The sequence below is a fragment of the Roseateles sp. GW821-FHT09G09 genome (genome assembly GCF_059415965.1).
Map to the genome: position 1 here is coordinate 1 of NZ_JBWKOG010000012.1, position 111,891 is coordinate 111,891.

101 protein-coding genes (1 of these 101 only partly in view) are annotated in these 111,891 nt (G+C 68.7%); 55 read left to right on the forward strand and 46 right to left on the reverse strand.

Going from position 1 to position 111,891, the window contains the following annotated elements:
- The 8 genes from AC07O8_RS24885 to AC07O8_RS24920 form a co-directional block, all read left to right on the forward strand.
- On the forward strand, positions 1 to 1,764 hold a 1,764-nt coding region (locus tag AC07O8_RS24885), incomplete at its 5' end, for an RHS repeat-associated core domain-containing protein (protein ID WP_495050610.1).
- A gap of 18 nt (positions 1,765 to 1,782) precedes the next feature.
- Positions 1,783 to 2,142 carry a hypothetical protein gene (locus tag AC07O8_RS24890; protein ID WP_495050611.1) on the forward strand — a complete coding sequence of 120 codons (360 nt, stop codon included), beginning with the start codon at positions 1,783 to 1,785 and terminating at the stop codon, positions 2,140 to 2,142.
- Between the two features lie 821 nt (positions 2,143 to 2,963).
- Positions 2,964 to 3,290: a pentapeptide repeat-containing protein gene (locus AC07O8_RS24895; RefSeq protein ID WP_495050612.1), complete on the forward strand. Its 327-nt coding sequence runs from the start codon at positions 2,964 to 2,966 to the stop codon at positions 3,288 to 3,290.
- Positions 3,291 to 3,473 carry a pentapeptide repeat-containing protein gene (locus AC07O8_RS24900; protein WP_495050613.1) on the forward strand — a complete coding sequence of 61 codons (183 nt, stop codon included), beginning with the start codon at positions 3,291 to 3,293 and terminating at the stop codon, positions 3,471 to 3,473.
- A 213-nt stretch (positions 3,474 to 3,686) separates the two neighbouring features.
- Positions 3,687 to 4,559, forward strand: coding sequence for an RHS repeat-associated core domain-containing protein (locus AC07O8_RS24905; RefSeq protein ID WP_495050614.1), 873 nt, complete (start codon positions 3,687 to 3,689; stop codon positions 4,557 to 4,559).
- Positions 4,560 to 4,811: 252 nt separating this feature from the next.
- Positions 4,812 to 5,312, forward strand: a complete 501-nt coding sequence (locus AC07O8_RS24910) for a pentapeptide repeat-containing protein (protein ID WP_495050615.1) — start codon at positions 4,812 to 4,814, stop codon at positions 5,310 to 5,312.
- A complete protein-coding gene (locus tag AC07O8_RS24915; RefSeq protein ID WP_495050616.1) occupies positions 5,309 to 5,635 on the forward strand; it encodes a hypothetical protein in 327 nt (108 codons plus the stop codon). Before AC07O8_RS24910 ends, AC07O8_RS24915 begins: the two co-directional genes overlap by 4 nt.
- A gap of 130 nt (positions 5,636 to 5,765) precedes the next feature.
- Positions 5,766 to 6,068 (forward strand): hypothetical protein, encoded by a 303-nt coding sequence (locus tag AC07O8_RS24920; protein WP_495050617.1) that lies wholly within the window; start codon positions 5,766 to 5,768, stop codon positions 6,066 to 6,068.
- 162 nt (positions 6,069 to 6,230) lie between these two features.
- Here AC07O8_RS24920 and AC07O8_RS24925 read toward each other — a convergent pair whose 3' ends face one another.
- Both AC07O8_RS24925 and yqhD read right to left on the reverse strand, forming a co-directional pair.
- Complete coding sequence (locus AC07O8_RS24925) at positions 6,231 to 7,148, reverse strand: AraC family transcriptional regulator (RefSeq protein WP_495050618.1); 918 nt, start codon at positions 7,146 to 7,148, stop codon at positions 6,231 to 6,233.
- Between the two features lie 86 nt (positions 7,149 to 7,234).
- The gene (yqhD, locus tag AC07O8_RS24930) at positions 7,235 to 8,398 is read right to left on the reverse strand and encodes an alcohol dehydrogenase (protein WP_495050619.1); all 1,164 of its coding nucleotides are present in this window, start codon (positions 8,396 to 8,398) and stop codon (positions 7,235 to 7,237) included.
- Positions 8,399 to 8,725: 327 nt separating this feature from the next.
- On the opposite strand from yqhD, the gene AC07O8_RS24935 reads away from it, so the two are divergent.
- Positions 8,726 to 9,661, forward strand: a complete 936-nt coding sequence (locus tag AC07O8_RS24935) for a YihY/virulence factor BrkB family protein (RefSeq protein ID WP_495050748.1) — start codon at positions 8,726 to 8,728, stop codon at positions 9,659 to 9,661.
- Here AC07O8_RS24935 and AC07O8_RS24940 read toward each other — a convergent pair.
- A complete protein-coding gene (locus AC07O8_RS24940) occupies positions 9,552 to 12,548 on the reverse strand; it encodes a hybrid sensor histidine kinase/response regulator (RefSeq protein ID WP_495050620.1) in 2,997 nt (998 codons plus the stop codon). The two genes, AC07O8_RS24935 and AC07O8_RS24940, sit on opposite strands and share 110 nt — an antisense overlap.
- Positions 12,549 to 12,604: 56 nt before the next feature.
- Between AC07O8_RS24940 and AC07O8_RS24945 the strand changes: the two genes are divergently transcribed.
- The 3 genes from AC07O8_RS24945 (at position 12,605) to AC07O8_RS24955 (ending at position 15,095) form a co-directional block, all read left to right on the forward strand.
- The gene (locus AC07O8_RS24945) at positions 12,605 to 12,991 is read left to right on the forward strand and encodes a response regulator (protein ID WP_495050621.1); all 387 of its coding nucleotides are present in this window, start codon (positions 12,605 to 12,607) and stop codon (positions 12,989 to 12,991) included.
- A 102-nt stretch (positions 12,992 to 13,093) separates the two neighbouring features.
- Positions 13,094 to 14,272 carry a zinc-dependent alcohol dehydrogenase gene (locus AC07O8_RS24950; protein WP_495050622.1) on the forward strand — a complete coding sequence of 393 codons (1,179 nt, stop codon included), beginning with the start codon at positions 13,094 to 13,096 and terminating at the stop codon, positions 14,270 to 14,272.
- Between the two features lie 25 nt (positions 14,273 to 14,297).
- Positions 14,298 to 15,095: an SDR family NAD(P)-dependent oxidoreductase gene (locus AC07O8_RS24955; RefSeq protein ID WP_495050623.1), complete on the forward strand. Its 798-nt coding sequence runs from the start codon at positions 14,298 to 14,300 to the stop codon at positions 15,093 to 15,095.
- Positions 15,096 to 15,147: 52 nt separating this feature from the next.
- Here AC07O8_RS24955 and AC07O8_RS24960 read toward each other — a convergent pair whose 3' ends face one another.
- Entirely contained in the window at positions 15,148 to 17,055 is a 1,908-nt protein-coding gene (locus tag AC07O8_RS24960; protein WP_495050624.1) for a hybrid sensor histidine kinase/response regulator, read from the reverse strand.
- A 175-nt stretch (positions 17,056 to 17,230) separates the two neighbouring features.
- Here AC07O8_RS24960 and AC07O8_RS24965 point away from each other — a divergent pair, with 175 nt between their 5' ends.
- Positions 17,231 to 17,746, forward strand: a complete 516-nt coding sequence (locus AC07O8_RS24965) for a hemerythrin domain-containing protein (protein ID WP_495050625.1) — start codon at positions 17,231 to 17,233, stop codon at positions 17,744 to 17,746.
- Positions 17,747 to 17,795: 49 nt separating this feature from the next.
- Positions 17,796 to 18,389, forward strand: coding sequence for a cysteine hydrolase family protein (locus AC07O8_RS24970; protein ID WP_495050626.1), 594 nt, complete (start codon positions 17,796 to 17,798; stop codon positions 18,387 to 18,389).
- A 2-nt stretch (positions 18,390 to 18,391) separates the two neighbouring features.
- Here the strand turns inward: AC07O8_RS24970 and AC07O8_RS24975 are convergent, their stop codons facing one another.
- Positions 18,392 to 18,853 (reverse strand): DUF421 domain-containing protein, encoded by a 462-nt coding sequence (locus AC07O8_RS24975; protein WP_495050627.1) that lies wholly within the window; start codon positions 18,851 to 18,853, stop codon positions 18,392 to 18,394.
- Positions 18,854 to 18,887: 34 nt separating this feature from the next.
- Positions 18,888 to 20,657: a YbhB/YbcL family Raf kinase inhibitor-like protein gene (locus AC07O8_RS24980; RefSeq protein WP_495050628.1), complete on the reverse strand. Its 1,770-nt coding sequence runs from the start codon at positions 20,655 to 20,657 to the stop codon at positions 18,888 to 18,890.
- A gap of 251 nt (positions 20,658 to 20,908) precedes the next feature.
- Between AC07O8_RS24980 and AC07O8_RS24985 the strand changes: the two genes are divergently transcribed.
- Complete coding sequence (locus AC07O8_RS24985; RefSeq protein ID WP_495050629.1) at positions 20,909 to 21,166, forward strand: hypothetical protein; 258 nt, start codon at positions 20,909 to 20,911, stop codon at positions 21,164 to 21,166.
- A gap of 30 nt (positions 21,167 to 21,196) precedes the next feature.
- Here the strand turns inward: AC07O8_RS24985 and AC07O8_RS24990 are convergent, their stop codons facing one another.
- The 6 genes from AC07O8_RS24990 to AC07O8_RS25015 all read right to left on the reverse strand — a co-directional run bounded on the left by AC07O8_RS24990 (position 21,197) and on the right by AC07O8_RS25015 (position 26,988).
- Positions 21,197 to 21,772, reverse strand: coding sequence for a DNA-3-methyladenine glycosylase (locus tag AC07O8_RS24990; protein ID WP_495050630.1), 576 nt, complete (start codon positions 21,770 to 21,772; stop codon positions 21,197 to 21,199).
- A 3-nt stretch (positions 21,773 to 21,775) separates the two neighbouring features.
- The gene (locus tag AC07O8_RS24995; RefSeq protein ID WP_495050631.1) at positions 21,776 to 22,006 is read right to left on the reverse strand and encodes a DUF2789 domain-containing protein; all 231 of its coding nucleotides are present in this window, start codon (positions 22,004 to 22,006) and stop codon (positions 21,776 to 21,778) included.
- 109 nt (positions 22,007 to 22,115) lie between these two features.
- Entirely contained in the window at positions 22,116 to 23,009 is an 894-nt protein-coding gene (locus AC07O8_RS25000; protein WP_495050632.1) for a transglutaminase-like domain-containing protein, read from the reverse strand.
- Complete coding sequence (locus AC07O8_RS25005) at positions 23,006 to 24,088, reverse strand: zinc-binding metallopeptidase family protein (protein WP_495050633.1); 1,083 nt, start codon at positions 24,086 to 24,088, stop codon at positions 23,006 to 23,008. The genes AC07O8_RS25000 and AC07O8_RS25005 overlap by 4 nt, the downstream gene beginning before the upstream one ends.
- Before the next feature lie 177 nt (positions 24,089 to 24,265).
- Positions 24,266 to 26,593, reverse strand: coding sequence for an ATP-dependent DNA helicase (locus AC07O8_RS25010; protein WP_495050634.1), 2,328 nt, complete (start codon positions 26,591 to 26,593; stop codon positions 24,266 to 24,268).
- A 98-nt stretch (positions 26,594 to 26,691) separates the two neighbouring features.
- On the reverse strand, positions 26,692 to 26,988 hold the full coding sequence (locus AC07O8_RS25015; RefSeq protein WP_495050635.1) for a cell envelope biogenesis protein TolA: 297 nt from the start codon (positions 26,986 to 26,988) through the stop codon (positions 26,692 to 26,694).
- A 212-nt stretch (positions 26,989 to 27,200) separates the two neighbouring features.
- On the opposite strand from AC07O8_RS25015, the gene AC07O8_RS25020 reads away from it, so the two are divergent.
- On the forward strand, positions 27,201 to 29,981 hold the full coding sequence (locus tag AC07O8_RS25020) for a hypothetical protein (protein WP_495050636.1): 2,781 nt from the start codon (positions 27,201 to 27,203) through the stop codon (positions 29,979 to 29,981).
- 96 nt (positions 29,982 to 30,077) lie between these two features.
- Here AC07O8_RS25020 and AC07O8_RS25025 read toward each other — a convergent pair whose 3' ends face one another.
- The 3 genes from AC07O8_RS25025 to AC07O8_RS25035 form a co-directional block, all read right to left on the reverse strand.
- Complete coding sequence (locus AC07O8_RS25025; protein WP_495050637.1) at positions 30,078 to 31,475, reverse strand: hypothetical protein; 1,398 nt, start codon at positions 31,473 to 31,475, stop codon at positions 30,078 to 30,080.
- 64 nt (positions 31,476 to 31,539) lie between these two features.
- Positions 31,540 to 32,745, reverse strand: coding sequence for an NHL repeat-containing protein (locus tag AC07O8_RS25030; protein ID WP_495050638.1), 1,206 nt, complete (start codon positions 32,743 to 32,745; stop codon positions 31,540 to 31,542).
- Between the two features lie 146 nt (positions 32,746 to 32,891).
- The gene (locus AC07O8_RS25035; RefSeq protein ID WP_495050639.1) at positions 32,892 to 33,197 is read right to left on the reverse strand and encodes an NIPSNAP family protein; all 306 of its coding nucleotides are present in this window, start codon (positions 33,195 to 33,197) and stop codon (positions 32,892 to 32,894) included.
- Positions 33,198 to 33,287: 90 nt separating this feature from the next.
- On the opposite strand from AC07O8_RS25035, the gene AC07O8_RS25040 reads away from it, so the two are divergent.
- Both AC07O8_RS25040 and AC07O8_RS25045 read left to right on the forward strand, forming a co-directional pair.
- Positions 33,288 to 33,653, forward strand: coding sequence for a hypothetical protein (locus AC07O8_RS25040; RefSeq protein ID WP_495050640.1), 366 nt, complete (start codon positions 33,288 to 33,290; stop codon positions 33,651 to 33,653).
- A gap of 28 nt (positions 33,654 to 33,681) precedes the next feature.
- A complete protein-coding gene (locus tag AC07O8_RS25045; protein ID WP_495050641.1) occupies positions 33,682 to 34,779 on the forward strand; it encodes an OmpA family protein in 1,098 nt (365 codons plus the stop codon).
- 47 nt (positions 34,780 to 34,826) lie between these two features.
- Here AC07O8_RS25045 and AC07O8_RS25050 read toward each other — a convergent pair whose 3' ends face one another.
- Positions 34,827 to 35,195, reverse strand: a complete 369-nt coding sequence (locus tag AC07O8_RS25050) for a glyoxalase superfamily protein (RefSeq protein ID WP_297524061.1) — start codon at positions 35,193 to 35,195, stop codon at positions 34,827 to 34,829.
- A gap of 68 nt (positions 35,196 to 35,263) precedes the next feature.
- Between AC07O8_RS25050 and AC07O8_RS25055 the strand changes: the two genes are divergently transcribed.
- Complete coding sequence (locus AC07O8_RS25055; RefSeq protein ID WP_495050642.1) at positions 35,264 to 35,881, forward strand: mechanosensitive ion channel domain-containing protein; 618 nt, start codon at positions 35,264 to 35,266, stop codon at positions 35,879 to 35,881.
- On the opposite strand, the gene AC07O8_RS25060 is transcribed toward AC07O8_RS25055, so the two are convergent.
- Positions 35,847 to 36,851, reverse strand: coding sequence for an alpha/beta hydrolase (locus AC07O8_RS25060; protein ID WP_495050643.1), 1,005 nt, complete (start codon positions 36,849 to 36,851; stop codon positions 35,847 to 35,849). The two genes, AC07O8_RS25055 and AC07O8_RS25060, sit on opposite strands and share 35 nt — an antisense overlap.
- A gap of 157 nt (positions 36,852 to 37,008) precedes the next feature.
- On the opposite strand from AC07O8_RS25060, the gene AC07O8_RS25065 reads away from it, so the two are divergent.
- The 5 genes from AC07O8_RS25065 (at position 37,009) to AC07O8_RS25085 (ending at position 41,314) form a co-directional block, all read left to right on the forward strand.
- The gene (locus AC07O8_RS25065; protein ID WP_495050644.1) at positions 37,009 to 37,464 is read left to right on the forward strand and encodes a universal stress protein; all 456 of its coding nucleotides are present in this window, start codon (positions 37,009 to 37,011) and stop codon (positions 37,462 to 37,464) included.
- Positions 37,465 to 37,775: 311 nt separating this feature from the next.
- Positions 37,776 to 38,387, forward strand: coding sequence for a DnaJ C-terminal domain-containing protein (locus tag AC07O8_RS25070; RefSeq protein WP_495050645.1), 612 nt, complete (start codon positions 37,776 to 37,778; stop codon positions 38,385 to 38,387).
- A complete protein-coding gene (locus tag AC07O8_RS25075; protein WP_495050646.1) occupies positions 38,380 to 38,679 on the forward strand; it encodes a chaperone modulator CbpM in 300 nt (99 codons plus the stop codon). Before AC07O8_RS25070 ends, AC07O8_RS25075 begins: the two co-directional genes overlap by 8 nt.
- 147 nt (positions 38,680 to 38,826) lie before the next feature.
- Complete coding sequence (gene pgm / locus AC07O8_RS25080; RefSeq protein ID WP_495050647.1) at positions 38,827 to 40,479, forward strand: phosphoglucomutase (alpha-D-glucose-1,6-bisphosphate-dependent); 1,653 nt, start codon at positions 38,827 to 38,829, stop codon at positions 40,477 to 40,479.
- A 10-nt stretch (positions 40,480 to 40,489) separates the two neighbouring features.
- Positions 40,490 to 41,314, forward strand: a complete 825-nt coding sequence (locus tag AC07O8_RS25085) for a universal stress protein (protein ID WP_495050648.1) — start codon at positions 40,490 to 40,492, stop codon at positions 41,312 to 41,314.
- 314 nt (positions 41,315 to 41,628) lie between these two features.
- On the opposite strand, the gene AC07O8_RS25090 is transcribed toward AC07O8_RS25085, so the two are convergent.
- Positions 41,629 to 41,988 (reverse strand): hypothetical protein, encoded by a 360-nt coding sequence (locus AC07O8_RS25090; protein WP_495050649.1) that lies wholly within the window; start codon positions 41,986 to 41,988, stop codon positions 41,629 to 41,631.
- A gap of 219 nt (positions 41,989 to 42,207) precedes the next feature.
- Here AC07O8_RS25090 and AC07O8_RS25095 point away from each other — a divergent pair, with 219 nt between their 5' ends.
- From AC07O8_RS25095 to AC07O8_RS25125, 7 genes are all read left to right on the forward strand, one after another.
- Complete coding sequence (locus AC07O8_RS25095; RefSeq protein ID WP_495050650.1) at positions 42,208 to 42,516, forward strand: hypothetical protein; 309 nt, start codon at positions 42,208 to 42,210, stop codon at positions 42,514 to 42,516.
- A gap of 445 nt (positions 42,517 to 42,961) precedes the next feature.
- Positions 42,962 to 43,156, forward strand: a complete 195-nt coding sequence (locus AC07O8_RS25100) for a hypothetical protein (RefSeq protein ID WP_495050651.1) — start codon at positions 42,962 to 42,964, stop codon at positions 43,154 to 43,156.
- 1,034 nt (positions 43,157 to 44,190) lie between these two features.
- A complete protein-coding gene (locus AC07O8_RS25105) occupies positions 44,191 to 44,691 on the forward strand; it encodes a virulence factor TspB C-terminal domain-related protein (RefSeq protein WP_495050652.1) in 501 nt (166 codons plus the stop codon).
- Positions 44,692 to 44,694: 3 nt separating this feature from the next.
- A complete protein-coding gene (locus AC07O8_RS25110; protein WP_495050653.1) occupies positions 44,695 to 44,994 on the forward strand; it encodes a DUF2523 domain-containing protein in 300 nt (99 codons plus the stop codon).
- A 95-nt stretch (positions 44,995 to 45,089) separates the two neighbouring features.
- Positions 45,090 to 46,130 (forward strand): zonular occludens toxin domain-containing protein, encoded by a 1,041-nt coding sequence (locus tag AC07O8_RS25115; RefSeq protein ID WP_495050654.1) that lies wholly within the window; start codon positions 45,090 to 45,092, stop codon positions 46,128 to 46,130.
- 612 nt (positions 46,131 to 46,742) lie between these two features.
- Positions 46,743 to 47,525, forward strand: a complete 783-nt coding sequence (locus AC07O8_RS25120; protein WP_495050655.1) for a rolling circle replication-associated protein — start codon at positions 46,743 to 46,745, stop codon at positions 47,523 to 47,525.
- 615 nt (positions 47,526 to 48,140) lie between these two features.
- Positions 48,141 to 49,055, forward strand: a complete 915-nt coding sequence (locus tag AC07O8_RS25125; protein WP_495050656.1) for an alpha/beta fold hydrolase — start codon at positions 48,141 to 48,143, stop codon at positions 49,053 to 49,055.
- A gap of 30 nt (positions 49,056 to 49,085) precedes the next feature.
- Here the strand turns inward: AC07O8_RS25125 and AC07O8_RS25130 are convergent, their stop codons facing one another.
- Positions 49,086 to 50,015 carry a LysR family transcriptional regulator gene (locus tag AC07O8_RS25130; protein WP_495050657.1) on the reverse strand — a complete coding sequence of 310 codons (930 nt, stop codon included), beginning with the start codon at positions 50,013 to 50,015 and terminating at the stop codon, positions 49,086 to 49,088.
- Positions 50,016 to 50,129: 114 nt separating this feature from the next.
- On the opposite strand from AC07O8_RS25130, the gene AC07O8_RS25135 reads away from it, so the two are divergent.
- On the forward strand, positions 50,130 to 50,909 hold the full coding sequence (locus AC07O8_RS25135) for an SDR family oxidoreductase (protein ID WP_495050658.1): 780 nt from the start codon (positions 50,130 to 50,132) through the stop codon (positions 50,907 to 50,909).
- Positions 50,910 to 51,003: 94 nt separating this feature from the next.
- Entirely contained in the window at positions 51,004 to 52,530 is a 1,527-nt protein-coding gene (locus AC07O8_RS25140; RefSeq protein WP_495050659.1) for a hypothetical protein, read from the forward strand.
- 31 nt (positions 52,531 to 52,561) lie between these two features.
- On the opposite strand, the gene AC07O8_RS25145 is transcribed toward AC07O8_RS25140, so the two are convergent.
- On the reverse strand, positions 52,562 to 53,953 hold the full coding sequence (locus tag AC07O8_RS25145; protein ID WP_495050660.1) for a sigma-54-dependent transcriptional regulator: 1,392 nt from the start codon (positions 53,951 to 53,953) through the stop codon (positions 52,562 to 52,564).
- Positions 53,950 to 55,776, reverse strand: a complete 1,827-nt coding sequence (locus AC07O8_RS25150) for a two-component system sensor histidine kinase NtrB (protein ID WP_495050661.1) — start codon at positions 55,774 to 55,776, stop codon at positions 53,950 to 53,952. The genes AC07O8_RS25145 and AC07O8_RS25150 overlap by 4 nt, the downstream gene beginning before the upstream one ends.
- Before the next feature lie 130 nt (positions 55,777 to 55,906).
- Here AC07O8_RS25150 and AC07O8_RS25155 point away from each other — a divergent pair, with 130 nt between their 5' ends.
- From AC07O8_RS25155 to AC07O8_RS25165, 3 genes are read left to right on the forward strand one after another with little or no spacing between them, the layout of a single operon-like run.
- The gene (locus tag AC07O8_RS25155) at positions 55,907 to 56,575 is read left to right on the forward strand and encodes a DUF4166 domain-containing protein (protein WP_495050662.1); all 669 of its coding nucleotides are present in this window, start codon (positions 55,907 to 55,909) and stop codon (positions 56,573 to 56,575) included.
- Between the two features lies 1 nt (position 56,576).
- A complete protein-coding gene (locus tag AC07O8_RS25160; RefSeq protein WP_495050663.1) occupies positions 56,577 to 58,094 on the forward strand; it encodes a TIGR01777 family oxidoreductase in 1,518 nt (505 codons plus the stop codon).
- A 16-nt stretch (positions 58,095 to 58,110) separates the two neighbouring features.
- Positions 58,111 to 59,958 (forward strand): hypothetical protein, encoded by a 1,848-nt coding sequence (locus AC07O8_RS25165; RefSeq protein ID WP_495050664.1) that lies wholly within the window; start codon positions 58,111 to 58,113, stop codon positions 59,956 to 59,958.
- Positions 59,959 to 59,963: 5 nt separating this feature from the next.
- On the opposite strand, the gene AC07O8_RS25170 is transcribed toward AC07O8_RS25165, so the two are convergent.
- Positions 59,964 to 60,623, reverse strand: a complete 660-nt coding sequence (locus AC07O8_RS25170; RefSeq protein WP_495050665.1) for a TetR/AcrR family transcriptional regulator — start codon at positions 60,621 to 60,623, stop codon at positions 59,964 to 59,966.
- A gap of 189 nt (positions 60,624 to 60,812) precedes the next feature.
- Here AC07O8_RS25170 and AC07O8_RS25175 point away from each other — a divergent pair, with 189 nt between their 5' ends.
- On the forward strand, positions 60,813 to 63,146 hold the full coding sequence (locus tag AC07O8_RS25175; protein WP_495050666.1) for a di-heme oxidoreductase family protein: 2,334 nt from the start codon (positions 60,813 to 60,815) through the stop codon (positions 63,144 to 63,146).
- Between the two features lie 360 nt (positions 63,147 to 63,506).
- On the opposite strand, the gene norR is transcribed toward AC07O8_RS25175, so the two are convergent.
- On the reverse strand, positions 63,507 to 65,288 hold the full coding sequence (norR, locus tag AC07O8_RS25180; RefSeq protein WP_495050667.1) for a nitric oxide reductase transcriptional regulator NorR: 1,782 nt from the start codon (positions 65,286 to 65,288) through the stop codon (positions 63,507 to 63,509).
- Between the two features lie 183 nt (positions 65,289 to 65,471).
- Between norR and hmpA the strand changes: the two genes are divergently transcribed.
- Entirely contained in the window at positions 65,472 to 66,659 is a 1,188-nt protein-coding gene (hmpA, locus tag AC07O8_RS25185) for an NO-inducible flavohemoprotein (protein WP_495050668.1), read from the forward strand.
- A gap of 141 nt (positions 66,660 to 66,800) precedes the next feature.
- Positions 66,801 to 67,634, forward strand: a complete 834-nt coding sequence (locus AC07O8_RS25190; RefSeq protein ID WP_495050669.1) for an enoyl-CoA hydratase-related protein — start codon at positions 66,801 to 66,803, stop codon at positions 67,632 to 67,634.
- A 79-nt stretch (positions 67,635 to 67,713) separates the two neighbouring features.
- On the opposite strand, the gene AC07O8_RS25195 is transcribed toward AC07O8_RS25190, so the two are convergent.
- The 4 genes from AC07O8_RS25195 to AC07O8_RS25210 form a co-directional block, all read right to left on the reverse strand.
- Entirely contained in the window at positions 67,714 to 67,989 is a 276-nt protein-coding gene (locus tag AC07O8_RS25195; protein WP_297524037.1) for an HU family DNA-binding protein, read from the reverse strand.
- A 339-nt stretch (positions 67,990 to 68,328) separates the two neighbouring features.
- Positions 68,329 to 69,828 (reverse strand): PA domain-containing protein, encoded by a 1,500-nt coding sequence (locus AC07O8_RS25200; protein WP_495050670.1) that lies wholly within the window; start codon positions 69,826 to 69,828, stop codon positions 68,329 to 68,331.
- Between the two features lie 3 nt (positions 69,829 to 69,831).
- On the reverse strand, positions 69,832 to 70,314 hold the full coding sequence (locus tag AC07O8_RS25205) for a post-PEP-CTERM-1 domain-containing protein (protein WP_495050671.1): 483 nt from the start codon (positions 70,312 to 70,314) through the stop codon (positions 69,832 to 69,834).
- A gap of 83 nt (positions 70,315 to 70,397) precedes the next feature.
- Complete coding sequence (locus AC07O8_RS25210; RefSeq protein WP_495050672.1) at positions 70,398 to 71,033, reverse strand: choice-of-anchor J domain-containing protein; 636 nt, start codon at positions 71,031 to 71,033, stop codon at positions 70,398 to 70,400.
- A gap of 626 nt (positions 71,034 to 71,659) precedes the next feature.
- Here AC07O8_RS25210 and AC07O8_RS25215 point away from each other — a divergent pair.
- Positions 71,660 to 72,448: an alpha/beta fold hydrolase gene (locus tag AC07O8_RS25215; protein WP_495050673.1), complete on the forward strand. Its 789-nt coding sequence runs from the start codon at positions 71,660 to 71,662 to the stop codon at positions 72,446 to 72,448.
- Between the two features lie 204 nt (positions 72,449 to 72,652).
- Entirely contained in the window at positions 72,653 to 74,173 is a 1,521-nt protein-coding gene (locus AC07O8_RS25220; protein ID WP_495050674.1) for an HD domain-containing phosphohydrolase, read from the forward strand.
- Positions 74,174 to 74,179: 6 nt separating this feature from the next.
- Here AC07O8_RS25220 and AC07O8_RS25225 read toward each other — a convergent pair whose 3' ends face one another.
- From AC07O8_RS25225 to AC07O8_RS25240, 4 genes are all read right to left on the reverse strand, one after another.
- Positions 74,180 to 75,064 carry an alpha/beta fold hydrolase gene (locus AC07O8_RS25225; protein WP_495050749.1) on the reverse strand — a complete coding sequence of 295 codons (885 nt, stop codon included), beginning with the start codon at positions 75,062 to 75,064 and terminating at the stop codon, positions 74,180 to 74,182.
- Between the two features lie 312 nt (positions 75,065 to 75,376).
- Positions 75,377 to 76,567, reverse strand: coding sequence for an MFS transporter (locus tag AC07O8_RS25230; protein WP_495050675.1), 1,191 nt, complete (start codon positions 76,565 to 76,567; stop codon positions 75,377 to 75,379).
- A gap of 69 nt (positions 76,568 to 76,636) precedes the next feature.
- Positions 76,637 to 78,409 carry an ATP-binding response regulator gene (locus AC07O8_RS25235; RefSeq protein WP_495050676.1) on the reverse strand — a complete coding sequence of 591 codons (1,773 nt, stop codon included), beginning with the start codon at positions 78,407 to 78,409 and terminating at the stop codon, positions 76,637 to 76,639.
- Between the two features lie 397 nt (positions 78,410 to 78,806).
- Positions 78,807 to 79,496, reverse strand: coding sequence for a response regulator (locus AC07O8_RS25240; RefSeq protein WP_495050677.1), 690 nt, complete (start codon positions 79,494 to 79,496; stop codon positions 78,807 to 78,809).
- A 352-nt stretch (positions 79,497 to 79,848) separates the two neighbouring features.
- Between AC07O8_RS25240 and AC07O8_RS25245 the strand changes: the two genes are divergently transcribed.
- Positions 79,849 to 80,715, forward strand: a complete 867-nt coding sequence (locus AC07O8_RS25245; protein ID WP_495050678.1) for a MipA/OmpV family protein — start codon at positions 79,849 to 79,851, stop codon at positions 80,713 to 80,715.
- 100 nt (positions 80,716 to 80,815) lie between these two features.
- Entirely contained in the window at positions 80,816 to 81,976 is a 1,161-nt protein-coding gene (locus AC07O8_RS25250; RefSeq protein WP_495050679.1) for a sterol desaturase family protein, read from the forward strand.
- 84 nt (positions 81,977 to 82,060) lie between these two features.
- Here the strand turns inward: AC07O8_RS25250 and AC07O8_RS25255 are convergent, their stop codons facing one another.
- Both AC07O8_RS25255 and AC07O8_RS25260 read right to left on the reverse strand, forming a co-directional pair.
- The gene (locus AC07O8_RS25255) at positions 82,061 to 83,185 is read right to left on the reverse strand and encodes a DUF4126 family protein (RefSeq protein WP_495050680.1); all 1,125 of its coding nucleotides are present in this window, start codon (positions 83,183 to 83,185) and stop codon (positions 82,061 to 82,063) included.
- Between the two features lie 101 nt (positions 83,186 to 83,286).
- Positions 83,287 to 84,696 carry an aminotransferase-like domain-containing protein gene (locus AC07O8_RS25260; protein ID WP_495050681.1) on the reverse strand — a complete coding sequence of 470 codons (1,410 nt, stop codon included), beginning with the start codon at positions 84,694 to 84,696 and terminating at the stop codon, positions 83,287 to 83,289.
- Between the two features lie 163 nt (positions 84,697 to 84,859).
- Here AC07O8_RS25260 and AC07O8_RS25265 point away from each other — a divergent pair, with 163 nt between their 5' ends.
- Positions 84,860 to 85,321: a carboxymuconolactone decarboxylase family protein gene (locus tag AC07O8_RS25265; protein WP_495050682.1), complete on the forward strand. Its 462-nt coding sequence runs from the start codon at positions 84,860 to 84,862 to the stop codon at positions 85,319 to 85,321.
- On the opposite strand, the gene AC07O8_RS25270 is transcribed toward AC07O8_RS25265, so the two are convergent.
- Complete coding sequence (locus AC07O8_RS25270) at positions 85,322 to 85,972, reverse strand: HD domain-containing protein (protein WP_495050683.1); 651 nt, start codon at positions 85,970 to 85,972, stop codon at positions 85,322 to 85,324.
- Between the two features lie 48 nt (positions 85,973 to 86,020).
- Between AC07O8_RS25270 and AC07O8_RS25275 the strand changes: the two genes are divergently transcribed.
- Positions 86,021 to 86,938, forward strand: a complete 918-nt coding sequence (locus tag AC07O8_RS25275) for a pyridoxal-phosphate dependent enzyme (RefSeq protein WP_495050684.1) — start codon at positions 86,021 to 86,023, stop codon at positions 86,936 to 86,938.
- On the opposite strand, the gene AC07O8_RS25280 is transcribed toward AC07O8_RS25275, so the two are convergent.
- The 8 genes from AC07O8_RS25280 to AC07O8_RS25315 all read right to left on the reverse strand — a co-directional run bounded on the left by AC07O8_RS25280 (position 86,939) and on the right by AC07O8_RS25315 (position 95,513).
- The gene (locus tag AC07O8_RS25280) at positions 86,939 to 87,151 is read right to left on the reverse strand and encodes a hypothetical protein (RefSeq protein WP_495050685.1); all 213 of its coding nucleotides are present in this window, start codon (positions 87,149 to 87,151) and stop codon (positions 86,939 to 86,941) included. It lies immediately after the preceding gene.
- A 36-nt stretch (positions 87,152 to 87,187) separates the two neighbouring features.
- Positions 87,188 to 87,409: an AbrB/MazE/SpoVT family DNA-binding domain-containing protein gene (locus AC07O8_RS25285; protein ID WP_495050686.1), complete on the reverse strand. Its 222-nt coding sequence runs from the start codon at positions 87,407 to 87,409 to the stop codon at positions 87,188 to 87,190.
- Complete coding sequence (locus AC07O8_RS25290) at positions 87,402 to 87,605, reverse strand: AbrB/MazE/SpoVT family DNA-binding domain-containing protein (protein ID WP_495050687.1); 204 nt, start codon at positions 87,603 to 87,605, stop codon at positions 87,402 to 87,404. Before AC07O8_RS25290 ends, AC07O8_RS25285 begins: the two co-directional genes overlap by 8 nt.
- Positions 87,606 to 87,720: 115 nt before the next feature.
- The gene (locus tag AC07O8_RS25295) at positions 87,721 to 90,858 is read right to left on the reverse strand and encodes an efflux RND transporter permease subunit (RefSeq protein WP_495050688.1); all 3,138 of its coding nucleotides are present in this window, start codon (positions 90,856 to 90,858) and stop codon (positions 87,721 to 87,723) included.
- A gap of 10 nt (positions 90,859 to 90,868) precedes the next feature.
- Complete coding sequence (locus AC07O8_RS25300; RefSeq protein WP_495050689.1) at positions 90,869 to 92,308, reverse strand: efflux RND transporter periplasmic adaptor subunit; 1,440 nt, start codon at positions 92,306 to 92,308, stop codon at positions 90,869 to 90,871.
- Between the two features lie 8 nt (positions 92,309 to 92,316).
- On the reverse strand, positions 92,317 to 93,474 hold the full coding sequence (locus AC07O8_RS25305; RefSeq protein ID WP_495050690.1) for a TolC family protein: 1,158 nt from the start codon (positions 93,472 to 93,474) through the stop codon (positions 92,317 to 92,319).
- Between the two features lie 452 nt (positions 93,475 to 93,926).
- Positions 93,927 to 94,337: a hypothetical protein gene (locus AC07O8_RS25310; RefSeq protein ID WP_495050691.1), complete on the reverse strand. Its 411-nt coding sequence runs from the start codon at positions 94,335 to 94,337 to the stop codon at positions 93,927 to 93,929.
- A 78-nt stretch (positions 94,338 to 94,415) separates the two neighbouring features.
- Positions 94,416 to 95,513, reverse strand: coding sequence for a beta family protein (locus AC07O8_RS25315; RefSeq protein ID WP_495050692.1), 1,098 nt, complete (start codon positions 95,511 to 95,513; stop codon positions 94,416 to 94,418).
- Positions 95,514 to 95,795: 282 nt separating this feature from the next.
- Between AC07O8_RS25315 and AC07O8_RS25320 the strand changes: the two genes are divergently transcribed.
- Positions 95,796 to 96,959: an alpha/beta fold hydrolase gene (locus AC07O8_RS25320; RefSeq protein WP_495050693.1), complete on the forward strand. Its 1,164-nt coding sequence runs from the start codon at positions 95,796 to 95,798 to the stop codon at positions 96,957 to 96,959.
- Between the two features lie 164 nt (positions 96,960 to 97,123).
- Here the strand turns inward: AC07O8_RS25320 and AC07O8_RS25325 are convergent, their stop codons facing one another.
- Positions 97,124 to 97,570: a DUF4148 domain-containing protein gene (locus AC07O8_RS25325; RefSeq protein ID WP_495050694.1), complete on the reverse strand. Its 447-nt coding sequence runs from the start codon at positions 97,568 to 97,570 to the stop codon at positions 97,124 to 97,126.
- A gap of 152 nt (positions 97,571 to 97,722) precedes the next feature.
- On the opposite strand from AC07O8_RS25325, the gene AC07O8_RS25330 reads away from it, so the two are divergent.
- Both AC07O8_RS25330 and AC07O8_RS25335 read left to right on the forward strand, forming a co-directional pair.
- Positions 97,723 to 98,652: an ATP-binding protein gene (locus tag AC07O8_RS25330; protein ID WP_495050695.1), complete on the forward strand. Its 930-nt coding sequence runs from the start codon at positions 97,723 to 97,725 to the stop codon at positions 98,650 to 98,652.
- On the forward strand, positions 98,649 to 99,974 hold the full coding sequence (locus AC07O8_RS25335; RefSeq protein WP_495050696.1) for a 3-oxoacyl-ACP reductase: 1,326 nt from the start codon (positions 98,649 to 98,651) through the stop codon (positions 99,972 to 99,974). Before AC07O8_RS25330 ends, AC07O8_RS25335 begins: the two co-directional genes overlap by 4 nt.
- Before the next feature lie 67 nt (positions 99,975 to 100,041).
- On the opposite strand, the gene AC07O8_RS25340 is transcribed toward AC07O8_RS25335, so the two are convergent.
- Both AC07O8_RS25340 and AC07O8_RS25345 read right to left on the reverse strand, forming a co-directional pair.
- Positions 100,042 to 103,788, reverse strand: a complete 3,747-nt coding sequence (locus AC07O8_RS25340) for a hypothetical protein (protein WP_495050697.1) — start codon at positions 103,786 to 103,788, stop codon at positions 100,042 to 100,044.
- A 79-nt stretch (positions 103,789 to 103,867) separates the two neighbouring features.
- On the reverse strand, positions 103,868 to 104,023 hold the full coding sequence (locus AC07O8_RS25345) for a DUF3309 family protein (RefSeq protein WP_495050698.1): 156 nt from the start codon (positions 104,021 to 104,023) through the stop codon (positions 103,868 to 103,870).
- 186 nt (positions 104,024 to 104,209) lie between these two features.
- On the opposite strand from AC07O8_RS25345, the gene AC07O8_RS25350 reads away from it, so the two are divergent.
- On the forward strand, positions 104,210 to 105,922 hold the full coding sequence (locus AC07O8_RS25350) for a RecQ family ATP-dependent DNA helicase (protein ID WP_495050699.1): 1,713 nt from the start codon (positions 104,210 to 104,212) through the stop codon (positions 105,920 to 105,922).
- 79 nt (positions 105,923 to 106,001) lie between these two features.
- Here the strand turns inward: AC07O8_RS25350 and AC07O8_RS25355 are convergent, their stop codons facing one another.
- Positions 106,002 to 106,889, reverse strand: coding sequence for a LysR family transcriptional regulator (locus AC07O8_RS25355; RefSeq protein WP_495050700.1), 888 nt, complete (start codon positions 106,887 to 106,889; stop codon positions 106,002 to 106,004).
- Between the two features lie 141 nt (positions 106,890 to 107,030).
- Here AC07O8_RS25355 and AC07O8_RS25360 point away from each other — a divergent pair, with 141 nt between their 5' ends.
- The 6 genes from AC07O8_RS25360 to ligA all read left to right on the forward strand — a co-directional run.
- Positions 107,031 to 107,726, forward strand: a complete 696-nt coding sequence (locus AC07O8_RS25360) for a substrate-binding domain-containing protein (RefSeq protein ID WP_495050701.1) — start codon at positions 107,031 to 107,033, stop codon at positions 107,724 to 107,726.
- Positions 107,727 to 107,812: 86 nt separating this feature from the next.
- Positions 107,813 to 108,496, forward strand: a complete 684-nt coding sequence (gene ligK / locus AC07O8_RS25365) for a 4-carboxy-4-hydroxy-2-oxoadipate aldolase/oxaloacetate decarboxylase (RefSeq protein ID WP_495050702.1) — start codon at positions 107,813 to 107,815, stop codon at positions 108,494 to 108,496.
- Between the two features lie 108 nt (positions 108,497 to 108,604).
- Positions 108,605 to 109,744 carry a Bug family tripartite tricarboxylate transporter substrate binding protein gene (locus AC07O8_RS25370; RefSeq protein WP_495050703.1) on the forward strand — a complete coding sequence of 380 codons (1,140 nt, stop codon included), beginning with the start codon at positions 108,605 to 108,607 and terminating at the stop codon, positions 109,742 to 109,744.
- Position 109,745: 1 nt separating this feature from the next.
- Positions 109,746 to 110,744, forward strand: coding sequence for an NAD(P)-dependent oxidoreductase (locus AC07O8_RS25375; protein WP_495050704.1), 999 nt, complete (start codon positions 109,746 to 109,748; stop codon positions 110,742 to 110,744).
- A 19-nt stretch (positions 110,745 to 110,763) separates the two neighbouring features.
- Complete coding sequence (locus AC07O8_RS25380) at positions 110,764 to 111,699, forward strand: amidohydrolase family protein (protein WP_495050705.1); 936 nt, start codon at positions 110,764 to 110,766, stop codon at positions 111,697 to 111,699.
- Positions 111,700 to 111,710: 11 nt separating this feature from the next.
- On the forward strand, positions 111,711 to 111,891 hold the start of the coding sequence (ligA, locus tag AC07O8_RS25385; RefSeq protein WP_495050706.1) for a protocatechuate 4,5-dioxygenase subunit alpha. Its footprint extends 293 nt past the window's final position; only the first 181 of its 474 coding nucleotides appear in the window; the start codon lies at positions 111,711 to 111,713; the stop codon falls past the right edge of the window.

Genomic DNA, 111,891 nt, shown 5'->3' on the forward strand with positions numbered 1-111,891 from the left:
AGCCTGAGCGGCAGCACCTGCTCGCACACCTACGTGGCCAACACCTATGGCGCCTCGCCGGTGTACGCGTGCAACGCCGGCGACAGCCTGAGCGGGTCCACCTGCACGCACGTCGCCAGCGTGGCGGCCACGCCGGTGTACGCCTGCCCCGGCGGTTATTCGCTCAGCGGCACGACGTGCTCCAGGACCACGACGGCGGCTGCGACGATCAGTTCGTACACCTGCAACGGCCTGGGCTCGCCGAACGCGAGCCAGCAGTGCATCGGCTCGGCGATCGTCAGCGCCGACGAGAGCGACCAGGACCGTTGCCTGGCGGCGAATCCCTACTCGCTGGTGTTCGCGAGCTCAAGCCGCTCGGGGCGCAACATCACCTGCCGGTTCAGCGCGCAGCCTGTGTACAGCTGCCCGGGCGGCGGCTCGCTCAGCGGCAACCAGTGCACGAGCACTGTCACGCAAGCGGCGACGGTGAACAGCTACAGCTGCTCCAGCGGCACGGTGTCGGGCAGTAGCTGCCTGATCCCGTCGAACTACGGCGCATCCATCGCGAGCTGGGCGTGCAACGGCGGCGACTCGCTGAACGGGACGACGTGCTCGCAGTACGCCACGAGCACCTATGGCGCGACGCCGAGTTATGCCTGCAACGCGGGCGACAGCCTGAGCGGCAGCACCTGCACGCACACGGCGTCCAGCACCTACGGCGCGTCGGTGAGCGCGTGGGCGTGCAACGCGGGAGACTCGCTGAGCGGCAGCACTTGCACGAAGACCACGGCCAGCAACGCGACGCCGAACTACAGCTGCGCCAGCGGCACACTCTCGGGAAGTACCTGTCTCGGTGGCCGAAAGCAGTCGGAGACGATGTATGTCTATCTGGCGGGCAAGCAGATCGCGGAGGTGACAGCTGGGATCACGCAGTACCCGCACACCGACGCGCTGGGCAGTCCGGTGGCGCATTCGAGCGCGGCCGGGGCGGTGCTCAACCGGACGAGGTTCGAGCCCTACGGCTTCCCGGCTGCGGGCACCAAGCCGAGCAAGGCCACCAGCGTCATCGGCTTCACCGGGCATGTGCAGGATTCGGAGACGGATCTCGTGTACATGCAGCAGCGGTATTACGATCCGATTGCGGGAAGGTTTCTGAGTGTCGATCCCCTCATAACGGATGCCAATACAGGAAAGGGTTTCGGGGTCTACACGTACGTCGATAACAACCCTTATGCCAAGGTAGACCCGGACGGGCGCGATCCCGAGGAACGACCTGCCCCAAGGTCCGGAATTCCTCCTCCGGCCGACATGAAAATATTGGGTCAGGCAATCTATAACGTTCTGGATACCTTGTCGCAGCCGTTGCAAACGGGATTGAATGCGGCTGTATCGGCGGTAAGCGGCTCAGGTGACTCAAAGAGCACAAGTCAGTCAGGAGCGGCTGCCTCAGAAAAAGCGGTTGAGCGGAAGGATGCGTTTGTAGTTCGCGTGCAAGCGCAGGGAACATCCCTCAAGAACGAAACTTCTGTACCACTTGTTGGACCAGCTCCGATTCAGGTAGCAAGCGTGCAGACTGCGCTCACTGCTACAGCAGCTGGATTGACCCGAAAAGAACAGACTCGTATGGCGCCGGCTTTCGCGGCTGCAAGCGCGTGGGCTGATAAGGTCGCTGCAGGCGGCGGAATTGGACCAATTGGCAGCACCACATTCAACGTGCCAGGCTCCAAAGGAAGCGAGGCACGCGTAGATATTGAAATCCTTAAGGGACACAATATCGTTCCATAGACTATACGGAGCTACAGAATGATCGACGAAAAAAAGCTTGCGGAACTTGAAAATGCGCTTACTACAAAAGTGCGTAATCAGAGTCCGGATGCATCCCTCTATTTGCAAAGTTTGGCGCAAAAAGACGCTTACTTTGCAAGTCGGGTCCTTACCGCCGCTCGTAATGAAAGAATATTTCAAGTCTCCGTTGGTAACGACCTTTCGACTGTCGATGCGTTCTTCAAAACAACCGGTTGGGAAGAGAAGAGTCGACTTCTGCAGATAACCTATCCAGTGAAGTTGGTTAACCACGGCGAGGTTGCCGCATTGTTCGATTATTGGGTTATCAAACTAAAATCGGAAGAGTGGCTAATCAATCATTACAAAGCTCTATTCTAGGTGCCGTGCTGGGCTACGCCTACCAAGCCCAATTTCAGATCAGGCCTCGAATGAGATGCCATGCATCTCTGAATTCAATCAGAAGAATTTTCGCGTATTAGTAGTTGAGACGCAATGACTAGACTCCCACGGCAGGCACCATTTCACGCGGGAAACAAACACAATAACGAGTGACTCTTTGACAACCTTTTAGTGAATTCCTTTGCTTCGCTCCTAAGACACCCGATGGGGCGAACTTTGTCTGGGACATGCTAATAGTCGTTCCGCAGGTCATAAATCCCGGGGCAACATATCATTATCTGGATATAACGATAGAGGCCTCACCCCAACAATTGGGGCTGCACAAGGAAGTTGTTCGGATGGTAGGCCGACGCGGAAATGGGAAGAGTGATCAATGGTTTTCACTTATCTTGACTCGTCAACGCCTTGTTTTCCTGAGTTCAAGTTCGCGCTCGAAAATGAGACAAATGCGCAGTGAAGCAATCGGCGCCCGCAGCTCCAAGAACTTTTGGCGCACGCCGATGAAGCATGGTTTTGATATGACAAATTGCTATGTGGACTAGGCTGCAGCGCAGGCAGAGCGGCGCACTGAAAGGAGTTTCAATCGCTTTAGGCGCAATGCTAGTTATCTTGCCAATTGCTAGATCAGAATCTGACGCGTTGTTCTTTTCGAGCCTTCTTGCTTCGCTTCTTCTTTTGTTCGTCTTCTCCTGGCTCGTATTTTCGATCCGCTGCCCCTCCTGCAGATTGAGATTGGTCCCGTTGGCGATGTCCAGGCAGACCTTTGGGCAATGGTTCAATTGGCTTGATGAACAAGAACGATGTCCAAGGTGTGGGTGCAGCGCCGACGATCATTAACAGCCACAATCAATTTAAAAGATCAAGAACTTCAGGTGAATGTGCAAGGATTTACCGGCGCAAGGTTCGATGGCATGAACCTTCACCGCGCAGTGCTTGAGGGTAAGGACTTGTCCCAGGCAAGTTTTGTCGAAGCAGACTTGCGTGGGGCTCTGTTTACTCACGCAACTCTCAAAAGCGCCAACTTTGAGCGCGCAAAAATGATGAACGCCGCGCTGGACCATGCAGATTTGGAACGTGCGATCTTGACGCAAGCAAAGCTCATTGGTGCCAACCTTGCAGTGGCTTGATTGCGAAACGCCGACTTGTCTGGCGCGGACGTTGCATTTGCAGATTTCCGCGGGGCAGACATTCGCGGCGCAAACATGGCGTGTCTACGTCTCGCTGATGCCAACTTGGCGGATGCGTTGATCGATGACGCGACCGTGTTTCCTGAAGGGTTTGCCCTACCGGCCGATCTCAGGAGAGTCTGACAGCGGGAATTGAAGCCTCCTCGAAATCTTGATCCAGCCGGAAGTAGAGAATCCAACGCCATGGAGCCTCTACATGAAGAAATCCAGATTCACTGACAGCCAGATCTACGAATGCAAACGATCGCTTCCGGCCGGCCAAAAGCGCTTACCCGTGGGAGTTCCTGACGTCGATACGCACGCGGCAAGAACCTGTCGTGCTACTTCGCCGCCAACGTGACGAGCTACGCCTGCCCGAGCGGCGGCTCGCTCAGCGGCAACCAGTGCGTCACCACCAGCACGCAAGCCGCCTCGATCTCGAGCTACAGCTGCTCAAGCGGCACGGTGTCGGGCAGCAGCTGCCTGATCTCCTCGAACTACGGCGCATCCATCGCGAGCTGGGCGTGCAACGGCAGGGACTCGCTGAGCGGGACGACGTGCTCGCAGTACGCCACGAGCACCTACGGTGCGACGCCGACTTATGCCTGCAATGCGGGCGACAGCCTGAGCTGCAGCACCTGCACGCACGTGGCGTCCAGCACCTACAGCGCGTCGGTGAGCGCGTGGGCGTGCAACGCGGGAGACTCGCTGAGCGGCAGCACTTGCACGAAGACGACCGCAAGCAATGCGACGCCGAACTACAGTTGCGCCAGCGGCACGCTATCGGGCAGCACCTGCATCGGCGGGCGCAAGCAGTCGGAGACGATGTATGTCTACTTGGCAGGCAAGCAGATTGCGAAGGTGATAGGCAGGGTGACGCATTACCCGCACACCGACGCGCTGGGCAGTGCGGTGGCGCATTCGAGCAAGGCGGGTGCGCTGCTCAACAAGACGAGTTTCGAGCCTTACGGCTTTCCGGCCGCGGGCACCAAGCCAAGCAAAGCCACCAGCGTTATCGGATTCACCGGGCATGTGCAGGATTCGGAGACGGATCTCGAGTACATGCAGCAGAAGTACTACGATTCGATCCCGGGCAGGTTTCTGAGCGTGGATCCGATCGTTACCGATGCCAATACTGTGTACCCGAATTTCAGCCCTATGGATTATCTGAAAAATCTTGTTGTTGAATCAGCAAAGTTCATCGGCATAAGATGCGTTGCAATGCTCTGACCTTCATACAACGCAAAATGCGATATAGAAACCAGTCGTCGAGAGCTATGTTGGGCGTCTTCAAGCAGGAGAAGCCGCTACCGCAATCAAAGTTGATGGCAAGGTGATCGTCGATGGCAATCATCGTTACGTGGCTGGCAGGCTTGTAAGCCAAGAGCCAGCGCAGACCGCCGGAACTCTTTCCCCTTCGCAAGCTAGTAAGGTGCAGCCTGTGCAGAATATCAAGATTGATCCTTCCGACTGGGGCAATAGATGATCTCCATTGTTTGTCAGACAGGCGAGATAGTTCAGGTGAATGTGCAAGGATTCACCGGCGCAAGGTTCGATGACATGAACCTTCACCGCGCAATGCTTGAGGGTAAGGACTTGTGTCAGGCAAGTTTTGTCGAAGCAGACTTGCGTAGGGCTCTCTTTACTCACGCAACTCTCAAAAGCGCCAACTTTGAGCGCGCAAAATTGATGAACGCCGCGTTGGACCATGCAGATTTGGAACGTGCGATCTTGACGCAAGCCAAGCTCATTGGTGCCAACCTTGCAGTGGCTTGCTTGCGAGACGCCGACCTGTCTGGCGCGTCGTTTCCATCACAACTGATCTTGGCTTCCAGGTATCCGGTCCACTTTGTTGAAAAGCTGTCCGACGACGCAAACTTCGGCGGCAATGTGATCTACCGTGGAGACAATGGATCGATGGCTATCAGCTTTTTCGCGCCGACACAGCGGGAGCCAAGCAGTTCATCGGAGGGTCACGCGTGAATCCTCTGATGATTGCTCTTGTTGCCGGAGCGCCTGCCTTGTGCTATGCAATGTGGGCAGTATTGATTTTCAAGTCCGTCGGACGAGATATTGCAATTGCACAGAAGCGGACAGGTGAGCTGGGACAACCTGAGGGCGAGGGATTTAACGACTACGAGATGGATCTCTATCAACAATTGAAGCGAGGAGGGCATCCATCGGACATTTCTCCTGACCTCGCCGTCAGAGCACGTCGCGTAGGCCAACACTTGAAATGGAGTCAGCGGATTGCTGCGAGTTGGGTGGCAGCACTCACCCTCACATACTGGGTGATGGGAGGATGAATATTGCGCCTTCATTGATGGCGCGAGATGCTTCAATCATGCCCGCGCTAGCACCAATCTGGCGTTCAGCGGAGGCGTTTCCGGCGGCATTCCGGGTCAGGCGGCAAAAATGCGGAGCACAGGAGTGGGCATGCGAGTGACCAAGAGTCCAGTTTGTCCGCATTGCGGCGCGACGCCGGTAGCGGCGTTCTTTAAACCTCGCTTCAACTGTCTAGTCTGTAGAGCGCCGCTGGCGAGCAATCTACTCGCGGTAAGTTTGGTCGAATGGCTTATCGGCATGGGGCCAACTCTGTTGCTGGCTGCGGGACTTCAGCGGATCAGCATTCTTGGCGGGTGGTCTTTTGCGCAAGTGTTGCTTTTTCTGTTCGTCCCGGCATGCGGCGTTCATTGGCTTGTGTTGCGTCGTTTTTTGCGAATCTTCAACAGCCAGTGAAAGATGCACATCGACCGCAACGCGGCGAGGCAATTAGACGAAGAGTTGCCCGGTCATGGCGCGTCTTGTGATGCACGCAACTCGCTAGATGACACCCTAGCATCTGGTTCTTGTTAAGAATGATCTGGCCGCATGTCACGCAGCGCTTTGATCACCCCGCGATCAGCTCACTGACGGACTGAACGCCCTCAACCTCGCCACCTCATCCACGGGCGTGGCGCCGAAGTAGCGCTTGAACTCCCGGCTGAACTGCGACGGACTCTCGTACCCGACGCGCGTCGCCGCGACGCCGGCCTTCACGCCTTCGTTGAGCATGATCAAGCGCGCCTTGTGCAGCTTGTAGCTCTTCACGTACTGCAGCGGCGAAGTGTTGGTCACCGCCTTGAAGTTGTGATGGAAGGCGGAAACGCTCATGTTCACCAGCCCGGCCAGCTGCTCGACGCTGAGCGGCTTGGCGAAGTTGGATTCAATGTGCTGCAGCGCCTTCGTCACCTGCGCGAAGTGCGTGTGCCGGTTGGCAAGCGCCTGCAGCGCCGCGCCGCTGTCGCCGCACAGCACGTGATAGATGATCTCCTTGAGGATGAGCTTGCCCAGCACCTTCGCGTCGCGCGGGCGATGCATCGCGTCGAACAGCCGCTCGATCGCGCAGAGCACATCCTCGGTGAACGCCGCGCTGTTGACGCCCGCGGCGTCCAGGCTCGCGGGGCGGTCGAGGTTCTCGTCCTCCAGCTCGATCAGCAGCTCCTGGAGCACCGCCGTGTCGATGTCGATCGACACGCCGACGAAAGGCTCCTGCTTGCTCGCGATCGTCTGGCATTCGAAGGGCAGGGGCACCGTCAGCAGCAGGTAGTTCTCCGCGTCGTAGCGGAAGGTCTTCTCGCCGACATGCCCCACCTTCGCGCCCTGCGCCACGATGACGATCGACGGCTCGTACAGCACCGGCGTGCGCGGGTGCGGCGTCTCGGAATAGAGGATGCGCACGCCCGCCACCGGCGACGGCGTCGAGAAGGCGCCGGACTTGTAGCGGGTCGCGGTGTCGATGATCCGCCGCCGGATGCTGTCGTTGAGGGTAGTCGCCATGGGTGCTTCAAATGACTTCGGGCGCACGCGGTCTGCAGGCCGCGTGCGCCACGAAAGCGGGTGATCAGCGAGGAATCAGCGCCAGCTCAGCAAGCGGCTTCGAGGATGCGGCGGCTGTCGTCGAGCCGGACGTCCTGGTGCTCGCCCAGCGCCTTGCCGCCGTGCTCTTCCAGCTTGGCGATCATCGCCGGGATGGTGCTGCCGTCCAGGCCGTAGGCCGACAGGCGCGTGCCCACGCCCAGTTGCTCGAAGAAGGCGCGCGTCGCCGCGATCGCGCCGTCGATGCGTTGTTCCTCGCTGCCGTCGCGCAGGCCCCAGACCCGGTCCGCGTACTGCAGCAGCTTCGCGCGCTTCTGCTCCTTCTTGTACGCGAGCACCGACGGCAGCACGACCGCCAGCGTCTGCGCGTGGTCCAGGCCGTGCATCGCCGTCAGCTCGTGGCCGATCATGTGCGTTGCCCAATCCTGCGGAACGCCGGCGCCGATCAGGCCGTTCAGCGCTTGCGTCGCGCTCCACATGACGTTGGCGCGGACGTCGTAGTTCTCCGGCTCGGCCAGCGCGCGCGGACCTTCCTCGATCAGCGTCAGCAGGATGCCTTCGGCGAAGCGGTCCTGGATGCGGCCTTCGGCCGGGTAGGTCAGGTACTGCTCGACCGTGTGGACGAAGGCGTCCACGACGCCGTTGGCCACCTGGCGCGCGGGCAGGCTGTAGGTGGTCACCGGGTCGAGCACCGCGAACACCGGGTAGGTGTGGGCCGAGAAGAACGGCAGCTTGTCGCCCGTCGCCTTGCGGCTGACGACGGCGCCGTTGTTGGACTCGGAGCCGGTGGCGGGCAGCGTCAGCACGACGCCCATCTTCACGGCGTCGGCGACCTTGGCGCCGCGCGTCAGCAGGATCTCCCACGGATCGCGAGCGGCGTCGTACCGAGCCGCGGCGGCGATGAACTTGGTGCCGTCCGCGACGGAGCCGCCACCGACGGCCAGCAGGAAGTCGACCTGCTCGGCCTGGACGACCTCGACGGCCTTCATCAGCGTCTCGAAGGTCGGGTTCGGCTCGATGCCGCCGAACTCGAACACCGTGCGCCCGGTCAGCGCCGCGCGGACCTGGTCGAGCACGCCGTTCTTCTTGATGCTGCCGCCGCCGTAGGTGATCAGGATGCGCGCGTCCGCGGGGATCTCCCGTCCGAGTTCGGCGATCTGGCCCTTGCCGAAGAGGATCTTGGTGGGGGTGTTGAGGGTGAAGTTGTTCATGGCTGTCGGCTCCAGAAGGGGGTGAACGAGGATGCGTGTCGATGGAGCGGATTGTTCGCCGCGGACCGGATCCAGGCAACGCACGAAGCTGCCGGAGTGTTGCCCAATCCTGTTCCGGAGGCGATGAATGGGCAAACGGTCGTCGGTCCCCCCGGCGGGGACGGCCCCCTCTCCTGGGCGCGTCCGTTGCCCAGGGGAGGCATGAGCCCTTCATCCCCGGACACGACGCGCCTCGCCGAGCAGGCCGCAGACACCGCGACAACCACGGGAGCCGTGACCCCGGCGAACCCGGCGGCCCCGGCCACCCCGGCGGCCTCCGCCGCCTCGATGCCTTCCTGGTCGGGCCGGTCGCCCAGGACCTGGTGGTCGCTGCTGAAAGACTCGCTGTCGGCCTGGATCGACGACTACGCGCCCAGCATGGGGGCGGCGCTGTCCTACTACACCGTGTTCTCGCTGGGACCGCTGCTGGTGATCGTCATCTCGATCGCCGGACTGGTCTTCGGCGAGGACGCCGTGCGCGGCGAGCTCTTCGGCCAGATCGACGGCGTCATGGGGCCGGAGGCCGCCAAGGGCATCCAGGAGGTGCTGAGCAACGTCAGCAAGCCCAGCACCGGCATCGTGGGCACGGTGCTCGGCGTGGCCGTGCTGCTGATCGGCGCCACCACCGTCTTCGGCGAACTGCAGGACGCGCTCGACCGCATCTGGCGGGCGCCGGTGCGCGCCCGGACCAGCGGCCTCTGGGCGCTGGTGCGCGCGCGCCTGCTCAGCTTCGGGATGATCGTCGGGGTGGCCTTCCTGCTGCTCGTCTCGCTGGTGACCGGCGCCGTGGTCGCGGCGCTCGGCAAGTGGTGGGGCGGCTGGTTCGGCGGCTGGGAATGGTTGCTGCAAAGCCTCAATGCCGCCGTCGGATTCGCCATGACCATGGCGGTCTTCGCGCTGATCTACAAGGTCCTGCCCCGCGTGAAGGTGGCCTGGTCGGACGTCTGGGTCGGGGCTGCGGTCACGGCCACGCTGTTCACCATCGGGCGCATCCTGATCAGCCTGTACATCGGCAAGACCGGCGTGGCGAGCGGCTTCGGCGCGGCCGGCTCGGTGGCCGTGGTGTTCGTCTGGGTCTACTACTCGGCCCAGGTGTTCCTGGTCGGCGCCGAGTTCACGTGGCTCTATGCCCAGCGTCTGGGCTCGCGACGAGGGGGGCCGGCGGGCCATCGGACGGCGCCGGGCCGATCGACGCCATCAGCGCCTGGATCGCCTCCGCGCTGACCGGCTTCACGAGGTGGCCGTCGAAGCCGGCCTCGCGCGACTGGCGCCGGTCCTTCTCCTGCCCCCAGCCGGTGAGCGCCACCACCACCATGTTGCGACCCCACGGCGTGGCCTTGATCCTGGCGCAGGCCTCGAAGCCGTCCAGTCCCGGCATCCCCAGATCGAGCAGCACGAGCTCCGGCTGGAAGCGCTCGGCCTGCGCCACGGCGTCAAGCCCGTCCCGGGCGATGCGCGGGCTGGACCCCATCAGTTCGAAAAGCAACGCCAGGCTGTCGGCGGCATCGACGTTGTCATCGGCGATCAGCACGCGACGCCCGGCGAAGGTGTCCGGTCCGGCCGGGCCGGCCTCGACGTCCACGGGCCGCTCGGCATCGGCCGCCGCCGGCAGCCGCACGATGAATTCGCTGCCGTGCCCCGGACCGTCGCTGCGCGCCTCGATGCTGCCGTCGTGCAGCGCGACCAGGCCCTTGGCCAGCGACAGCCCGATGCCCAGCCCGCTGCGCTCGCGCTCGATCGAGCGGTCCACCTGGACGAACATCTCGAAGATCCGCGACAGCATGTCGGGCGGGATGCCTTCGCCATCGTCGCGGACCGTGACGACGACCTCGGCGCCTTGCCGCTCGGTCGTGATCTGGAGGTGTCCGCCGGGCGGAGTGAACTTCGCCGCGTTGGTCAGCAGGTTGGAGAACACCTGCGCGAGCCGGGTCGCGTCCGCCTCGACGAAGACGGGCCGGCCCGGCGCGGTCACGCTCAGCGTGTGTCCGGGCTGGTCGATCGCCGGCTGGCTGGTCTCCACGGCCGCCTGGATCACCTCGGCCAGCGGCAGGCGCGATCGGGTCATGCGGATCTTGCCGCTGGAGATCCGCGTGACATCCAGCAGGTCGTCGATGAGGCGCACCATCTGCACCAACTGGCGATCCATCATGCCCTGCACCCGCTGAAGGGCGGGCTCGTCCCGCGGCGCCAGCCGCCGGAACACCTCCAGCCCGTTCTTCAGCGGCGCCAGCGGATTGCGCAGTTCGTGCGCGAGGATGCCGAGGAATTCGTCCTTGCGCTGGTCGTTCTCGCGCAACTGCTCCGCCTGACTGCGCAGCATCTCCTCCATCGCCTTGATCTCGGTGATGTCCCGCGTGGTGCCGGCGACGGCGGTCACCTCGCCGTCCGGGCCGAGCACAGGCACGAAGATGTAGTCGTAGATGCGCCGGCCGAAGGCGCCGGCGAAGGGCACCTCGCCGCGCACCGGCTGGCCGGTGGCGACGACGCGATCGATCTCCTCGTCATGCATCGCGGCATGCCAGGGCTCGTAGCCCAGCTCCAGGCAGTTCCTGCCCACGGCCTCGTGCCAGGTCTTGCTCCACATCCGCAGCAGCACCTCGTTGGCATAGACGAAGCGGTGGGAGAGGTCGAACACATAGGCCAGGTCCGGCGTGTTGGCCAGGATGGCCTCGTACAGGCGCCGCTGGCCTTCCGCCTGCTGCAGCGCGGCCGCGAGGGCGACCTCGGCGCGCCGCTGCGCGGTGACGTCGAAGCCCTCGCAGAACACGCCGGTGACGCGGCCGTCTTCGTCGCGGATCGGCTCGTAGATGAAATCCAGCAGCCGCTCCTCTTCCTCGCGGTCGGGGGCGTAGCGGTAGCGCACCGGGGCGGACGAGGCGACGTAGCGCTGGCCGGTCCGGTACACCGCGTCGAGCTGCTCGAAATAGCCCTGTCCGGCGATGTCCGGGAAGGCCTCGCGCGCGGGCTTGCCCAGCCATGCCGCGCTGTTGAACAGGCGCAGATGGGCCCGGTTGACGAACTCGAACACATGGTCCGGGCCCTTCAGGATGCACACGAAACTGGGGGCCTGCTCGAAGATCCGGCGCAGCTCCTGTTCCGCGTGCACGCGCGCCCGCTCCCGCGCCAGCGCGTCGACGTCGGAGAGGGACCGCGCGATCTGCCGGGCGATCAGCGCCATGAACTCCCGGTAGTCGCCGTCCAGCGGGCGCTGCGGATTGAGCGCGGCGACGAGGGTGCCGAGCCGCTCGGCCCGGCCCTCGATCTGGATCGGCACGGCGATCACGCCGGGGATCGCACCAGGAATGGCGCCGGGCACTGAGCCGGGTACTGAGCCGGGCACCGAGCCGGTGATCGCGGCCTGGTCGCTGGCGAGGTCGGCTCCGAGCGCCGCGGGCCAGTCGACCCGTTGTCCCACCGGGGATGCCGTCTGCGCGACCCGGGTTTCGCCATGGCCGGATTGCCGCAGGTAGAGCGCGGCGTGCGGCACATCCTGCGTGCCCGTGCCCAGGACCGTCATCGCCCGCGCGCACACGTCGCGGGCATCGGCGGCGTCGGCGGTGGCCTCGGCCAGCGCCCTGAGGAAGGCGAGCCGCCGTTCGCCGACGACGCGCTGCGTCGTCTCCATCGTGACGGCAAGGATGCCGCCGACGCTGCCGTCCTCCACGCGAACCGGTCCGAACGAATACGAGAAATAGGTTTCCTCGGCGGCGCCGTGCCGCTCCAGCGCGAGGTAACCGTCGGGGATCCAGGTCGCCTCGCCGGTGGTCATCACGCCGGCCATCAGCGGTGCGATGACGTCGGCGATCTCGGTCCAGACCTCATGGATGCTGCGACCCAGCGCACCGGGATGCTTGTCGCCGAGCAGCGGCGCATAGGCGTCGTTGTAGAGCATGACCAGCCCCGGCCCCCAGAGCACCGCCATCGGGAAGCGGGAGCCCAGGCAGATGCTGACGGCGGAGCGCAGGCTCTGCGGCCACGTCTGCAGCGGGCCCAGCGGATGGTCGCGCCAGTCGAGGGTGCGCATGCGCGCGCCCATGTCGCCGCCGCCGTCGAGCCACCGCAGGCTGTCCGCGGCCGTGGACGGGGGAGGCGACGCTTGAATCAGGCTCATGGGGCGGGATGCTACTTGAGCAACGCGGCTCGGCGCGCGCCTTGCCCTGTCCAGGCATGGAGCACAAGCATTCGAGCGGTCCTTGCCGCATCCTGGTCGTCGATGACAACGTGGATGCCGCGGACACCCTCGTCGCGCTGCTGGACGCCTATGGCTTCTGCGCCTGCGCGGTCTACAACGGCGCCGAGGCCGTCCTTCTCGCGGAACTGCTGCGACCGAGCCTGGTCCTGCTGGACATCGACATGCCCGGCATGGACGGCTACGAGACGGCGGCGTGCATCCGGGGCACCGAGGACCATGTGCCCGCCAAGCTGGTCGCGTTGACCGCCCGGACCCAGCAGCGCGACCGCGTGCTCGTCGCGAGCGCCGGTTTCGATCTCCACGTCTGCAAGCCCATCGGCTGCGAGCAGCTGTGCGCGCTGGCGGAAGCGGCTTATCGGTGAACGGGCGGCGCCCGCCGATGCGCGGGCGCGACGGCGTACTGACGTGCGGGCGCCCGGCTTGCCTGATGAGCACGGCTCACCCTCTCCCAATGAAAGACTGCCATGCGTGCTCTCACCTACCACGGCGCACATGACGTGCGCGTCGAGAACGTTCCCGATCCCGTGCTCGCGGCGGAGGACGACATCCTCCTGCGCGTCACGGCCACGGCCATCTGCGGATCGGACCTGCACATCTTCCGGGGCAAGATCCCGGACATGAAGTCGGGCGACATCCTCGGCCACGAATTCATGGGCATCGTCGAGGAGGTGGGCCGAGGCGTCGTCAACGTCAAGCGCGGCGACCGCGTCGTGGTGCCGTTCACCATCTCCTGCGGCGACTGCTTCTTCTGCGGACGCCAGCTCTTCGCCGCCTGCGAGACGACCAACACCGGGCGCGGCGCGATCCTGAACAAGAAGGACCTGCGGCCCGGCGCCGGGCTGTTCGGCTACAGCCATCTCTACGGCGGCTACGCCGGCGGTCAGGCCGAGTACGTGCGCGTGCCCAAGGCGAATGTCGGTCCGCTGGTGATCCCCGACACGCGGCTCGGCGACGAGCAGGTCCTCTTCCTCTCGGACATCCTGCCGACGGGCTACCAGGCGGCGCTCAACGCGCAGGTGGCCCCGGGCTCCAGCGTGGCCATCTTCGGCGCGGGCCCGGTCGGCATGATGGCCGCGGCCAGCGCGCGGCTGCTCGGCGCGGAGCGCATCTTCATGGTCGATCATCATCCCTATCGCCTGGCCTTCGCGAAGGAGACGTACGGCGTGCTGCCGATCGACTTCGATCAGGTCGACGATCCGGCGCAGCTCATCATCGAGCAGACCGACCACCGCGGCGTGGACGCGTCGATCGACGCCGTGGGTTTCGAGGCCAAGGGCAGCACGGTGGAGACGGTGCTGGCCACGCTCAAGCTCGAGGGGTCCAGCGGGACGGCGCTGCGCTGGGCGATCGCCGCGACCCGCCGCGGCGGGATCGTCAGCGTGCCCGGCGTGTACGCGGGCTTCATCCACGGCTTCCTCTTCGGCGACGCCTTCGAGAAGGGACTGTCCTTCGCGAGCGGTCAGACGCACGCGCAGCGACACATGCCCGGCTTGCTCCGTCACATCGAGAGCGGCGAGCTCAAGCCGGAGCTGATCATCAGCCATCGCCTGCCGCTGGAAGATGCGGCGCGCGGCTACGAGCTCTTCAACAAGAAGGAAGAGGACTGCCGCAAGGTGGTGCTGATGCCGGCCGGCGGCGCCTGAGCCCCGCCTGTTCCAAGGAGCCCCCATGAACATCAACGACATCTCGGGACGGCCGCTGGCCGTGGTCACCGGCGCGTCGAGCGGCATCGGTCGGGCGCTGGCGCTCGAGTGCGCGCGCCATGGCTACGATCTGGTCATCGCCGCGGACCGCCCGCTGGACGACACCGCCGCGGCCTGCCGCGCGGAAGGCGTCACCGTGCAGACCGTCGACGCCGACCTCGCCACCGCGTCGGGTGTCGATGCGGTCCACGCGGTGCTGGGCGGCCGCCCGGTGGCCGCGCTGCTGGCCAATGCGGGCCACGGCCTGGGTCATGCGTTCCTGGACCAGGATTTCCTGGCGGTGCGCCATGTCATCGACACCAACATCACCGGCACGCTGGACCTCATCCAGCGCATCGGCCGGGCCATGCGGGAGCGCGATGCCGGGAAGATCCTGATCACGGGCTCGATCGCCGGCCTCATGCCGGGGAGCTTCCAGGCCGTCTACAACGGGACGAAGGCGTTCATCGACTCCTTCGCCTACGCGCTGGGCAACGAGCTGAAGGACACGAAGGTCACCGTCACCGTCCTGATGCCGGGACCGACGGACACCGAGTTCTTCCGGCGCGCGGAGCTGACCGACACCCAGGTCGGCAGCGGCAGCAAGCAGCCGCCGGAAGCAGTCGCCAAGACCGGCTTCGACGCGATGGAAGAGGGGGAGCGTTCGGTCGTGGCCGGTTGGAAGAACAAGGTCCAGGCGCTGCTCGCCAACGTGACGCCGGCCGAACTGCTGGCCGAGCAGCATCGGAAGATGGCCGAGCCCGGCGGCGCCGAGCGGACGTAGCGCCACGCCGCCATGCCGCCACGCCGCCACGCCGGGGCGGCCGGCCGGCCGCTCAATGCAGCGCGCGCAGCTTCTTGATGACGTCGTTGAGGCGGTAGGGCTTGGACAGGAAGGGGAAGCCTCCGAGCCGCCCTTGCGCCGGCCCGTCGCGGAGATCGCCGGCGAAACCCGAGGTGAGGATGACGCGCAGGCCGGGGCGTGCCGCCACCGCCTTCTCGGCGAGCTCCACGCCGCCCATGCCGGGCATGACCACGTCGCTGAACAGCAGGTTCACCGCGGGCGTGTCCCGCAGCACCTGGAGCGCCCGCTCGCCGGAGTTCGCCGACAACACCGCGAAGCCCAGCGTCCGGAACAGCTCGCCGGTCATGTCGAGCACCTCGGACTGATCGTCCACGACCAGCACGGTCTCGACCTCCGGATCGGCCAGCAGCGGCGTGCCGTCTTCGACGGCGGGAAAGTAGAGCGTGATCGTCGTGCCGATCGACGGCTGCGACTGGATGTCCAGGTCGCCGCCCGATTGCTGCACCATGCCGTAGACCTGACTGAGTCCGAGCCCCGTTCCCTTGCCGGCGGGCTTGGTCGTGAAGAAGGGATCGACGGCATTCGCCAGCGTCTGCGCCGACATGCCGTGGCCGGAGTCCGCCACGGCGATGGCGACGTATCTCCCCGCCTTGAGCGACTTGACCTGCTGGTCCGCCAGGTCCTCGACGCGGCTCGACACGACGATGCGCCCGCCCGCGGGCGTGGCGTCGAACGCGTTGACGACGAGGTTGAGCAGGGCGGCCTCCACCTGCGTGACGTCCACCAGGGCGGGCGGCACGGCCGGCGCCAGGGAGAACTCCAGCGAGACATCGCCCGGCCCGGCCCGCCGCAGCACGGACTCGAACGCCGACACGACCCGATTGAGGTCGCGCTTGGCGCGCTCCAGCGGTTGTTGCCGCGCGAACGCGAGCAGTTGCCGGACCAGCTTCACGCCGCGGTCGAGCGCCTGCTCTATGGTGTCGATCAATCGCACCTCCGGGCCGAGATCCACCTTGCGGCGCAGGATCGCCAGGCCGTTGACGACGACGCCCAGCAGATTGTTGAAGTCGTGCGCGACGCCGCCGGTCACCTTGCCGAGGGCGTCCATCTTCTGGGCCTGATACAGCGCGTCCTTGGCGCGCGCGAGCTCTTCCTGCGCGGTCACGCGCTCGGTGATGTCCCGCGTGATCTTGGCGAACCCGAGCAGTCGACCGTCGTCGTCGCGGATGGCGTCGATGACCACGTGCGCCATGAAGCGGCTGCCGTCCTTGCGGACCCGCACGCCCTCGGCTTCGAAGCGGCCGGCCTTCGCGGCGGCTTCGAGCGCGGCGGCGGGCTTGCCCGCCGACCGGTCCTCGTCGGAGTAGAAGCGCGAGAAGTGGCTGCCAACGGCCTCCGCTTCGTCGTAACCCTTGATGCGACGGGCGCCGGCGTTCCAGTTGGTGACGACACCGTCCGGCGACAGCATGTAGATGGCGTAGTCGGTGACGCCCTGCACGAGCAGCCGGAAGCGCTGCTCGCTCTCGCGCAGCTGCTGCTCGGCGGCCCGGCGCTCGGTCACGTCGCGCGTGATCTTGGCGAAGCCGACGAGTTCCCGGTGCTCGTTGCGGATCGGATCGATGACCACCGTCGCCCAGAAGCGCGTGCCGTCCTTGCGCACGCGCCAGCCCTCGGCCTCGAACTTCCCCGTGGTCTCCGCGAGCCGCAGTGCCCGCTCGGGCAGTCCGGTGGCCTGGTCCTCGTCCGTGTAGAAGCGCGAGAAGTGCTGACCGATGATCTCCGACGCGGTGTAGCCCTTGAAGCGCTCCGCCCCCGCGTTCCAACTGCTCACGCGCCCCTGCGGCGTGAGCATGTAGATGGCGTAGTCCGTGATGGAGGAAACGAACATCCCGAGACGCTCGGGGCTGTCGGCCATCCCGTGCGAGGGAGAGGAACTCATCGGGAATCCTGACGCTGAATGCTTGCGCCGATTATGGCGCCGCAAGTCGCGTTCGGGCGCGGGCAGGTCGGGCTCGCCCTTTGCCAGTTTGTGCTGGTGGCGGATCGCCCGGGCCTGGCCCGGGCCCTCCGCGACCTCCGTCTTGAATCCTTTCCAGCCATCGCCAGGAGCCGACATGCCCTCTACCACCACTGCCCGTACCCCTGCCGTCCGGAAATCCGCCGCCAAGGCATCGCCGCGCACGCCCGACGCCGTGTCCTTGCTGCGGGCCGACCACAAGAAGGTCAGCGAGCTGTTCGACCAGTTCGAGAAGTCCCGCTCCACTGCCAAGAAGCGGCAGCTCGTGGCGCAGATCTGCCAGGAGCTGACCGTCCACGCCCAGGTCGAGGAAGAGATCTTCTACCCCGAGGTCCAGGCCGCGCTGCGCGACAAGGAACTCGTGCCCGAGGCCAGGGTCGAGCACCAGAGCGTCAAGGACCTGATCGCGGCCGTGGAAGGGGTCGAGCCCTACGGCGAGGACTACGACGCCAAGGTCAAGGTCATGAGCGAGTGGGTCAAGCACCACGTCAAGGAGGAGCAGAACGAGATGTTCCCCAAGGCGAAGAAGTCCCGGCTGGACCTGGTCGAGCTTGGACAGCGCCTGCAGAGCCGCAAGGACGAGCTGCTGGCGCAGTACCCCACCGCGCACTGAGGGAGGCGCCGGCCGTGCCGGCCGGTCCGCCCCGTGAGGACAGCGATCGATGGCCGCTTCGGCACACCGTGAGATCGACCAGCAGGTCGCCAGCGGAACGGGCATGCCCCGTTCGCGCAAGGTGCTCCTGCTGGTCGACTTCATCAATCCGCTCGCCTTCGACGGCGCGCAGGACATCGCCGAGGCCGCCGTGGAAGCGGCGAGGGCCACCGCGCGTCTGAAGAAGCAGTTCCATCACGACGGCGCCTGCGTCATCTACGTCAACGACAACTTCGGCCAATGGCGGTCGGACGTGCGCACGCTGCTTCAGGAGTGCAGGCGCATCGGCGGTGCCGCGGCTCAACTCGCCCGGCTGCTCGCCCCGTCCAAGGTCGACCTGATGATCCTGAAGCCGCGCCACTCCGGCTTCTATGCCACGCCACTGGACCTGCTCCTCGAGCAGCTCGGGACCAAGGACCTCGTCATCACGGGCCTGGCCACCGACTACTGCGTCAAGTGCACCGCGATGGATGCCTACGTGCGCGGTTTCAGGGTCGCCGTGCCCAGCGACTGCACCGCTGCGGAATCGCCGGAGCGCAAGGGCGACGCGCTCGCCTGGATGAAGGACGTGCTGAAGGCGAGGGTGACCCCGTCGCGACCGTGAGACTACTTGCGCTTGAGGATGCTGATGCTCCCATCGCTTTCGAGCACGCCCATCTGAAGGTCTTCCAGCTTGCAGTCGACCTCGCGCAACGCCTTCTCGACGTCCGCGATGCCGAGGCGATGCCGGCGCAGCTCCCGCGCGAACCATTGGCCGTCGCGGCCGATGATCACGGGTGAACCCTCGAGCAGCGCCTCCAGGCGCTGGCTCCGTGATCCCAGGAAGCCGATCACTGCATTCATGACGATCAACGCGGCGGCCAGGATCCATGCGCCGGCGACCGAGTCCTCCCCGCCGCTCAGGCCGTTGCTGACGGCCTCGCTGAGCAGCATCACGACCAGGAGGTCGAAGGGCGTGAACTGGCCGACCGTGCGTTTTCCCGAGAGTCTCACCATGGCGAACAGGGCGAGGTAGATCAGCGCGGCGCGCGCCAGCAGCTCCCACCAGGGGACATGCAGGTCGAACATGATTCAAGGCTCCTTTGCGCTTGGGGTCGTGAGGTCATTTGGGCGGCTTCACCTCCTGCCGGTAGGTCCCGACGAGCGCCCCCTTGCCGACGATGTGCCCCTGGGCGGCGGCCAGCACGGCGTCACGGTCCGCGCCCAGCGGCAGCTGCAGCAGGGTGTCCAGCGCGAAGACCTGGAAGTGGTAGCGGTGCGGCGGATCGCCGACCGGCGGCCGCGGGCCGTAGTACCCGATGGAACCGCGGCTGGTCGCGCCCTGCATCAGGCCCGCGGGCTGGGTGAGGCGCTCCTGTTCCTGCAGCCCCTCGGGCAGGGCGGTCACATCGCCGGGAATGTTCCAGGCGACCCAGTGGACGAAGGGGGTGATCGGCTTGGCGTCGGGATCCTCGACCAGCAGCACGTAGCTCTTCGCGCCCGGGACGGCCTGCCAGCGCAAGGCCGGCGAGACACCGTCCGCGTATTCGCTGTGCCGGGGAGGAATCGCCGCGTCGGGCGCGAAGGCGGTGGACGTCAACGTCATGGACGCCGCACTGCCGGCAGCGGTCTCCGGCCTATCCTTCGCGAGCGGCACGCCGACGCCGCGCTGCGCCTGGCGCTTCATCTCGTCCGCCGGCGTCTGCATCGCTGCCGCGGGCGCGGCTTTCCCTTCATACGACACGCGGTAGATGACGCCGTTGGCATCGTCCGCCATCAGCAGCGCGCCGTCCTTGGCCCAGGCGAGGCCGACCGGCCGCGCGATGTGCGTGCGACCGCGGTCGGTGAGGAAACCGGTGACGAAAGGCTCGATGCGCTGCGGCTTGCCGTCGGCGAAGCGGATGCGGACGATCTCATAGCCCGACGCCTCCTTGCGATTCCACGAACCGCGCATCGTCACGAAGGCGTCGCCGGCGTATTCGGCGGGGAAGCGACCGCCGCCCTTGGCGAAGACCAGCTGCATCGGCGCCGCGTGGGCCTTGTAGCCCAGCGTCATCGGCACGCTGTCGGCCTTCCATTGCGCCTTGGTGACCTCGCCCGGCGGCGTGCTCTGTGGATTGATGCCGCCGTCGCCCCAGACGTGCGGCCAGCCGTAGCGCTTGCCCTGCTCGATCCTGTTGAGCTCCTCGGGCTGCACCTCGTCGCCGAGGAAATCGATGCCGTGGTCCATGCCCCACAGCTCGCCGGTGGCGGGATGCCAGTCCAGGCCGATCGTGTTGCGCAGGCCGCTGGCGACGATCACGCGGCTCTTGCCGTCCGGCGACGCCCGCAGGATCGTCGCGTTCTCGGGGTTGCTCTCGTTGCAGGCGTTGCAGGTCGAGCCTGCAGTGATGTAGAGCATGCCGTCGGGTCCGAAGGCGATCGTCCGGTTCGGATGCTGGCCCGCATCGGGCAGATCGCCGACGATGAGCGTGAGCTCGCCGACACGGCCGTCGGCCTGCAGCGGTGCCACGAAGATCTCCTTGACCGTCGCGACGTACAGTTTGCCGTCGTGGATGGCCAGGCCGTGGGTACCGGCCCGGTCCAGCACCTTCACCGGCGGGCCGTCGGCCACGCCGTCGCCGTCGCGGTCCTCCAGCAGCACGACGTCCCCGGTGTCGCGCCGGCTGACGTAGACGCGTCCGTCGGGTGCGACGGCGATGATCCGGGCGTTCTTGAGGTCCTTGGCGAAGACCGAGACCTTGAAGCCGGCAGGCGCCTTGAGCGCCTTCACGCGGGCATCGGTGGCGGCCACCTTGTCAGGCTTGAAGACGTGGGTGCGGATGGGCACGTCGGTGCCGTCGCCTTGCTGGGCGCTGGCGCCCAGCGACAGGGAGATGCCGACAAACAGCATGGATATCCGGAAACGCGGCGGCATGGGAATCCTAGGAGTGGATGCCTGACAGATGGCAGACGACGCTCCTGCGAAGCGCCGTGCGACCGCGGAAAAGGCGATGACATCGCTGCGGGCGCCGCTGGCGATGTCGGCGAGACGCATCGCTTCCACGCGGAACTCCTTCGGTCCTACACCGCGTCGGAGGTTTCTCCGGTCCCGCTGCGATCCCGCAAAACGTACCGTCGGGTCTCTGCATCCAGGAGAACGTCATGCCCGCAGCCACCGCCCCGTTCTCGATGAGCCAGGCCGGCGACATCACCGGCCTGCCGAAGGACTACATCAAGGCCTTGATCTCCGACGACCTGCTCACGCCCAGTCGGGACATGCGCTTCACGTTCCAGGACCTCGTGCTGCTCCACGCCGCGCGGAGACTGCTCGCTTCGGGCGTGCCTTCCTACAAGGTGATGGCCGCACTGGCGCATGTGCGTCAGAGCCTCGCGCCGATCGATCGGCAGAAGTTGAATTGAAGCGGCGCCAGGGAGCCCCCTGGCGCCGCTTCAGAGCTTCCTGCTGAGGAAAGGCGATCGAGCCAGCGCGAAGCGCCACGGCAGATGCTGCGCCTTTGAAATGCCGACGCGCACCCCGCAGGCGACGTCGGCATCACCCGTCGGGGGAACGAGCGCGAACGGCGGCTCGTCGATCTGGAGGCGATCGTGCGCACCGGTGATGCCCAAGGCTTCGGTCAATTTTCCGGGGCCGGAACACAGCTGGCGCGGATCGTCGAGGCGTCGTCTCTGTCGCATGAGATCGAGCCCGTGTGTCGGTTCCAAGGCTCGGATGAGTACGGCCGCGCCGTGACCCGACTCGCGGCAGACGATGTTGAAGCACCAGTGCAGACCATAGGATCGGTAGACGTAGGTGGAACCCGGTGGTCCGAACATCGCGCCGTTCCGGGTCGTCCGCCCGCGGAAGGCGTGGGAGGCCTCGTCATCGACGTCGTAGGCCTCCGTCTCGACAATGCGTCCACCGACGCCGTCGACCAGCAGGCGCCAACCGATCAGGGCGCGGGCCAGTGCAACCGGCGGCGCAGCGACATCGAGCGCGGCGGACGCCGCACCCGCCGACTTCCGCATGAATCAGTGGAGAGCGACGTTCAACTGATCGACGACCTCCGCCCAGTCCGCGTCCTGCAGCAGCAGTTCCTTCAGCAAGCGCGACTGCTGTTCGGTCCAGAACGGGGCCTCGGTGATCTTCACGTCGCCCGGCAGCGGACGGTGCACGGAGATGAACTCGCGGATCTCCGCCTCGGAGGAGGGCAGGCCGAGTTGATCGAACAACTCGTGGAACTGGTGGTTGGGCGATTCCATGGGGTCTCTTTCAAGAGGGTGTCGCCCCTGAGGTTAACGTCAGCCGAATCGGGGTGGTGTAGGACAGACTTCCATTCAGGACGTTGAGCAGATCGTCGAGCCCAGACGCTCAGGCCGCGATCGGCGCGAGGTGGCAACCCGCCGAATCGCCGTCGGTGGACAGCGCGTGGCCCACCTCGACGGGCAGCTGCAGCCCGGGGCCGTCGCACGCCGTCGCCCGCACCAGCGGCGCGAACGGCGTCTGGATCTGGCCGAACATCGTGGCGAACGGCACGTCCGCCGCGTCGCGTCCGGTGCCGATGCGCACGAAGCCCATCGGGATGCCGGTGCCCGAGGCGTCGAAGGTGTACCAGCGCCTGCCGAGGTAGACCTCGACATAGGCGTGGAAGTCCGGCGCCTTGGTCGGATCGGCGCCGTAGTCCGTGCCGGTCACATAGCGCGCCGGCATCGAGAGCGCCCGGCAGAGCGCGATCATCACGTGCGCCTGGTCGCGGCAGACGCCGACGCGATCCGTCAGGGTGTCGAGCGCGGTGGTCTGCGTGGTCGATCCGAAGGGGGAATACGCGATGTGCCGCTGCACCCACGTCGCGATCGCGGCGGCGCGCGCATGCCCCGGCGGCACATGACCGAACTCGGCCTCGGCCCACGAGGTGAGCCGATCGGATTCGCAATAGCGGCTGGGCGCCAGGTAGGTCAGGAACTCGACGGGCAACTCGTCGATCGGGCATTCCTCGATGAAGGCCGGATCGGCGATGCCGTGCTCGATCGAGACGCTGGCGGTGTAGGTCAGGTGGAAGGCGCCCTGCGGCGCGCGCAGCCGCAGCAGCCGGTTGCGCGTGCTGGCGATCGTTTCCGAGCGCCACGGCACGTCGGGCGTCAACACGACGCGCTCCTGCAGCACCCGCTGCGCCGCCGTGTGGGCCGGCTGGATGTTGAACACGAAGTCGCCGTGCGGCGAATTGATCTGGTAGTCCAGTTCGAAGTGGAGATCGAGGCGAATCATGGGGTCCTGCCGTTCTCGACGACGCAATGGATGAAGTGCAGCTTCGGGACCACCCGGCGCTGCAGCACGAAGGGATAGAAATCGGGCTGGCCCATCGCGCGGGACATTTCGTTCATCACGCTGGTGATGGCGAGCCAGTCGCGCAGCAGGTGCAGGAAGTCGGGGCCGGTGGCGTGGCCGGCCGACCAGAGGTCGCCGGGGCCGTAGGGCAGGGGGCGCGCGTCGTCGACGGTGCTCAGCAGCTTGAAGCTGCCGGCGGTGTCGACGGTGTCGCGCAAGTGCAGGTAGTGCGCCCAGGTCTCGGCCCAATCCTCCCACGGATGCGCGCTGGCGTACGAGGTGATGAAGCGTTGCGACCAGTCCGGCGGCGGGCCGGTCTGGTGATGGCGTCGAAGCGCGCCGGCGTAGTCGAGGCGTTCGTCGCCGAACAGCGCGCGGAAGGGCTCGTGCCAGGCCGTGCCGGCGACCAGCCGGTCCCAGTAGTAATGACCGATCTCGTGACGGAAGTGCCCGAGCAGCGTCCGGTAGGACTCGCCCATGCGCTGGCGGGCGGCCTCGCGCTTGGCATCGTCGGCTTCCTCGATGTTGATGGTGATGACGCCCCAGGCGTGCCCGGTCATCACGCGCGGCTGTCCCGGGAGCGTGCGCAGGAAGTCGAAGGCGAGCCCGCGCGGGCCGGCCTCGGACTTCGGCGCGACCGGCAGGTTCAACCCGAGCAGTTGCGAGACGAGACGCCGCTTGGCGCGCTCCAGGCGGCCCCAGAGTTCAGCGTTGATGGGATCCGATAGGTCGGGAATCATGCGGTTGAGCGCGCAGGCGACGCAGAGCTGTCCCTGACGTCGGTCATCGAGCGGCATCAGCCAGTTGCAGCCGGCGGCGGTGTGGAAGTTGGCGCAGCGGATGAAGAGCCCGTCCACGCCGTCGATGCGCCAGGTCGCGGTGGCCGGGCCGGGCAGCAACGCGTGCAGCGTCAGGTCGTCCGGCAGGAAGCCGAGCGGCGCCGCACAGGCCAGGCAGGCGCTGTTGCGGAAGTAGAGGCGGTGGCCGCAGGTGCAGCGATAGACGCGGGTGGAGCTCATGGTCAAGGCTCCCTTGGCAAGCATGGGGCCTGACTGCGGTGCGCCGCTGGCCCTCACCCCAGCCCTCGCCCGCAAGCGGGAGCGGGAGCAGGAAGGGTGTCGGTGTGGCTCCCTCTCCCGCTTGCGGGAGAGAGGGTGGGGGTGAGGGCCAGCGGCGGTGGCAGTGCTGACGCCTTCTTACTGGCGGGCGCGAAGCCCCTGATCCCACCACGCCGGCAGCAGCCGCTGCACCTCCGCACGCGCGAACCGGTCATCGATCAGGTGGACCACGCCGCGGTCCTCGGTCGTGCGGATCACGCGGCCCGCCGCTTGCACGACTTTCTGCAAACCCGGGTACAGGTAGGTGTAGTCGTAGCCGGCGCCGAACAGCTTTTCCATGCGCGCCCGGATCTGCTCGTTGACGGCATTGACCTGCGGCAGTCCCAGCGTCGACAGGAAGGCGCCGATCAGCCGCCGTCCCGGCAGGTCCACGCCTTCCGCGAACGCGCCGCCCAGCACCGCGAAACCGACGCCACGGCCGTCTTCGGTGAACCGGTCGAGGAACTGGCGCTGCTCGCCCTCGCTCATGCGGCGCGACTGGCGCCATTGCGGCACGTCGGGGTGGCGTTCGGCGAGTAGCCCGGCCACCTGCTCCAGATAGTCGTAGCTGCTGAGGAAGGCCAGGTAGTTCCCCGGCGCGCGGCCATACTGCGCGGCGATCAGGTCGGCGATCGGCTGCAGCGACGCGCGCCGGTGCTGGTAGCGCGTCGAGATGTGGGCTGCGACATGCACCTGCAGCTGGCTGGCGTCGAAGGGCGAGGGCACTTCGATGTTCGCGTGGTTCTCGGGCAGTCCCAGCAGGTCGGCGTGAAAGGCCTGGGGCTGCAGCGTCGCGGAGAACAGCGTGCTCGTGTGTGCGGCCGCGAGCCGCGGCCGCAGGAAGGTCGCGGGGACGATGTTGCGGATGCAGATGACGGACGTGCCGGGCTTGACGCTGAAGCCGTCAGGCTTCTGCACGTCCACCAGCGAATGCGGGCCGAAGGACTCCACCGCGCGCGCCAGGTGCATCGCCTCGAAATGGAAGTCGAGCAGCGCGCGGTCGGTGTCGTCCGGCTGGGCGCCGAGGTGTTCGGCGAGGTGTTCAGCGATCACGCCGATGCCGTGCTGGAGCGCGCTCAGCAGCGACTCGGGGAAGGCCTCGTACGCCGCATAGGGCTCGGCCTGCGCCTTGTCGATGGCCCGCCAGCTCCGGTGCACCTTGTCCAAGGCCTTGCGGACCAGCGGCGAGGCCGACGCGCCCGCCGATCGCCGTGCCTGGAAGAGCCGCTCCGGCGACAGCGTCGCGCTGAACATCTTGCGGCCGCGTTCGACGAGGTTGTGCGCCTCGTCGACGAGCAGCCCGATGCGCCATTGGTTGACCTGCGTCAGCCCGTGGAGCAGGGCGCCATGGTCGAAGTAGTAGTTGTAGTCGCCGACCACGACGTCCGCCCAGCGGGCCAGTTCCTGGCTGAGATAATACGGGCAGACCTCGTGGGCCAGCGCGGCCTCGCGCACGGCCTCACGGGTCAACGCGACGCCGGCGGCACTGCGCGCACGCGTGTCCAGGTCTTGCCCGATGCGCAGCGCCGTCGACCTGGCGGCGGGCAGCCGGTCGTAGAAGCCCTTGGCCAGCGGACAGGACTCGCCGTTGCAGGCCTTGTCCGGATGCTCGCAGGCCTTGTCGCGTGCGACGAGCTCCAGCACGCGCAGCGGCACGGCGGGCGCGAGCCGCTCCACCGCATCCAGCGCGGTCTGCCGCCCCGAAGTCTTCGCCGCCAGGAAGAACAGCTTGTCCAGGCGCTGTCCGGGCGCGGCCTTCAGCAACGGGAAGAGGGTGCCCATCGTCTTGCCGATGCCGGTCGGCGCCTGCGCGAGCAGGCAGCGGCCGGTGGCGGCGGCACGGTAGACCGCCTCGGCAAGCGGCCGTTGCCCGCCTCGGAAGTCTCCGAACGGGAAGCGCAGCGCCAGGAGCGCCGCGTCGCGGCGCTCGCGGTGATCGAGCTCGAGGACCGCCAAGGCCAGGAAGCGCTCGCACAGGGATTCGAAGTGCGCCCGCAGTTCCGCGGCCGAGCAACGCTCGGTCAGCAGCGTCTCTTCCTGGCTGCCGAGGTCCAGATAGACCAGCGCGACCTCGATGTCGGTCAGGCCCTCTGCCTGGCACTGCAGCCACGCGTAGACCTTGGCCTGGGCCCAGTGAAGCCGTCGATGCGTGGGCCTCTGGCGATCGAGGCTGCCGCGGAAGGTCTTGATCTCCTCGAGGCGTCGACGCTCCGGATCGAAACCGTCGGCGCGGCCTCGCACATGGAGGTCCTTGAAGTCGCCGCTGAGCGTCAGTTCCCGTCGATAGGCCGGCCCCCGGCGCTCGTACACCAGCGCATGGCCGGCGATGCCTTCCTGGGCCGTCGGCGCCGGGGTGAAGCGCAGATCCAGATCGCCTTGCTTGGCGGTGAACTCGCAGAGCTCGCGGACGGCGACGGTGTAAAGCACGAACGGGGTCAGGCTTGAGAACTGATGTTATATACAGTATCTCAAACTTCTGACCCCGTGGGGGCGCGGCGTCTCGACGCCGCAGCTGGCGCCTCGGATTACTTCATGGCCTTCTTGTCCGCCTCAGCCTTTTCCTTCATGGCCTTGGCATCCGCCTCGGCCTTTTCGTGGGTCGCCTTGGCGTCCTTTTCGCACTGCTTTTCGGCATCGCCCTTCATGGCGTTGCAAGCCTTCTTGGCCGCCTTGTAATCGGCATCGGCCTGCTTCTTCAGCGCCTTGGCCTGATCGACGGAGCCGGACGTCGGGCTGGAGGCGGCTTGCGCCATGGCGGGACCGGCGGCGATGCCCAGGGACAGAACGGTGGCGGTTGCGGCGATGAGCAGGGAACGCTTCATGAGGATCTCCTTGTCGTTGAAACAATGATGACCGGCGGGATCGCCGGTGTGCGAGCGACTGGTACTGGCAAGAAGCGATCCCTCCCCCGGCAAGCTCTCGGATTTTGTGGGGCGCGATCTCGGCATCCCGCCGATGGACGGCGCGCACGGGCGCTTCGACAGTGACGGCCAGGGCGCGAATCCGCAGCGCTCGCCACCCGTCGACTGCCGCCATGCCGCATCAGGACCGCATTGCCCGCCCAGCCGCGATGCCGGCGACGGAGCCGCGCGCGAAGGTGGTCGGGCCCGCGCAAGGCCAGACATCGCCGGGCGTCGCGACCGCGGCCTCCCTGATCGACGGCAGTCCCTACATCGCCGCCCAGCGCCAGCGCATCGATGCGGTCTTCGGCCCGGCGGCGAAGCCGGCGGTGGCACAGCGCCGGCTGGCCGTCCGCCTGCCCGACGGCAAGGTCCGCACGGAGCAGGAGGACATCGCGTTCTCCGCGCCGGACCTGCACGACGCCATCCTGGCGCACGAGCCATCATTGCTGCCGCTCGAGTGCAAGGATCCCCGCGCGGGACAGACCGTCGCGGAACTGCGCCGCGCGGAGGCGGTGCTCGCCCACCTCAAGCGCTATTCGAAGCTGGAAGCCTTGTTGGCGCGCATGCGGCGCAGCGACGTGGACCACGGCACCATCGACCTGCGCGATCCGCAACACCTGGCCCTTTTCTACTTCCAGGCACGGCGGGAACTGATCCTCGACGGCACCATCGTTGTCGATGGCGCCGAGGGCGTCGAGATCGTCCGCGAGCTCAAGGAGGGCAAGGCAGCGGATGAGGCGCAGGGCGCGGCGGATCGCCAGGCCATGAGCGGAAAGGCCGGGCTGCCGCCGGGCGACAACAGCTTTCCGGTGGCCATCCTCGGTGCGGGGGCGAGCGTCGCCTACTACCTGACCACCGCGGGCCGCTCGCTGGATCCGGCGTCGACCGTCATCATCGGCGAGACCCAGCCCTGGGCCGGCGAGCGCGGCAGCGAAGGCGTCGTCAACCACCCGCTCCACATGATCGCGCCCGACGGGTACCAGGGGCGTGGCCTGCTCGATGCCGAGGGCGGCCTCGCTCCCAGGCGCACGCTGTCCGAGCGCATCGCCGAAGTGATCAGGCGCTGGCCCAACATCCATACGCGCAAGATCCTGAAGGTGGAGCGCCACGGTTCAGGCGAGTACTTCACCATCACCACGGCGGACGGCCCGACCTTCCACGCGCGCAAGGTGATCGCCGGACTGGGCATCGGCAAGCACAAGGAGCCCGACCAGGTGAGCTGGGCCGGCGACGGCCGCGAGCACCGGGACAACAAGACCGGGCGCGGCGCCGCGGTGCCCCGGATGATCGACATGGACCGTTTCCAGCGCGCCATGGTCGACGGCGAGCTGACGCCGGGCAGCATCCGCTCGATCGCCGTCGTCGGGCCGAACGCCGCCATCGACGTCATGTCCACCGTGCTGCGCCGCTACCCGGACCTCATGGTCAATCCGATCTACTGGATCACCGGCACCGAGCCCGGCGGCGGCGGCCGCGATCCGTCGACGAAGCGCCCCGCTTTCCTCAAGGGCACCGACAACGAATACGTCGAAGGCCGCTACGACGAGGTCATGAAGAACCGGCCGTCCTCGCCGGGCAAGCGGATCGTCAAGGAGGGCGTCATCACCGTCGTCGGCCACGACTACCTGGCGGCGCGCGTGGGCGCGGGCGGCGTGGCCCTGGACGTCGGCGCGCGCGGCGGGAACGGCGTCCCGCAGACGCTCGTGGAGACGCTGCAGGCGGATCTGGTCGTGTACGGCATGGGGCCGGATGTGAACGCCGTGTCGCAGGTGTTCGGGATCTCGGAGCGCAACTTGGCCAGCGAGATGGAGCCCGTCTACGACAAGGGGCTGCATTTCAACCAGGACGCCGGCATCGAGTCACCGGAGGACCTGTTCCGCTACCTGATCGAACTGCGGCCGGCCAGCAGCCATGTGGCGACCCGCAAGATCGCACGCGAAGTCTTCAAGCTGCTGGCGGATACCACAGCCGTCCGGCCCGCGAAGGAGAAGCTGGAGACCGGCGGTCGACCGCCGGTGGTCGGCGTGCGCCTCAAGCCGCATGCGACCGGCAAGGCCTCGCTCGAGGTCATCGGCGGCACGGCCTACCGGTTCGCCTTCGCCGGGAGGATGCCGTACAGGTATGTGTCGAGCGCGCTCGAGGACGTCCACGCGAAGGCGCTGCGCCAGGCGATGGCGGACCGCGACCGGATCGACGGCGCGCGGGCCTTGCACAGGCGTCTGGACGGCTACGTCGACTGCCTGCAGAAGTACCTCGAGATCGCCATCCCGCTCGCGAAGCGCCTGGAAGCATCCACCGACGTCGAGGCGGCGAAGCGGGACGCGTACTGGCGCGGGACCACCGCCGACTGGCTCCGGTTGACGTCCGACTGGCTGCCGCTGGTGGCGCGCAAGGTCGTGGACGGCGACGAGCGGAAGATCCTGGGTCGCATGCGCGGCACCTGTGCCAGCCTGCAGGTCCTGCAACGGCAACTGGAGGCGCTGTACGACGACGCGACCACCGACAAGTACGCCTCGCTCGCGTCGTCCCACATGGGGGCCGTGTCCAGCAGCCTGCCGAAGAACGTGGTGCTGGGCGATCAGTTGACCGCGGCGCGCAGCTCGGTGGAGGCGCTGCAGTCGCACATGCCGCCCAAGGTCGTCGAGGGCGTCAACCTGGTGACCAGCGACCACACCACGATCGCCGCCTACCTCGCGGCCGCTCACGGCGACCTGCCGCCCCAGGTGGCGGACCTGCTCACGTCGCGCGTGGTGATCGACCGCCGCCATGCCGCATTGGATCGCGCGCCGCTGCCCCGGCCGGAGCTCGAAGGCAACCGCTACAGCGACTTCCACCTCCAGCAGCAATCGACCTTCCAGTCGAGCTGGATGCGCCTGTTCGAGCAGGTCAACGCGCTGTTCAAGAGCGACTGAAAGAGCGACTGAACCGGCTCGAAGCCGGCTCGTCAGGCAGTGCGCCTTGCCTGGGCAGGCCGCCGGAGCAGCCTGCCCAGGCGGCCCAGCCTCCCTTCAGGGCAGGCGACGCCGCAGGCCGATGTTGCGCGTCTGCACGCCGCAGACCGACGGGATGTCGAAGTTGCCCGGGTTGATCGGCTGCGTGAACTCCTCGTAGAAGTAGTAGTCCGCCAGCGCCAGGCTGGTGCCAAGGTTCACGCCGGACTGCGACTGCATGAAGGTGACCGGGCGGCTCTGCGTGCCGCTGGCGTTCTGCGGCGCGTACCAGGTCCAGAGGTAGGTGGCCTCGGGATAGTTGGGCGGCGCCGGCGGGAACAGCACCGAGCAGACGGTCACCGTCGTGCCGGGCGCGATCACCGGGTTGCCGGAGATCGTCGCCTGGATCGTGCCCTCGACGCCGGGGGTGGAGATCCAGTCCGGCGGTTCCTGCGGGAAGGGGAACTGGCTGCCGCCCTGGCAGGTGGACGGCGCGTTCCCGTAGGCGGTGATCAGGAAGCCGGTCGCGCTCTGGGGCGGCGGCGTGGTGCCCGACGGCGCCGGTCCGGTCAGCAGCGCGGTCTGCGACACGGTGCCATCGGGGTCGTCCGGGTTATAGGTGAACAGCATCAGCGTGTCCTGCGCGCGATCGCTGTAGACGCGGTAGTCGGCGTCATCCTTCCACGCATACAGCACGCGCGTCGGCAGCGGGTCGAACTGGCCGTTGACCGGCGTCATGAAGGCCGTCATGCCGAAGTTGGTGTTCCAGCGGAACAGCGCATAGCCGTTCGGATTGCCGACCGCGAAACCCGGGATGGACGCGGCCGCGAAAATGGTCGGCCGGGTCGGGGCCGCGGCGGCGCTGTCGTAGGACTGGAAGCTCGGGAAATACGTGAAAGACCACATCTGGAAGAACCCCAGCTGGGTCGGATCGCCCATCGTGGGCGAGGGCGGACCGTTGCCGAACATCATGCGCACGGGCGCGCTCGTGGACGAGTCGAACCACATCCACGTCGCCGCGGGCGGCGACTGGGGGAGGGGCACCGGGACCTTCCACCAGTCCACGGACTGGTCGCTCATCCAGTTGAGCGGGGCCGAGCCGGCGCAGGCGGCATGGGGGGCCTGCGCGCCGTACCAGTCCGTCGGCAGCGACCATCCGAGGTCCACCGGGGACCAGGTCTGGCCGCCGTCGGTGGACAAGGCCGTCGCGTCCTGGGTGATGACGTACCACCACTGGCCGTAGGCGGTGCCGCTGACCTGCGCGGACAGGTAGCTGCCGGGCACGCACAGGATGTCGGCGGTGCAGAGCTGGAAGAAGGGGTTGTCCGGCTGCGGATCGCTGGACAGCGGCGGACTGAACGGATGCAGCAGCACCGTCGCGCTCCAGGCCGCGGACATGGCTGGCGGCGGCCCGTCCACCGGCTGGAAGGCCGGATAGGCCGAGGGCGGCACGGGATCGATCGTCGATGGGGTCATGGGAACCTCCGGTGAAGGAACGGGCGAGGGGGCTGCTGCTGCTGCTGTTGCGGCAGCAGCGACTTCAGGGGCGGGGCCGGCCCGAGGGCCAGGTGGCCGTCCATTTCGCGGGCGGCACGCCGGTGCCCAGCACGGCGAGGTAGACGTCCCAGGTGACCGGGTCGACGGCCATCGCGTGCAGCAGCGTGGTCGACGAGGACGCGGGCAGGGGAACGTCGAAGCGCGTGAAGGGTCTGAGGCCGGACAGACCGGTCAGGTCGACCAGACCGGAAGCGGCCGAAGCAGCGGCGGCGGCGGGCAACGCCGCGGGAGCCGTGGCTGCGCAGTCCATGGGCACGGCGAACAGCGAGACGTTCCCCACACCGCCTCCCGCGCTCGGACTGGCGCCGATGAAGAGCACCTGACGCGCGGGCGAGTCCAGCCTCGGCCCGAAGGCCAGGGCGTAGACGCCGAGTGCTCCGAATCCATCGAGGCTGCCGACCGGTCGTCCCGTCGCGTCGATGACCTGCACGCGATGATTGAGCGCATCCGCGACCCAGAGCCGATCGCAGCGGTCGACCACCGCGGCATGAGGAAGGTTGAACTCCCCGGGTCCGCTGCCGGACCGATCGCCGGGAGCGCTCCAATGGGCCAGCACGCGGCCTGCGGCATCGAGGCGGAGCACGCGGTTGTTGAGCCCGCCGACGTCGCCGTCGGTGACCAGCAACTGGCCCACGGCATTCCAGGCCACGTCGGTGACCTTGTCGAACTGCACCGGATCGAGGCCCGTGCCCTGGGAGTTCTGGCCGCAGGTGCCGAGGGTCGCGACGAGTCGGCCCTCCGGCGTGAAGCGCTTGAGGCAGTGCCCGAACGCGGGCCCGGCGGGCTGAAGCGGCGCAATGTCGGTGATCCAGACCTGGGTCGAGCCGTCCGGGGCCGCATGGATAGCCAGCGAATGCGGATCGCCGAGCGTGCCCGTGGCCGGCCAGGTCGACACAAGGCGGCCATCCGGCGCCCACACGCTGACGACCGGATCGGCGCGCTGCAGCACATGCAGGAAGCCGGTGCGCGGATCGCGCTCGACCCAGCTGACCGTGTCGAAGCGCACCCCCGACGGCTGCGGGAATCCGGGTTCGGCGACATAGACCGGCATGGGCGTCGCGCTGCTTTCCGCAAGGGATCTGGGCGCTGGCGCGGGCGAGACCGCGCAGCCGGAAAGGGCGATGGCCACGAGGAAGGCGGCGGCCACGCAGGACCGGCTCGCGGCGGTTCGACGGGGAATGATCTTCATGGCGGCGTCCTTCCTGGTCGGATCGACGCCGGCATGGTGCGCGGAGCGCGCGGGTGCGGCCATCAGCAGAATGCTGATCTTTGTGGGACCGGCGACGCGCGGACCGGAGGGCGCGAGCCGGGCCCCCAGCGGGGGCCGCTGTCAGCTCACTCGAACACCGGCCGGAAGAACGTGCGCTCGTAGCTCAGGATGCAGCGCGTGTCCTCGGCGTAGCGGAAGGCGGCCTGGCATTCCGGGTCGGCGAGGGACTGCGTCCGATAGGTCTCGTAGGCGGCGAGCGACGGGAAGGAGAAGGACGCGAGCGCGATGTTGTTCGCGCCCTCCGAGGGCAGCAGATAGCCGTGGTGCACGCCGCCGAACTTGCGCACGAGCGGGATCCAGACCTTGGCGTAATGCTCGAACTCCTGGAGCTTGTAGGGGTCGAGGACGTAGCGGAGGTGGCAGGTGATCATGGGGGGTCAGCGAGGAGTAATGACGGATGGAGGGCGATCATGCCTGCAAGTCGACGGGCGGGTTCCTCATCCCGGATCGCGCTGCCCTCGATGCTCCGATCGCCTCTTGATCTGACCGAACTGGCGCTGCCAGGCCGGCTCGTGCACGTGGCGCGACTCGATCTTGCCGACGCGGCCCTCAAGGAAGCCTGGGGGAAATCCATCCGGAGGACCGCGCCGGTCGTCCGACACGCCGCGCTGTGGGGCGACCTGATCACGCGTTCTCCAAAGGCCATGGCCGATCATTTGAAGCAGCAGGCCCAGCGACGGATCGTTCCCGATGCGCGAACCTTGAACGTGCTGCTGCTTCGGCGGGACCTGGCGAATCCCATCGACCTGACCGATGTCGCGAGCAAGGGCGCCGAGATCGATTCGGACTTTCAGACGGTGCAGATCTATTACGTCCCTGGCACCTGATCGACGCAACCTCGCGGACCGAGTCAACATGAGCGACAACGCAGATCCCTACGCGACACCGCGCGCCAATCTGCGCGAGAACGTCAAGACCATGTCGACCATCCTCGCCGGGACGGCGGGGGCGGTCATTGCCGGCTCTCCGTTCTCCGGGATCGGGGCACTGGATCCGGCGACGTTCCGCTTCGCGCTTGCCATTGCCGGGCTGTTGACGGTGGCCGTCTGCCTGTTTCTCGGCTGGAAGGAGCTCACCTTCATGCTGAGGCCGGATCTTCTCGATCCGATCATCCTGCGAGATTCGTACACGGACGAAGCAATCAGGAAGCTCGGCCTCCCTTCTGCGGAAACGGACGAGCTGATCGAGGTGAAGGCCGAGTTCAATCGCTCCCGTGGCGCGCTGCTGCCTGAGAACATCAATTCCTATGAGGCATTCGAGAGCTATCTCGACGGCCAGTGGGTGAAGTTGACCGCGGCAGAAAAGGACGTCGCTCAGAAGACGCTCGATGCCGCTGTCCTTGAATCGCTCCGCAAGCGCTTCGATCAATACGAGCGCAACCTGCAAGACATCGGCTTCTGGGCGACAGTCACCCGGCTGCGAAAGCGGGTGGAGCGAGGGCTCAAGAAAGTTCAGATCCTGGGGGTGGTCAGTCTTCTTGCGCTCCTTGTGTTTGCCTGGGCGGCCAACCCGCCGAAGAAGGACGATGCGTCACTGAAACCGACGGTGATCCAGGCGTTCGTGTCCTGCGCGTCTTGCCCGGCGGGCCAGCCGCCCGTGCAGACCGCCAGAAGGGTGACGTTTCCCAATAATTCCCATGAACTCGATCCCGCGGCATATGCCGTCCTGAACGAAGTGGCGGCAGTCCTTCGGCAGCAGCCTGGCATGGGCGTTCTGCTGCTCGCTCACACGGACATGGTGGCGGGCGACAAGCTCAATCGTGCGCTCGCCGCCAGGCGCGCGGACGCGGTGCGCCGTGCCCTGCAGGCGCAGGGCGGGATCGCAGCGAATCGGATCTTCGCGTCGGAGCTTCCCAAGGCCGCGCTTCCGACCATCACCGGGCCGGAGATCGCGAACGCCGACAACCGGAGCGTGGAGCTGCATGTCGTTCCGCTGCTTCTGCCATCGCGTTGATCGGACCCGCGCCACGGCTTACCGACAAGCGCGGACAAGACCGGCGTCTACGTGCTCACCGCGTTGGTGAATGTCAGCCGATTGCCGAAGGGATCCGTCACCGACACGTCCCTGGAGCCCCACGGCGTGTCCTCCAGTCCGGGCCGCGCATAGCCGTATTGCCGGCCGATCAGTTCCGCGTGGAAGCCTTCGATGTCGTCCGTCCGGATGCGCATCGCCGCGCCGGGGCACGCGTCGCCATGGTGCTCCGTGAGGTGGAGCACGCAGCCGTCCCGCGAGACCTGCAGGTACAGCGGCAGCCCAGGTTCGAAGCGGTGCGTCCAGTCGACCTGGAAGCCCAGGAACTGCACGTAGAACTCGAGGGCCTTGGCTTCGTCGAAGATGCGCAGGATGGGCGTGGTCTGAGCGAATTTCATGCGCGCGATGTTCGTCGAGCGCGCGTGCGCTGCCAAGTGGCTCACGTCGGCGTGTAATCTGCGGCGCCATGAACAAGCTCTACCAATCCCTGCACGACCGTCTTCCGCTGTGGCTGGCCGAATGGCTGGACATCTTCGTCCCGCTGATCGAGGTGGCGGTCATCGGCCTTGGCGCGTGGCTGCTGATGCGCGTGGCGCGGCTCATCTCCCGCCGGCTCACCACCCGCTACGGGTTCCCCGTGAAAGTCGCGTCGCTGTTCCTGCGCAGCATCGGCGTGCTGGTCTACGGTGGCGCCGTGCTGTGGTCGCTGGAACGCCTGGGCGTGTCGGGATCGGTGCTGTGGACCGCGTTCACCGGCTTCGCGGCGGTCGGCGCGGTCGCGTTCTTCGCGGCCTGGAGCGTGCTGTCCAACCTGTTCTGCACGCTGCTGATCTACATCACGCATGCATTCCGGATCGGGGACGTCGTCGAGCTGCTGGAGGCGGGCGACCGGCCCGGCGTGAAGGGCCGGGTGGTCGACATCAACCTCGTCTACACCACGCTGCTGGAGAGCGGCGACGCCCAGAACGGCACGATGCTGCAGCTGCCGAACAGCCTGTTCTTCCAGCGGGCGCTGAGGCGCTGGAATGGCACGTCGGCGGAAGTCGCCCTCATGAAAGTGCCTTCGCCAGAATCGGCAGGCTGATGTCCATCCGGTAGTCGACGGCCGTGTGGTTGTCGTCGAACTCTTCATAGACGTGGTTCACGCCCATCGCGTCCAGCCGCTTGTGCATGCGGCGGGCGCCATAGACCAGGTTGTACTGGTCGATGTCTCCGCAGTCGATGTAGAGCGCCTTGAGCGCGCTCAGGCCGCGGCCATGCGATTCGACCAGCGTCAGCGGGTCCCAGGCCAGCCAGTGGTCCCAGCGGTCCGGGATCAACTCGCAGGTGTCGGCAGTCACCGGCAGCCGGACGCCGTAGGGCGCCGAGGGATCGGGGTCGAAGCTCGCGGCCTGGGCGAACATCATCAGGATGTGGACGTCGCTGTCCTTGGGCTTCTTCGCGGCCCAGAAGGCGTCCACCCATCGGCCGATGTCCGGCTCCTTGGCCAGCGCGCGCAGCACCGGGACGAACTCGTGGCGATAGAGCAGTTCGAAGCCCATGTCGCCGGAATGCACGGCCGCCGCGGCCCAGAAGTCCGGATGCAGCAGGGCATGGACCATGGCGCCGTATCCGCCGCTGGACTTGCCGAACAGGCCGCGCCGACCGCTGCCGCCGCAGTGGAAACGCGACTCGACGAAGCTCACCACCTCGTCGCGGAGGAAATCGTCCCAGCGGCCCATGGCGACCGAGTTGACGTACTGGTTGCCGCCCAGCCGGGTGAAGCAGTCCGGGAAGGCGACGACCACCGGCGGCATCTCGCCGGCGGCGATCAGCCGGTCCAGGCGCTCGGGCACGTTCTCGCCGAAGTTCTTCCAGTTCGTGTGCACCGGGCCGCCGGCGGTGAAGCCCACGATGTCCACGAGCAGAGGCAGGCCGCGGCCGTCATGGCCGTGCGGGATGTAGACGTCGACGAGGCGTCGGGTGGGGGCGCCGACCAGGTTGCCGGCGAGCACCTCGCTGTCGAGGGTCAGGCGATGGACGGTGCCGGCGGGGGTGTCGGGATGTCGGTGCATGGGGCTCCAATGCTGGCGGTGTTCCGCGGTGTTCGGAACTCGGCAGATTCAACTTCTCGGTGCGCTGCCGTACCGAATTGATTCGAGGGTTGGCGCAGGCTAGCGCAAAGGCTGGCAGTGGCCCATTGCCAGATCCCCTACACAAAGGCGCTCAACCATGTACGCAGCCATTTTGGTTCCCTTGGATGGCAGCCGGACCGCACTGCGCGGATTGCGCGAGGCGATGGTCGTCGCACAGGCGATGGGCTCGCGGATCACGCTGCTGCACGTGCTCGACACCTACCCGAACTTCGGCGCCCACCGCCCCGACGGACGAGCGAGTCATGAGCTCGAGTCCAGGAGAGCGTCCGCGCGCGACATGCTCGCCACGGCCGCCATGGAACTTCAGGATCGAGGCTTGGCGGTGACCATGCGCATCCGGGAGTCCTTCGATGAACATGCGGCCAGCGGGATCATCCGGGATGCCAACGAGCACCGCGTCGACCTGATCGCGATGGGCACGCATGGACGCCGCGGCATCACCAAGCTCGTCCTCGGCAGCGATGCTGCCCTGGTCCTTCGAGACAGCCCCGTCCCCGTCCTGCTTGTCGGACCGCCTCCAGGAGACGCATGACCGGCGAGGGGGACGTCACCGCACCGTTCCCGATGCCTCTTGTGCCTACGCTGGGGTCCTCGATGCGGCCGATCGCTCCAAAGACCGGCTGCCCCTGTCACTGACTGGACGGATGCACGCCGATGCGCCAGGCACTCACCCTGGCATTCACCCAGGGCTTCTGGTGCGCAGCCCCAAGCTGCCCTTCGTCCAGAGTCGCGCCGCGACGCCGCTGATGGCTCGGCTACGGCCCGCTGGTCACGGACTTCAGCGACTTCTTCGAATCCTTGTTCGGCAGAAGCGGGCACCGGGGCTTCGACGGCGCCGACGGCATGTCGCGTGGCGCTGCCGCGCGTGGACCGGTGCAGGGCCGCGACCACCACGCCAAGGTGGCCATCGGGCTGCAGGACGCCTACCGCGGCGCGCAGCGCATGATCTCGCTGCGGATGCCGGTGGTCGACGCCACGGGGCGGACCGTGATGCAGGCGCGGCAGCTGGAAGTCAGCATGCCGAAGGGCGTCCGCGACGGCCAGCATCTGCGGCTGGCGGGTCAGGGCGCCGCCGGCCACGCCGGCGCACCGAACGGCGACCTGTACCTGGAGATCCAGATCCTGCCTCACCCGCTGTTCCGGCTGGATGGGGGTGACCTGTATTTCGATCTCCCGGTCGCGCCCTGGGAGGCCGCGCTGGGTGCGACGGTCACGGCACCGACGCCCGACGGCAGCGTGCAGCTGAGCGTTCCGCCCGGCTCCTTGCAGGGGCGCAAGCTGCGGCTGAAGGGCAAGGGACTGCCAGGCAAGGTGCCGGGCGACCTCTACGCGGTGCTCACCATCGCGCTGCCCCCGTCGGTCTCCGACGCCGACAAGGAGGCCTACAAAGCATTCGCGCTCAGATTCGCCGCCTATCAGCCGCGCGCCGCCATGGAGGCTCTGAACCATGACTGACCCGCACATCATCACGACGGCGACGGTCGTTGTTGAAGAGCAGGTGTCGTTCACGCTGGTCTCGCTGTGCCGTGCGAGTGGCGCCGACGCCGGACAAGTCCACGCACTGGTGGACGAAGGCCTGTTATTGCCGCAAGGGCAGGGACCGGAAGCGTGGCAGTTTGGCGGGGACGCCTTGCCGCGGACACGACGCGCGCTGCGGCTGGCGGGGGACTTCGAGCTGAGCCTGTCCGGCGTGGCCCTGGTGCTGGATCTGCTCGCCGAGATCGATCGCCTGCGGGCCGGGGGGTGACGTCCATGATGGCGACCCCATGGCGCAAGACGCCGTGGCGGCACGGGCACGCATGACCGAGGCCATGTCGTGCGTCAGCGAACAGACGACCAGGCGCGCATGCGGGCACAGTCGCAGCGGATCACCTCCACGGAAAACGCGCGCGTCATGTCCAGTCAAATCAACGCCCGCGCCGGCCAGGCGGCATCTGCGTCGGACCTCATCGATGTGGCCCGGCTCGTCGCGGCCTACCACGCCGACCGGCCCGACCCGTCGGTCCCCGGGCAGCGGGTCGCCTTCGGCACCTCGGGCCACCGCGGCTCGGCCTTCGACGGCTCGTTCAACGAGTGGCATGTCTGGGCCATCACTCAGGCGATCTGCGATCAGCGGCAACGCCTGGGCATCAGCGGCCCGTTGTTCCTCGGCGTGGACACCCACGCGCTGTCGGCGCCGGCCTGCGCCAGTGCGCTGGAAGTCCTGGCGGCCAACGAGGTCGACGTGATGCTGGCGCCGGACGGGGAATTCACGCCGACCCCGGCGATCTCGCACGCCATCGTCAACCACAACCGTTCAGGGGGCAGGGGACGCGCCGACGGCATCGTGATGACGCCGTCCCACAATCCGCCGCGGGAAGGGGGCTACAAGTACAACCCACCGCATGGCGGACCGGCCGGCGACGAGGTCACGAGCGCCATTCAGAAGGCCGCCAACGCCTACCTCGAATCGAGTCTGCAGGGCGTTCGTCGCATGACGCTGGCGCAGGCGCTGAGCGCGCCGACGACGCATCGCCACGACTATCGAAGCCACTACGTGGCCGAACTCGATCAGGTGATCGATCTGGCGGCGATTCGAGCCGCCGGGCTGCGCATCGGCGTCGATCCGATGGGGGGCGCCGGCGTTCACTACTGGGCGGCCATCGCCGATCACTGGCGGATCGATCTGGACGTGCTCAACGAGTCCGTCGATCCCACCTTCCGTTTCATGACGCTGGATTGGGACGGGCAGATTCGCATGGATCCGTCGTCGGCCTACGCGATGGCGCGATGGGCGGCGCTGAAGGACGACTATGACGTCGCCTTCGCCTGCGACACCGACCACGACCGGCACGGCATCGTCACGCCGACCCACGGCTTGCTGCCGCCCAACCACTACCTGTGCGTGGCCATCGACTACCTGTTCCGCCAGCGGTCGTCGTGGGGGCCGCAAGCCGCCATCGGCAAGACGGTCGTCAGCACGGCCCTGATCGACCGGGTCGCCGCCCGCCTGAATCGCCGCGTGATCGAGGTGCCCGTGGGCTTCAAATGGTTCGCGACCGGATTGCTGGACGGCAGCCTGGGCTTCGCGGGCGAGGAGAGCGCGGGCGCGAGCTTCGTCCGCCGTGACGGCTCGGCGTGGACGACGGACAAGGACGGCATCACGGCCGCGCTGCTGTCGGCGGAGATCACGGCCACGACGGGCAAAGATCCTGGGGTGCTGTACGCCGAGCTGGCCGCCCAGTTGGGCGACCCCGCGGCGCGCCTGACGGCCGCCGCCGCGACGCCGGCGCAGAAACGCCGCCTGGCTGCGTTGACACCGCAACACATCACGTCCACCGAATTGGCCGGGGAGCGGATCGACGCGGTCCTCACCCAGGCCCCAGGCAACGGCGCTGCCATCGGCGGCATCAAGGTCCAAGCGGCCGGGGGCTGGTTTGCGGCGCGGCCGTCGGGCACGGAAGCGCTCTACAAGATCTACGCGGAGAGCTTCCGAAGCCCGGCGCATCTGCAGTCGATCGTGCAGGAAGCCCAGGCCATGGTGGACGTCGCGATCGGTCCGAACTGAGGAGTCCCCAATGCCTTCGCTCAAGTCCATCTTGCTTCATCTCGACGGCGCATCGCGCTGCGTGGATCGCATCCAGGTCGCGGCGATGTTGGCCGAGACCTTCGAGGCGGATGTCAGCGGCGTGTACGCCGTGACCCCGTCGATCTTCCGTTATCCCATAGCCCTGGAGGGCGGGGCGATGGTGGCCGGCGACCTGGCGGACCTGGACGACCAGAGTCGCAGCGAGGCCCATGCCGTGTTCAAGGCGGCAAGCGCCGGCCATCGGCGGCTGTCATGGGGTGGGGACATGTCCGGCGATGCGCTGGGCAGCTTCACCCGTCGCGCCTTGTATTGCGACCTGATGGTGCTGGGACAGCGGGATCCCTCCGATCCGGCATCGTCCGACACGCCGCCGGAGTTCCTCGCCGATCTCCTGGCCCAGAGCGGCAAGCCAGCCCTCGTGATTCCGCGCGCGGGCGCCATCCGGCCGATTGGACAGACGGTGCTGATCGCGTGGAAGGCGACGCGCGAAGCGGCGCATGCCGTGGCCGCGGCGCTTCCGTTGCTCGCACGTGCCGGCCAGGTTCATGCGGTGTGCGCTTCCGAATCGGCGGCGAGCGAGCTGCGAGCCCTTTGCCATCACCTGGAGATGCACGGCATCAAGCTCGCCTGCCACCCATTGGGCGAGATCGACGGCAATGCCGGTGAGCAACTGCTGTCGTTTGCCGACGAGCTCGGCGCAGACCTGCTCGTGATGGGCTGTTACGGGCACAGCCGTGCCCGCGAATGGGTGCTGGGCGGCGTCTCGCGCACGGTGCTTCAGTCGATGACCTTGCCGGTGCTGATGACGCATTGACCGCCTGCCGGACTCTCGCTCGTCTCGGCAACGGCGCCGTCAAGGCGAGTGCGCGTGTGACGCGCGTGTGATGCACCTCAGACCTGTGGTGGGGCGAGCGACTGCGCCTACGGTCGATGCGGCATCTATGGCGCCCGTGATGGCGCTCATCGAGAAGGCGGCGACGCTTCTCCCGCGCGGTCTCTCGGGGCGCCACGTGGGCGGTGGGCCGGCGCGATCGCAGGAGAGTGTTGACGCGAAATGGTCCATTGAAGGGGCGCTTCTTGCCGGACAGCATGAAGCTCACAAGGCTTGAGTGATCGGTTTATGGACAGTCACATAATGCACATTGTCAGACTTGCGCATTGGTCAGCCAGGGCCACCATCGCGAAACAGACGGCGCTGACGGAAGTAAGCGTGATCGCCGCTCCGCCATGAACTGCGTTTCCCAACGCACTCAGAAGGCGCTCTCCCAGAGGTGTGTTGGCGTGTTTTTCCAGTAGTGCGTCGTGGATGACCTGGTCGACGTCGATGCCCGCCAAGCTCGCCATGAGGGCCCGGTATTCGATGCCGCAACTCGCCTGTCCATGGCGCCAATTGCTGACCTTCGTGCGCGCCACTCCTAGCGCGTTTGCCAACTTGTAGTCGCTTCCTGCCACGGTCGATGCTCGGTCGATCAGTTCGGTCAATTGCATTAGTAACCTCCAGCGTTTACGATGCTCTCACGTATCCCGTAGCGGTTACGTGCTCTCTAGAGGGAATCATACGTCGAGCGATCGGCGAGGCCCCGGGGGCGGATCAGGGAGGTCCGGATTGACGCGGCGCCTTGGCTATGCCGGGGTCAGGTCTTGCGTACCCCTTGATCACTTCATCCACATGCCCGGCTTGCGAGCCTGGGCGCACTCGGAGTGACCATGCAAAGCATCATCCAGATCCTCAAGCTCAACGAGCCGAAGACCGGCATCAGCCAGAAGACCCAGAAGGCCTACGACATGCAGGACGCTGAGTGCCTGCTGCTCAACGACGACGGTTCCGTCGATCAGGTCGGCGTCCTGCAGGTGCCGAAGTCGCTGCGTGAGAAGGTCAAGCCCGGCACGTTCACCGCGACGTTCGCGCTGCACGCCAACTTCGCGTCTCGCCGTATCGAGGCCGTGCTGACCGGGCTGGTCGAGATCCCGCAGACGCCTGCTCGTACCCCGAAGCCCGTGGCGGCCGGAGCATGAGCGCCGACGCGTTGTTCCTCACGGACCAAGCCATGTTCTGGCTTGAGCGGGCACGCTGTGGCTCGCTTCAGGCAGGTTCCGTCGCGTTCTGGGAGCGACGTTGCCGTGGGCTTGCTGCGCGCCTCATTGGCGCTGGCTGCTGATCGTGGCTGTCTGCGCTGTCCAAGGCGCTTCCGGGGTCGAGCTGACCAGCTTGGCCCCTGGCGCTGCATGCGCGGGTGTCGTGCTTTTGCAGCCTGGGGACGTGCCGCCGAATCCGTTGGTTCTCACGTATGAGCAAGGCGCCTATGTGTCGGCGGCGGTGATGGGCGTGTGGATGTGCGCTTGGGGCTTTCGCGCGCTGTTCAGCGTGCTCAACACAAGGGATTCGGACGACTAGTCCGTGCGCGAGCTCTTCGACGCCGATAGGTGGGCTCGTATCAATGTTTCGGCTGGAGTCAATGAGATGAACAAGCAAGTTCTGCGCGGCCTGATGGTGGCCGGTGTCCTGGGTGCGGCCGGTGTCGCGCACGCTGCCGCCGGTGATCCGGACATCAGTCCGGTCACAGCCGCTGGCGCTTCGGTCGCAATCGTCGGCGCTGCCGTGTTCGCCGTGAAGGTGGGCACGCGCGTCTGGAAGTGGATGGCCGGGGCGCTGTGAGCGTTCCTGTCTGAAGCGGGCCCCTCACGGGGCCTTTTTCGTTTCTGGGGGCGGTATGGGTATTTACCTTGTTATTGCACTGCTGGGGGGCTTATGGATATTGTTGAGGGATTAACCCGGGCTGTTCTCGCTATTTACTGTCTTATTTCATTGCTGGGGGCATTATGGATGTTGCTGCGCGATTGATGCGTGTCTACGTCGTAGTTTGTCTGTTTTTTTGTGCCAACTCAGTATTTGCATTTGGGTCGGTTGACAAAGGTCCGCAGCCGGAAAAAGTTTATTACTCGTTTTCATCCGGTACGTGGAATGTTCCGGATCAAGGTGAGTACGTTGATATCAGTGCCGCTTGCGCAGCCGGCGCCGGTTTTATCGCTCAGAAAACGGAGAATTCCGTGAAGTCTGCTGGAGCAAATGGCGAGACGTGTTTGTACGACGTTTGCAGTAAGAGTGGCTCGTGCGGTCGGTCGTCGGGTTCTGCTAATCGGCATGTTAGGGCGCCCGTGATTGGTTGCCCGGATGGGTCAGTTAATTCGCCGGATGGCTCGTGTGAGTGCACTATGGGCAATAAGCCCTCTAGCGGGTCTTGTATTCCATATAACTGCCCTGCCAAGGGTGGCTATCAGGCGGTGACGCAGCCAGACGTCAAGATGGGAAATGCCGGTGACAGTTTTTGCGATGGTGGCTGTTCGTTTACCCCTAGTCAGTGGAAGGTCGGAGCAGATGGGCAAATTTGGGGCGTATGGCCATTTAAATCGGCTGGTAGTCAGTGTGGTGGCAAGCCGCAGTCGAATGGTGCGGCAAGTGGCAGTGATGGTCTGCCTCCAGCTCCGGTGGCTTGTAGCGCCAATCAATGCCCAGGTCAGGTGAACGGCGTCGATGTATGTGTTCCGTGTGCGTCGAATAAGACGCCGGGTCCAAGTACTGCTGCCAGTGGTTCGCAACCTGGTGACCCACCGACTAATCCGCAAGATCCTGAGAGTGCGGTAAAGGGCAGTACTCAAGAGACGACATGTATTGGCGCTGTCTGCACTACGGTGACCAAATATACCGACGGGCATGGGAATGAGGTTGGCAGTAAGACTGAAGAACAGCCGCGCGATGACTATTGCGCCAAAAATCCTTCTTCCGCGCAGTGCAAGAAATCCTCGTTTGGTGGCGCTTGTGAAGGCGGATTCAACTGTGAAGGTGATGCTGTTCAATGCGCGTTAGCCCGTGAGGTCTATACCCGGAACTGCCAGTGGTTCAAGGATCCGCCTACTGTCATGCAAAACGCTGGCGAGGCGGCTATCGCTGGTGGCGACCGTCCTCCCGATCACCCGGGAGGCTCGCCGCAGGAGTCGACGTTGTCCCTTGCAAGCCAGTTGGATCAGATGGATCGCCTGGGCCAAGGTTGCCCGTCTGATGTGACGGTTTCGGTGATGGGGCAGCAGGCGGTATTGCCGTTTTCCCAGATGTGCACTTCGTTGAATATGGTTGGACAGCTCGCGGTCGCTATTTGCTTGCTCTGGGCTGGGATTATCGTTTTTAAGGATTAAGCCATGCCAGTGTTTATCGTTGCGCTCATCGGCGCTCTTGTCAGTGCTGCCGGTACGCTCGTCGGTCGTGTGCTGATTTCGCTGGGTATCGGTTACTTTTCCTACAGAGGCATCGATACGTCTATTGCTTGGATTCGTGATCAGGCGTTGGTACGAATTAGCAATATCGATCCTAATGCGCTTCGCGTCGTGTCCAGTCTGCGTATTGGTCAGTGTGTGAGCATCGTCTGCTCGGCATTGGTCGTGCGTTGGACATTACGCGGCATGGTCGGCGGTGTCGTGAAAAAGATGGGGCTGAAGTAATGGCAATCACTCTTGTGACGGGTATCCCTGGGCATGGGAAAACGCAGTGGACTCTGTGGAAGACGGTCCGCGATACGAAGTCGGAGCCACGCGCTGTGTTTCACAACGGCATCAAAGACCTGAATATTCCAGGCTGGCAAATCTGGGACGAAGAGAAATGGCAGCAACTTCCCGCAGGTGCCTTGTTCGTTGTGGACGAGGCCCAGAAGAAGATGGGCGTGTTTGGGCGGGGGCAGGTTCCGCAGTGGGTTAAGGATCTGGCAGAGCATCGTCATTTGGGCCTTGACCTGGTGCTAATTACTCAAAGCCCGATGCTGATCGACTCGTTCGTTCGCTCGCTCGTTGATCGGCATTTCCACGTCGTGCGGAAGTTTGGCACGTGGTACACGACGATCCATGAATTCGCTACTGGTTGTCGAGATAACGTTTTGAAGAGTCGTGCCGGATCAATCCGACACTCTTGGCGTTTTCAGAAGGAAGTATTTAGCTGGTACACCAGTGCTGAAAAGCATACGGTGCAGCGCCGCATACCCTTACGGGTGATGATGATTCCTGTCCTGATTGCTGCTTTCGCGATTTGCTCGTATTTGGCGTATTTGCGGCTCAACCCCGATTCCGCGCGCGCTCACGTCGCTGCTGCGGCCGGTGCTCCGGCTACTGGTCCACACGGTGAGATTCAGTCAGGTCGTGCAGCTGACGGTCGTGGGGCCGGTCCGATGACCACGATGGAGTACGCCTTGGCTTATCAGGCGCGGGTGAATGGTCTTCCGCATACCGCGCCGATCTATGACGACGTGACCAAGCCGGTTCAGGCGCCCTACCCTGCGGCGTGTGTCGCGATGCGAGGGGAATGTCGGTGCTATAGCCAGCAGGGCACTCGGCTTGATGTGCCTGGGCAGATCTGCACCCAGATCGTTGCCGGTGGCTTCTTCGTCGCTTGGGACAAGCCGATCGCTCAGGCGGTACCTGTTGCTGCATCGGCGCCGTCTGGGGCGGGCAGTCAGCAGGTGGTCGCGCAGGCCGGGAGTCTTGGTGGGACGGTGGTGCCAGTCTTCACGAGCCCGGTGCCGGAGATTGCGCCGGATCTCGGTGCGCCTCCGAGGGTGCGTCCTCAGCCGCGGGGCGCGGGCTCGTGACCTCTAGACCTTGGGCTCTCGAGATGTGCTCGAGTAGTTGTTGCGCCCTGCGGCACAAGCCGGCGACGAAGGGGCCCCGCTTGCGGGGACAGGAGCGAACAGGGTGCTTGCTCGTTGGCGGCCTCGCGCGGACCCGCGAGCAAGCGCAGCGTCGCGGGGCGGCGCGAAGCGCCGCTAGATTTATTCCTAGGACACTTCAGAACACAGGGGTGCAGATGCCTGATTCCATCGATGTTCCGACCGGTTCCTTTCCTGCTGGGGTACCGCTGATGGTCTGCGTTGAGTGCTGCGGTCAAGGGTTCTTTCCGGTGATCAATCCGGCCCCAGGTGATCCGCACGCTACGGAGTGCTGGGAGTGTGGCGGCCTGGGATGGGTCGCGCTGCCCCAGGATGAGCCCAGGGGCGTGTAAATGGCTGCGCAGAGGCGCTGGGTGCAGCCTGACCTTTTTGGAGGCCCTGACGTCGATCTACGTGATCTGAATCGGAAAAAGAAAGCCCCCGCGACTGTTACCAGCAGTCCGGGGGCAGGGACTAACACTCAACGCAGGAGTGCAAGTGAGAAGGCTTATAGACGGAATCCTGTACGAGGGCAAGCGAAGCGATGAACACGTGATGCGCGTTCACCACTTGGGGAACGGGCACAAGGAAGCTGTGATCACGCGGCAGGTCGTCTGGGAAGAGATGCGCCGGGCGACCATCGATGAGTTGGAGATGTGGGCGCGTGAGCGCGAGGAGTCCGAGGAGGAGCGTCGGCAGGCCAATCTGCTGCGGGCAGCTCGCCGGGCGAAAACACAGGTGCGTCGACGGGTGAAGGCCCTTGGGCTTGATGCCCTTCTGACCCTGACCTACCGTGAGAACCAGCAAGACCTGACCCTCTGCAAGCAGCACATGAAAGAGTTCGTGCGCAGGATGCGTCGGCTGCTTCCTGGCTTTGTGTACGTCGCAGCCTTCGAGCGTCAGAGGCGGGGTGCGTGGCACGTCCACATGGCTATCCATCGCCTTCCGCAGGCCCTTCCCTACGCTGGGGTCAAGGTGAAATCGTTCAATGTTGTTCGGGCGGTCTGGCGCGCCGTGGTGGGAGACCTCGGCGGCAATATCGATCAGCAGCGCCGGAAGCGTTGGTCGCAGCAGTCAAGCGGCAAGCTCGCGGCCTATCTGAGCAAGTACATGCTGAAGGCGTTCGCTGAGGGGGATGACTGGTCGAATCGCTATAGCGGAAGTGCGGGGATCGTGCTGCCCAAGCCGGAGGTGGTGTGGTTCAAGTCGTATTCGATGGCCGACCTGATTGCGCTCGCCTACGGCGAGGCCGCTGACGGCCCTGTGGAGTGCATGACCTGGCTGTCCGGCTTTGGCGATACGTTCTTCCTCTCCACGGAGGGGCCGCCTTTGCACTGAGGGAGAATCGGTGCCAAAGGGGGATGCGATGTTCCAACAAGATCGCGGCGCGCCGCTTTGGGTCCATGTTGCGGGTGGTGTCGCTGTCGGTGTTGTCGTCGCCGGTTTCGCGCTTTATTTGCTATGGGTTTGGCATACGGGCGTTGCACTTGAGCAGGCGTCTAGTGAGTGGCAGAGGGCGACGTCGAAGGTTTCGCGTGATCGCCCCGTAGTGCGGCCCGTGCCTCTTGCGGCTAGTGCTGCTGTCCCTCGAGCGACAACGCGTTGCCCTCCTTCGTATGCGGTGGGTGTGCTGAATGGTGCTGCGGTCTGCGTTTCGCCGTCCGGTCAAGTGGTCGACGTCTCGAAGTAGGCAGAAAAAAGCCGACTGGGGAAGTCGGCTATTGGGGTCAGGTGTTGCTAGGGATATACACCACTAGCGTGCGAAGAGCGTGCGCCAACGTCTCGCGCTGCACATTGTCAGTCTTATGGATGCATCGACCGGCTGCAACTGCTGCGCGCCTCGACCTCTTTCGGCAGAGCTTGGCGGGTGCCGGACGCGTCGCCGACGCAGCAACAATTCAGAGCGCCCTGAGGTAGCTTCCGCGACAGGACACGATTCGGAGACCCGCCCCAATGATCGAGACCTTCCAACGCCGCCTCCCCAACGGGATCACCTTGAGCTGCCGCGCCGCTGGCGAGCCTGGCCGGCCGCTGTTGGTGTTCCTCCACGGCTTTCCTGAAGCGGCCTTCATCTGGGACGAGCTGCTGACGTTCTTCGCCGATCCGGCGCACGGTGGCTACCGCTGCGTCGCGCCGAACCTGCGCGGCTTCGAGCGTTCCAGCGCACCGACAGACGTCGCCGCCTACAAGGCGCAGCTGATGGTGCAGGACATCCAGCAGCTCGTCGCCACCGAACGCGAAGACGGCACGATGACCGCGCTGGTGGCGCACGACTGGGGCGGCGCCTTCGCCTGGGGCTACGCCAACGCCTTCCCGGACCAGATCGGCAAGCTGGTCATCATCAATTCGCCGCACGCAGGCACCTTGTCCCGCGAGCTGCGCAACAACGAGGCGCAGCGCGAGGCCAGCGCGTACATGAACTTCCTCGCCCGGCCCGATGCGGAGGCGCTGCTCGCGGAGGACGACTTCCAGCGCCTGTGGACCTTCTTCACCCACATGAAGGCCGGCTCCGACGGCTTCGGATGGCTCACCGACGACCTCAAGCAGCAGTATCGCGAGGTGTGGCGCGCCGGTCTCACCGGCGCCTGCAACCTCTATCGCGTGACGCCGATGAAGCCGCCGCTGCCCGGCCAGAGCATCGACGGCATCCCGGTGCTGCCGCCCGATCGGCTCATGGTGACCATGCCGACCCTGGTGTTCTGGGCGCTCGACGACACCGCGCTGCTGCCCGGGCTGCTCGACGGTCTCGAGGACTACGTCCCGCGGATGGAGGTGCTCAAGGTGCCCGGCGCCACGCACTGGATCGTCCATGAACAGCCGCAGCTGATCGCCAGCGAGATCGAGCGCTTCCTGCAGCGCTCGACCTGAGCGCCCTCCTTCGCACGAGCTCGAGCGCCTTCATCCCTGCTTGAACCGCGCCGCATACCCCTGCGCCTTGAACTGCTCGATCACGTGATCGACGAACACCCGCACCTTGGCCGGCACCAGCCGGCGGCTCGTGTAGTAGATCGCCAGCGGCAGCGCCTCGGCGTACCAGGCCGGCAGCACGCGCACCAGCTCGCCGCGCTCCAGGAACGGCCAGGCATGCGGCATCGGCAGCATCGCGATGCCCATGCCGCTGGCCGCCGCACGAGCCATCGCTTCCGGATCGTCCAGCACCATCACCGGCCGAACGCTGGCGACTTCCTCCTGGCCCGCGTTGTTCTTCAAGGTCCACGGCACCAGCCGACCTGACCCCAACGACCGCCGCAGCAGCCCCCGATGACGCGCCAAATCGCCCGGCTGCTTCGGCACCGGATTGGCCGCCAGATACGCCGGCGACGCCGCGAGCACGATCCGCAGCCGCGCCAGCTCGCGCGCGATGAGCGCGTCCGTCAATTCGATGCCGCCACCGATGGCGACGTCGAAACCCTCGGCCACCAGGTCGACCTGGCGGTTGTCGAAATGCAGGTCCGGCACGACGTCCGGATAGCGCCGCACGAACGCTTCCATCATCGGCACGAAGTACTCGCGGCCCACCGTGTGGGCCAACGCGACCTTCAAGGTCCCCGCCGGCTTGCCCGCGCCCTGCCTCAGGTCCGTCAACGCGTCGCCGATCTCGCTCCACGGTCGTCGCACCTGGGCGTACAGGCGCTCGCCGTCGGTCGTCAGCGCCAGGTTGCGCGTGCTGCGCTGGAACAGCCGCACGCCCAGCTTCGCCTCGAACTGCGCGACGCTCTTGCTGACCGCCGCCGGCGTCAGGCCAAGCCGTCGCGCCGCCGCGGAAAAGCTGCCCTCGTCGGCGGCGGCGATGAAGGCGTCGAGGGTGCTGCTCAGTTCGGTCGACATGTCCCCAGCTTATACCAACGGTTGAAACTGAACACGCCGCTTTCCAACTACCGCAATCAGGTGCTGACGACCATAGTTCATCCCATCAACCACCCCTCCTCGAAAGGAAACGTCATGAGCACCACCACCAACACCGCCGCCAAGACCACCACCAACGGCGTCCTCGCCGGCAAGGTCGCCTTCATCCACGGCGGTTCGCGCGGCATCGGCGCGGCCTCCGCCCGCCGCCTTGCCCGCGACGGCGCAACCGTCGCCGTCGGCTACGCCTCGTCGGCGATTGCCGCCGAAGCGCTGGTCGAGGAAATCAAGGCGGCCGGCGGCCAGGCCATCGCCGTCAAGGCGGACGCCACCGACGCCGCCGCCCTCACCCGCGCCATCGACGGCGTCGCCGACCGCTTCGGCCGTCTGGACATCCTGGTCAACAGCGCCGGCGTGCTCGCCGTGGCGCCGCTGGACCAGTTCACGCTGGAGGACTTCGACCGCACCGTCGCCGTCAACGTGCGATCGGTCTTCGTCGCGTCGCAGGCCGCGGCCAAGCACATGCGCGAGGGCGGCCGCATCATCAACATCGGCAGCACCAACGCCCAGCGCATGCCCTTCGCCGGCGGCGCGGTCTACGCGATGAGCAAGTCCGCGCTGGTCGGTCTGGTGAAGGGTCTGGCGCGTGACCTCGGCCCGCGCGGCATCACCGTCAACAACGTGGCCCCCGGCCCGGTCGACACCGACATGAACCCGGCCGACACCGACTTCGCCGCCGGCCTGCACGGCCTGATGGCCCTGCCGCGCCACGGCAAGGCGGAAGAGATCGCCGCGATGGTGGCCTACCTGGCGGGCCCGGAAGCGGCCTTCGTCACCGGCGCCGACCTGCTGATCGACGGCGGCTTCGCGGCCTGAAACGCCGCGCCGAAACGCCGCGCTGAAACCACGGCCGGGACCGGCGACGGTCCCGGCAGCGCCGATCGCAGGCGGCTCAGGAAAAGCGCCCGCCATGCTCCGCATTCCTCCGATGGCGTGCCCGTGCGTGGGCCGGATCATGCGCCGGATGAAGGCACCCCACCGAAGAGAGCCGTCGCCGCTGCCGCGGACGGCGGCCGCCCAACGTTCCGAAGACTCGACCGCGGGATCGTCGTCGACGCTCGCGGCGCTCATCGGTGAAAGTCCCCGCCTGATCGCACAACGTCGCGCCATGGCCGCCCTGCTGAAGTCGCCGGCCGGACCTTCGCCTGCGCCAGAGGCGACAGCGCCGATCCAGCGACGCCTGGTCAACAAGAACAGACAGGTCAGCCCAGATGCCGTGTCGGTCTGGTACTCGGAACAGATCGGCACACTGGGCGAGCGTGTCCCGGAAGAGGCCATGGAGAACCTTCGCCTGATCGCCGCTTCCGACGCGATCAATGTCGATCTGGGTCCCATCCTGCGGGCCAGCGACCACGAGGCTGCCTTGATGCGGCTTCTTCGGGAGATGCCGATGCTCGCGGCGCGCCGGAGCGAAGAACGCGCCATGGTCGGTCGGCGCAGGCCCGACACCCCGGCCCCCGACGTGGCGCCATTCGTCGACCCGGCGTTTCGTACCGAGATCGCGGACAAGGAGATCCGCGATGTCCGCGTCGCCTTCCAGGTGACAAAAATGCGCAACCTGCCCGGCATCCAGGGCTCCGGCCTACAGGCCAATCGCGGCGGACAACGGATCGGTCTGTCGCAGAACTCCGAACAGAAGGACTCCCTGTTCGAAGACTCCAAGGCCCATTCGAAGGGAAAGGTGACCGTCGGCACCGGCAGCCGCACGATCGACAACTACCGCGCCAAGGGCGAGCAGTGGCAGCTGAAGATCGAGAAGTCGCTGCGGGCCCTGATGGCCTCTGCGCCGGACAGCGCCCAGGCTTACGAGGCATGGCAGGACCTCAAGCGGTATCCATGGCTGGACGATGGTCGACTCGACGCCTTCTTCGATCTCGATTTCTACACGGCACAGGTCGGGCCGCGGAATGCGGTGCTTGGCAAACTGCTCATCGCCAACGCATTGAATCGGCCGGTGATTCTGCGGATCAGTCACTTCGGACCCAGGGAATGGACGATCGATCCCGACGACAAGGCTGGCTTCCAGACGACGCAGGATTTCGGTCAGGAGAGCCTGGAGGTCCTGCTCGACTTCAATTGGCTGCCCATCCGCGGATTCAACGGGGGCGACGTGCAGACACTGCTCAGCCTGGAGAACGTCGCCCTGGACGAGGCACTCAACGTCGCGCTGCCGCAAGGGGCGTTCAAGATGCCAAAAGGGCAGAAAGCCTCCAAGGCGCCAGACGATGCCGTGCCCCTGCCCGCCGCCTCGTCGGACGGCCGGGTCGCGCCCCGCGACTGGTGGCCCTACCTGTATGCCCTGGCCGCCAGCAACCAGCGCGGCAACAGGCTCGCCGCGCTCATCGTCCGCGACATCGACGCGCATCCGGAGGCGGAGTCTGCAATCCTTGGCCGGCTGAGACTGAACGCGGCCGGGGGCATCACCGGGTATCACTAGCGTTCTTTGCACGCGCGACGCCGGAGCGACATCACTTCAGTCCGAGTCTCCCGAGCTTCTTGATCAGCCCCGCCCGGGAGATCCCCAGCCGCCGCGCCGCCTCGGACTGGTTGCCCTCGGTGGCCTGCATCGCCTCGCTGATGAGCCGGCGCTCCAGCTCCGTCATCGCCTGGTCGAGCAGGCCGCCGCGATCGTCGCTGTCGATGCCTGCGGGCATCGGGGGCGCCGTCACCGGCCCTTCGCCGGCCGCCAGCGACAGCGCCTCGGCATCCACGTCCTGCTGCCCCGGCAGCAGCAACGCCGACGCGGCATCGACCACCGCCTTCAGCTCGCGCACGTTGCCGGGCCACTCGCGCGCCGTCAGCCACGCCATCGCGCCCGCCGCGATGCCCGCCCCGCGCTGTCGGGCAAAACTCGCCGCCAGCACCGGCACGTCGCCCCGGCGCTCAGCCAACCCCGGCGTGCGCAGCACCACGCCTTTAAGCCGGTAGTACAGGTCCTCGCGAAACTCGCCGGCGCGCACCATCGCCTCAAGGTCGCGGTGCGTCGCCGCGACCACGCGGACTTCGCTGGTCTTCGTCACACGCCCGCCGACCGGCATGTAGGTGCCTTCCTGCAGGAAACGCAGCAGCTTGACCTGCATCGCCGGCGGCATCTCGCCGACCTCGTCGAGGAACAGCGTGCCGCCGCGCGCCACCTCCACCAGACCCGGCTGATCGCGATAGGCGCCGGTGAAGCTGCCCTTCATGTGGCCGAAGAGCTCGCTCTCGAGCAGCTCCGCCGACAGCGCGCCGCAGTGCACCGGCACGAAGGGCGCCGCGGCCATCGGGCCGTGCTCGTGCAGCGCCCGCGCGACCAGTTCCTTGCCGGTGCCCGTGGGCCCGAGCACCAGCACGTTCACGCGCGTCGGCGCGACGCGCCGGATCATCGCCCGCAGCGATTGCAGCGCCGGCGACTGCCCGACCAGCCCCATCGAGTCCTCGCCCTGCTGGCGCCGCAGCTGCGCGAGCTCCGTGTCCAGCCGGCGCTTGCGCAGCGCCCGGTCGACGACGAAACGCAGCAGGTCCGGGTCGATCGGCTTGGCCAGGAAATCCCAGGCGCCGAGGTCGGCCGCGCGCAGCGCGAGCTCGTGCTCGGCGTGGCCGGTCAGCACCACGACCGGTGCGCCGCTGAAACGCGGGATGAGGGTCAGGCCTTGCTCGGGGTCCATGCTCGGCGGCATCGCCAGGTCCAGCAGCACCAGATCCGGCTGCTCACGGGCGAAGGTCGAGAGCGCTTCCTCGCCGTCGCCGGCGGTGAGGACCTCGTGGCCCAGGTTGCGCAGGAAGCCGCCGCCCAGCCGCTGGAAGGCGGGCTCGTCGTCGACCAGCAGGACGCGGCCGTGGATCGCGGACGTCGAAGAAGACGTGGAGAAGGAACTCATCGCGGCAACTCCAGCGTGAAACAGGTCGTCCAGGGCGGACGGGTCGTCAGCGAAACGCGTCCGCCGTGCGCCTGGGCGATGCGCGCGACGATCGCCAGACCCAGCCCCGTGCCGCCCGGGCTGCGCGAGGCGAAGGGCTCGAAGAGGCGATCGCGGAGTTCCTCGGGCACGCCCGCACCGTTGTCGCAGACGTGCAGCCGCAACAGCGCGCCGCCGGAGCCGGCGACCGGCTCGAGGTCAAGGTCGACGTCGATCTCGCAACCCTCCGCCGACGCGCCACGCGCGTTCTCGATCAGGTTGATCAGCGCCTGTTCAAGGCGCCTCGGGTCGAGGGTCTCCAGCCTCAGCTCGGCCGGCCAGGCGGCCGACAGGCGCGCACCGGGCTGACGACGGATCACGTCTTCGATCAGCGAGCGCAGCTCGACGCGCTCGCGCTGCAGGCGCCATGGCTTGGCGTAGTCGAGCAGGTCGCTGGTCAGGTGCGCGATGCGTGCCACCTGCGCGCCGACTTCCTGGCGCGTCTCCGCCGGCGCCATCGCCACCGCCATGCCGATGATGTTGAGCGGGTTGCGGATGTCGTGCGCCACGGTCGCGGCCAGCGCACCCAGTTCGGCAAGCCGCGCCTGGACCTGGCGGTCGCGCTCGCGCGCGGCGGCCTGTTGCGCCTGCTCGACGCGCAAGGCCGCATCGGCCAGCACGGTCGCGAACAGCTCCGCCACGTGGCGCTGTCCGGGCGGCGCCGCTTCCCACGCGGTCCAGCGCGGCGTCCAGGACACGCCGTCTCGACGCATCGTCAGCGCGGGGCGATCCGTCGACGGCAATGCGTGATCGGTGCCCTCTTCCACGCTGACCGTCACCGACGTGCCCAGGCGGCGGCTGAGCAGTGCGGCGGCCTCCGCGCCCAGGCGATCGAGGCTGTCGGCCGCCTGCAGCGTCTCGCGCCAGCGGCCGAGGTCCTGGGCGCTGACCTCGCCGCCCGGGTAGATCAGCCGCTGCACGAAACGTCGCACCGGTCCGTTCAGCGCCAGGCAACCGGCGGCGACCGCCAGACCGCTGAGCCAGCGTGACTCGAACGGCAGCACCAACGGCATCAGGCCCACGATCGCGATGCCCGACGCGAGCAGCAAGGTCCACACCAGCGCCTTGCCGGCCCAGGCGTTGGCGACGAAGACGCCGTAACGCAGGATCCCGTAGACCAGCATCAGCGGATACAGCGGGAAGGCCAGCAGCGGGAACGGATAGACCGGCCAGCGCATCAGTGCGATGGCGTAGCCGCCCAGGCAGACCAGCCCCCACAGGCACGAGGCCGTGACGGCCGCGACCTGACCCCGCGCGGGACCGCGACCGTCGACGGACGGACGCATCCAGGTGTGCAGCAGCACGCCGACGCCGCCCAGTCCGAGCATCACCCACGACAGGCTGGTGATCACGGCGGCCGGCTCCGCGACGGCCAGGCGGCCCACGTCGGGATGGTCGACGAAGTGCGCTGGCCGCAGCACCTGCGACGCCAGCACCGCGACGCCGCCGAGCACGTAGGCCGCGGTGATCCAGCCGCGGCGCAGCGGCGCGCGGCAGAACACCACGCAGAAATGGAAGAACACCGCGGCGGCCAGCGGTGCGGTCGCCAGCACGTGCAGCGAGAACGGCTCGACGCCCGGTCCGAACCAGTTCGGCAGCTCGTTCCCGGAGATCCAGACCGCGATCGCGACCAGGAAGGCCGCCAGCAACCGGCCGCCCGCCACCCGGTCCGCCCAGGCCAGCAGCACGCCCGCCAGCAGCAGCGTTTCCGCCAGCGCCAGCCCCATCGTCACCCGCAGCAGCATGTGTATACGTCGTAGACAGTCGACAGGGCGGCAACTGTATACGACGAACACAACCCAAGGTTGGCTGCTGAATGGAATCAACGACTTAGCCGCGTTTTCAGGGTGGCCCGATTCTCGCGATAGAGGAGGCATGAACGTCCTCTTCCGCACCCCGCTCCAGCGCCGGTCCCGACTGGCTGCCCTGGTTCCGACTTCGGCGCCATCGCCGGCACCGGCCGCCCTCGACCTCCCCGCCCTGATGGGTGCCGAGGCCTGGGCGCGGCTGCCTGCGGCCGTGCAGCGCCGTTTCGGCACGCATGCGGAGCCGGTCTGCTACGTCGGCCGGATGGACCTGCACTGCTCGCCATTGGGCCGCGTGCTGGCCTGGCTCGCCTGGCCGCTGCGCGGACCGCTCACGCCCGATTGCGCGAAGGACCTGCCGGTCGAAGTCGCCGTCACGCCCGACGGCCACGGCGGCGTGATCTGGTCGCGCCGGCTGGGCCGCCGGGTCGTCCAGTCCGTCAAGCGCGCGCATCCGGCCGGCCCCGGCGTGCTCGAACGCACCCGCGGCGGTCTGGCCATGGCGCTGGACGTCCTGGAAGACGACGGCGCCCTCGTCTTCCAGAGCCGCCATTACCTCTGGTGCCTCGGCCCGGTCCGGCTGCGCCTGCCCGCGCTGCTCAGCCCGGGCCAGTGCTGTGTCGAGCACCGCGACCTCGGCGCCGGCCGCTTCCGCTTCACCCTGACCATGACCCACGCCCGCTGGGGCCAGACCTTTCAACAGACCGGCGAGTTCATCGACCCGGTCCAGGAGTCCTGACATGCACATCCTCGATGCCGTCCTCATCGGCCAGGCGCTGCTCGGCGCCTTCGACAACCTCTGGCACCACGAATGGGCCGCCCGACTGCCGCAGCAGCGCGGCGCCCGGCGCGAGCTCGCCCTGCACGCGGGCCGAGAGGCGCTGTACGGCGCCCTTTTCCTCGGCCTGGCGTGGTGGTCGTGGCACGGCGCGCTCGCCGTCGCGGTCGCGGTGGTGCTGGGCGTGGAAGTCGTCATCACGCTGGCCGACTTCCTGGAAGAGGACCGCACCCGCCAGTTGCCCCCCTTCGAGCGCTGGCTGCACACCGTGCTGACCGTCTGCTACGGCTTGTTCCTGGGGTTGATGGGGCCGCGCCTGCTCGACTGGTGGCAGCAGCCGACCGGCCTGGCGCCGGCGGGACGAGGGCTGGTGTCGTGGCTCTTCACGGCCATGGCGATCGTGGTGTGGGCATGGAGCGTGCGCAACGTGCTCGCCGTGCGGCGGCTGGGCCGCGAGAGCGCGGCCTTGCGCGATCAGCCGGCGCTGCCGGCGGTGCCTCGCCTGGCCGCGGCCGTGCTGATCACCGGCGCGACCGGATTCGTCGGTCAGGCGCTGGTGCGTCGGCTGCGGTCGCAGGGCCGGCGGCTGATCGTGCTGACGCGGGACCCGAAGCAGGCGCGGCTGCAGTTCGGCGCGGACATCGCCGTCGTCGGGGCGCTCGACGAGATCGCCGCCGAGACCCGCATCGAGGCCGTCGTCCACCTCGCCGGCGCCCGTGTGCTTGGTCGCCCCTGGACACGCGCGCGTCGCCGCGAGCTGGTGGACAGCCGTACCCGCCTGACTGAAGAACTCCATCAGCTGGCGCGGCGTCTGGCGCATCCGCCGGCGGTGCTGGTGGCCGCGTCGGCCGTGGGCTTCTACGGCGTGCCCGAGGACGGCGTGATCTGCGATGAACGCTCGCGCGCGCAGCGCGGCGTGTTCCAGTCCGACCTCTGCGCCGCCGTCGAGCATGAGGCGATGCGGATGGAGGGGCTGGGCATGCGCGTCGTGCGGCTGCGCTTCGGCGTGATCCTCGGTCGCGAGGACGGCGCGTATCCGATGCAGGCGCTGGCGGCGCGATTCGGACTGGCCGCGCGACTGGGCGACGGTCGTCAACCGATGCCGTGGATCCATCTGGACGACGCCGTGGGCTTCATCGACTGGGCGCTGCGCCGCGCGGACGTGCGCGGGGCCGTCAACGCGGTGGCGCCAGACCTCTGCTCGCAGGCGGCGTTCTCGACCGCCCTCGCCGCCTCCTTCGGGCGCCCGGCCTGGATGCGCCTGCCGGCGGCGCCGCTGCGCCGGCTCGCGGGCGAGATGTCGACGCTGCTGCTGGACGGTCAGCGCGTGCTGCCGCGCGTGGCGCTGGCGGGCGGCTTTGCCTACCGCCACGGGACGCTGGCCTCGGCGCTGCGCGATCTCGCTTCGCATCCCCAGGCACCGGTTCGGATGCGGCCCTCCGACGAGGGACGCACTGCCGACGATGCCGCCTTGTTGTAACGGCATCCAAGGCGTCATGAGCACCACCATCCCGACCGCCCGCGCGATCGACGTCCCTCCCCCGTCGCTCGAGAGGCTCGTCAGCCCGCAGACGTCGCCAACGTCGTTGACGTCGTTGACGTCGTTGACGGCGCAGACGGCGCAGGCCTCGCCGACCGCGGTCGAGCCGCAAGCCGCCAAGCCCGCCGGCGCCGAGCACATCCTGCCCGAGGGACTGTCCGCGCGGCGGTCGTTCCCACGCGCTTCGCAGGACGCTGGGAAGAACGACAACGACAACGACAACGACGGCGGCGCGGTCCGGTCGCGCCCGTCGACGCCGCCGCGACAAGCGCCGCCGAAGGTGGCCAGCCGCAGCTCGTCGGCCGGCAGCGTCGCCACGACCGGGCGCCTGCCCGACGCCCATGGCGGCGAGCAGATCCCCATGACCCCGTTGAACGCCAGCGGCGGTGCCAGCGAGGGGGCGGGCGGCAGTGCGCTGTCCCTGTCCAGCGACGCCCGGCGGCCGGCCGTCGACGCGCCCTCGATCACCGAGCAGCGCCGTTCCACCGCCACCGAGACCGAGCACAGCGCGGCCCTCCCCCGCCAGCAGCCGCACGACGAGGTCTCCCAGCTGATGCGCCGCATGCCGGGCGCCTTCGATCCGCTGCCGCCGCCCGAGGCGGCGCCCGTGGAGCGCGCACCCGGCGGTCTGGCCTCGCTCAGCGCGGCCACCGTCCCCAGCCCGCGCGACGTGAATCCGCGCATCGACATCGACTCGCTCGCGCGGAAACTGCCCGACGACATCACCGGCTGCGTCGCCTACCTGCTCAGCGCGATGCGCAAGAGCCCCGACGACGTCCCCGCGCTCGAGCGCCTGGCCACGCAGCAGGCCGCGGTGCTGAGCTCGCGCGGCATCCACACCCGCGACGACCTCGTCGCCGTGTTCAAGCAGGTGCAGTGGCGCGACCAGGGCACGGCCATGATGCACGGCATGGCCTCGGCCAGCGGCTTCAACCTCGGCACGATCCCGGCCAACCTCAAGCTCGCCGACCTGACCCTGACCAGCCTGATCAAGGCGATGCCCCAGTTGCCCGTCGCCGTGCCGGCGCTCATCACCGGCGCGGTGATGGGCTTCGCGCTGTCGATGCTGGACGTGGCCTCCGGCGCCGCCACCAGCAAGACCTTCAAGGACGCCTACTACACCCGCCCGCCGGGCGAGCAGTTGGCCGAACCCATCGCCAGCGCGAACCCACCGACCAAGGCCAGCCTGGCCGCGGACAACGCGATCGCCGCGGGCCTCAGCTACGGCGCCGCGCGCAACGGGCTGGTGCGGATCCCGGCGATGCTCAACTACGAGCTCAAGGGACAGCCGGAGCAACGCGCCGCGATGGATGGCCGCCTCGATCCGGGCTTCGGCCTGCCCGTGGGCGGCGGCGGCATGCGCGTGATCAAGAACGACTTCGACGTCAGCGCCGGGCGCGCCGGCTTCCAGCACTTCCTCGCGCGCGACGACCTGGGCGCCTGTCTCGACCACCTGCAGAAGCCGGCGGCCGACCAGATCCTCAGCGCCGCCGCGCGCGCCGGAGCCCACGTGAAGAACCTCAAGTCCACCTTCCCGGAGGCGCTCGGCGACGTCTTCGCCAGCAAGGTCGGCTGGACCTCGCATGCGATCCTCAGCGCCGGCTTCGGCGGCCTGACGGCCATGGTCGCCAGCCTGCCGGCGACGCTCATGCAGAAGCACGGCCTCAGCGAGAAGGACGCCAACATCACCACGCAGATGCTCAAGTACGTGGTGCTGCAGGCGCTCTATCACGTGTGGGGCGGCGCGCTCGGCGCGGTCGGCGGACCGAAGGCGCCGGACCCGGCGGCGGTCTCGCAGGCCTGACGGGGTCAGGTCACGGCGTCCGCGCGCTTGAACAGCAGCGCGTCCATCACCTTCATGTAGGCCTTGGCCGTCTTCGCCTCCGTGGACAACACCCCGGTCGTCGCCTCGATGTCGGGACCCATGACGGCCAGCGTGTTGGCCAGCGAGACCATCGCGTAGTACAGCAGCACCGGTTCGCCCTTGGGCAGGTCGCCGGCCTTCTGCGCCGCCTTGATCAGCGGCTTCGCCAGATCGAAGTGCGGCCGCAGGAAATGCTGCGCCAGCCACGCCTGCCGGTCCTCGCCGGGGCCGCCTTCGCGCCGCTGCATCATGAAGCGGTGCAGGTGCGGCTGATCCAGCGTGAACTGGACATACGCGATGAACTCCTGCCGCAGCTGCCCGATCGCCGCGGCCGGTTTCGCTTGCCGGACCAGTCCCTCGCGCGCCCGCGCCAGCGCCTCGTACGCCAGCGTCGCCACGGCCTGCCACAGCACCTCCTTGGACTGGAAGTGATAGGTGATCAGCTGGTGCGTGAGCCCGCTCTGCTCCGCGATCGCGCGCATGCTCGCCGCTTCGAAGCCGCGTTCGGCGAACTCCTTCAGCGCCGTCTTCAGGATCGTCTGCTTCGTGTCGGCCGAGCGCTGCTGTTCGCGGCGGCGGGGCGTGGAAGTGTCCGGGGTGCTCATGCCCGACATCATGCCTCCGTCGCCCGGGGTCACTACCTCGACGGAGGTATCGACAGCCCTGCCGTTCCTGCGGGCATCAATTCGACACACATTTAAACTTGCCGGCCGGCAAAACAAACGCACACACTCGCGCCCCACGCCCCTCCACGAAGGGGCTCATCGCACGCACTGGCACGGGAGGGGATCACCATGGCGTTCAGGCAGGCCGGCATCGCCGTGGGCTGCGCGCTGCTGGTCGCCTGCGGGGGCGACGGCAGCCCGCAGGACGCCGAGCCCCCCGTGGCCTCCGACACGCCGCCAGGGGTTGCCGTCACGTCCGCGGCGCCCGCCGCTTCGGGCAGCGGAAACGCGCTCCCCGAGTCGGTCACGACGCCCTTCCCCGTGCCCGCCGACGACGCGCCGCTGGTGCCGCTGTTCCCACCGCAACCGCCGATCGAGACGCTGCAGTTCACGCTGCCCGACGGCACGCTGGTCACCCGCGTCGGCCATCGCGGCGTGAGCCGGCACGGCCGCGAACGCGGCGAGGAGTGGAACGAGATCGGCTACGGCCCCAACGAGACGGTCGACGCGTCGCGCCATCCGCTCGACAAGCGGCGGGGCGCCGCCCTGGGCTTCGTGCCGGACTCCTTCCGGAACCGCACCTGGGGTCTGGAGATCATCGACAACAGCCGCGTGCCGGGCGTCACCCGGCCCGTGCTCAAGGTCAACACCTTCCACCCGACGGTGGACGTCCTGCCGGGCGGCACCGCTTTCTTCCGCGCCTTCGACCGCGTCGGCGTGACCGGCTACGGCTGGATGAACAACGGCGAGCTGCTCGACAGGACGGCCTCGATCTGCACGCCGGCGGCCTACCCGCCCGACGGCCGGCGGGGCGACGACCATTGCACGGTCCTGATCAAGGACTACCCGGGCCACGCAGGCCTCGGCGCCGACGGTCTGCCCAACGGCGTCCGGGTGGACGCCCGGCCGCTGAAGGTCGGCGATCCGGTCGAGGTGGCGCCGGCCATGGGCGCGACGGCGGCCTCGATGCAGGCCGTGGGCGACAGCGGCGGCCTGCGCTACTACGCCAACGAGTGGCTCTACATCGTCGGTCAAGGCCTGACCCCGTGGCACGGCGTCGCGCCGCGCCTGAACAGCGCGCCGCTGCCGGCGTCCACCTTGTCGGGCGGTCTCGGCTCCGTCTCGTACAACTATTCGGCCGAGGGCCTCCGGATGTTCCAGCAGCCGGCCGGCAACATCGGCATGCAGGACATGCAGCGCTTCGTCGAAGGCCGCCGGACGGCCCACAGCAGCGTCGTCACCGGGGTCCACCTCGAGCCGGGCAACGAGCCGATGGCCGCCCTCGTCGACCTGGCGGGGCCCCGCTTCAACGCCACGTCCTGCGTGCAGTGCCACACCAACAACGGCCGCGGCCCCGCGCCGTTCATGGTGGGCCAGCGCCTGGACGGGATGGCCTTCCACGTGGCCGAGAGAGACGCCGACGGCGCGGTCCGTCCGGACCGGCGCTACGGCGCGGCGATCCAGATGAACACGGCGTCGGCCGCTGGCGCCCTCCAGGACGGGGGCCTCGCCGTCAAGGTGACCGGTTTCGAGTCCCGCACGGTCACGCTGGCCGACGGCACCCGCGTCGAGCTGCGCAAGCCGACGCTCGGCTTCGACGGTCCCACGCCGCAGCTGCGGTCGGCCCGCGCGGCGCAGCCGCTGATCGGCGTCGGCCTGCTGGAGGCCGTGCCGGAGGCGGACATCCTGGCACGCGTGCGCACCACGCCGGACCCCGACGGCGTGCTGGGCAAGGCCAACTTCAGCGTCGGTCCGGAAACCGGCGCCACGCGTCTGGGCCGCTTCGGCTGGAAGGCGTCCAAGGCCAGCGTGCGCCATCAGGTGGCCGCGGCGCTGCTGAACGACATGTCGGTGACGTCCGCCGTGTTCCCGAACCGCAGTTGCTCGACCAACCCGGCGGGCTGCCGGGCGGCGCCCGCGCAGAAGGGCATCCAGGACAGCGACCTGATCGCGCTGACCCAGTACATGCAGCTGTTGGCCGTGCCGGCGCAGCGCAGCCTTCCGAGCGGTTTCCCGAAGGGCGTCGCACCGCCGGAGGAACATCGCGTGGACGCGGCGCAGGTGGCCGCGGGCCGCCGCGTGTTCGACGCGCTGCGCTGCGCGGCCTGCCACACCGCGGAGATGAAGACGGGCAAGCACCATCCGTTCGCGGAGCTGCGCGACCAGACGATCCGGCCGTTCACCGACCTGCTGCTGCACGACATGGGCCCGGCGCTGGCGGACCCGCTGCCGGAAGGCCGGGCGCGCGGCGCGATGTGGCGCACGTCGCCGCTGTGGGGCATCGGCTACACGGCGCAGGTGGCCGAGTCGACGCCGGTCGGCTATCTGCACGACGGCCGCGCCCGGACCTTGACCGAGGCGATCCTGTGGCACGGCGGCGAATCGGAGAAATCGCGACAACGCTTCGAGCGGCTCTCGAAGGCGGATCGCGAGGCGCTGCTGGCGTGGTTGCAGTCGCTCTGAGCCGTCATTCGCAAATGCGTGCCGGGTCAAGCGAAAAAGCGTGCGGCGGCCCTCGCAGGAAAGAGGACTGATGACACCTTCCGACCTCGCCCCCGACGCATCTTGTACGACACCGCCTCCAGCGCTTCCTTCGTTCCCCGCGCCGAGAACATCCCCAGGCGTTCGACCTCGCCGCTGAACGTCGACCAACGGGTCCGCACGATCGCCGCCGTGCTGCAAGCGCGCGTCGCCGGCTGGCCTCTGGACCACACGGGCCCGCAGACCCTGACGGGCCTGCTGCGTCGATCTCCCAGGCGGGACTGTTGAAGCAGACGCTGGCCGCGGGGAACGGCGAGGCAGCGGTCGCCTCGACGACCCCGTTCAGCGATCGCGGGCATGCGCTTCAGATGCTCGGCGCTGCCGGCGTGGATCAGGTCGCCGTGAGCCGTTGATCCAAGCCGTCCGCCTCGCCGGCCGAGCGCCGGCCGAGCGCCGGCCGAGCGCCGGCCGAGCGCCGGCCGAGCGCGGATGCCCGCGCGCTATCGCGGCGGCCGATTCACGCCGAGCGCACGCCGAGCGCACGCCGAGCCGTTTCAGCAGCCGCGTGAAGTTGCTCCGGTCCATGCCCGCCTCGCGCGCGGCGGCTGCCATCGCCCCGCCGTTGCGGGCCAGCGCCGCCTCGATCCAGGCGCGCTGAAAGCGGTCCGTGGCTTCTCGAAGGCCGATGACTTCGGGCTTTCCGGACAAGCCGCGCGCTCCGGGCGTTTCGGGCGTTTCGGGTGATACCGACGCCGCGTCCCGCGCGGACACGGCCTCCGCGCCGGGCGGAGCGACGCGCGCCGCTGCGGGCGACGCGGTCGGGGCGATGGCCGCGGGCGACGAAGACAAACCCAGATGCGCCGGCTCGATCGCGATCCACCGCCCTCCCCGGCCCGCCGACGACAGCGCCCGCAACGCGGCGCGGCTGATGAGGTGCTCCAGTTCGCGCACGTTGCCCGGCCAGTCGTGGGCCAGCAGGGCCGCCGACGCCGCCGGCGACAGCCGCAGGTTGCGCGCGCCGAGCCGGTGCTGGTTCTCCTCCAGGAAGCCGCCGGCCAGCGCGAGCACGTCGCGGCCGCGCTCGCGCAGCGGCGGCACGTGCAGCGGATAGACCGACAGCCGGTGATACAGGTCCGCGCGGAAGCGGCCGCGCGCCACTTCCTCCCGCAGGTCGCGGTTGGTGGCGGCGATCACGCGGACGTCGACCCTCTGCACCCGATCGCTGCCGGGCCGCTGCACGTCGCCGCTCTGCAGCACGCGCAGCAGCTTGGCCTGCACCGGCAGCGGCAGTTCGCCGACCTCGTCGAGCAGCAGCGTGCCGCCGTCGGCCAGCTCGAACTTGCCGCTGCGGTCCGCGACCGCGCCGGTGAACGCGCCACGCTTGTGGCCGAAGAGCTCGCTGTCCGCGAGCGTCTCCGGCAGCGCCGCGCAGTTGATCTGCACCAGCGGTCGATCGCGTCGCATCGAGCGCGCATGCAGCCGTTCCGCGACGAGCTCCTTGCCGACGCCGGTCTCGCCGAGGACCAGCACCGTGAGGTCGGAGCCCGCGACGGTGTCGATCTCCTCGCGCAGGCGGGCCATCGCGGCGCTGCGGCCGAGCAGCTCACGCGAGCCGCCGCGTGACGCGGCGCGTGCCAGCGCCTGTTCCTGCTCGGCGCGACGGGCCAGTGCGGCGATGGTTTCCTCGGCGGCGATGCCGGTCTCGAGCAGACGCACGATGCCTTGCAGGCGGCCGGGGTCGACGCTGTCGAATGCGTGCGGATCCATGGCGTCGAGCGTCACCAGGCCCCAGATCCTTCCGTCGACGCGCAAGGGTGCGCCCATGCAGTCGTGGACGGCCTCGAGCGCCTGCTGATGCTCGAGCAGCCCGTCGTACGGATCGGGCAGACCCGCGTCCGACGCGAAGCGCAGACCCTGCCCGCTGTCGAGCAGGCGCGCCAGGCGTGGATGTGCCGCGACCGGAAAGCGACGACCGAGGGCCTCCTCCGCCAACCCGTCGACGGCCACCGGCTGCAGCACCGCGACGCCCTCGTCGGGCATCAGCCGCAGCAGCGCCGCGGCGTCGCATCGCACGAGACCGCGCACGGCGGCCAGCAGTTGGCGGTAGCGGGCATCTGGCGTCACTTGGACCTTCCTGTTGTCAATCCGACACCGGCGCATCTTCGGTCATTTCGACAACCCTTGTGCATCAATGGCATTGATTCCCATGAATATCAACGGCTTGAGAGCGATTTTGAAAGTTGATATCGCTGGCACGGATCGTGATTGGAAGCAGTCATCCTCAACGAATCCGGAGTAGAGAAGCTCATGTTCAATCCCCAGACCATCGCCCTGATCCAGGCCACGGTGCCGCTGCTGAAGTCGCGCGGCGAGGACATCACGCGGCACTTCTACCGCGCGATGCTGACCGAGCATCCGGAACTGAAGGCCTTCTTCAACGAGGCGCACCAGGCCGAGGGCACGCAGGCGCGCGCGCTGGCCGGCGCGGTGCTCGCGTATGCGAGCCACATCGACCGCGTGCATGAGATCGCGCCGGCCCTGCCTCGCATCATCCAGAAGCACGTGGCGCTGGGCGTGCAGCCGGAGCACTACCCCATCGTCGGCGCCTGCCTGCTGGCCGCGATCCGCGAGGTGCTGGGCGCGGACGTCGCGACCGACGAGATCATCGCCGCCTGGGCCGAGGCCTACGGCGCGCTGGCGCAGTTGCTCATCGACGCCGAGGAACAGGTCTACGCCGCCACCGCCGCGCTGCCCGGCGGCTGGCGCGGACAGCGCGAGATGGTCGTCGCGCGCAAGGAGCGCGAGAGCGAGCTGATCACCTCGTTCTACCTGGAGCCGGTCGACGGCCAGCCGCTGCCGCCCTTCCATCCGGGGCAATACCTGACCCTGGTGCTGAACATCGACGGCAGGACGGTGCGGCGGAACTACTCGCTGTCGGATGCGCCGGGCAAGCCCTGGTACCGCGTCAGCATCAAGCGCGAGGACGGCGGGCTGGTGTCCAACTGGATGCACGACACGGCCGAGGTCGGCACCCGCCTGTCCGTGCAGGCGCCGGCGGGTGAGTTCACGCTCGACGCCACGGCCACCCGACCACTGGTGCTGGTCACGGGCGGCGTGGGCATCACGCCGGCCATGGCGATGCTCGAATCGGCGGCGGCCAGCGGGCGCCCGATCCGCTTCATCCACGCGGCGCGTCATGGCGGCGTGCATGCGTTCCGGGAGCGCGTGGACCTGCTCGCGGCGGCGCATGACAACGTCCGGGCGCTCTATGTCTACGACGCGCCGCGTGACGGCGATGAGCCCCATGAGGTCGGCTACGTCACCGATGCGCTGCTCGCGCGTCACCTGCCCGAGGACCGCGACGTCGACCTCTACCTGCTCGGCCCGAAGCCCTTCATGCAGGCGGTCTACCGCGCGGGCCGCGCGCTCGGCGTGCCGACGGCGCAGCTCCGCTATGAGTTCTTCGGTCCGGCGGAGGAACTGGTCGGCGCCTGAGAGCGCTCTCCAATCGGCATCGGGCGTCGCGTCCTTGACGCGGCGTCCGAAGGACTCCCGCTAGCATGGTCCGACCCCCTGCCCGCTTCAGCACGAAGACCGGGACGCCGGGAACGACAGGAACGACTACAGGAGACTCGAATGGACTGCCTCACCCTGAGCGAAGAAGCCGGCGTCGGCCACCTGGTGCTGAACCGGCCCGATGCGATGAACACGATGTCGCCGCAGCTGTGGCGCGAGCTGGAGGCGGTGCTCGAGCAGCTCCACCGCAGCCCGACGCTGCGGGCGCTGGTGATCTCGTCGACGGGCAAGCACTTCAGCGCGGGGATGTCGCTGGAAGTGTTCCAGAACGGCGGCATCCAGCTCGACGACCGCAGCGCCGAAGGCCGCGCGGCGATCGTCGACCTGCTGGCCGACATGCAGCGGGCCTTCAACCAGCTCGACGACCTGCGCGTGCCGACGATCGCGGCCATCCACGGCGGCTGCATCGGCGGCGCGGTGGACCTGGTGGCGGCCTGCGACATCCGCTACGCGGAGACCGGCGCGTTCTTCTGCATCCAGGAGATCAACATCGGCATGGTGGCCGACCTGGGCACGCTGCAGCGCCTGCCCAAGCTGGTGCCGCTGGGCGTGGTCAAGGAACTGGCCTACACCGGGCGCCGCATGCCGGCGGCGCGGGCGCAGGCGGTGGGCCTGGTCAACGACGTCTTCGCGACGCAGGCCGAGTGCGTCGAGGCCGCGCTGCAGTGCGCGCGCGAGATCGCGCAGAAGCCGCCGGTCGCCGTCTGGGGCAGCAAGCAGGCCATCCACTACGCCCGCGATCACGGCGTCAAGGACAGCCTCCAGCAGATGGGTTGGCTGCAGGCGGCGATCTGGCAGAACAGCAACCTGATGGAGGCCTTCGCGGCCGCGCAGGCCAAGCGGCCGACGGCCTTCCCCGACCTGGCGGCGCTGAAGTTCTTCCGCGAGGGCTGACGCCCCTTCACCCTGCAAACGACAACGCCCGCCCTGCGTGAGCAGAGCGGGCGTCGCCCAGTGGAAGAAGCCGGGAGGCTTACTTGTTCACTGCATCCTTCAGCGCCTTGCCGGCGGTGAACTTCGCGACCTTGGAGGCCGGGATGTCCAGCGCTTCGCCGGTGGCGGGGTTCTTGCCGGTGCGGGCGGCGCGGTCGCTCACCTTGAAGGTGCCGAAACCGACCAGGGCGATCTGGTCGCCAGCGGCCAGCGCTTCGGTGATGGTTTCCAGGGTCGCGTCCAGGGCGGTCGCGGCCACGGCACGGGTCACGCCAGCCTTGGTGGCGATGCCTTCGATCAGTTCACTCTTGTTCATCAATGCTTCCAGTAAAAAACCAGGTTCCGGCTAGCCGGGGCCGGCGATTATCAGCCAGTCCTGACCACCCGCCTGTTTGAAGACGCAACCAGCCGCCCCCTTCGCCCCCTCGATCGTCCGCATGGCGGATCTCATCGCCCGTCGGAGCGACATTCCCGCGTCATGCCCACGTCATGTCCACGACATGTCCACGACATGCCTACGACATCCGAGTGAGTTCAGGCGGCGGCCGGCTGCCGCGTGCAAGAAAAAAGCCTGGCGCTTTCGCACCAGGCTTTCGAGGCCCATCCTACCCGACTCGCCCTCGAGGGGGTCGTCGGGTGTCGGCACCGGGCGGGATTACCAGCCCAGGTCCTTCAGCAGCGGCTTGGTCAGGTCCTTCGGCGGCACCAGGATCAGGCCCAGGTCGGGACTGATGTTCGGCTCCATCAGCAGGTTCGGCGAGGCCGACACGTCCCAATGCGACACGGACGAGCCCGAGGCGATCGGGTTCGGCGTGTACAGCAGCGGACGACCCAGCGCGTCGGCACCGGCGCGCTTGCTCGGATCGCTGGACAGCGACGAGGTCGCCAGGCCCGGCTTGCCGCGGCTGCCGTAAGGCACCGAGGCGAGGATCGCCGCGCGCAGCTTGACGCCGTCGGCCTGCGAGACGCTGACCGTCGGGATCACGACCGTCGGATCGGCGCCGCCCAGACCGGGCGCAGCACCGGCCGCGTTGTTGGCGATGATCACGCCGATCGCGCCCGCGTTCTGCGCGTTCTTGGCCTTGACCGCGAAGCCGCAGACGCCGCGATCGATGACCGCCACCTTGCCCGCCACCGCCGTCGTGTCAGCCGGGCTGAACGGCAGGCAACCCTGGCCGTTGGCCGGATCCGGCGAGATCGTGGCCAGTCCGCCCAGCGTCAGGCCGGAGCTCACCGCGGGACCGAAGGAGGCCGTGCCGTAGGCGTATTGGCCGGACTGGCCAGGCGCCGAGCTCGCGACCTTCAGCACCGGCGTGGCCGCCAGCATGCCGGCGCCCGCCAGCACGTTGGGACCGGTCCAGGCCAGGCCCAGCGGGTTGACCGCCGATGCGCCGCGCTCTGCGCTGGTCATCGTCAGCCAGCTCTTGCCCGCCGTGTTGTCATACATGTACTGCTCCCAGACGCTGGGCAGTCCACCGCTGGAGACGTAGGCCGTGCCGTCCGCATTCAGGCGGTAGCCAACCGCGGGGGCGACCGAACCGGTGTAGACCGTCAGCACGGAGAAGCCCAGGCCGTGGCCCAGTTCATGCAGCAGCGTCTCGACGAAGTTCACGCCGGTGCCGAAGTTGCCGTCCAGCCCCAGGTAGAACGACGAGCCGTCCAGGCAGCCGGTCTTGCCCAGGTTGATGTTGAACTGGGTCTTGATGTCGACGTTGTCGTAGCCGGAAGGGCCGGGAGGCTGGTCCGCGCTCAGGTTCTCGCCGGCCAGCTTGTTGGCCAGCGCCTGCGGGTACCAGGTGCCCGGCGTGCCGCCGGGGAAGTCGTGCCAGATGTTCCAGGCGCCGGCGCTGCCGAGCACCGCCTGCGACGAGGTGCAGGTCAGCGCTTCCCAGCCGGCGTTCACGGTGATCGTGACGTTGCTGTCGAGCGCCTTTTCCCACACGTCCGCCACGTAGCGGTAGACGTACATGCGCTGCTCGCCCAGCGTGGTCTTGGGGTTGCCGCCGACCGGCGCGACCGGCGTCGTGTCGTTGAAGCCCACGCCCGCGGGGTCACGGCTCTGGATGACGATGGTGGCGGCCTGCGCGACGCCGGCGCCGCACAGCGCGGCCAGCAGGGCCGTGCGAAGGACGGTTTTCTTGAACGATTGCTGCATGGCTTACTCCGTGGGCAGGGCCGACTTGGCGACCGCGCCGCCGTTCTTCATGAAGGCCTCGGCCTCCTCCTTGCTGGCGAAGCAGGCTTCGATGAGCTTGCCGTCGGCGCCGCGCACCATGACGGACTGGCTCACCATGTCGTCGGTCAGGCGGACACCGACTGCGCCGCTGCGATGCTGCTTGACCAGCGGCGTCAGCGCGGCGGCGCGCGAGGCGACACGCGCCCGGGCGTTGGCGTTGGCGGGCAGCGCCTTGAGGGCGCTGTGCTCCTCGGGAGTCGCCAGGCGCAGGAGGCCGGTGTCGGCGTCACGCACGATGATGATGTTGTTGGTATCGGCGGCGGTGGCTGCCGCGGCCGCGTCGGCCACGGACAGCGAGGCCGGCGTGGCGGCAGGAGCAGCAGCCGCAGTGGCGGCTTCGTGAGCCTGCGCCGCCAGCGGCAGGGCCGCGGCGATCGCCAGGCCCAGGGAAATGCGGGTGATCATGGTCTTTGTCCTTGCGGAGATGACTCGGAAGTTCCGATGAAGCAATACGCGATACGCGATGACGCGAGGGCGCGGAATGCGGCTCAGGACTGCTTGCGGCGGCGCGCGGCCAGCAGGCCCAGCAGGCTCACGCCGGCCAGGGCCCAGGTCGACGGCTCGGGCACGTTGACGGTGACGTTGTCGACACCCACGTAGGCCGCGTTGTCGCCGGCACCGATGTACTGGATGGCGAAGCGCGAGGTCGAACCGGCGCCCTGACCCGCCAGCTGGAAGCTGTACTGGGTCCAGTCGCCCGTCACCGTCACGGTCGCCTGCGGCGCGAAGCTGCTGAAGACGCCGGCGGCGTTGACCAGGCCATAGGTCAGTTGGTCGAAGAAGCCGGGGACGATGTCGCCGCGGGCCCAGAAGGACACTTCCAGGTTCTCGGCGGCCGAGAACACCGGGCTGATCAGCCAGCTCGACAGCGTGCCGCCGGCCGGCACGTTGTTGTAGTTGGAGCTGATGTAGGAATTGGCCGCACCGCTCAGCGCGGTGAAGATCGACTGGTCGCCCTGGACCCACGGCTCGGTGGTGCCGACGCCGGGGGTGCCCTGGTTGGAGATCAGCCAGCCGGGCAGCGCGGTGACGTCGTCGAAGCCCTCGTTGATGAGGGTGGGCCCCGCGTGGGCCGCGGCCGCGGCGCCGACGAGCGCCAGGGCCAGACAGGTCTTCTTGAACATGTTCTACGTCCTTCTTCAGGAGGAAGGTGGGATGTCCACCTGGACTTGTGGCGACGGCGCGCCGTGGTGCGAGGCGCCGTCTTGACTGCTGAGGGCCGGCGGGAGGACGACCTTCGGGCGTGTCGATTCTGTGACTCTTGTCACGGAGAGCACGAGGGGGTCGGGCCGGGGTTCCCCCTCGGTGCGGGGGTGGTTGTTTCCCTAGGGGGTGACGCTTTCGGGCCGGGGGACGCCCGGGCGGCGGGGTCAGGACTTGCCGGAGCAGCCCGCCCCGGCGGGTCGCAAACGCCGCGCAAACGCATCCGCATTAGGGATGCGGGAAGACATGAGGGCGCGCGCGGGTCGCTTGACGGTGGCGGCATCCGCCCGGCCGGCGCGGATCGGCGCTTGACGCGTTGCAGCATTGCCCGCCGGGAGTGTGGCGGGCTCCGCGTAAACACCAATGGGCATTTCGGGGCGATGTCACCCCTTTTGTCACCTGCTTGTCACCTGCTCCAGGGGACACGCCGGGGACCTCGGAAGCGGCGCTGTCGTCGCCCTCGGACATTCGTCCGATACCGGTCGCGGCCTCGGATCGCGACAGTAGAGCCCTGTTCCGACACCCTCCCAACCACCAGGAGCTCACCATGAACATCACCCGCCGCTTCATCGCCACCGCCATCGCCGCCAGCGCCTTCGCCGCCTCGGCCGGACTGTCGACCGCCGCACTGGCCGCCTCGCCGGTGGCCTCGGCCCAGCCCTCGGTCGTCATCGTCCACGGCGCCTTCGCCGACGGTTCCGACTGGGCCAAGGTCATCCCGCTGCTGCAGCGCGAAGGGGTGCAGGTCACCGCAGTGCAGAACCCGCTGAGCTCGCTGGCCGACGACGTCGCCGCCGCGCGCCGCGCGATCGACGCGCAGCCCGGCAAGGTCGTGCTGGTCGGCCACTCGTGGGGCGGCACGGTGATCACCGAAGCCGGCAATTCGGACAAGGTCGCCTCGCTGGTCTACGTGGCCGCGTTCGCGCCCGACTCGGGCCAGAACTCCGGCGAACAGGGCAAGGGCTTCCCGACGCCGTCCGGCGTGGCCCACTTCAAGGCGGACGCGCAGGGCTGGCTCAGCCTGACCGCGGAAGGCATGAAGAACCACTTCGCGCAAGACCTGCCCCCGGCGACGACCGCCGTGATGACGGCGACCCAAGGCCCGATCCAGGCCAAGGCCTTCGAGCAGACGGTGACGACCGCGGCGTGGAAGACCAAGCCCTCGTACTACCTGCTGGCCACGGCCGACCACATGATCTCCCCTGAGGCGCAGGCCTCGATGGCCAAGCGCGCCGGCGCCAAGGTCACGAAGGTCGACAGCTCGCACGTGCCGCAGCAGTCGCAGCCCGAAGCGGTCGCCAAGGTCATCCTGGACGCCGTCCGGCAATCCCGGTAAGGTCCGCGCCGTCCGCGGGCACCCATGGCGCGGTGCCCGCGGCGCGTTGGACTTTGCCCCTGGGATGCCGTGACTGAACCTTCTCCCCTGCCCCCTTCGATTTCTCCCGACGCTTCGTCGGTCTCGTCAGCCTCGCCGGCCGCGGCGACCGCGGCGACCGGAAGCGTCCCTGCGACGGGTTCGCGCGTACCGGTGCTCGACGCCGTGCGCGCGCTCGCGTTCGTGGGCGACCTCAGCATGGGGCAGCCCGTCGACCATTCGACGCGGACCGCGTGGCTCGCCGCCCGCATCGCCGAAACCGCCCGGACCGAGGGGCTCGCGCTCGGTCGCGACGCCGATCAGGCGCCCGGCCACGCGGGCTGCGTGGCGCTGCTGCGCTGGTCCGGTTGCACGGCCAACGCGCCCGAGTTCTCGGTGCTGATGGGCGACGACGTCGGCGGACGCGACGCGATGCTGTCCAACGGCTCGGCCGAGGAAGCGTCCGCGCTGGCCGGCACGCTCGGCGAGGCGGCGTTGATCCACTGCGAGGTCGCCGGCGAGATCGCCCGTCTGCTGGGCCTGCCGGCCAACATCGAGCGCGCGATGCGCCATCTCTTCGAGACCTGGAACGGTCACGGCAAGCCCGAGGGCCTGCGCGGCGACGAGGTGCCCGCGGTGGTGTTCCATGTGGCGCTGGCGGGGGACCTGGAGATCTTCTCGCGGGTGCACGGCGTGGCCGCGGCGCTGCGCTACATCGGCGAGCGGTCGGACGCGAAGTACCCGAAGGCGCTGGTGGACCTCGTGACGAGGCATGCGCGGACCTGGATGTCCGCGCTGGAGGCCGGTGCGCATGAAGGCGGCGCGCGCGCCGTCGGCCATGACCGTGGGCCCGGCCACGATGCCGGGGATCTCGATGCCGCGCTGGGCTCGCTGGGCTCGCTGGACAAACTCGAGACACCGCTCGAACTGGTCGCCGATGTCATCGACCTCAAGCTCCCCTGGATGACGGGCCTGTCGCGGCGCGTGGCCGATGCGGCCCGCGAGGCGGGCGCGGTGCTCGGCTTCGACGCCGCAGCGCTGGCGCGGCTCCATCGCGCCGGCCTGCTGCACGGCATCGGCCGCGCGTCGGTGCCGAACGCGATCTGGAGCGAAGGCCGCCGGCTCGGCGAAGCCGATCGCGAGAAGCTCCGCCTGATGTCCTACTGGACCGGACGCGCCGCGCGCCGCCTGACCGCGCTGCAGGCGGAGGCGGAGCTGGCGTCCTATGTCGATGAACGCATGGACGGGTCCGGCGCTTTCCGCAGCGCGGCGGGCGCGGCGATCCCGATGCCCGCGCGGGTGCTGGCTGCGGCAACGGCCTGGGTGACCCTTCGGACACCACGACCCGGCGAGCCCGCGCTCGACACCGACGCCGCGCGCGCAGCCATGGGCCGGGAAGTGGCCGCCGGACGCCTCGACCCGCAAGCAGCCGAGGCCGTCTGCGGGGCCGAGCGCCGTCGGGTGGTTTCGCCCGCGCCCGCGCCCTCAGCTGCCGGTCCCGTCGCCGGCATCACGCTCTCCGCGCGCGAGACCGAAGTGCTCGGACGCATCGCCGTCGGCGAGAGCAACAAGGAAGCAGCGAAGGTGCTCGGCATCAGCCCGGCGACCGTGCGGACGCATCTGGAAAGCGCGTTCCGCAAGCTCGAATGCAGCACGCGGGCCGCGGCGACGTTGAAGGCGATGACGATGGGGTTGCTGACGGTCTGAGACCGCCTACCTGCCCTCGCCAGGGCGTTGGCCGCTGGAGCGCAGGGCCTTGGCGTCAAGCGCCAAAACCCCGCGCCCCACCGTCCCCAACCACTCTTTGACTGACGCGATCACTTCCGCCGGTCGGTCCTTATGCGGCGAGTGTCCGCATGCCTGAAGCTCGAGAAGCGTCGTCTGCGGGACATTTCGTTGGATGCCACGAATCTGCTCCAACGTGCCGTACTCATCGTCCATCCCCTGGATCGCCAGCACCGGACAGGTGATCGCGCGGATCTCCTCGACGATCGACCAGTCACGGAAGGCGGCGCTCAGCCACGTGCCGCTCCATCCGCCGAACGGCGAATCAGGATCGTCGTGGAAGCGCGCCAGGCGTTCTCGCAGAGGGCCCGCCCGGTAGAGCTCGACGGTCTTGCGGATGCCGTCCAGGGAGATGTCCTCGACGACGATGTGCGGTGCGGCAACGACAGCCCCCGCCGTCGGCCGCTTCGCCGCATGCAGCAGCGCGATCGAGCCGCCGTCGCTGTGCCCGAAGAGCCAGGGCGGCGACGTCACGCCCAGGCCCGCGAGCACCGCCGGCAGCACCTCATGCGCCTGGCGGTGCAGGTAGTCGACGTCCCATCGGTCGTCCGGCGCGCGCATCGTCGAGCGCCCGTAGCCAGGCCGCGAGTACACGAGCCCGCGCATGCCGACCGCCTCGCACAGGCGCGTCGGGAAGTCGCGCCACATCGCGATCGAGCCCAGCCCCTCGTGGAGAAACACCATCACCGGCGCGTCGGTGATCGCATCGCCGATCGCGTCGCCGATCGCGTTGTTGACCCAGGCGTAATCGATCTCGATCGGCTGACCGCGCCAGTCGATGGGCAGCCGTTGCGTCGGTGGAATGCTGTTCATGGGCACGCATCTTAGGCACGCGCGCCGAGGCCGGCAGTCACGCACGCGCGCCGAGGCTCTTGCGCTCGGCTCAGTGCGAACCAACGCCGCCCAAAAAGAAAAGGCCCCGGTCGTGAGACCGGGGCCGAAAGTTCGTCCGCCTGCAGAGGGAAAAGGCGGACCATGCGAGAGAGAAGCATGAACAACGGAAGCTCGAATTCCGTTGTCAGGATCAACTGTAGGGACGCCGAGGTGCCGTGACACGCGGGCATCGTCGCATCGTGGCCTCGGCGAACGCCCGATGCCGGTGTCGGGCGTTCGCCTACACGGCGCTCAATCGGCGGCGGCGGAGGCGGTCGCGCGCGAGGTGCCGCCCAGCGCGCGCTGGGCGCTCGCGGCCATGAACAGCGCGAAGAAGACGACGCAGGACAGGCCGGCCGTCAGCGAGGTGTGCTCCGCGATCATGCCGATCAGCGGCGGACCCGCCATCATGCCCAGGTAGCCCAGCGAGGAGACGGCCGCGATGCCGTGCGCGGCGCTGACGCCGGGCACCTTCGAGGCCGCGCTGAACAGCACCGGCACGACGTTGGACAGGCCCAGCCCGACCAGCGCGAAGCCCAGCAGGCCCGCGGACGCGACCGGCACCAGCAGCGCGGTGGCCATGCCGGCGGCCGCCAGCAGCCCGCTCGCGACCATCAAGGGCACCGGTGCGACGCGCGCCCGTACCCAGTCGCCGCCGAAGCGCCCCAGCGCCATCGCCAGGCTGAAGCTCGCGTAACCGAGCGCCGACAGGCTGGCATCGCTGGCGCGCTCCTGCTTCATGAAGAGCACGCTCCAGTCGTACATGGCGCCTTCCGCGATCAGTCCCAGCGCCGCCAGCGTGCCGATCAGCGCGAGCACGCCGCGCGGCAGGCTCAGCGGCTGCGACTGGCCGGCGTCGGTGCGCATCTTCAGCATCGCCACGCAGGCGCCCAGGATCAGCGCCATGCCCGTGCCGCAGGCCACCAGCAGATGCGTCTGCGGCGTCCAGCCCAGGAACGGCAGCAGGCTGCCGACGCCCGCGCCGACCATGCCGCCGAGGCTGAACATCGCATGGAAACCGCTCATCAGCGGACGTCCGGCGAGGTGCTCGATCTCGGTGGCCTCGGCGTTGATGGCGACGTCGAAGAGACTCGCCGTCGCGCCGAAAAGCATCAGCAGCAGGACGAGCCCGAGGTACACGCTGGGCGCGATCAGCATCGAGACGCCAGCCGCGCACAACACACCGGTCAAGCCCGCGACACCGCGGGGACCGAAGCGCGCCACGACGCGCCCAGCCTGCGTCAGCGCAAGCAGCGCGCCAATCCCCGAGGCCAGCATCGCGATCGCGAGCGACTGCTCGCCCAGGCCGTAATGCGCCTTCACCGTCGGCACGTGCACGCCCCAGGTCGCGAACAACGCGCCCGAGACGAAGAACTGGATGCGCAACGCCCAGGCCGCGGAAGTCAGGCGGCGGGGCGTCAGGGTCTCGAAGGTCGTGGTCATCGTGGAGCGGCGTGAAGGGCCCGTTACTGTAGGCGCCATGGGGCGCCCACGCGCGACCCTCGCCCGGCTTCAGGACACCATGCCGCGCAGGGCGTTGAAGAGCTTGCGCGGCTGCAGGGGCTTGAAGAGCACGGTGTGACCGCTCTCGGTGGCGCGGCGCAGTTCCTCGCGGCTGGTGTCGCCGGTGACGAGGATCGCCGGCACCTCCATGCGGCAGAGCTCGCGCACCGCGCGGATGGCGGCGATGCCGTCCGGGCCGTCGCCCAGGTGCAGGTCGGACAGGATCAGGTCCGGCGGCTCGGCGCGCGTGCGCACCGCCTCGGCCGCTTCGGCCGCGGTCGCCGCGATGATGGACTCGTAGCCCCATTCCTCCAGCAGCAGCTGCAGGCCGATGCGGATGGGCTCCTCGTCGTCGATGACCAGCACCGAGCGCGGCTCCATCACCGGCATGGGCACGGTGTCCGCGGCGGTCGTGAACTCGGGGATCTCGGGCAGCCCGCCCAGCGGGATGCTGAGCCGGAACATCGTGCCCCGCCCGGGCCGCGACGCGACCATGAGCCGGTAGCCCAGCAGATGCGCCAGCCGCTTGACGATGGCCAGGCCCATGCCGAGGCCCTGCGTGCGGCTGCGCTCGCTCTGGCCTACCTGGTAGAACTCCGCGAAGATGCGCGGCAGGTCGCTGGACTTGATGCCGATGCCGGTGTCCCAGACCTCGAGGTTGAGGTGGGTCGAGGTCGAGCGCGCGACCACCACCACGCCGCCCTCCTCCGTGTACTTGATCGCGTTCTGGATCAGGTTGCCCAGGATGCGCTCGAGCAGCTGCGGATCGCTGGTGACGGACTTGCCGCCCGGCGAGAAACGCAGCCCCAGTCCCGATCCCTCCGCCTGGCCTGCGTAGTGCATGTGCAGCCGCCGGAACAGGTCGCGCAAGGTGAAGTGCTGGAGGTTGGGCTCGACCGTGCCGGCGTCCAGACGAGAGATGTCGAGCATGGCGTTGAAGGACCGCTCCAGCCCCTCGATCGAGCGCATGACGTTGCGGATCAGCGGCTCCTCCTCGGTGCCTTGCAGGCGACGCTCCAGGCTCGCGGCGAAGAGCCCCAGCGCATGCACCGGCTGGCGCAGGTCGTGGCTCGCGATCGCGAGGAAGCGGCTCTTCTCCTGGTCGGCACGGATCGCGCCGTCGCGGTCCTGCTCGAGCGTGCTGACTTGCAGGTCCTGCTCCATCAGCAGGCGCTTGGCGCGCTGCCAGCGGTGATGCTCGAGCAGGGCCAGCCCGCCGACCACCGCCGCGGCGAGGAACCAGACCGGGCCGGCGCCGGGCCGCGCGCTCGGGTCGAAGAGCCGGGCCAGGCCTTCGGAGGCGGGCAGCACCGCGATCACCGCCGACCAGCGCCCCATCGGCGCCAGCAGCACGCCGACCACCGCCGCCGTGGCCGCCAGCAGCGGCCCGGTCAGCAGCCCGCGCGCGCCCGGCGATTCGGCCAGCCACGGATGCAGGCTGAGCAGGAAGAGGCAGCCGGCCGCCTGCAGGTAGAGCAGGCGACGGCCCTCGCGGTCGGAGAAGGCCATGCGGCTGCTGTCGGACCTGGCCCCGCGGTGCGACAGCGACCGCGCGGTGAAGACGCAGCCCAGCGCCAGCGCGATGACGCCGAAGACCCAGGCGACCAGGCCCGCCGCCGGCATGCCGCGCAGCAGCGCCGAGACCAGCGGCACGGCCACCGCCGTCAGCAGCCAGGGCCAATGGCTCCAGGCCTCGTCGAAGCCGGCGTCCTGCAGCCGGCGTGCGATCGCGCGGCGCTCGCGGCGGCGGCCTTCCTGGACGGATTCGTCGTTCTCGGGCACGGCGCCGGCGACCGCGACGAAGAGGCTGGGCCTGGGGGGGCGCCGGGCGCGCTTCGGACGTGCGCCCGGGCCGTCGGCCGGAGGCGGCGCCGCCGCAACCGCCGGCGCCGGAGCCCCGGAGCCGGCATCACCTGCGCGAGTGCCGGGTGTCGAGGGGCCAGGGGGCGCGAATGGCCCTGCGGCGCGGTCTGCGGCGGGCGCACTGGGCACACCGGGCGCGACCTTGCCGCCGTTCGATGAAGCACCGGACGGCGGGCCAGAAACGACGCTCGCCGGCACGTCAGGGACGTCCGGCGAGTCGATGCGCGAGTCGATGAAGAGCTCGGTCGGCGGAAAGCTCGTGTCGGGCGCCTGTTCCTCGACCCGGTGTCCGCCGCGGTGGACCGTGGCCACCGCGTCAGCGGAAGAGGCTGATCATGTGCGAGCGCGACTTGACGTCCAGCGCCAGCAGCAGCGAGGACACGTAGTTCTTCACCGTGCCCAGCGACAGCTGCGTGGAGTTGCTGATCTCCTGGTTGCTGCAACCGGACAGCACCAGCTCGAGGATCTCCAGATGGCGCGGGCCCAGCTCGGCCACGCGGTCGTACATCGCCGACGACGGGAAACGCGGGAACAAGGTGCCCGACTGCGACTGGCGATGGCGCTGGCCCTCGGCCAGCAGCGCGCGCAGCGTGCTGCGCATCTCGGCCATCATCGCGCCCTTGGGCAGGTAGCCCACGGCGCCGAGCGCCCGCGCCTGACGGACGACGAATTCATCCTGCGTGCCGCTGAAGACGACGACGCGAGCCTCCGGATAGGCCTCCATGAACTGCCGCAGGCCTTGCAGGCCCTTGCAGTCCCCCAGGTTCAGGTCCAGCAGCACGGCATCCACCGCCCCGGCCCGCGCGTACGCCTGCAGGCCTTCCTGCAGCGACGCCGCCTCCACCCACTCGATGTCGATCTCATCCAGCGACTGGTACAGCGTGCGGATCCCCGCCCTCACCAGCTCGTGGTCGTCGACCAGGAGCACGCGGCGCTTCACCGCCGGCAACGCATAGCCTCCACTTCCAGCCGCCTCGAACGTGCGGGCAACGGACACTGCTTCCATAGGGCCTCCCTTTTTCGACTGACCGATGGGTCTCCGGCACGGTCGTCGTCACCCTCTACTTCACGCCGGAGAAGGCCCGCATGATAGGCCGATGGTCACTTGTGTCGCCCCCTCTTCAGGGGGAACCCTGAGGGGTGATGTCGGAAACACTTGTGACGACATGTTGCAGATTGGGATCGCCAACGTTGTCACACACCATCCCTATTTATAGATCCGGACATGCGCGCGCCATCCCCCCTTTTGGTGGGAATCCGATCGAGCCCCCCTGCGGTGAGACGCCCGGCGACCGACAGGCTCCAGCAAGGTCGCGACGGGGCCCGCTCCCTAGAATCCCGGCAGCTGTCCGCCCCTCATGCACCACGCCACCCTTCCTCGCCCCGCGCACCGCCCCTCGATCGTCCGCCGCGCCCCGCTGTCCGCCCTGGCGGTCCTCTTTGCCGGGCTGGGGGCCGGGCTGTGGGCCGGTACCTCACCGGTCTGGGCGGCGGGCAGCCTGGTGCTGATGGACGCCCCGCCGTCGGCGACGAGCTGGTCAGGCGGGCTGTCGACGCGCAGCTGGCCGTCGGCGCCCGGCAGCCGCGCGCCCAGCACCGACCTGCTGCCCGCGCTGGAAGTCCTGACGCCGAACGGCGCCTTCGTCTCCACGGACCTCGGCGTCGGGTGGAACCTGGTGCCGCTGCTTGCCAATGCAGAGACGGCCCAGACCTGGCAGGTCGGCGCGCGGCTCTGGCCGCAGTTCGGGCGGCCGTCGCGGGTCACGCCCAAGGGCATCGATCGGCTCGGATCGCGCGTCACCACCGAGGCCTTCGCCAACGTCCAGGCGACCTCCTGGCTGATGCTGCAGTCGGGCTTCTCCTGGGGCAGCGGCCGCCGCCATGACGGCCAGCTGCTGGAGCTCGGCCTCACCTCCGGCATCCCCCTCGGCGACGAGTTCATCGCCGTCACGCTGGGGGCCACGGCGGCCAACGGCGCGCACCTGCGGAGCAGCTACGGCATCGGCCCCCGCGAATCCCTCGCCAGCGGACTGTCCGAATGGCATCCGCGTGCCGGGATGATGGACTGGAGCATCGCCTTCAGCGGCGAGCACAAGTTCTCCGAGCGCTGGTCCGTCAGCGGCCAGTGGCTGGACGCGCGGCTGGTCGGCGACGCGTCGCGGTCGCCGCTGACGACCGCCAGGACGCAGCAGACCTTCAGCGCCAGCCTCTGGTACCGGTTCTGAAACCGCGCCCCCGGCCGCCTCCAGGCAAGTCCTGACCCTGTCCCCCGCGCCGCCCTTCCCGAGCCGTTCTTCCCAAGCCGTTCTTCCCAAGCCGTCCGCCATGCATCGCGTCCTCCTCATCGCCGTCCCGCTGTTCGGCCTCCTGATCGCCTTCGAGTGGCTCTGGGGACGGTTGAAGGGACGTGACACCTACCGGTTGTCCGATTCGATCAGCAGCCTGAGCCAGGGGCTGATGAGCCTGGCGGTCGCCGCGATCACGCCGCTGTTCCAGAACGGCATGTACGCGTGGCTGCAGCCGCATCTGGCCCTGGTGCCGGGCTCGATCTGGGACGGCTGGTGGGGCTGGGGCGCGGCGATCGTCGCCTACGACTTCTGCGACTACTGGCTGCACCGCGTCAGTCACGAGAGCGCCCTCTTCTGGGCGGCGCACACGGTGCACCACCAGAGCGAGCACTTCAACCTGACGACCGCGTTGCGCCAGGAGAGCTTCTATGCGGTGATGGGCTGGCCGTTCTTCCTGCCGATGGCGCTGCTGGGCATGCCGCTGGCGCAGTACGTCGCGGCGGGACTGTTCGTGCTGATCTACCAGTTCTGGATCCACACCGAGCACATCGGGCGCCTGGGATGGATGGACCGGGTGTTCTCGACGCCGTCCAACCACCGCGTCCACCATGCGGTGAATCCGGGCTACCTGGACAAGAACTACGGCGCGGTGCTGGTGATCTGGGACCGGATGTTCGGCACCTTCGCCGAGGAGACCGACCCCTGCGTGTACGGCACGGTCAAGCCGCTGCACAGCTGGAACCCGCTGAAGGCGGTGGGCCAGTTCTATGGCGAGCTCTTCGAGCGCGCGCGAAACACGCCCCGGTGGGCGGACCGGGTCCGCGTGCTGTTCAAGTCGCCCGGTTGGGCGCCGCCCGGGACCGCGACGACGACCGCGCCCGACGGCGACCGCCTGCGGCAGCCGCGCTTCGATCCGGCGGTGAGCCGGCTGAACCGCTGGCGCGCGGTCAGCCTGGTCGCGATGACGGGCGCGGCATCGGCCGTCTGGCTCGACGCCAGCGACGACATGAGCGAAGGCCGCAACCTGATCGCGGCCGCGGTGGTCGCCGCGGGGCTCTACGCGGCCGGGGCCTTGCTGTCGCGCGGCGCGCAGGACGGGGCCGATCGCCCGGGGCGCAGAGACCGCGGCTTGCGGGCTTGGGCGCTCTACCTCGGCGCCATGGCGCTGAGCGCCGGAATGATCGTGCTGCTGACCTGAACAGCGCAGGCCAGGGGCGCTGCAACGGTCGCCGCGACGGTCGCCGCAACGACCATCGCAACGACCATCCAATGGCTGGCCGTTTCAGCTGTGCGGCCAGCCGAGCACCGTGAGCGCCTCGTCATACGAATGTCCCGAGGCCGCTGCGGACGCCGCAGCGTCGGCCTCGTTGCTGCCCAACTGGGCCAGGCACACCATCGTCGCGCCGCCGAAGGCGATGAGGTCCTCGAGCGCCGCGACGGGGAAATCATGGCCGAGGGCGTCGGCCAGCTTCTCGCGCAGCGTATAGCCCGCGTAGGTCGCCACGACGGCCCCCATGGCGCCCGCGAACGCGGCCGGCCAGGAGCGCCCGCCCGCCAGCGCGGCGCCCGAGATCGCTCCGCTGACGGCCCGCGCCGCAAGCCCCGGCGGATCGGTGCGATCGGGCGTGGCGGGCAGCTTGTCGACGATGAGCTCGCCGATCGCCATCGGCGTAGTCACCGCCACCGCATGTGTCGACGCGAGGAAAGCCAGCGGTGAGTCCTTGACGTCGATCCAGCCCAGCTTCGCCGCCCAGCTCGTGACGGTGAGCGGCGCGCTGGTCCGGGGTCCGGCGGTGCTGCCCAGCAGGAAGGCCATCAGCAGCGTGCGGCGGGAATCGGCCGGCTTGCCGCTCGCGGCGACCGGCACGCCCTGCGCCCTCGCCTCGCGGACGACCTGGGCGCCCGCGCGCACGCGTCCGAAGAAGCGGCGCAACAGGGTGCGCGCCGCTTCGGTGAAGGCGCCGTAGACCAGATGCGACAGGTAGGAGTAGGGATGCGATTGCAGCGGCGCCCGGGTGACCGGGTCGCCGAAGCGCATCGCGGGGACCAGCGTCTCGTCGACGACGGTCGCGGCGGTGACGCCGAACGCGGTTCCGCGCCCCCAGGTCACCCGGGGATCGAGCTCGGCTGCCACGCCATAGAGCCCGCCGATCAGCGAACCCATGCCGTAGTGGACCGCTTCACCCGCGACCGGGCGACGCCGACGCGGCAGACGGCGTCCGGCGAGCTTCGCGAGCCGATCGGCGGCGCGTTCGGTCGACGGCATGCCCCGGACGCCCGAGGTGATGCCGACCCGCGACAGCCCCGCCTGGAAGGCGGTCATCGCGGCGGCGCCGATCAGGCCGCCGAGCAGTCCGGAAGCGGTGCCGGCGCAGAGGTCGCGCGGCGGGCGGTGGTCGATGTCCATGGGCGTTCCCGTCAAGGTCAAGGTCGAGGTGGAGGGGCAGGTGGCGCGGCCCTCGTGGCAAGGGTCGTTCCTCCCAGGATGACGGGGTCCGGGCCGGCGCCTCAGCGCGGCGCGTGCCGGGCGATCGCCGCCTGCAAACGGTCGCAGGCGCGCGCGACCTGGGCCTTCGGCGCGGTCGCGACGCTGAGCATCAAGCCCGATTGCGCCTGCCCGGCATCGGCAAACCAGACCGACAGCGGCGCCGGCGAGATGCCGAAGGCGAAGAGTTCCCGGGCGATCGCGAGGTCCGAGGCGCCCGTCGGCGTCCGGACGAGCACCGCCAACGCCGCGTTCAGGGTGTCCAGGCCGCGCTCGCGCAGCAGGTCCACCAGGCCGTCGCGCTGGGCCAGATACAGGCGCTTGGCGCGCCGCAGGTGACGCAGGTAGTGCCCGTCGCGCATGAACGCCGCGATGGCCAGCTGCGCCGCGGGCCCGGGCGGCGGCGCCAGGCAGGCGGACACTTCCGCGAAGCGGGCCGCCAACGCCGCCGGCGCGACGATGAAGCCGAGCCGCAGTCGCGGGTCGATCGTCTTGCTGAACGATCCGATGTGGATCACCCGCCCATGGAGGTCGAGCGAGGCGAGCGCCGGGGCGGCGCGCCCCTGCAGTTGCAGCTCGCTCAAGTAGTCGTCCTCGACGATCCATCCGCCGGTGCTCGCGGCCCAGTCGAGCAGACGCAGCCGGCGCTGCAACGACATCGTCACGCCCAGCGGCGCCTGCTGCCCTGGCGTGACGACGGCCAGCGCGGCGTCCGGCGCGCGAAGCCAGCCGGCGTCGACATCGAGGCCCTCCCCGTCCACCGGTACCGGAACCGGCGTCAGGCGGCCGAGCGTCAAGGCCTGGCGCGTGAAGAAGAAGCCCGGCTCCTCCATCCAGGCCGTCCGACCTTCGAGCCCGAGCACCCGCAGCGCGATCCCGAGCCCCGCCGCGTACCCGCCGGTGACCAGCACCTGGTCCGGCGAACACACGACGCCGCGCGCCACGGCGAGGTAGCCGGCGATCTCGCGCCGCAAATCGATCTCCCCGCGCGGGTCGGGATACAGCGCGGCGCCGGTCGTCTCCGCCAGCAGCGACCGTGCGCGAAGCCGGTGCATCAGCTTCGCGGGCAGGCTCTCCCGCGAGGGGATGCCGGGCTGGAAGATCCCCGGCCCGGCGGTCAGCTCGCGGTACATCGAGATGAACGGCCCCGGATCGAGCGCCTGATCGCCGCCCCGCGCGGCGGCGGGCCGCTCCGCCACGCGCGTGCCGGCGGAGCGAGACGCCTCGATCATCTGCGCGGCGGCGAGCTTCTCGTACGCCACCCGGACGGTGCCGCGCGCCACGCCCAGCTGCGCCGCCAGGTCGATCCACGACGGCAGCCGCATGCCGGCCAGGAGCACCTGCTGCTCGATGGCCGAGGCGATGCCCCGGTGGATCTGGTCAGCCAAGGGGACGGCGGAGGACTTGTCGAGTTCGACCTTCAGCGGACGCATCGTGGTACAGCGATTCCTGCGATTCTTGGGACTCCACTTTGCACCACGGCGGGAGAAGAATCCAGTCATCGATCCTGCATCGACATCCCGGAAGCCACCCGTCCCCCAACCCACCATCCCACGGTCCGATCGTCCGATCGCCCGGAATCTCAAGGAGCCCCCCATGTCCCAACGTCTCGACTACAGCCAGATCTCTCCCGCCGGCGTGAAGGCGCTCGGCGGCGTCTACGGTTACGTCGCCCAGAGCGGCCTGCCGCCGGCGCTCGTCGAACTCACCTTCCTGCGGATCTCGCAGATCAACAACTGCGCCTACTGCCTCGACATGCACACGCGGGACCTGCTCAAGAAGGGCGTGCCTGTCGAGAAGCTGGCGCTGGTGCAGGCCTGGCAGGAAGGCGGCGCGCTGTTCGACGCCCGCGAACGCGCGGCGCTGGCCTGGGCCGAGTCCGTCACCCGCGTTGCGACGACCGGCGTGCCCGATGCCGACTACGCCGCGGCGAGCGCGGTGTTCAGCGAGAAGGAGCTCGTCGATCTCACGGTCGCGATCGGCCTCATGAACACCTACAACCGGCTGGCCATCAGCTTCCGCAGCGTGCCGCAGGCCGTGACGCTGGCGGCGCGCTGATCAGCCGATCGCGCGCCGCAGGTTTTCCCGGGCGCGCGCGTCCAGGCGATCGCGCAGCGCGGGCGTGCTGTAGAGCACCGGGCGCTCCAGGAAGGTTCTGAGGATCTGCTTGCGCTTCCTGCGGAACAGGAAGCCCGGCACGTAGGCGTACTCGTCGCGGATCTGGCGCTCGTAGTCGTCGAAGCGCGGACGCTCGGCGCCCAGGATGGCCAGATCGATGTCGACCAGCACCTGCTCGTCGATGCTGGCCGGCACGCCGTCGTGTTTCGTCACCAGCACCAGCTGCCGGACACGATCGGCGACGTCGCGGGTCGCGCCCGCGGCCAGCAGCGCCTCATGCGCCCAGTCGGCGCTGCGCTCCTCGTTGCCGCTGCCCGGCACATCGTAGATCGCGTCATGGAACCAGAGCGCCATCTCGACCTCGGCGGGATGCGCGGCCAGATCGCCCACCTCGTCGAACAACGCGAGGCATTCCTCGAGGTGCTGGCGGGTGTGGTACTTGCGTTGCGGTTCCGCGTAGCGTGCGAGCAGCTCGTCGCGCAGCGCCTGACCGTCCCTTGCGCGGAGGGTGCCGCATGGTGGCGCGTCCGGGTCGGTGACTACGAGCGCGGACCACGCGCGCTGCCAGGATCGTTCGAAGAGAGCGTTCATGTGCGAAGGATGGTAGCGGCTGTCTGAGCCCCAGCTACGATCCCGGTCATGCCCATCCACATCAGCACCCCGACCGTCGAGTCCGACGCGTTCAGCACCCCGGACCAGCGCGTCTGGTTGAAGCTTGAAGCCCTCCAGCCCTGCGGCTCGTTCAAGCTCCGCGGCATCGGCCACGCCTGCGAGGTCCATGCGGCGCGGGGCGCGACCCGGCTGCTGTCGTCCTCGGGCGGCAATGCGGGGATCGCGGTCGCGTATGCGGGCCGCCGCCTCGGATTGCCCGTCGTCGTGATCGTGCCGGAGAGCACCCGCGAATGGCCCAAGACGCTGATCCGCCGTCAGGGCGCGGAGGTCGTCGTGCACGGCAAGAGCTGGATGGAGGCCAACGACCACCTGATGTCGCTGCGCCAGCCGACCGACGCCTTCATCCATCCGTTCGATGATCCGCTCCTGTGGGACGGTCATGCCTCGATGATCACGGAGGCCGCCGCGCAGGCGCCGAAGCCGGACGCGGTGGTGCTCTCCGTCGGCGGCGGCGGGCTGATGAGCGGCGTGTTGCAAGGCATGCACGCGGTGGGATGGCAGGACGTTCCGCTGGTGGCGGCGGAGACCGTCGGCGCCCATTCGCTGAATGCAGCCATCGCCGCGGACGAGTTGGTGACGCTGGACGCGATCACAAGCCTGGCGACCTCGTTGGGCGCTCGACGCGTCAGCGAGGAGGCCTTTGCATGGACGAAGCGGCATCCGGTCGTTGCCACGACGGTGACCGATGCGGAGGCGGTGCAAGCCTGCCTCGACGTGGCCAAGGAGCACCGGTTGATCGTCGAGCCCGCGTGCGGTGCCGCGATCGCTGCGACGCTGCAGCGCGCGGTGCCGGTGCTGCGCGATGCCAGGAACGTGCTGGTGATCCTCTGCGGCGGCGCCGGCGCGACCTATGAGGATCTGCTCGACTGGCGCGCGGCGCGCTGATCACACGACGTCACAAAGCTGCTTTCGGCTCATTCGCCACGCTGGTCTCTGCTCTTCCACCTTGATACTGAGCAGTTGCGCGCCCGGCAAGGCCGAGGCGCGACGATCGAACGTGTGAAGTGGGCCCTGCTCTTCCCATGCCGAAATCCGTGTGTGCATGCAGTCGGCAAGATCCGCATCGCACATCTCGAACTCTGCGAGCGCTTCGACCATCGCAGCGGATCAGGACGTTGGTGTCGACAGCGCCCATCACCGGAACGGACTCATCTGTTCGACGGTGACCGTCTTGCCGTTGCGCGGCTTCAGCATTCCCGCCAGTTCCGCCAACGACGTCGTCTTGGCACGAACAAAGAGGGTGCCGTCGCCGCGGATGAACCAGCGAAACGGGGTGCCAGGCTTTGCCCCCAACTCCTTCAAGATTTCCGCCGGCACCTGCAGGGTGCCCTGCTCGCTCAGAAACGTTTCATGCATCGCATTCTCCATTCAGTGAATCCACGGAATCCGGCTGCGGCGCTTCTTCCGCGACCGGCCTCTTCGACTTCGCAACGACGCGGAGGCTCCCGTCCTCCATCAACTCCCAGACGAAGCGCGTGCCGAGCTTGGCGCCGACGGCCTTCCGGATGTCCTTGGGGACCACGATCCTTCCGTTCATTTCCATCTTCGACATCGGCACACCACTCTCCTTGCGAAGCGATGCAGTCACTCTAGGAAAACGTCGATCCGAGCGCCATGACCTCCCCTTGTGGAGATGGCGTCGGATTCACTTTCGCGAGGCAGCGCCCTCACGCGGATGAGTGGACCTCCCGGCGATACACCCACCGGTACAGCACCGGCAGCACCAGCAAGGTCAGCGCGGTCGAGGACAGGATCCCGCCGATGACCACCGTCGCCAGCGGCCGCTGCACCTCGGCGCCGGTGCCCGTTGCCAGGGCCATCGGCACGAAGCCGAGCGACGCCACCAACGCCGTCATCAGCACCGGCCGCAAGCGCGTCAACGCCCCCTCGTGGATGGCCTCCTCCAACGGGCGGCCCTGCTCCCTCAACTGGCGGATGAAGGAGATCATCACCAGCCCGTTCAGCACGGCCACGCCGCTCAATGCAATGAAGCCCACCGCCGCCGAGATCGACAGCGGGATCCCCCGCATCCACAGCGCCAGCACGCCGCCGGTCAGCGCGAAAGGAATGCCCGAGAACACCAGCAAGCCGTCCCGCGCATTGCCGAACATCGCGAACAGCAGCACGAAGACCAGGCCCAGCGCCAGCGGCACCACGACGCGCAGGCGCTCGCTGGCCGACTGCAGGTTCTCGAACTGGCCGCCCCAGCCCAGCCAGTAACCCGACGGCAGCGCGACCTGCGCGCTCACCGCCTGCTGCGCCTGGGCGACGAACGAGCCCAGGTCCCGACCGCGCACGTTCGCGCTGACGACGACGCGCCGCTTGCCGTCCTCCCGGCTGACCTGGTTCGGCCCCGGCGCCAGCGACAGCGTCGCGACCTCCGACAAGGGCAGGAAACGCACCGCGCCGTCAGACCCCTTGGGCAGCGGCACCGGCAGGCGCTCGATCGCCGCCAGGTCCGTGCGCAGCGCCTCGGGCAGGCGCACGACGATCGCGAAGCGCCGGTCGCCCTCGAACAGCGTGCCCGCCTGCGCGCCGCCCGTCGCCGTCGCGACCAGCTGCTGCACGTCCTGCAGGTTCAGGCCATGACGCCCCGCCTTCTCGCGGTCGATGTCGACGGTGAGCATCGGCAGTCCGGTCGTCTGCTCGACGTTGACCTCGGCCGCGCCCTCGAGTCCTTCCAGCACCGCGGCGATCTTCGCCGCCGCCGCGTTCAGCTGGTCCATGTCGTCGCCGAAGACCTTGACCGCCACGTCCGACCGCACGCCCGAGATCAACTCGTTGAACCGCAGCTGGATCGGCTGCGAGAACTCGTAGTTCTGTCCCGGCAGCGTCGCGAGTTCCGCCTGCACCGCGGCGATCAGCGCGTCGCGCGTGCGGCGCGGCGCCGGCCACTGGTCCTGCGGCTTGAGCATCACGTAGGCGTCCGAGATGTTCGGCGGCATCGGGTCCGCGGCGATCTCGGCCGTGCCGGTGCGCGAGAACACGCGCTCGATCTCCGGGAACTTCTGCTTCAGCCGCGCTTCCATCTGCTGCTGCATCGCCACCGACTGCGACAGGCTGGTGCCGGGCAGCCGCAGCGCCTGCACCGCGAAGTCGCCTTCATTGAGGCTGGGCACGAACTCGCTGCCCAGCCGCGTCGCCAGCAAGGTCGACAGCACCACCGCCACCACGGCGCCGGTGATCACCACCGGCCGCGCGCCCATCGCCCGGACCAGCAGCGGCTCATAGGCGCGGTGCGCCCAGGCCATCAGGCGGCTCTCCTTCTCCTGCACCTTGTCGCCGATGAACAGCGCCACCGCCGCAGGCACGAAGGTGATCGACAGGATCATCGCGCCGAGCAGCGCCATCACCACCGTCACCGCCATCGGATGGAACATCCGTCCCTCCACGCCGGTCAGCGCGAAGATCGGCAGGTAGACCACCATGATGATCAGCTGCCCGAACAGCAGCGGCCGGCGCGCCTCCTGCGCCGCGGCGAAGACCTCGTGGAAGCGCTCGCCGCGCGTCAGCGGCCGGCCCAGCCGCGACTGCGCATGCGCCAGGCGCCGCACGCAGTTCTCGACGATCACGACCGCGCCGTCCACGATGATCCCGAAGTCCAGCGCGCCCAGGCTCATCAGGTTGGCGCTGACCTTCTGACCGACCATGCCGGTGAAGGTGAACAGCATGGACAGCGGGATCACCATCGCCGTCAGCACCGCCGCGCGCAGGTTGCCCAGGAACAGGAAGAGCACGGCGATCACCAGCACCGCGCCCTCGACGAGGTTGCGCTTGACCGTCGCGATGGCCTTGTCCACCAGCACCGTGCGGTCGTAGACGGTGACCACGTGCACGCCCTGAGGCAGCGTGGTCGCGACCTCCTTCATCTTGCGGTCCACCGCCTGCGCGACGCTGCGGCTGTTCTCGCCGATCAGCATGAAGACGGTGCCCAGCACGACCTCGCGGCCGTTGTCGGTGGCCGCGCCGCTGCGCAGCTCCTTGCCGATGCCGACCTGCGCCACGTCGCGCACCCGCACCGGCACGCCGCCGTCGGCACGCAGCACGACGTTGCCGATGTCGGCGAGGTCGCGCAGCTGTCCCGGCGCGCGGATCAGGTACTGCTCGCCGCGGCGTTCGATGTAGCCGGCGCCGACGTTGGCGTTGTTGCGCTCCAGCGCCTGGACCACCTCCGCGAGCGTCAGCCCGTGCGACGACAGCCGCCCGGGATCGGGCGCCACCTCGAACTCCCTGGCGAAGCCGCCGATCGTGTTGACCTCGGTCACGCCCGGCACGTTGCGCAGCTGCGGCTTGACGACCCAGTCCTGGATCTCGCGCAGGTCGATCGGCGTGTAGGGCGTGCCGTCCGCCTTGCGCGCGCCCTCCTCCGCCTCGATGGTCCATTGGTAGATCTCGCCCAGGCCCGTCGACACCGGCCCCATCGCCGGCGTCAGCCCGTCGGGCAGGTGCTCGCGCGCGGCCTGCAGCCGCTCGTTGACCAGCTGGCGCGCGAAGTGGATGTCGGTGCCGTCGCGGAAGATCACCGTCACCTGCGACAGGCCGTAGCGCGACAGCGAGCGCGTCTGCTTCAGCCCCGGCAGGCCCGCCATCGCGGTCTCCACGGGGAAGGTCACGCGCTGCTCCGCCTCCAGCGGCGAGTAGCCCGGCGCGCCGGTGTTGATCTGCACCTGCACGTTGGTGATGTCGGGCACGGCGTCGATGGGCAGCTTCTGGTAGCTGAACACGCCCAGCGCGGCCATGCCGAGCACGGCCGCGAGCACCAGCCATCGATGCTCGATGGCGAATCGGATGATGCGTTCGAACATGTCGTCCCCGTCAGTGCGAATGCGTCGCCGAGCCCTTGCCGGCCTCGGACTTGATGACGAAGGCGTTGACCGCCGCGATCTTCGCGCCGGCCTTCAGGCCGTCGACGATCTCGATGCGCCGGCCGTCGCCGCGGCCGGTCTTCACCGGCTGCGCCGTGAAGCCCTCGGCGGTGCGCACGAAGACGACCTGCCGCTCCTCGAAGACCTGCACCGCGTCCGCCGCGACGGTCACCGGCGCGGATGCCTCGCCCGTCATGACGTCGACGTTGACGAAGAGCCCGGGCCGCCAGGCGCGCTCCGGGTTGGAGAGCGAGATGCGCGCCTGCGCTGTGCGGCTCTGGCCGCCGATCAACGGACCGACGTAGGCGACGGTGCCGTCGGCCGATTGCTCGAAGGCGGCGGACCGCACGACGGCGCGCTCGCCCACGCGCACCTTGGCCAAGTCGCCGGCCGGCACGTCGATGCGCGCCCACACGGTGCGCAGGTCCGACAGGACGAAGACGCTCGCGTCCTCCTTCACCTGCTCGCCCAGCGTCAGGTGCTTCTCCACGACCACGCCGTCGAACGGCGCGCGCAGCTCGAAGCGCGTGAGCGCGCTGCTGCCGCCCGCCTTCACACCCGCCGTCAAACCCGTCATGGCACCCGTCGAGGCACCGATCGCGAGCAGCTTCTGGCGCGCGTTCGCGACGGCGATCTCGGCCTCGCGCAGCGCCTGCTCGGCCACGTCGACGTCCTGCCGGGGAGAGATCTTCTCCTCCCACAGCTTCAGCTCGCGGTCGAAGGTCTTGCGCGCCAGCTGCTCGCGCTTCTGGGCGGCGAGCAGCTCGCTGCGCTGGTCCGACACCTGCGCGCTGGCGATCACCGCCAGCAGATCGCCCTTGCGCACGGACTGCCCGAGCGTCGCGGGCACCGCCTCGACCACGCCGGCCACCCGCGGCACGACGTGCGCGGTGCGGTCCTCGTTGAAGCCGATCTCGCCGGGCAGGCGCGTCGTCGTCCGGATCGTCGCCGGGCCGGCGGTCTCCAGCGCGATCGCGGCGGCCTGGATCTGCGCCGCGGACATCGCGATGACCTCGGGCTCGTTCGCGGCGTGGCCGTGGCCGTCGTCCTTCCCACCGGCATGGCCCGCCGCGTCCCCGCCGGCGTCCTTCGCTCCGTGGCCGTCGGACGCCTGCGTGTCGCCCGGCCTGGCCGCATCGGCGCCAGCGGCGTGCTCGTCCTTGTGCGCCCCCGCGTCCTTCTTTCCGGCGTGACCGTGGTCATCATGCCCGTCCTCAGCGTGCGCACCGTGCTCCCCGTGGCCGCCCTCGGTGGAGGTCGCCGGTCCCCTGGCCAGGAGGGCCGCGCCGCCGCCCAGGCCGAGCGCCACCAGCACCGCGATCGCGATCAGTTGGCGCTTCGGCAGTCCGCGTCCGGCGGACGTCTTGTCGTCTTGCTTGTTGAAATTCATCGTCGTTCTCACGGTTGCTGGGCAGGCGCGCCGAGGCGGCGCTCGAGGTCGGCGTTGGCGCGGTGCGCCTGCGCCAGGGCGTCGAGCCACTGCATCCGCGCCTGCAGCCAGGTGCGCTGCGCGTCGAGCACGTCCAGGAAGCCGAACTTCCCGAGTTCGAAGCCGCGCGTGGCGGCGGTGTAGGCCTCGCGGGCGCCGGGCAGCACGGTGCGCTGCAGCGCGTCGACCTCGTCGGCGCGGGCGGCGAGCTCGTCCGCGGCGCTCAGCACCTCGGCGCGCAGCCGCAGGGATTCGGCCTCGGCGAGTTGTTCGGCGGCCTGGTGGCGCTTGAGCGCCTCGCGTTGTGCGCCCTGGTTGCGATCGAACAGCGGCAGCGGCACGGACACGCCGATCACCGCCTGATTGCGGCCGATCTCCTGCGCGCGTTTCGCGCCGAGCGTCACCGTGACGTCGGGCAGGCGACGCGTGCGTTCGAGTTCGTACGCGGCCTGCGCGCGGTCGACCTCCAGTCGCGCCCGGCGCAGGGCCGGCGCGTCGGCCAGGCGTCGCGCGAGCTCGGCCTCGGCGGGCAAGGCCGGCAGCGACCCCGCGTCGCCATCGACCGCGCCGATCGCGCCCTCGTCGATGCCGACCGCGGCTGCCAGCGCATGACGTGCGGCGAGCCGGTCCGCCTGCGCCTGCCGCCACTCGATGCGCGCGGTGGCCTGCGCGACGCGGGCGCGGGTCTCGTCGATCGGCGACAGCTTGCCTGTGGCGACGCGTCGCGCGGTCGCGTCGGCACCGCCGCCGGCGATGCGCAGCGACTCCTCGGCGGCGACGACCCGCTCCTGCGCGACCAGCGCGGCGAAGAAGGCCTGCACCACGTCCGCGCGCAGCTCGGCGCGCAAGGCTTCCAGTTCGGCCTGCGAGATGTCGCGACCGCGCCGTGCCAGCGCCGTGCGCGCGGCGCGCTGGCCGCCGATCTCGAGCGGCTGGCTCAGCAGCACGGTGACGGTGCGCGTCTCGCGACGCGTGTCCTCCTGCTCGAGCGCGAGCGAGGGATTGGGCGGCAGCGCCGCCTGCTGCACCGCGCCGTCGGCGGCTTCGACCTCGAAGGCGGCCGCGCGCAGCCGTGGATGCGCGGACAGGGCCCGCTCGATGGCGGCGCTCAGCGTCAGAGGTGGCACGGACGCAGACGACCCCGCAGAAGGTGCCGACACCGCAGACGTCGCCGCAGACGTCGCCGCAGATGGCGCCGCAGACGTCGCCGCAGATGGCCCCACAGATGGCGCCGGTGGCGCCGGTGGCGCCGCCGAGGCGGACGGCGGCTCGGCCGTCGCTCGAGTGGCGGGGAGCATGAAGGAAAGCAGTGCCGCGCTGCAAAGCGGCACCAGGAACTTGGGCATCGGAGACTCCGGCGTTGTGCCCGTCGCCGCAGGGGCGGCCGGGCAGGAAGGGGGATCAACGTGGAATCGGCGAGCGCCGGATGCGAGGGTCGTCGTGACTCACGACGGTCCCCGGTCCCCGCAGCGTCGAGTTGGGATGCCCCGCTAGGCGCAAACCGCAGCCATAGCAGCGCTATGGCGAGGATTTGCAACGACGCGGGGCGCCCAACTCGGCGCTGCGTGGCGGTTGCCGATCAGGCGGGGGGCCAGTTGGGCCGCTCTCGGCGGTCGGGGCCGCGAGAGGACCACACGACGGGCGCGGAGCCTGTGGCGGCGGGGCTGGTCACGGCGGGGAGCACGATGGGCGTGCTGGCGACGGGTTGGCTGTGGCCGAGGTGGCAGAAGCCGCAGTCGTCGTCGACGCACGTCAGGGCCTTGTCGGTGGCCTTCCCGGACTTTTCGGCCTTCCCGGCCGTCGAGCCTTCAGGCGACGCCTTCACCCCCGAGCCCGCGCCGTCGCCGTCCGCCGCCTCATGGCGATGCTCATGGTGGCCGACATGGTTCGCCGCGGGATCGACTTCATGCGCGCAATAGGTCGCCGCCACCGCCCAGCTCAGCTGGAGCGGCAGCAGGATCAGCAGGAAGACGGTGAGCCAACGGCGCATGGGGCGCGAGTATAGAGAGCCGCGACGACCCTTCCGTGTCGGCGGGCTTCGCAGCGCCCTGTCCCCCGCCGGCGGTTTTCACGAAGTCTGGCTCGCCACCAGGGGCCTGAGGCCGGCGGCTTCGATCAGCATCTCGTCGACCTGCGTCGCCAGATGCAGATTGACGCGGATGGCCGTCCAGGTTTCGCGGCCGCGCGCGAAGACCCGCCCGTTGGACGCCTCCTGGATCTCGTGCTCGCCCCACAGGCCGCGCTCGCCGAACGACGGCGCCGCCGCGACGATGGCCTCCGCGGCCTCGCGGCTGGCGTCGTCCGGACTCGCCCGTCGGCGACGCTCGAAGCGCCAGGCGCCCTGCCACGGGTAATCGATGCGCACGTGCCCGGTCGGCAGCTCCGTGCCGGGCTCGCTCGGCGCGTGGATCGCCCCATGATCCCCGTACCCGACGAGGGCCAGGCCGCCCAGGCGCCGATGCAGCTCGCGCTCGAGGATCGCGAGGCGGCCCGAACGGGGCGTGTCCTCCGGCAAGGTCGGCCCCAGCCATTGCGCCGTGGCGGGGAAGCTGTTGCCCATGACCACGACCCGCAGTCCCGGCCACCGCTTGCGCCAGCGCGCGAGCAGGTCGCGACCCGTGCCGGCGCAGCCGAGCAGCCATTCGCGCTCGGTGCCGAAGTCCAGCACGACCAGCGCGCGGCGCGGCGCCTCGAGCCCATCCAGCGCGCGCTCGACGATGGTCGCCGACGGCGCCACGCCGCGCAGCCGGAACAGCACCTGCCCGAACTCGCGCTCGATCGCGGCGGCCTGCAGCGCGATGGCGCGTTCGCTGGCCCCGTCCGGCATCAGCACGACCGGCACGGCGTTGCGGTGCGCCTGGGCGAACTCGCGCCAGGTGCGGAAGCCCTGTGACGGATCGGCCAGCCGGCGCCAGGCCAGCGCATGGTCGAGCGGCACGCGGCCCAGGTCGATGAAATGCGGCAGCTCCTGCATCGCCTCGCCCGCCTGCTGCGCGGCGCGGCGGAAATCCACCACGTCCGGCCGGCGCTGCAGCGCCGTCAGCGTGATCAGCGGCAGGGTCAGGCGCTTGCGCCCGCGATCGAGCTCGCGCAGCGCGCGCAGCTCGGCGGGCAGCGTCTGCAGCGACGGAAAATAGACAACCTTGTCCAGCAAGACCCCGTTCATCGACACCTCCTGCGGGCCCGGGCCCGAATCCGGACGCCCCGCGCGCCCGTTGCCGGCAGGCTAGAAAGGATGCGGATGGAAAGCCAGAGGCCGCTTTGACCGATGTCAGAGATCGGGCGGGTCCTCCCCTCTTTCTTTCCTCTTTTTTCCTCTTTTGTATGCCCCTGTATCCGCGATCGCGCGCGTGACACCGGCATGCCAATCCGGTTCGATATCGACAAGGCGGAGATACATCGCGGACGTCCACTGCGGAGGTCGCCACCACACACACGGAGATCCCCGATGACCGACCGCAACGACAAGACCGGCACGCGCGATGCGCCCGGCGGATTCGACACGATTTCAACGAGCCGGGACGCCACGACGGGCGCTGCCGGCGCCGCGCTGCCCCGTCGCCGGTTCCTCCGGCTGGGTGCGTCGCTCGGGGCCGCGACGGCCGTGGCAGGCCTGCCGCTGGGTGGCCTGCTGCCGTCCGCCGCATGGGCCGCACCGATCGCGCCGTCCGTGCCGATCGCGCCCGCCGAAGGACCAGCCATCACGATCGCGCCGTCCTTCGGCAGGCTCAAGCACATCGACGCCGGGGACCTTCGCGTCGGTTACGTCGAGGCGGGTCCGGCCGACGGTCCGCCCGTGCTGCTGCTGCATGGCTGGCCCTACGACGTCCATACCTACGAGGGCGTCGCGCCGCTGCTCGCGGCGGCCGGCTACCGCGTCATCGTCCCCTATGCCCGCGGCTATGGCACGACGCGTTTCCTGTCCGCCGACACGCCGCGCAATGGCCAGCAAGGCGCGCTGGCGCGCGATGCGATCGCGCTGATGGACGCGCTGCGCCTCCCGAAGGCGATCGTCGGCGGCTGCGACTGGGGCGCGCGCACGGCGGGCATCCTCGCCGCGTTGTGGCCGGAGCGCTGCCACGCGCTGGTGTCCGTCAGCGGCTACCTGCTGGTCGATCGAAAGGTCAACGCGCAGCCGCTGCCGCCGGCGGCCGAGCTGCAGTGGTGGTACCAGTACTACTTCGCCACCGAACGCGGTCGACTGGGCTACGAGAAATACCGCGCCGAGTTCTCGAAGCTGATCTGGCAGCTCGCCTCGCCGCAATGGCGCTTCGACGACGCGACCTTCGCGCGCAGCGCCGCGGCCTTCGACAACCCGGATCACGTCGCGATCGTGGTCCACAACTACCGCTGGCGCCTCGGCCTGGCCGAGGGTGAATCGCGCTTCGACTCGGTGGAGGCGCGCGTCGGCGCGGCGCCCGACATCACGATCCCCGCGATCACCCTGGAAGGCGATGCCAACGGCGCGCCCCATCCCCCGCCGTCCGCCTACCGCCGCAGGTTCACGGCCAGCTACGCGCATCGCGACCTCACTGGCGGCATCGGCCACAACCTGCCGCAGGAAGCGCCGAAGGCCTTCGCGCAGGCGATCCTCGACGTCACGCGGCTGTGAAAGCAAAGCGGGGTTCCCTCATGGGAACCCCGTTGCTCGAAGTCGGATGACCCTCACTGCAAGGTCAGGTCATCCCGCGTCCGTCGTCCGGCCCGTCAGGTCGGCACTGTCCCGCCTCGATCCGACGAGCGGATCGTCGCGGCCGGTGCCGGGCATCGGAGCGATCAACGACGGTACGAATGCGCCGCCTCGAACTCCGGCGCATAACCCTGCTCGCTCCAGGCGCGGTCCAGCGACCCATCGGCGCGAGCCTGCTCCAACTCGTCCATCACCTGGGCACGCGTCTTGCCGCCCGCGGCAGGTGCGGCGAACTGCAACTGCGTGCTGGTGTCGGCGGACATGCCCACCGTCACGTCGGCATCGGCCTGGTGATTCGAGTACTGCACGTCCATGCCCTTGGCTTCGTCGAAGTCCGGGGCGTAGCTGTGTTCACCCTGCAGCTTGTCGAGGCTGCCGTCCATGCGCGCGGCTTCCAGTTCCGCGATCACCTGATCGCGCGACTTGGGGCCGGACACGACCTGCTCCTCGACTTGTGCGAAGGCCGGGACGGCAAGTGCGACCGCCAGTGCGGCGGCGCCCATCGGAAGGGAAAGCTTCTTGAAGTTGGTCATGATCAAACTCCTTCGGTTGAAAGTGGTCCTGCACGCGGGATCGGTCGGTACGTCGAGCCATCGCTCATTGAAAGACCTGTCCTGCTGCGTCGGCGCGCGTTTCAAACGCCTTGATGCCTACTCTAGGCGCACGACACCGACATGAGGCGGACATGCGGATGACCGTTTTGTCATCGTTGCGCAGTGCGGGCGGACTGCTGCGCGCGCTGCGTCAGCGCGTCGACCGCTTGACGGCGATGCTGGAGCGCCAGCGGCGCTCGCAGGCGCAGGTGGAGGCCTTCAGCGCCAACGTCGCGCACGAGCTGCGCACGCCGCTCGCCACGCTGATCACGGGCATCGAACTCACGATCCGCGAGGGCGGGCTGACGCACGAGGCCAGCGACCGCCTCGGTGCGAATCTCGAGGAGCTCCGGCGCATGCAGGGCATCGTGGGGGACATGCTGTTCCTGTCGCGGGCCTACGGCGGTCGGCGAGCACCCCGCGCGCGGGTCGACAGCCTCGCCGCGCTGGCGGCCGAGGTCGCCGAATACCACGAGGCGGCCATCGAGGCAGCCGGCCTCTCGCTGCGCATCGAGGGCGAGGCGGCCGGTGACTTCGACGCCGGGCTGCTCAAGCGCGCGTTGTCGAACCTGATCGCCAACGCGACGCGTTATGCCAGCGCCGGCAGCGTGTTGCGCGTGGGCATCGAGGGCGCGCGTTCTGGACAGGTCCGGCTGTGGGTCGCGAACACGGGGCCGGTCATTGCTGCCGAACGGTTGCCGCGTTTGTTCGATCGCTTCTATCGCGCCGAGTCACTGGATCCCGCGACCGTCACGGGCGCCGTGGATGCGATGAACGCAGGACATCTCGCGACGGCAGAGGACCACCTCGGCCTGGGGCTGTCGATCGTCGACGCGATCGCGCGCATGCACGGCGGCGCGCCCTTCGCGCGATCGGACGAACGGGAGACGCGCATCGGGTTGACGTTGAGCGGCGGCACGTCCGGGCGCGCCTACACTGCGCGCCGTTCGCAGCCCTCGCCCGCGGCGTTGCCGACGCCGACGACCTTGCCGCCCACCCTGCCCCCCACCCTGCCTCCATGACCGATCGCCTGCTCTCCTTCGTCCAGCATCCCCTCGGACGTCGCATCGCGCGCTGGTTGAATCTGCCGCAGCCGGTGCCGTTGGCACGTCTGCACGAGGCCTGGACGGACGCGGAACTCGCCGGCCGGTCCGTGCTCGCGATCGCGCCGGGCAGCACGGCGCCGCTGCCGTCGCTGCTGGCGGCGATCGTCGATCAGGGCGGTGTGCCGAGCGGCGACGGCCCGGTGCGCACGCTGGTGATCGACGCGACCGGTTGTCACGACATCGCGGCGCTGCGTGCGTTGTTCGAGCAGGCGCAACTCGCGATGAGCCGTCTGGCGCCAAGCGGGCGCGTCCTGGCCCTGACGTCCGCCGGCGTCATGAGCGCCGCGGAAGCGGCCTGCCTGCATGCGGTGCAGGGCTTTGTCCGCGCGCTGGCCAAGGAAGTCGGCCGGCGCGGCGCGACGGCCAACGCGCTCGTGCTGCAGGAAGGCGCGGCCTCGACGGCCTCGCTGGCGGGCGCGCTGCGCTTCTTCGGCACGGATCGCTCGGCCTATGTGTCGGGCCAGGTGCTGGCCTGGCGCAAGGACCTCGTCGCGGCGGTCGACGACGACGAGCGCGTGCCGGCGGCGATCGTCACGGGCGCGGCGGGCGGCATCGGCGCGGCCACGGCCCGCCGTCTGGCGCGGGACGGGATGCGCGTGCTGTGCGTCGACGTGCCGGCGGCCCGCCAGCCGCTGGAGGCGCTGGTCCGCGAGATCGGCGGCTCGCTGCTGGCGGCGGACCTGACCGCGCCGGGTGCCGCTGATGAGCTCGTCGATGCCGCCCGGCGGCTGCAGGGCGTGGACGTGCTCGTGCACAACGCCGGGATCACGCGCGACCGGACGCTGGCGCGCATGTCCGCGGCGGAGTGGGACGCGGTGATGGCGCTGAACCTCGCCGCGATCCTCGCGATCGACGCGCGACTGGACGAGGCCGGGCTGTTCAACGCCGGTGCGCGCGAGGTCTGCCTGTCATCGATCAGCGGCATCGCGGGCAATGCCGGCCAGACCAACTACAGCGCGACCAAGGCCGCGCTGATCGGTTATGTGGGCGCGCGGGCGGCGACGCTCGATCAACGCGGCGGCACGATCAACGCCGTCGCGCCGGGATTCATCGAGACCGCGATGACGCGCCGCATGCCGCTGATGGTGCGCGAGGCCGGGAGGCGCTTGAACTCGCTCAAGCAGGGCGGCACGCCGGCGGACGTCGCGGAGGCGATCGCCTTCCTGGCGTCGCCGGGCGCGCACCCGCTCACGGGTCAGGTCTTGCGGGTCTGCGGACAGTCGCTGCTGGGCGCCTGACGGGATGCACGGCGGGATGCATGGCGGCGAACTGCCCCGTCCGCGGCACGGGTGGGCCTGACGGGCGTCAGACCGCCAGGATAGGCGGCGGGACCGAGGCGAGCAACGTCGACAAGGCCAGTTCGCTGCCGTCGTGCAACAGGAAGCGTTCCACCGGGCGTCCGGATCCCCGGTACCAATCCCGGAGCGTCACGCTGCTTCTTTCGTCGATGTCGATCACGAGGTCCTGCCCCGAGGTGCGCGCCTTGAGCTGCGAGGCCACGATGCCGTCGCCGAACCGGACGCTGTCCTGACCACCCGAGGACGTGTCGTCCTCGACGATCGTGTCGGCGCCGCCGCCCAGGACGATCTCGTAGACGTCGTTGCCGGCGCCTCCGGTGAACACGTTGTTCTTGCCGTCACCCCGGAACCGGTCGGCCATGTCCGTGCCCACGACATGTTCGACGCTCGTGAGCTGGTCCGCCCCCCAGGCCCAGTGGACCAGCCCCTGATCCAGCAGCGCCACGATGCCCGGGTCGGCCATGCCCTCCGGGGCGATCACCCGCGAATAGTCGACCGTGTCCTGGCCCAGGCCGCCGTCGATGCGCTTGTCGTCCGCTGCCGGCGGCGGCTGGAACGCGTGCTGGACGATGATCAGATCGTTGCCGGGTCCGCCCTTGACCCGGTCCCGGCCCGTGCCCGTGATGATCCTGTCGTCGCCGCGCCCTCCCCTCAGGACGTCATCGCCCGCTCCTCCGTCCAAGCTGTCATCGCCCGCACGGCCGATCAGCCGGTCCCGGCCGGCGCTCCCCGTGAACTCGTCGGTCCGGTCGGTGCCCTCGGTCGTCTGCAGCGATCGCCGAACACGTGACGCGGCATCGCCCTGCCCCGAGTCGACGCTGTGCGTGATCTGGCTGCGACGAAGCAGCTCTGTCGCATCCCATTGCAGGCGCGGACGGGTCTGCTCGGAATCCTGCAGCACCACGCGCTCGATCGCGCCGGTGCCATCCGCCTTGAAATGCCCTTCGACCCGGATCGATCCGGCGGGGCCGAGATCGAGCATCAGATCGTCACCGAGGCGGCTGATCGTGGGCGCTGAATGGCTCCCGAGCAGTCGGATGATGTCCGGCCCGTCTCCGGCTTCGCCCGCTTCGAGGATCACGTCGTGGCCGTCGCCGGGGGCATGGAGATAAACGTCCCCGCCGCTTCCGCCCATGAGCCGGTCGTCGCCGCGCCCGCCCTCCAGCAGATCCCGACCCGGGCCGCCGTCGAGGATGTCGTCGTCGCTTTCCGTGTGCAGCTCGCCCGCGTACGCGTCGGGCCGCGACGTCCACGGGTGCGTGCCCGCCAGCAGCTGCGCGTAGGTGAGCCCGTCCAGTCCTGCCACGGCGATCGCCGCAAGCTCCGCGTCGGCGCCGACCGGGTCGCCGCCATGAAGACGATCGTCGCCCTCGCCGCCGGTCAGATGATCGTTGCCGCTGCCGCCAAAGAGCACGTCGTCGCCGAGATCGCCGAAGAGCCTGTCGCTCGCACCCTGGCCATACAAACGGTCGTCGCCCTCTCCGCCATGCAGGCTGTCCGCGCCATGCTCTCGCGGATCACTCAAGGCGTCGTCACCGAACAGCACATCGTCGCCGGACTCCCCTTCGAGCACGTCATCGCCGCCATTGCCGAACAGCAGATCGTCGCCAGGGCCGCCGGAGAGATGGTCTCTCCCATGGTCCCCGACAGTCCGCAGGGCCAGCGCTGCGAGGTTGTCGCCGCTCAGCACGTCGTCGCCGTCCCCACCCAGCAGGCGATCGTCGCCGCCGTCGCCGTACATCACATCGTCGCCGTTGCCACCGGACAAATGATCGGCACCGCCGGCCGACATGATCCAGTCCGCACCCTTTCCACCGCGCAAGGTGTCGCCGCCATCGCCGGCAGCACCGGCCGCCGTCGGGTGGACGACGTGCAAGCGCACGGACGGCAGCCAGGGTTGGCCGGTGGGGAGGTCGTGCGTGGCCCTGTAAACGTTGATCTTCCCGTATTGGCGATTGCTGGCGGCCCGAGTCGGCCAGCCCGTGGTCCAGCCGTGTGTCTCGGACCAGACCGCCATGTCCGTCTCCGCGGGGCTGCCACCGCCGTGCCAGACCAGTTCATGTCCCGACAGCAGGATGTCGTCGCCGCTGCCGCCATCGGCGTCGAGTGCCCAAGCCGCCCCGCCGATCACGACGTCCCGCCCGCCACGGGCATTGACGATGGTGGGGCGATCCTGGGTGCGGATCAGGTTGTCCTTGTCGTCGAGTTCGAAGTGATCGATGGGGTCGGTCGTCACGGCGTCGAGGCCGGGGTACCACATGGGGTAGTCGACGGACGACCGCCAGATCCCAGGTTTCAATGCCGGGATCGTCGCTGGTGGCACGTTGCGGACGTGCGCATTCGGATCGGCCCGGCGCAGGACGTCGTCGGCACTCAGCACGATCGTTGGCACGGCGTGGCTGTAGAACTCGAATCGCTCGATGGCAGTCCCGCCCGTGGCAGCGAACTGCTGCGCGATGCGCAGGCTGTGCTCCCTATTCCAGGACACGAGCAGGTCGTCGCCCTCGCGCTGGAAGGTCATGCCGGTGGCGTCCTTGTGACCCGTGAACCGGACGACGTCGCCGGTCGACGAGTTCCCATCGGATTCCCACACGACGTCATCGCGGGTGTCGAACGGAATCAGATAGAGGTCATCGCCGGGTCCGCCCTTCAGAAGGTCTCTCCCGCGACCCGCCTCCAACACGTCATTGCCCGCGCCTCCATCCAGGTGGTTCTCATGGTCCCAATCCAGGGACGGCTGGTGATCCGCCCTCGGCGGCAGCGGACGGTCCTGGCGCGCTTCCGACGTCACGGCGCGGACCATGACCGCGCGCGCTTCGCTGTCCTCGTGATGGGACCACCAGGAAGGGGCATAGGCGTAAAGCCGATCGTCGCCATCGCCGCCCAGAAGGGTGTCGCTGCCCGCTCCCCCGACCAGCACGTCGTTGCCTGGGCCGCCTTCCAGAAGGTCATCACCGCCGTGACCGAAGAGGCGGTCGTCGCCCTCGCCGCCACGCAGGATATCCGCCTGTTGGGAGGCGTACTCGACGTAGGGATCGTCGCCGTGCAGCACGTCGTCGCCGGCACCGCCATCGAGTTCATCCTTGCCGCCGTTGCCGAACAGCCAGTCGTCCCCGTCGCCGCCAAAGAGTGTGTCGTCCCCGCCGGCCTCTCCCAGGTTGTCGCCGCTCATGATGTCGTGGCCGCCGCCACCGTCCAACCAGTCGTCGCCCGCCTCGCCGTACATCACGTCGTTGCCGGAACCGCCTTTCAGGACGTCGTTGCCGCAGCCGGACAAGAGCCAGTCCGCACCTGCCTCCCCGTAAAACCGGTCGGAGACGGCACGTCCCACTTCATGCACGCCATGGACGACGTGCAACAGCAGCTGTCCCTCCGTGTGGTTCTCGTCCCCCAGAAGGCGCTCTTCGACACTGACTTCTGGTTGGACGAACCTCGTCTGGACGTAGGAGAGAAATCGTCGGGCGATTCTTTCGCGATCGCCCAGCAGGATGTCGTCACCGGCACCACCGGCAACCTCGCCGTCCTCCCAGCTGGTGACGAAGACGTCGTCGCCCTTCCCGAGGCGTTGGCGCGTTGGCTTGGCGTTGTCGCCCGTTCCGGAGTCAGTCACCTTGTCCAAGCTCGATACCTCAAAAATGAATGGCCCGACGGCTGTCGCGCAGCGCCACTTGGTATCGATGGGGAAGGTGCGTGCACCCGTAAAACCGCTTTCCACGTCCCGTGGACCCGACGCATGCGCGCGCACCTTGATCACGACAAGGGCGGTTGCCGCGCGACGCGGTGTGGGGATTCGAAGGAGACGCCGGGGTGCCAGGCGCAACCCCGGCGGGTCGTCAGATGTAGCCCAGCAGCAGCAGGACGATCAGGATCACGACGACCAGACCCAGGCCGCCGCTGGGGCCATAGCCCCAGCTGCGGCTGTGAGGCCAGGATGGCAAGGCGCCGACGAGCAGCAGGATGAGGATGACGAGCAGGATGGTGCTGATCATGCGGATCTCCGAATGTTGTGGACGTGAGGTGGACCCGTCGCGCAGCCGATGCGGCTGTTCGTGGGGGCATGCCTTCGTACGGCAACCTCTGTGCCCGGTGTGCGAACTTGGGGAGGTGCGCGTCGAACGCCTCGGGCTCGCGGCTTGCTGGAGGCGTGCGCAACCCCTTGAACGCATCGAGACCCCATGCCCACGCGCCGCGCCACGCCCTCCGACCGTCTTCTCCTGCAGCAACTGCGACGTTTCGGGCTGCGCGTCTGGCGGCCCGGCCAGAAGGAGGTGATCGATCGCGTGCTGCGCGGCTTGAACACGCTGGCCGTGATGCCCACCGGCGCGGGCAAGTCGCTGTGCTACCAGGTGCCCGCCGCCCTGCTGCCGGGCCGGACGATCGTCGTCTCGCCGCTGATCGCCTTGATGAAGGACCAGTGCGAGCGACTGGCCGCGCTGGGCATCCGCTGCGCGCAGGTGCACAGCGGCCTCGACGCGGCCACGCTCGCCGCGCAGGAGGCGGCCGCGCTGGACGGCAGCGCGCGGGTCGTGCTGCTGACGCCGGAGCGCCTGGACGACGCCGGGTGGCTGGAGCGTCTCGCGGAGCGGCCCACCGACCTGCTGGTCGTCGATGAGGCGCACTGCATCTCGCAGTGGGGCCACGACTTCCGGCCGGCCTTCCTGAACATCGGCGAGGCGCGCGAGCGGCTGGGGCGTCCGGCCGTGCTCGCGCTCACCGCCACGGCGTCGGCGGAGGTGGTCGAGGACATCGCGCGGCAGCTGGACATTCCCGGCGCGGGCTGCCTGATCGGCGGCACGTACCGCGCCAACCTGCACTACCGCGTCGAGCCGCTGGCGGACGACGAGGACAAGCTGCGGCGGCTGCTCGCGCTGGTTGCCGACGAGGACCCGGAACCGCCGTCGACGATCGTCTACACCGCCACCGTGAAGGCCGCGGAAACGGTGCATGACGCGCTGGTCGGCGCCGGCGTCCGGTCGGCGCTGTATCACGGCCGTCTGCGTGCCGCCGAGCGCCACGAGGCGCAGGACCGCTTCATGCGGGGCGACGCGCGGGTGATGGTCGCGACGAACGCGTTCGGCCTGGGCATCGACAAGCCGGACATCCGCCGGATCGTGCACTACCAGCTGCCGGCCGGGCTGGACGTCTATTACCAGGAATCGGGACGCGCCGGCCGCGACGGCGAACCGGCGGATTGCACGCTGCTGTTCGTGGCGGGCGACCGGGCGGTGCAGCAGTTCTTTCTCAACGGCCGGTATCCGGCACCGGCGGATGCGCAATCGGTGACCGAGGCGCTGCGCACCAATCCGCCGGACGAGACGGGTTGGACACTCGATGCGCTGCGGGAGCGCCTCGGCCGACCGCGCAACAAGCTCGAGGTGCTGACGGGCCTGCTGGTCCGCGAGGGCTGGTTGACGGAAGACGGCGATGCGTTCGCGCTGGCCGATCCCCCGCCGGGCGACGTGGCGTCGCTGATGGCGGCGCTGGCCCGCTACGAGGCCAAGGCGGGCCAGGACCGGCGCCGGCTGGAGCAGATGGTGTTCTACGCGCAGAGTGGCCTGTGCCGCTGGCGCGTGATGCTGGAGGCGTTCGACGAGGCGGCGGGTTTCGAGCGATGCCACGGTTGCGACAACTGTGAGCGCTTCGACGCGCACGAGCGCGAGGCCTCGTCGCGCGTCGCCGAGGCAAGGCCTGACACCCCGACCGCAATGCCGGTCGCGATGCCGGCCGTGTTCCAACCCGGCGATGTGGTCCGGGTCAAGCGCTACGGCGGCGGCGTGGTCGTCGAAGCCAGCGCGGAAAGCGTGACCGTCGCCTTCGGCCCGGAGAAGCGCAGCTTCCTGCCGCAGTACGTGAAGCGCGCCAAGCCACCGGCGGCGAAAGCGGCTTGAGCGGCTTGAGCGGCGCCTTCATCGCGCTCCGTCATCGGGGATCCTCGTCAGGTGATGGCGAGGCTCTGACTCCCGATCATCACCGCGGCTCCCCCACCATCCTCATGAGCACCCCCGCCGTCTTCTGCATCAACGGCGTCGCCCGCTTGCTGGTCGGCGTGACCAGGCACAGCGTGCTCTGGATGTCCGCCTTCGCGAACGGCGTGGTGACCAGACGCTCCGGCTTCTCGTAGATCTGCAGCGCGTCCTCGCCCAGCGCCGCATGGCCGATGCCGGCCGCGACGCAGTCCAGGATCGCAGGGACGCTGGCCACCTCCCAGCGCACGTCCAGCTGCACCCCCGCCATGGCCGCCGCCTGCTCCATCAGCGCGCGGAAGATGTGCCCCCGCTGCGGCATCACCAGCGGATACCGCGACAGCTGCGACAAGGTCGGCGGCCGCGCCGGCGCCTGGTCCTTCGGGCTGACCAGGCACAGCCGCTCGCGCCGCAGCGGCAGGATCTCCAGCGCCGGCACCGGCTCGGGGTTGTAGACCAGCGCCAGGTCCGTGCGCCCGGTCAGCAGCCACTCGGTCAGGTGGACCGAGAACCCCTCCATGATCGTCAGCCGCGCCTGCGGCATCTCCGCCTGGAAGGCCCGGATCAGCGCCAGCGTGTGCAGCCGCGCCAGCGTCGGCGGCATCGCGATCGTGATCCGCCCCACCGGCTCGCTGCGGCGCGCCCGCAGGTCGTCCTTGGCATGGCTGACCAGGTTCAGGATGTCCTGCCCATGCTGCAGCAGGCGCCGCCCCGCCTCGGTCAGTTCCACGCCGCGCCCGTTGCGCAGCAGCAGCGTCTCGTGCAGCTCCGTCTCCAGCGCCCGCACCTGCCGGCTCAGCGCTGGCTGCGCCACCCCCAGCACCATCGCGGCCTTGCTGAAGCTGCCGTGCTCGGCCACATGGACGAAAGTCTCCAGTTGGGTCAGGTTCATGCGGCGCATGCTCTCATGAACCGGCATGGCCCCGCATCCGTGTCATGCCGGATCGGAATAGCAGCTAGTGCAACCCAGAACTGGTGAGCCCGGTCCCGCGGGACCAGAATCCGCCCCACTCGACCGCTTCCGGACCGCCCCGTGATCGCACCCCTCGCCGGCCTCTCCTCGATGGCCACCCGCGCCCTGCTAGCGGAACTGTCCGCGGCGTTCACCGCCACGCACGGCCTGGAGCTGCACATCGAATCGATCGGCGGCGTGGACGCCGCCAGACGGGTCGAGGCGGGCGAGACGCTGGACCTCGTCGTGCTCGCCGCGGACGCGATGCAGCGGCTGCTGAACGCCGGTCACCTGCGCGCCGGTTCGCTGCGTCCGATCGCCGACTCGCCGATGTTCATCGCCTCGCCGCAAGGCCATGCCCGCCCCGCCGTCGACACCGCCGACGCACTGCGCCAGGCGCTGCTCGGCGCGCGGGCCATCGGGTATTCCACAGGCCCGAGCGGTCAGGCCTTGCTCAAGCTGCTCGAGGACTGGGGCCTGCGCAACGCCCTCGCCGACCGCCTGCGCCAGTCGCCCGCCGGCGTGCCCGTGGCGAAGATGGTCGCGCAGGGCGACGTCGATCTCGGCTTCCAGCAACTGAGCGAGCTGCTGGGCCACGGCGGCCTCACCATCCTCGGCCCGATGCCCCCGGGGCTGGAGATCGTCACCCGCTTCACCGCCGCCGTCGCCACCACCAGCGCCGAACCCGCGACCGCACAGCGCGTGGCCGACGATTTCGCTTCCGCCCGCCACGACGCGCTGCGTCGCAGGCTGGGTCTCGCTTCGCCGGCCGTCTGAGCCTGCGGCGCGCCGACCGATGTCCGCTCCCCGATCCGCCATTCCCTGCCCCCCATTCCCTGATCCCCCAGAAGAAGGAACCCGCCATGTACGAACTCGGCGTCGTCTACCGCAACATCACCCGCGCCGACCGCGTCGCCGCCGATGCGCTCCGCCACTTCGGCGCCGCGACCGTTCATGAAGCGCTGGGCCGTGTCGGCCTGCTCAAGCCCTACATGCGGCCGATCCAATCGGGCGCCGCGGTCTCCGGGACCGCGGTCACGGTGCTGCTGCAGCCCGGCGACAACTGGATGCTGCACGTCGCCGCCGAACAGATCCGCGAGGGCGACATCGTCGTCGCCGGCGTCACCGCCGAATGCGGCGACGGCTACTTCGGCGACCTGCTCGCGACCTCGTTCAAGGCACGCGGCGCCCGCGCGCTGATCATCGACGGCGGGGTGCGCGACGTGCGCACGCTCAACGAGATGGGCTTCCCCGTGTGGAGCAGGTGCATCTCCGCCAAGGGCACGATCAAGGCGACGCCGGGCTCGGTGAACATCCCGGTGGTCTGCGCCGGCGCGCTGGTCCATCCCGGGGACATCATCGTCGCCGACGACGACGGCATCGTCTGCGTGCCGGCGGCGCTGGCGCAGAAGACACTCGACGCCGCCGCCGCCCGCGAGGCCAACGAGGGCGCCAAGCGCGAGCAGTTCGCGGCCGGCGTGCTCGGCCTGGACATGTACAAGATGCGCGAGCCGCTGGCCAAGGCCGGCCTGCGCTACATCGACTGAATGCGGCTTGCCGCAGTACCCGAAGTTCCCGAGCAGCAGTTCCCATCCACCCGAGCGCCCCGCCTTGCAGAGGGCGCCGAAGACAAGAGATCGACGGAGACAACGACGATGACCGCCCTCACCACCTCGACGGAGACCGGTACCGGACTTCAGGACGGCCACCGCCGCTGGCCCTCACCCCCGCCCTCTCCCGCAAGCGGGAGAGGGAGCAAGAGCAGCCGCACTGCCCTCGCCTCTGCCCTCGTCCGAACGGGGCAAGGCCTGACCCTCGCGGCCCTGCTCGTGACCGCCGCGCTGCCGCGTCTGGCCGCCGCCCAGGCCAGCGCGCCGGGGGCACCCGCCGCGGACTGGCCGACCAAGCCGGTGCGCATCATCACGCCCTTCCCGGCCGGCGCCGGTCCGGAAACCGTGGCCCGTGTCGTCGCGGAAAAACTCTCGAAGAAGTGGGGCAAGCCGGTGATCGTCGAGAACAAGCCCGGCGGCAACGGCTTCATCGCCATCGACGCCTTCAAGCGCGGCGCCACCGACGGCCACGACCTGATCCAGCTGGACAACGTCCACCTGGTCGTCTATCCGCACCTGTTCAAGAAGCTGCCCTACGACCCGGTCAAGGACTTCGACCCGATCGCGCCGCTGTTCAAGACCTATTTCTTCATCGGCGTGCCGGCCAACAGCAAGTACAAGACCGTCGGCGACATCGTGGCCGACGCCAGGGCCCATCCCAACGCGCTGAACTACGGCTCCTGGTCGATCGGCAACCCGGTGCACCTGGGCGCGGCCCAGCTCGAGGCGATGACCCGCACGCAGATGACGCACGTGGTCTACAAGGAGACGACGATGCTCTACACCGCCGTGGCCAACGGCGAGCTGAACTTCGCGCTCGGCTCGATGGCCACGGCCGGGCCGCTGCAGCGCGCCGGCAAGATCCGCTTCATCGCGGTCACCGGGCCGAAGCGCCATCCGGCCTTCCCGGACCTGCCCACCGTCAGCGAGTCCGGCGGTCCCGCCGGCTACGAGGTCACCGGCTGGACCACGATCGCGGCGCCGCGCGGCCTGCCCAAGGCGGTGCAGGAGAAGATCCAGCGCGACATCGAGGCCGCCCTCGCCGAGCCCGACATCCGCGAGCGCTACGCCACCTTCGGCTACGACGTCTTCCCGACGACGAAGGAGCAGTACCAGGCCTTCATCGCCAGCGAATCCGCCAAGTACGCCGACCTGATCAAGCGGCTCAACATCTCGCTGGACTGACATGAGCGCCGCCGTCCCTCCGATCCCGTCGAGGTCGCCGTCGCCGTCCCAGCCTTCGGACGCGTCGCCGGCGACACCGCCCCAGGCGCCGCGCATCGGCCTCGTCGGCTACGGTGAGGTGGGGCGCATCCTGGCCGAGGACCTGCGCGCCGCCGGCGTCGCCGTCAGCGCCTACGACCTGAAGCTGGCCGCCCCGTCGAGCGACGCCGACACGATGCGCGAGCACGCGGTCGAGTTCGGCATCGAACTGGGCGCGTCCGCGACGACGGTGGCGACGCCCGCCGACCTCGTGATCAGCGCGGTGACCGCCAGCCAGACGCTGGACGCGGCGCGCGCCGCCGCCGCCGGGCTGAGGCCGGGCACCTTCGTGCTCGACGTCAACTCGGCCTCGCCCAAGGTCAAGCGCGCGGCGGCCGACGCGGTGCACGCGGCCGGCGGCCGCTACGTCGAGGGCGCCGTCATGACCAGCGTCCCGCCCTACCGCATCCGCGTGCCGCTGCTGCTCGGCGGTCCGCATGCGCCGGCTGCCGAGCCGCTGCTGCGGCAGCTGGGCTTCGCGCCCACGCTCGGCAGTGCGGAGATCGGCGTGGTCAGCGCGACCAAGATGTGCCGCAGCGTGATGATCAAGGGGCTGGAGGCGATGGTCATCGAGAGCCTCACCGCGGCCCGCCATTACGGCGTGGAGGACGCGGTGCTCGCGTCGTTGAAGGAGACCTTCCCCGGCATCGACTGGGAGAAGCAGGCCGCCTACTTCTTCCAGCGCGTGATCCAGCACGGCCGCCGCCGCAGCGAGGAGGTCCGCGAAGTCGCCGAGACCGTGCGCGATGCAGGCCTCACGCCGTGGAGCGCCGAAGGCACCGCCGAACGCCAGGCCTGGATGGCCGACCTGGCCGAGGACGGCGTGTTCGGCCGGCGCGGCGACGCCGAGTTCGGACGCAGCCCGGACTGGCGGACCGAGGCCGACCGGTTGCTGGCCCAGCTGGCCAAGCCCAAATTCTGATTCTGCAGAAGGACCCGCGATGACGCTCCCCACCTCCGGCGGCTTCGACAAGACCCCGGGCTGGCTCGACTGGTACCAGGACCCGTCGACGCCGCGCTTCCAGCTGCCCGACGGCGCCGTCGATGCGCACTGCCATGTCTTCGGCCCCGGCGCCGAGTTCCCCTACGCGCCCGAGCGCAAGTACACGCCCTGCGACGCGGGCAAGGCGCAGCTCTTCGCGTTGCGCGACCGGCTCGGCTTCAGCCGCAACGTCATCGTGCAGGCCACCTGCCACGGCGACGACAACCGCGCCATGGTCGACGCCTGCCAAGCCTCCGGCGGACGCGCGCGCGGCGTGGCGACGGTGCGCCGCGGCATCACCGACGAGCAGCTGAAGGACCTGCACGACGCCGGCGTGCGCGGCGTGCGTTTCAACTTCGTCAAGCGGCTCGTCGACTTCACGCCGCGCGACGAACTGATGGAGATCGCGCAGCGCGTGAAGGCACTGGGCTGGCACGTCGTCATCTACTTCGAGGCACCCGACCTGCCCGAGCTCTGGGACTTCTTCAGCGCGCTGCCGACCACCGTCGTCGTCGACCACATGGGGCGCCCCGACGTCACGAAGCCGGTGGACGGCCCGGCGTTCGCGCTGTTCCTGCGCTTCCTGCGCGAGCACCCGTTCATCTGGAGCAAGGTCACCTGCCCGGAGCGCCTGTCCGTGGCGGGGCCGCCCGCCTTGGACGGCGAGCCCGAGCCCTACCGCGACGTGATCCCGTTCGCGCGGCGCGTGGTGGAGGAGTTTCCCGATCGCGTGCTCTGGGGCACCGACTGGCCCCACCCCAACCTGAAGGACCACATGCCCGACGACGGCCTGCTGGTCGACGTGATCCCGCGCATCGCGCCCACCGCCGAGCTGCGCCAGCGGCTGCTGGTGGACAACCCGATGCGGCTCTACTGGCCCGAGGCCATCCGCTGATGGAGACCGCCATGGCTATCGACAAGCCCTACCAGGACATTCCCGGCACCACCATCTTCGACGCCGACCAGGCGCGCAAGGGCTACTGGCTCAACCAGTTCTGCATGTCGCTGATGAAGGCCGAGAACCGCGAACGCTTCAAGGCCGGCGAGCGCGCCTACCTGGACGAATGGGCGATGACCGCGGCGCAGA

What these genes read in the sequence shown, in the direction of transcription:
- AC07O8_RS25245 (WP_495050678.1), top strand. Translation starts at nt 79,849, where the DNA reads ATGCACCACGCCACCCTTCCTCGCCCCGCGCACCGCCCCTCGATCGTC.
- AC07O8_RS24955 (WP_495050623.1), top strand. Translation starts at nt 14,298, where the DNA reads ATGAACATCAACGACATCTCGGGACGGCCGCTGGCCGTGGTCACCGGC.
- AC07O8_RS25000 (WP_495050632.1), bottom strand. Translation starts at nt 23,009, where the DNA reads ATGATTCGCCTCGATCTCCACTTCGAACTGGACTACCAGATCAATTCG.
- AC07O8_RS25065 (WP_495050644.1), top strand. Translation starts at nt 37,009, where the DNA reads ATGTACGCAGCCATTTTGGTTCCCTTGGATGGCAGCCGGACCGCACTG.
- AC07O8_RS24890 (WP_495050611.1), top strand. Translation starts at nt 1,783, where the DNA reads ATGATCGACGAAAAAAAGCTTGCGGAACTTGAAAATGCGCTTACTACA.
- AC07O8_RS25070 (WP_495050645.1), top strand. Translation starts at nt 37,776, where the DNA reads ATGTCGCGTGGCGCTGCCGCGCGTGGACCGGTGCAGGGCCGCGACCAC.
- AC07O8_RS24985 (WP_495050629.1), top strand. Translation starts at nt 20,909, where the DNA reads ATGCCCGCAGCCACCGCCCCGTTCTCGATGAGCCAGGCCGGCGACATC.
- AC07O8_RS25200 (WP_495050670.1), bottom strand. Translation starts at nt 69,828, where the DNA reads ATGCAGCAATCGTTCAAGAAAACCGTCCTTCGCACGGCCCTGCTGGCC.
- AC07O8_RS25230 (WP_495050675.1), bottom strand. Translation starts at nt 76,567, where the DNA reads ATGACCACGACCTTCGAGACCCTGACGCCCCGCCGCCTGACTTCCGCG.
- AC07O8_RS25255 (WP_495050680.1), bottom strand. Translation starts at nt 83,185, where the DNA reads ATGGACATCGACCACCGCCCGCCGCGCGACCTCTGCGCCGGCACCGCT.
- AC07O8_RS25145 (WP_495050660.1), bottom strand. Translation starts at nt 53,953, where the DNA reads ATGAGTTCCTTCTCCACGTCTTCTTCGACGTCCGCGATCCACGGCCGC.
- AC07O8_RS25050 (WP_297524061.1), bottom strand. Translation starts at nt 35,195, where the DNA reads ATGAAATTCGCTCAGACCACGCCCATCCTGCGCATCTTCGACGAAGCC.
- pgm (WP_495050647.1), top strand. Translation starts at nt 38,827, where the DNA reads ATGTCCAGTCAAATCAACGCCCGCGCCGGCCAGGCGGCATCTGCGTCG.
- AC07O8_RS25110 (WP_495050653.1), top strand. Translation starts at nt 44,695, where the DNA reads ATGCCAGTGTTTATCGTTGCGCTCATCGGCGCTCTTGTCAGTGCTGCC.
- AC07O8_RS25275 (WP_495050684.1), top strand. Translation starts at nt 86,021, where the DNA reads ATGCCCATCCACATCAGCACCCCGACCGTCGAGTCCGACGCGTTCAGC.
- AC07O8_RS25325 (WP_495050694.1), bottom strand. Translation starts at nt 97,570, where the DNA reads ATGACCAACTTCAAGAAGCTTTCCCTTCCGATGGGCGCCGCCGCACTG.
- AC07O8_RS24960 (WP_495050624.1), bottom strand. Translation starts at nt 17,055, where the DNA reads ATGAGTTCCTCTCCCTCGCACGGGATGGCCGACAGCCCCGAGCGTCTC.
- AC07O8_RS25300 (WP_495050689.1), bottom strand. Translation starts at nt 92,308, where the DNA reads ATGAATTTCAACAAGCAAGACGACAAGACGTCCGCCGGACGCGGACTG.
- AC07O8_RS24920 (WP_495050617.1), top strand. Translation starts at nt 5,766, where the DNA reads ATGCGAGTGACCAAGAGTCCAGTTTGTCCGCATTGCGGCGCGACGCCG.
- AC07O8_RS25125 (WP_495050656.1), top strand. Translation starts at nt 48,141, where the DNA reads ATGATCGAGACCTTCCAACGCCGCCTCCCCAACGGGATCACCTTGAGC.
- AC07O8_RS25160 (WP_495050663.1), top strand. Translation starts at nt 56,577, where the DNA reads ATGCACATCCTCGATGCCGTCCTCATCGGCCAGGCGCTGCTCGGCGCC.
- ligK (WP_495050702.1), top strand. Translation starts at nt 107,813, where the DNA reads ATGTACGAACTCGGCGTCGTCTACCGCAACATCACCCGCGCCGACCGC.
- AC07O8_RS24925 (WP_495050618.1), bottom strand. Translation starts at nt 7,148, where the DNA reads ATGGCGACTACCCTCAACGACAGCATCCGGCGGCGGATCATCGACACC.
- AC07O8_RS25195 (WP_297524037.1), bottom strand. Translation starts at nt 67,989, where the DNA reads ATGAACAAGAGTGAACTGATCGAAGGCATCGCCACCAAGGCTGGCGTG.
- AC07O8_RS25345 (WP_495050698.1), bottom strand. Translation starts at nt 104,023, where the DNA reads ATGATCAGCACCATCCTGCTCGTCATCCTCATCCTGCTGCTCGTCGGC.
- AC07O8_RS25240 (WP_495050677.1), bottom strand. Translation starts at nt 79,496, where the DNA reads ATGGAAGCAGTGTCCGTTGCCCGCACGTTCGAGGCGGCTGGAAGTGGA.
- AC07O8_RS25380 (WP_495050705.1), top strand. Translation starts at nt 110,764, where the DNA reads ATGACGCTCCCCACCTCCGGCGGCTTCGACAAGACCCCGGGCTGGCTC.
- AC07O8_RS25150 (WP_495050661.1), bottom strand. Translation starts at nt 55,776, where the DNA reads ATGCTGCTGCGGGTGACGATGGGGCTGGCGCTGGCGGAAACGCTGCTG.
- AC07O8_RS25315 (WP_495050692.1), bottom strand. Translation starts at nt 95,513, where the DNA reads ATGAACGGGGTCTTGCTGGACAAGGTTGTCTATTTTCCGTCGCTGCAG.
- AC07O8_RS25290 (WP_495050687.1), bottom strand. Translation starts at nt 87,605, where the DNA reads ATGTCGAAGATGGAAATGAACGGAAGGATCGTGGTCCCCAAGGACATC.
- AC07O8_RS25135 (WP_495050658.1), top strand. Translation starts at nt 50,130, where the DNA reads ATGAGCACCACCACCAACACCGCCGCCAAGACCACCACCAACGGCGTC.
- AC07O8_RS24895 (WP_495050612.1), top strand. Translation starts at nt 2,964, where the DNA reads ATGTCCAAGGTGTGGGTGCAGCGCCGACGATCATTAACAGCCACAATC.
- AC07O8_RS24965 (WP_495050625.1), top strand. Translation starts at nt 17,231, where the DNA reads ATGCCCTCTACCACCACTGCCCGTACCCCTGCCGTCCGGAAATCCGCC.
- AC07O8_RS25130 (WP_495050657.1), bottom strand. Translation starts at nt 50,015, where the DNA reads ATGTCGACCGAACTGAGCAGCACCCTCGACGCCTTCATCGCCGCCGCC.
- AC07O8_RS24980 (WP_495050628.1), bottom strand. Translation starts at nt 20,657, where the DNA reads ATGCTGTTTGTCGGCATCTCCCTGTCGCTGGGCGCCAGCGCCCAGCAA.
- AC07O8_RS25055 (WP_495050642.1), top strand. Translation starts at nt 35,264, where the DNA reads ATGAACAAGCTCTACCAATCCCTGCACGACCGTCTTCCGCTGTGGCTG.
- AC07O8_RS25330 (WP_495050695.1), top strand. Translation starts at nt 97,723, where the DNA reads ATGCGGATGACCGTTTTGTCATCGTTGCGCAGTGCGGGCGGACTGCTG.
- AC07O8_RS25350 (WP_495050699.1), top strand. Translation starts at nt 104,210, where the DNA reads ATGCCCACGCGCCGCGCCACGCCCTCCGACCGTCTTCTCCTGCAGCAA.
- AC07O8_RS25100 (WP_495050651.1), top strand. Translation starts at nt 42,962, where the DNA reads ATGAACAAGCAAGTTCTGCGCGGCCTGATGGTGGCCGGTGTCCTGGGT.
- AC07O8_RS25310 (WP_495050691.1), bottom strand. Translation starts at nt 94,337, where the DNA reads ATGCGCCGTTGGCTCACCGTCTTCCTGCTGATCCTGCTGCCGCTCCAG.
- AC07O8_RS25140 (WP_495050659.1), top strand. Translation starts at nt 51,004, where the DNA reads ATGCTCCGCATTCCTCCGATGGCGTGCCCGTGCGTGGGCCGGATCATG.
- AC07O8_RS24950 (WP_495050622.1), top strand. Translation starts at nt 13,094, where the DNA reads ATGCGTGCTCTCACCTACCACGGCGCACATGACGTGCGCGTCGAGAAC.
- AC07O8_RS25320 (WP_495050693.1), top strand. Translation starts at nt 95,796, where the DNA reads ATGACCGACCGCAACGACAAGACCGGCACGCGCGATGCGCCCGGCGGA.
- AC07O8_RS25215 (WP_495050673.1), top strand. Translation starts at nt 71,660, where the DNA reads ATGAACATCACCCGCCGCTTCATCGCCACCGCCATCGCCGCCAGCGCC.
- hmpA (WP_495050668.1), top strand. Translation starts at nt 65,472, where the DNA reads ATGTTCAATCCCCAGACCATCGCCCTGATCCAGGCCACGGTGCCGCTG.
- AC07O8_RS25120 (WP_495050655.1), top strand. Translation starts at nt 46,743, where the DNA reads ATGCGCGTTCACCACTTGGGGAACGGGCACAAGGAAGCTGTGATCACG.
- AC07O8_RS24975 (WP_495050627.1), bottom strand. Translation starts at nt 18,853, where the DNA reads ATGTTCGACCTGCATGTCCCCTGGTGGGAGCTGCTGGCGCGCGCCGCG.
- AC07O8_RS25095 (WP_495050650.1), top strand. Translation starts at nt 42,208, where the DNA reads ATGCAAAGCATCATCCAGATCCTCAAGCTCAACGAGCCGAAGACCGGC.
- AC07O8_RS25270 (WP_495050683.1), bottom strand. Translation starts at nt 85,972, where the DNA reads ATGAACGCTCTCTTCGAACGATCCTGGCAGCGCGCGTGGTCCGCGCTC.
- AC07O8_RS25045 (WP_495050641.1), top strand. Translation starts at nt 33,682, where the DNA reads ATGAGCGACAACGCAGATCCCTACGCGACACCGCGCGCCAATCTGCGC.
- AC07O8_RS25030 (WP_495050638.1), bottom strand. Translation starts at nt 32,745, where the DNA reads ATGAAGATCATTCCCCGTCGAACCGCCGCGAGCCGGTCCTGCGTGGCC.
- AC07O8_RS25285 (WP_495050686.1), bottom strand. Translation starts at nt 87,409, where the DNA reads ATGCATGAAACGTTTCTGAGCGAGCAGGGCACCCTGCAGGTGCCGGCG.
- AC07O8_RS24970 (WP_495050626.1), top strand. Translation starts at nt 17,796, where the DNA reads ATGGCCGCTTCGGCACACCGTGAGATCGACCAGCAGGTCGCCAGCGGA.
- AC07O8_RS25165 (WP_495050664.1), top strand. Translation starts at nt 58,111, where the DNA reads ATGAGCACCACCATCCCGACCGCCCGCGCGATCGACGTCCCTCCCCCG.
- AC07O8_RS25040 (WP_495050640.1), top strand. Translation starts at nt 33,288, where the DNA reads ATGCTCCGATCGCCTCTTGATCTGACCGAACTGGCGCTGCCAGGCCGG.
- AC07O8_RS24990 (WP_495050630.1), bottom strand. Translation starts at nt 21,772, where the DNA reads ATGCGGAAGTCGGCGGGTGCGGCGTCCGCCGCGCTCGATGTCGCTGCG.
- AC07O8_RS25170 (WP_495050665.1), bottom strand. Translation starts at nt 60,623, where the DNA reads ATGAGCACCCCGGACACTTCCACGCCCCGCCGCCGCGAACAGCAGCGC.
- AC07O8_RS24910 (WP_495050615.1), top strand. Translation starts at nt 4,812, where the DNA reads ATGATCTCCATTGTTTGTCAGACAGGCGAGATAGTTCAGGTGAATGTG.
- AC07O8_RS25090 (WP_495050649.1), bottom strand. Translation starts at nt 41,988, where the DNA reads ATGCAATTGACCGAACTGATCGACCGAGCATCGACCGTGGCAGGAAGC.
- AC07O8_RS25175 (WP_495050666.1), top strand. Translation starts at nt 60,813, where the DNA reads ATGGCGTTCAGGCAGGCCGGCATCGCCGTGGGCTGCGCGCTGCTGGTC.
- AC07O8_RS25210 (WP_495050672.1), bottom strand. Translation starts at nt 71,033, where the DNA reads ATGTTCAAGAAGACCTGTCTGGCCCTGGCGCTCGTCGGCGCCGCGGCC.
- AC07O8_RS25005 (WP_495050633.1), bottom strand. Translation starts at nt 24,088, where the DNA reads ATGAGCTCCACCCGCGTCTATCGCTGCACCTGCGGCCACCGCCTCTAC.
- AC07O8_RS24935 (WP_495050748.1), top strand. Translation starts at nt 8,726, where the DNA reads ATGCCTTCCTGGTCGGGCCGGTCGCCCAGGACCTGGTGGTCGCTGCTG.
- AC07O8_RS25025 (WP_495050637.1), bottom strand. Translation starts at nt 31,475, where the DNA reads ATGACCCCATCGACGATCGATCCCGTGCCGCCCTCGGCCTATCCGGCC.
- AC07O8_RS24940 (WP_495050620.1), bottom strand. Translation starts at nt 12,548, where the DNA reads ATGAGCCTGATTCAAGCGTCGCCTCCCCCGTCCACGGCCGCGGACAGC.
- AC07O8_RS25335 (WP_495050696.1), top strand. Translation starts at nt 98,649, where the DNA reads ATGACCGATCGCCTGCTCTCCTTCGTCCAGCATCCCCTCGGACGTCGC.
- AC07O8_RS25205 (WP_495050671.1), bottom strand. Translation starts at nt 70,314, where the DNA reads ATGATCACCCGCATTTCCCTGGGCCTGGCGATCGCCGCGGCCCTGCCG.
- AC07O8_RS25225 (WP_495050749.1), bottom strand. Translation starts at nt 75,064, where the DNA reads ATGAACAGCATTCCACCGACGCAACGGCTGCCCATCGACTGGCGCGGT.
- AC07O8_RS25370 (WP_495050703.1), top strand. Translation starts at nt 108,605, where the DNA reads ATGACCGCCCTCACCACCTCGACGGAGACCGGTACCGGACTTCAGGAC.
- AC07O8_RS25015 (WP_495050635.1), bottom strand. Translation starts at nt 26,988, where the DNA reads ATGAAGCGTTCCCTGCTCATCGCCGCAACCGCCACCGTTCTGTCCCTG.
- yqhD (WP_495050619.1), bottom strand. Translation starts at nt 8,398, where the DNA reads ATGAACAACTTCACCCTCAACACCCCCACCAAGATCCTCTTCGGCAAG.
- AC07O8_RS25085 (WP_495050648.1), top strand. Translation starts at nt 40,490, where the DNA reads ATGCCTTCGCTCAAGTCCATCTTGCTTCATCTCGACGGCGCATCGCGC.
- AC07O8_RS25355 (WP_495050700.1), bottom strand. Translation starts at nt 106,889, where the DNA reads ATGAACCTGACCCAACTGGAGACTTTCGTCCATGTGGCCGAGCACGGC.
- AC07O8_RS24945 (WP_495050621.1), top strand. Translation starts at nt 12,605, where the DNA reads ATGGAGCACAAGCATTCGAGCGGTCCTTGCCGCATCCTGGTCGTCGAT.
- AC07O8_RS25075 (WP_495050646.1), top strand. Translation starts at nt 38,380, where the DNA reads ATGACTGACCCGCACATCATCACGACGGCGACGGTCGTTGTTGAAGAG.
- AC07O8_RS25265 (WP_495050682.1), top strand. Translation starts at nt 84,860, where the DNA reads ATGTCCCAACGTCTCGACTACAGCCAGATCTCTCCCGCCGGCGTGAAG.
- AC07O8_RS25190 (WP_495050669.1), top strand. Translation starts at nt 66,801, where the DNA reads ATGGACTGCCTCACCCTGAGCGAAGAAGCCGGCGTCGGCCACCTGGTG.
- AC07O8_RS25035 (WP_495050639.1), bottom strand. Translation starts at nt 33,197, where the DNA reads ATGATCACCTGCCACCTCCGCTACGTCCTCGACCCCTACAAGCTCCAG.
- AC07O8_RS25155 (WP_495050662.1), top strand. Translation starts at nt 55,907, where the DNA reads ATGAACGTCCTCTTCCGCACCCCGCTCCAGCGCCGGTCCCGACTGGCT.
- AC07O8_RS24995 (WP_495050631.1), bottom strand. Translation starts at nt 22,006, where the DNA reads ATGGAATCGCCCAACCACCAGTTCCACGAGTTGTTCGATCAACTCGGC.
- AC07O8_RS25020 (WP_495050636.1), top strand. Translation starts at nt 27,201, where the DNA reads ATGCCGCATCAGGACCGCATTGCCCGCCCAGCCGCGATGCCGGCGACG.
- AC07O8_RS25375 (WP_495050704.1), top strand. Translation starts at nt 109,746, where the DNA reads ATGAGCGCCGCCGTCCCTCCGATCCCGTCGAGGTCGCCGTCGCCGTCC.
- AC07O8_RS25060 (WP_495050643.1), bottom strand. Translation starts at nt 36,851, where the DNA reads ATGCACCGACATCCCGACACCCCCGCCGGCACCGTCCATCGCCTGACC.
- AC07O8_RS25280 (WP_495050685.1), bottom strand. Translation starts at nt 87,151, where the DNA reads ATGGTCGAAGCGCTCGCAGAGTTCGAGATGTGCGATGCGGATCTTGCC.
- AC07O8_RS25295 (WP_495050688.1), bottom strand. Translation starts at nt 90,858, where the DNA reads ATGTTCGAACGCATCATCCGATTCGCCATCGAGCATCGATGGCTGGTG.
- AC07O8_RS25250 (WP_495050679.1), top strand. Translation starts at nt 80,816, where the DNA reads ATGCATCGCGTCCTCCTCATCGCCGTCCCGCTGTTCGGCCTCCTGATC.
- AC07O8_RS25260 (WP_495050681.1), bottom strand. Translation starts at nt 84,696, where the DNA reads ATGCGTCCGCTGAAGGTCGAACTCGACAAGTCCTCCGCCGTCCCCTTG.